The organism is Corynebacterium axilliensis, assembly GCF_046097495.1.
GTDB lineage: Bacteria > Actinomycetota > Actinomycetes > Mycobacteriales > Mycobacteriaceae > Corynebacterium.
In genome coordinates this window covers 804,644-916,913 of sequence record NZ_CP175768.1, presented here as the reverse complement: position 1 = coordinate 916,913, position 112,270 = coordinate 804,644, and the positions used below count along the sequence as shown (strand labels likewise).

Sequence of the window (112,270 nt, the reverse complement as noted above, 5' to 3'; positions counted from 1 at the left end):
CGGTGCGGGCGTGCGCTCCCGGAGCGAGTCGCGCGATCCGCGTGACGCCTACGGCGAGGGCCGCGACTCCTACGGTGAGGGCCGCGAGTCCTACGGCGATAGCCGCCCGCGCGGGGGTCGCGCGCCGCGCGCACCGCGCGACTACTAAAAGCAGGGGAAGCGAGAAAGCGGGGGGTTAAGCCCTTGGCGCTCTCTGCGCCCTAGGCGGCCGCCCAGGAGCGGCGCGTCTGGCGCGCCTCCGAGGTCACAGCCGGCGCGGTCGGCGTAGAAGGCGCTGAAGCTGCAGAAGGCTCAGCATGCGCAGAAGGCGCAGAGGGATCAGTAGCGGGCATACGGCTGAGCGCTACAGCGATGCCGGAGGCGACGAGTCCGGGCAGGGCGTAGAGGAGCCACATGGTGGCAAAGCCGGGGGCCTCCGCGGTCGAGTGGGAGATGGGGTCCCAGGCGGCGTCGACAAGCACCAGCGCTGCCTGCACCGCGCCCACGCCGGCCATCATGACTCCCACGACCATGCACACCGCGGAATAGGGCTCGCGCGCACCCCACGCGATAAACCCGGCGAGCAGGGAGAACAGGGCGGCAGAGATGATGATGGTGGAGCTAAAGTGCAGCGGCAGCAGCATGACAGCGCCCACCCCAACGCCGGCGAGGACGCTGGCCACGGTGACGTCTCGCAGTTTGAGGCCATCCTCGCCGTACACGCTGGGATGACTCTTCTTCAGCAGCCGGCGGCACAGGATTCCCACGACCGCCAACGCGACGGCAGGGACGAGGCAGCGCAGTGGGAAGACCACCGCGAGGTCGCGTGCCGTGGCGCCGAGGGCGGCCGAGTTAATAGTGTGCAAGCTCATACTGTGCAACGATAAGTGCGCGTTGACCTGTTGGCGAGTGCTGGAGCCAAGTGTTTACCAGGCTATGCCCTGAAGGACAGGTTCCTGACAGACAGAGGAGAAGACTGGCAGGAAGCACGGCGCGGGACTGGGGCGGGGCACAGGGTAGGCTAGTGAGCGCTATGAATTCACCATTGAAGTTCGACGTGACGGAATTGCTCCGCAGCCAGGGCGCCGACGCGCTGCCTGAGCACCGTGTACAGACTGGCCCCGCCCCCGAGCGCATCGGCGTAGAAATGATTGCCATCCCGCAGGGCGACGAGCTGACGGTGGACGCCACCTTGACCCCGCTTGGCTCGGGAGTCCTCGTGGACGCCGATGTCACCGGCACCCTCAGCGGCGAATGCGCGCGTTGCCTCAAGGAACTGCACCCGCCGCTGGATGTGCACGTTTCCCAGGTTTTTGCCGCCGATGAGTCCTTCATCAGCGGCGATGCCGCCGATGCCGAGGACGAAGGCTCCGGCGACGAGGTCCCGGAGATTAAGGACGGCATCCTCGATCTTCTGCAGACCGTTACTGATGAGGCCGGCCTCACCCTGCCCTTCGCGCCGACCTGTGAGGATGGCTGCGACGTGGACACGCCGGAGGGAGTCACCACCGGTGTCTCCGGCGAAGAAGAGCGCGTTGACCCGCGCTGGTCCGGTCTGGAGAAGTTCCTATGAGCAAGAAAAAGAAGCTGACAGGGGAGCAGGCGCTGGCCGCCGCCTACGCTGAGGTCGACCACGCCCCACTGCTGCAGTCCCTGGGCATCACGATCAGCGATGAGCACCTGCGCTTGGCGCTGACGCACCGCTCCTTTGCCAACGAAAACGGCTACCTGCCCAACAACGAGCGCCTCGAGTTCTTAGGGGATGCGGTGCTGGGCCTTTCGATTGCCGCCAAGCTGTATGAGAAGTACCCGTCGCGGCCGGAGTCGGACATCTCCAAGATGCGCGCCTCCATCGTCTCGCGCTACGGACTCTCCGATATCGCCCGCGAGATCGAGCTGGGCAAGCACATCTTGCTGGGCAAGGGTGAGCAGGCCACCGGCGGGCGCGATAAGGACTCCATCTTGGCCGATACCACCGAGGCCATCCTGGGTGCCATCTACCGCGAGCACGGCTTCGAGGCGGCCCGCGGCGTGATCCTGCACCTGTTCGCCGCCAAGATTGACAACGCCGTGGTCTCCGGGCGCCACATGGACTGGAAGACCACCCTCCAGGAGCTGTGCGCGGAGCTGAAGGCGGCCATGCCGGTCTATTCGGCCACCTCCACCGGACCGGAACATGACCAGACCTTTAGCGCGGTGGCTACCGTGGCCGGGCTTACGGTGGGCCGCGGCACCGGGCACAACAAGAAGCTGGCGGAGCAGCAGGCCGCCGAGGAAGCCTGCCAGGCGCTGCGGGAGACCCCGCTGCTGGTGCAGGGCACTGCCGCCAAAGAGAGCTAGATGCCGGAGCTGCCTGAAGTAGAATCCGTCCGCCGCGGGCTAGCACCCCACGTGGTGGGGCGTAGCTTCGCCTCCGTGGAGGTTCTCCACCCGCGCGCCAACCGCGGGCAGGACGAGCCGCTGTCTGCGCTGCTGGTGGGGCGAGGTATCGCCGCGGTGGCGCGGCGGGGAAAGTTCATGTGGCTGGAGTTCGCCGACGAGGACCCCACCGATCCGGGGCGCGACGTCCTCTTCATTCACCTGGGCATGTCCGGCCAGGTGCGCATCGGTGAGGTGACCTCCCCACACGTGCGCATCGAGGCGGTGCTGGACGACGCTACCCGGCTCAGCTTCGTCGATCAGCGCACCTTTGGGTACTGGCGGGTCGGGCCGTGGCAGGACATGGCGCACATCGCGCCCGACCCGCTCGAGGACGCCTTCGACGTCACCGCCACCGCGCGGCGCATGCGCGCGAAGAAAACCCCGGTCAAGGTGGCGCTGCTGGACCAGACCGTGGTCAGCGGCGTGGGCAATATCTACGCCGACGAGGCCCTGTGGGCGGCACAGATTTCTCCCCGCAAGAAGGCGAATACTTTGCGTCAGCGCGATGCCGTGGCCCTCCTTGGCGCCGCGGCGGACGTCATGCGCTCTGCCCTGCGCGTGGGCGGAACCAGCTTCGACGCCCTCTACGTCAACGTCAACGGTGAGTCCGGGTATTTCGACCGCTCGTTGCATGCCTATGGCCGCAGCGGGCTGCCGTGCGATCGCTGCGGCACCGAACTGGTCAAAACGGTGCTGGGCGGGCGCGGTACCCATTACTGCCCGCGCTGCCAGGTGGCTTCCCGCAGGTAGGTTTTCACCCCTGCGAGTAGGACAGGGAAAGACTGGGCCGATAGGGTGTTATGCATGCAAGAAATCTTTAGCACCGTGATTGGTGCCATAAACAACAGCCTGTGGTCCTACGTGCTGCCGTGGCTGCTCATCGCTGCAGGCCTGTTCTTCGGCATCCGCACCGCCCTGGTGCAGGTGCGCATGGTGCCGGACATGTTCAAGGCGGTCGTCGAAAAGCCCAAGGGCGTCGGTGCCGACGAGGACGCCGACTACGGCGGTATCTCCGCCTTCAAGGCCTTCACCATCTCCGCGGCCTCGCGCGTGGGCACCGGCAACGTCGCCGGCGTGGCGGTGGCCATCTCCGTGGGTGGTCCGGGCGCGGTGTTCTGGATGTGGATCATCGCCATCCTGGGCGGCGCCACCGCTTTCGTGGAGTCCACCTTGGCGCAGCTGTGGAAGGTGCGCGAGGGAGACGCCTACCGCGGCGGCCCCGCCTACTACATGTCCCGCGGCCTGGGGTGGACCCCGCTGGCCAGCATCTTCTCCGTGGCCATCGCGATTACCTTCGGCTGGTTCTACAACGCCTTCCAGACCAACGCCATCTCCGACTCCCTGGCAACCTCCTTTGGCCAGGACTCCACCGCGTTTAAGGCCGGCGTGGGCATTGCCATCGTCATCGTCTCCGGCCTCATCATCGTCGGCGGCGTGCAGCGCATTGCGTCCATGACGCAGTTCATCGTGCCGTTCATGGCGCTGGCCTACCTCGTGGTGGGCCTTATCGTCGTGGCCCTGAACTTTGACAAGGTGCCGGACATGATCGTCGCCATCGTCGGCTCTGCCTTCGGCTTCCGCGAGGCGGCCGGCGCGACCTTGGGCCTGGCCATGCTCAAGGGCATCCAGCGCGGCCTGTTCTCCAACGAGGCCGGCGAGGGTTCCGCGCCGAACGCGGCGGCGACGGCCACCGTGTCCCACCCGGTCAAGCAGGGCCTGGTGCAGACCCTGGGCGTCTACTTCGACACCCTGGTGGTGTGCTCCATTACCGCCTTCATCATCCTGCTGGGCACGGACTTCGAGACCTTCGGCTCGGACTCCATCGAGGGCGTCACCCTGACCCAGAACGCCCTGTCCGGCACCGTCGGCGACTGGGGCATCCACTTCGTCACCTTCATCCTCTTCTTCCTGGCGTTCTCCTCGATTCTGGGTAACTACTACCTTGCGGAGTCCAACGTGGAGTACCTCTCCGACAAGAAGTGGGTGCTGTGGGCCTTCCGCATCATCGTGCTGGCCTTCGTCTTCTACGGCGCGGTGGCCCCGCTGGGCACCATCTTCGACTTGGCCGATACCGGCGCGGCCGTCATGGTGCTGCTCAACATTCTGGCCATCGTGCCGCTGTCCGGCGTGGCCATCAAGCTGCTCAAGAACTACAACGAGCAGCGCCGCAAAGGCGTGGACCCGGTGTTCCACCGCGACATGCTGCCGGAGCTGAAGAACGTGGAGTGCTGGGACGGCTCCGATCCGGTGACTCGCCGCAGTGCGGAAGACCGCCGCCAGCTGCAGCACCAGCACGATCTGGGAGACCACACCAACTTGAGGGAGTACTAAATGGCTGACACCGCACAGCGACTTACCGCCTTCGTCCACGGCACCGTCCAAGGCGTGGGCTTCCGCTGGTGGACGCGCTCGCGCGCCCTAGAGCTCGGCCTGGCCGGGCACGCGACAAACCTGCGGGACGGCCGCGTCCAGGTTGTCGCCGAGGGCCCGCGCGCCGACTGCGAGCGTCTTCTCGAACTGCTGCGGGAGGAGCCATCCACCACGCGCCGCCCTGGCGTGGTGAACGCAGTGGTGGAGCAGTGGGCGGACCCGCGCGGCGAGTCCGGCTTCATTGAGCGCTAGGCGTTGACGCTAAACTAGGTCAAATGCACCTCAAATCGCTCACGCTCAAAGGATTCAAGTCCTTTGCGTCTGCGACGAACCTGAAGTTCGAGCCGGGCATCTGCGCCGTCGTGGGGCCGAATGGTTCGGGTAAGTCCAACGTGGTTGATGCCCTGGCCTGGGTGATGGGCGAGGGCAGCGCGAAGACCCTGCGCGGCGGCAAGATGCAGGACGTCATCTTCGCCGGAGCCGGCGAGCGCAAGGCCCTGGGCCGCGCCGAAGTCACGCTCACCATTGACAACGCCGATGGCGCGCTGCCCATCGATTATTCGGAGGTCTCCGTCACCCGGCGCATGTTCCGGGACGGGGCGAGCGAATACGAAATCAACGGCTCCAAGGCCCGCCTCATGGACATCCAGGAGCTGCTCTCAGATTCCGGTATCGGCCGAGAGATGCACATCATCGTGGGCCAGGGAAAGCTCGCGGAAATCCTGGAATCCCGCCCGGAGGACCGCCGCGCCTACATCGAAGAAGCCGCCGGCGTGCTCAAGCACCGCCGCCGCAAGGAGAAGGCGCAGCGCAAGCTCACCGGCATGCAGGCTAACCTGGACCGCCTCCAGGACTTAACGGATGAGCTGGGCAAGCAGCTCAAACCCTTGGCGCGGCAGGCCGAAGCCGCCAAGCGCGCCGCTACCGTGCAGGCGGATCTGCGGGATGCGCGCCTGCGCTTGGCCGGTGACCGCGTGGTGCGGTTGCGCGCCACGTTCGATGATGCCGAGCGCCGCGCCGAGCTTTTGGCAGAGCAGGTCGAAGAGGTTACCGCCCAGCTGGAAGAGGCCACGGCCCAGCAACTCGAGGTGGAGGCTGAGCTAGGGGAGGTCACGCCGCGGGCGGAGGCCGCCCAAAAGCTGTGGTTCGACTTGTCCACCTTGTCGGAGCGTATTTCCGCGACCCAGCGCATCGCCGCAGAGCGCGCCAGCAACGTCGGCGCGCAGGTGGCGTATGCCGGGCAGGATCCGGATGAGTTGGAGGCGCGGGCCCGGCATGCCGACGACGAGCATGCGGAACTTCTTGCCGCCGCCGAGGAAGCCGCGGAGCGCCTCGAATCGATTCGGGAGGAAGTGGCAGAGCGCCGGGCAACCTTCGAGGCCGCCGACAAGGAACACATGGCGCAGCTGCGCGCTATCGCGGACCGCCGCGAGGGCGTGGTCCGTCTTATTGCTGCGGAGGAGAACCTTTCCGGCCAGGTCTCGTCCGCGGAGGCCGAGCTTGCGCGCCAGGAGGAAACCCTGGCCGGCACCAAGTCCCGCACGCGTGCCGCGCAGGCGGAGGCGGATGAGGTCGCTGACAAGCTGGCCGCGCTCGCAGCCGAGCGTGAGCCGCTGGAAGAGGCCCACGTGCGCGCCGCCAGCGAATCGGATGCGGCGGACAAGCGCCTGGACCAGCTACGGGATGCCCAGCGGGAGCGCGAGCGCGCGGTGTACACACTCCGCGCGCGCATCGATACCCTGGGCCAGACCGCCCCGGAGGCGCTCGACTTGGGCGAGGGCTTTGCGCCGCTGGCCAACTTCATTTCCACCAGCTACGACTCGGCCGTGGCTGCGGCCTTGGGCGCTTTCGCGGAGGCCCAAGCCGGTGAGGTCACCAGTGACATCGTCGCCTCCCTCAGCGAGGCCAGCCGCACCCCGCTCATTGACATCGCCGCTGGGGCCGAGGGGTCACCGGAGGAGCCCGATTCCCCGGCGGCGGCGTGGCGCTTGGACGCCGACCTGCCGGCGGGGGCAGCCTGGCTGCTGGACCATATGGTGCTGGTTCCCGAGGTCTCCGCGGCGGTAACGCGCCTGCTGTCCGACGTCGTCCTGGTGGAAGATTTCGCCGCCGCCCGCGAGCTCGTTGCCGGGGATCCGCGCCTGCGCGCTGTGACGCCGGCGGGCCTGCTAGTGGGCGAGGGCTGGGTCGAAGCCGGCACCGGGGCCGCCTCCACCGTCGAGGTGAGCGGCCAAATCGCGCAGGCAGAGCAGCAGCTCGAGACCGCGACGCAGGAGCTGGAGGAGCTCTCCGGCACTGTCGAGGGCGCGAAGATCGCCGCCGACGATGCACGCGTGGGCGCGGCAGGTGCCAAGGCCGCGCTGCGCGAACACGACCACGAGGTGGACGCGTGGAAGCGCGACCACCAGCGCCTGCTCAAGCAATACGAGGCCAACAAGGCCGAGCATGAGAAGGCCGCGGCTCGCGCGACCGATATCGAGGTCCAGCTAGCACGGCTGCGGGAGGAGCTTTCAGAAGCCCGCGACCGTCTTTCCCGGGTGGACGCGGACGAGCAGGCCGACGAGCCGTCGTCCGTCGAGCGCGACGAGGCCTCCCGCGCCCTCGAGCAGGTCAAGGCCATGGAGGTCGAGGCCCAGCTGGCAGCGCGCAGCGCCCAGGACAAGGTGGGACAGGCCGCCGGCCGGGGCGACGCGTTGCGCCGGCAGGCACAGCACGAGCGCCAGGCCAAGGCCCGCCATGATCAGGCGATGGCGCGGCGCCAAGCGCAGGCCCGTTTGGCAGGGGCCGTGGATAAGCACGCCCAAGATCTCGCTGCCCGCACCGCGCATGCGCTCGACCGCGCGGCGGAGGAGCGCGATGAGCTGGTGACGCAGCGCGGGGTGCTTCAGTCCCGCGCGCAGTCCGCCAAGCAGGCGGTCTCCGCCACCCGCCAGCAACTCGATCGTTTGACTGACTCCGCCCACAGCTCCGAGATCGCGCGGAGCCAGGCCCAGGTGCGCGTGTATGAGGCGGAGGCCAAGATCGTCGAACAGCTCGGCGTGGCCATCGCCGACTTGCTGCGTGATTACACCCCGGGTGAGGACTTCGACCGCTCGGCGGAGACCGCCCGGCTTAAGCAGGCGGAGAAGGATCTCAACTCCTTGGGCAAGGTCAACCCGCTGGCGCTGGAGGAGTACAAGGCCCTGGAGGAGCGCTACTCCTTCCTGTCTACCCAGCTGGATGATGTCATCCAGGCGCGGACGGATCTCACGGGGGTTATTGAGGACGTCGACGCTCAGATTCTGCAGCTGTTTACGGATGCCTGGCACGACGTGGAGCAGGAGTTTCCCAAGGTCTTCCAGACCCTGTTCCCGGGCGGCGAGGGCCGCCTGGTCCTTACTGAACCCGACGACATGTTGGCTACCGGCATCGAGGTGGAGGCCCGCCCACCGGGCAAGAAGGTCAAGCGCCTGTCCTTGCTTTCGGGTGGCGAGAAGTCCCTGACCGCCCTGGCGATGCTCGTGGCTATCTTCCGCGCGCGACCCTCACCGTTCTACGTCATGGATGAGGTCGAGGCCGCGCTTGACGACGTCAACCTGCGCCGCCTTATCGCCCTCTTTGAGGAGCTGCGGAAGGATTCGCAGCTCATCGTCATCACGCACCAGAAGCCGACGATGGATGTGGCCAACGTGCTCTACGGCGTGACCATGCGCGGCGATGGCGTGACGCGCGTGATTTCCCAGCGCATGAGCCGCGCGGGCGAGGCCCCCGGTACCGCCCAGGCGGCTGCGGACGCCACGCGCCTGGGCGTCGACGCCCCGCGCTAGCGGGTGCTAACGGGCACTCGTGTCGGGCCCGTCTGGGGCCCGCTCGTGCGGACGTCTGACGGCTTGTGGTGCCGGGCGGGGACAAGCCTGGCACTATGGAGGGCATGACTACTACTTATCTGTGGATTGCGATTGCAGTCATCGTCCTGATCCTGCTGGCGATCGTGCTCGTTGTGCTGGGCAAGAAGCGCGGCGAGTCGAAGAAGGTGTCCTTTGACAAGCCCGTCGAGGAGCCGAAGGAGCTCACCCAGCAGCAGAAGTCAGGCAACTACCAGGCGAAGTCCGGTTTTAACTTTGCCCCCGCTGGCGGTAGCGCCGAGAAGCAGCCGGCTAAGGCTCAGCCCACCCAGGCGGCTCAGGCGCAGCCGGACAAGAACGGGGATAAGCGCGATGCCACTGAGCTCGCCAACGCGCAGTTGAACGGCACTCAGAAGACTGAGAAGAACGAAAAGCCAGCGAAGCCGGAAAAGCCCGCGCAGTCGGAAAAGCCGGAGCCTGCCGAGCCGGTGAAGGCTCCAGAGAAGGCTAAGGAGGCAGAGGCTCCTCAGGAGGCTCAGGAGACCAAGAACGATGAAGGTTCTGAGTCGGCCGCCGGTGCCGTGGCTGCAGGCGCTGCGTCCGCTGCTGCGGCCGGCGCCGCCGTGCCGGGGGCTGTCGCCGCCGACATGGAGGAGCGCGAAGAGGACGTGCGGGACGCAGAGGTAGCCGACGCTCCGAAGGAGGTCGAGGCTGAACCTGCCACTGAGCCTGCCACCGAAACCACCGAGGCCACTGAGGCCACTGAGGCTATCGAGCCGGCGGTGAGCGAGAGCGCCGTCGAGCCAGAAAACAGCTCTGCTGACGATCAGGCGGAAACTGGCGCAGACGCCGGCGTTGAGGAAGACGTCGTTGCCGAGGAAGACGCTGCTGCCGAGGAAGCTGCTGCGGCGGCGGGGGAGCAGACGGCGTCGGCAAGCGCGGCACTCGAAGCAGAGCCGGAAGAGCTGGAGGTCTCCGACGACGCTGAGGTCGTTGAGGCCCCGGCCCAGCCGCAGGATGACATCGCCCCCGCCTCCGGGCGCTTGGGCAAGCTGCGCGGACGCCTGTCGCGCTCCCAGAACGCCATCGGCCAGGGCCTTATGGGCATCCTGTCCGCCGGCGACCTGGATGATGACGCCTGGGAGGACATCGAGGACACCCTCATCATGGCGGATCTGGGCACCAAGTCCACGATGAAAGTCACCGACTCGCTGCGCGAAAAGATTGCGGAGCGCGGTGTGAGCTCCGAGGAGGAAGCCCGCGCCATGCTGCGTGAGGCCCTCATCGAGGTCGGCCACCCAGAGATGGACCGCTCCATCAAGGCCATGCCGAATGACGGCAAGCCGGCCGTCATCATGGTCGTCGGCGTGAACGGCACCGGCAAGACCACCACCACCGGCAAGCTGGCCCGCGTGCTTGTCTCCATGGGCCACAACGTGCTGCTGGGTGCTGCGGATACCTTCCGTGCTGCCGCAGCCGACCAGTTGGAGACCTGGGGGCGCCGCGTGGGTGCGTCCACCGTGCGCGGTAAGGAAGGCGCCGATCCGGCTTCCGTGGCCTTCGACGCTGTAGCAGCGGGCGTGGACCAGGGTGTGGACGTCGTGCTCGTTGATACCGCCGGCCGCCTGCACACCTCGGTGGATCTCATGGACCAGCTGGGCAAGGTTAAGCGCGTGGTGGAGAAGAAGACTGAGGTCGATGAGGTTCTGCTGGTCCTCGACGCGACGGTGGGCCAGAACGGCCTGACCCAGGCGCGTATTTTCCGCGACGTCGTGGACATCACCGGCGTGGTGCTCACCAAGCTGGACGGTACCGCCAAGGGCGGAATCGTCTTCCAGGTCCAGGAAGAGCTGGGCGTGCCGGTCAAGCTTGTGGGCTTGGGCGAGGGCGCTGACGACCTGGCGCCGTTTGAGGTTGAGGGCTTCGTGGACGCCCTGCTGGGGGAGAAGTAAAAGAGTTACATTCTGCTCCTGCGCGGCGCGTGTCTTCCTGCTGGAGGGCCGCGCCGCGCGGTGGTTTTAAACCGCTAATAATGTGCTTCGCCGGAGGTCACAATGGTAGTCTGGGACAGTCCTGTCTAGGTGATGCTGACTTTCTCAGCTCTAAACAACGGTTCGTGAGGCTACTCTTTCGTGACACTCTTGTATGTCGTCCTCCTCGCAGCTGTCGCAGTGGCGCTAGCACCGGTGACCGTCAAGGCCGCCGACCGCGCAGCCGGCTACCCGCTAGCCGGCATTTTTATTGTCGCCGCAGCACTGCTGGCTAAGGAATTTCCTGCACTGGCCCGCGGCGAAGAACTTACCTACTCCGTGACCTGGGTTCGCGATGTTATCGCGCCCGGCGTCGACGTCAACCTCGCCTTCCGCGGCGATGCGCTAGGTATCTTCTTCGCCATGTTGGCCCTCGTTATCGGCGCCGTGGTCTTCATCTACTCCGCGGCCTATCTCCCCAAAGGAAAGGGCAACGTCAGTTTCTACGTGTTGATGACGGCGTTTACGCTGTCCATCCTGCTGCTGGTACTGGCGAATGACATTGTCGTGCTCTTCCTGGCCTGGGAGCTGGTGTCCCTGGCGTCGTTCATGCTCATCGCGCGCAGCGGTAAGGCCGGTGAGGCCGGCTCCCAGCGCACGCTGATCCTGACCTTCATCGGTGGCCTCACGCTTCTTGCTGGCTTGGCCATCGCCGCCACGGCGGCTGGCACCACCAGCCTGGAGGGCATCCTGGCCTCCGGCGTCTGGTCCGAGCGCCCGGGGCTGACCACCGGAGTGGCCATGCTCATTGCGGCCTCCGCGTTTACTAAGGCGGCGCAGTTCCCATTCCACTTCTGGCTGCCCGAGGCCATGGCGGCCGCCACCCCGGTGTCCGCCTTCCTGCACGCGGCGGCTGTGGTGAAGGCCGGCGTGTACCTGCTCATTCGCTTCTCCACCATCTTCCACGACGTCGCCGCCTGGAACTGGCTGCTCATCGTCGTCGGCATGGGCACCGCCCTGATGTCTGCGGTCTTTGCCGTGCAGAAGACGGACCTGAAGAAGCTCACGGCCTACTCCACGGTGTCCCACCTGGGGTGGATCGTGGCCACCATCGGCGTGGGCACCCCGTTCGCCATCTCCGCGGCGCTGGTGCACACCCTGGCACACGCGCTGTTTAAGTCCTCCATCTTCATGCTCATCGGCGTCATCGACCACGAGGCAGGCTCGCGCGATATCCGCCGCCTGGGCGTGCTGTGGAACAAGATGCCGTGGACGTTCGGCTCCATGCTCATCGGCGCGGCGTCGATGGCCGCGGTGCCGCCGCTGTTCGGCTTCGTGTCGAAGGAAGGGATGCTCACCGCCTTCGAGGAGGCCCCGCTGGGCTCTGCTGGGCAGATCGTTCTCTTGGCCGTTGCCGGCATCGGTGCATTCTTTACCTTCACCTACTCGGCCAAGATCATCTTCGGCGCCTTCTTCGACGGCCCGCGCGATATGTCGAAGGCCCACGAGGCGCCGGTGCGCCTGTGGCTGCCGGCTGCCTTGCCGGGCGCGATGTCGGTGCCGCTGGTCTTCTTCATGGGCGTGCTCGACAGCCCGCTGGATGATGTCGTCGCAGCGGTTGGCATGGAGGGCCATACCCACCTGGCGCTGTGGCACGGCGTGACGGTCCCGCTGATTATCTCCGTGCTCGTGCTGGTCGCCGGCGTGGTGGGCGTGCTGTTCCGCAAGCCGTTCTGGACCGCGATGGAGGAGCGCCAGCTGCTGCCGCGCACCGGCAACGACCTGCTCAAGGCTGTGCAGGACTACTCCACCAAGTTCGGCCGCTTTGTCGGACGGATGTCGGATACGCATAACCCGTCGCTGCTCATCCTGCCGATCATCGTGCTCATCATCCTGCTGGCCGGTGCCACCGTGCTGTCCGACGGCGTCGACGGTGTCGCCCTCAACCCGCGCATGGAGGGCCTGGATAACCCGTGGGACCTGCTTCCGCTGGGCATTATCGCGCTGTCCATGTTCGGCTTGGTGCGCACCCAGAACCGCCTGACCGGTGCGGTCATGATCGGCACCGCCGGTACCGGCGTGACCCTGCAGATGTTCCTGTTGGGTGCGCCCGACGTGGCCCTGACCCAGTTCACCGTGGAGGCCCTGTCCGTCATCGTCATGATGATGGTGCTGCGCTACCTGCCGGAGAAGTTCCACCCGGTCCAGGACAAGCGCCGCAAGGTCGGCTCCATCGTGGTCGCTGTCCTTGCCGGACTGGCCGCCTTCCTAGGCGTGTGGGCCCTGATGGGCCGCCACGAGCGCTCCGATTTGGCCCTGTGGTACCTCAATAACGCCCCGGACATTACCGGTGGCGACAACGTGGTGGCCACCATCATCGTGGAGTTCCGTGCGCTCGATACGCTCGGTGAGCTCTCCGTGCTGGGCATGGCGGCCGTGGTTATCGCCGCGGTCACCTCGACGCTGCCGCGCTTCCCGTTCACCTCGGGCACCCGCCCGGCGCCGTTTGGCCAGTCGCAGCTCAACTCGGTGCCGCTGCGCAAGGGCATCTCTATTGCCATCCCGATTCTGGTCATCATGTCCGTCATCGTCTTCTACCGCGGCCACCAAGCCTCGGGTGGCGGCTTCCCCGCGGCGCTGATTATGGGCGCGGCCATCGGCCTGACCTACCTCTCGCGCGGTACCGACGAGATCGTCTTCGGCCGCATGACGCCGATTCACCTCACCGGTGTTGGCATCATCGTCGCGCTGACGGCGGGCTTCATCGGCTACATTCCGACGTCGCACAGCTCCGGCGGCTTCCTCACCGCCATCCACGGCCACGCGTTGGGCCAGCACTGGACCACGTCGCTCATCTTCGACCTCGGCATTTACCTGGCCGTGCTGGGCATGCTCACCATGGCTATCAACGCCCTGGGCGGCTACTTGCGCCCGGGCACGGAGCGCGACTTCCTGCCGTGGGTCCACGACGACGATTCGGCGTTGCCGAACACGCCACGCGTGGTGCTTGACGACGTCGACGATCCTTACCCCGAATCCATCAACCCGTCCTCCGACCCGGAGGCACTGCTTAGTGATTCCGAGGCACGCAACCGCGCCGCCTCGCCGCACTACACCCCGGCGGAAGGGGAGAAGAACTCATGATTCTCGCACTGACTATTGCCCTGCTCATCGGTAGCGCTGTCTACCTCATCCAGCAGCGCGGCCTGGTCCACATTGTGTTGGGCATGATGGCCTTCGGCCACGGCGCCAACCTCATGCTGTTGGCCACCGGCGTGTACTCCTACCGCGGCGAGTCCTTCCCGTCGCAGGTCCCGGCGGACCAGATGGCGGACCCGCTGCCGCAGGCCTTCGTGCTGACCGCCGTGGTGATCTCCATGGCCACCTCCACGATTCTGCTGACCATGGCCGCCATGGGTGCCAACGACGACACGGACGTGGTGGAGCCGGTGGACGATAACACTATTGACCACGCGTTCTCCACGCTGGGCCGCGATACGCAGAACCGCGACATCCTGGAGCGCTCCGCCAACAAGATGGACCGCTTGAAGGAACTTGACCACGAGGGGGAGAAGTAAATGTATGACACCGTAAGTGCCCTCCTTCCGCTTTTCCCGGCAGTTCCGCTGGTGTCCGCGGCCCTGGCGCTGCTGGCGCCGTGGCACCGCGTGCGTGACGCCATTATGCTCATCGTGCCGGGCGCGGGTATCTTCGCCGCGTTCGCGCTGCTGCTCTACACCATGGACAACGGCGTGGTCGCCCACACCGTGGGCATGTACGTGGGCAACGCCGGCATCGCCTTTGCCGCCGATACGTTCTCCGCGCTCATGCTCATCACCACGATGATTGTGGCCTTCGGCGCCAACTGGTTCGCCATCGTGGGTGGCGAAACCAAGTCCCGCTACTACCCGTCGCTCACGCTCATCCTCGTGACCGGCGTGTGTGGTGCGCTGCTGACCGCTGACCTCTTTAACTTCTTCGTGTTCATTGAGGTTATGCTGCTGCCGTCCTACGGACTTATCACCATGTCCGGTACGTGGTCCCGCCTGGCCGCCGGCCGCGCCTTCGTGCTGGTGAACCTGTTCGCCTCCACGCTGCTCGTGGTCGGCGTGGGCTACATCTATTCGGTGACCGGCGTGGTCAACCTCGCTGCGCTGGAAGGCGCTGCGGCCGGCAACGGTCCGGTGACGGTGGCCTCCGCCATCATTGTTATCGCCATCTGCGCTAAGGCCGGCGTGTTCCCGGTGCAGTCGTGGCTGCCGCGCACCTACCCGGGTACCTCCGCGGCGGTGATGGGCCTGTTCTCCGGCCTGCACACCAAGGTGGCCGTCTACATGCTCTACCGCCTGTGGGTCCACCTCTTCGGCATGGATGAGCGCTGGGGCACCCTCATCATCGTGGTCATGATCATCTCCATGCTGGTGGGCTCCTTCGGCGGCTTGGCGGAGAACTCCCTGCGCCGCGTGCTGGGCTACCAGATGCTCAACGGTATGCCCTTCATGCTGGTGATGATGGCCTTCACCACCCACGATCCGCAGCGCGCGCTGGGCGCGGGCATCCTGTACATGATTCACCACATGATCACGATGGGCTCGCTCATCCTGGCCTCCGGTGCCATCGAGGAGACCTACGGCACGGGCCGCCTCAACAAGCTCTCGGGCTTGGCGCGGCGCGATCCCATCATCGCGTGGATTTTTGCCGCCGGCGCTTTCTCCATCGTCGGTTTCCCGCCGTTCTCCGGCATGTGGGGCAAGGTCCTCATTGTGGCCGAGGTCGCCCGCACCGGCGGGGGATGGGCATGGGCGGTCATCGCGGTGATTATCATCGCGTCCTTCGCTGCCTTCCTCGCCATGCTGCGCGTGTGGCGCCGCGTCTTCTGGGGCAAGGACCTGCCGAAGGAGAAGGTGCCCAAGGAGCTGGTCATCCGCAAGAAGCTCATGGCTCCGTCCGCTGCGCTTATCTTGGGCTCGCTGACCATGTTCATCCTGTCCGGGCCGATCATCGACGTCATCCAGCACGCCGCCGCTGACCTCCTCGACACCGAGGCCTACACCCAGGCAGTGCTTGGCGACGACCCCGTAGCCCTGCCCGATATCGACTCCATTCAGGAGGGCCGTTAAATGAAGACTGCACTTAACGCTGTTGTCTACGCGCTGTGGCTCATCAAGGAAATCTTCGTGGCCGGCTTCACGCTGGCGCTGGAATCCTTCAAGCCGCGCAACAACTACCACCCCGTCGTCCTGCGCTACCCGTTGCGCGTGAGCAGCGCCTGGGAGATCTTCTGGTTTACCTCCTCCATCACCGCCACCCCGGGCACCTTGTCCATGGGCCTGCGCGAGCCGGTGCGAGAAGGCCTGCCGCGCATTGTGCTGGTCCAGGCGGTCATGGGTGATGACCCGGCCAGCATCATGGCGGACCTGGCGGACATGGAAGAGCGCCTTGCTCCGCACGTGAAGGGCACCGACTATGGCGTGCCGGGCCAGGGCCCCACCACGGAGCTGGCAGAAACGTTCTACGAGTACCCGCTGGATACCGTGGGCCGTCACATGCGCGCACCGGACATCGCAAAGGTGGACGACACCCCGCTGGCGGCGAACGACGTGGAGAAGTACTCCGTGTGGCCGCTGCGCCACGCGGTACCGAGCAAAAAGACCCAAGCCCGAAAGGACGCTAAGAAATGATTGACTTTTCCTCCCTGAGCGCCTTCCAGTGGGTGGTCTTTGTCTGCGTGTTCGTCATGGGCGCGGCTGTGTGCGCGTCGCTGGTGCTGGCGCTGCGCTCTCGCGATGAGCTGACCCGCACGGTGATGAGTGACATGGTCTTCTACGGCATGCTGTGCATGTACATCACCTGGGCCACCACCAATCACGCGTCGATTCTGTATGACATCGTGATGCTGGCGGGCATTGCGGCGGGCGTGCTGCCGACGCTGTCGATGGCCCGCATCATCTCGAAGGGCAGGAGGTAAGACCCCCATGACTATTGCTGAAATCGTTGCCACCGTGCTCCTCATTGTGGCCACCGTCATGGTGGTGGCCACGGCAGTTGCGTTGTGGCGCGCGCCGGATGCCCTGACCCGAGTCAACTTGCTCGGCCCCACCGTCGGTATTGCCGTGCCGCTTCTTCTGGTGGCCAAGCTGGTGGTGGATTTTTCCGAAAACGGCTTCTCGCTGTGGTCGCTGGTTCGCGCACTGATCGCCTGCTTTGGCGTGTGGATCATTGGCTCGGTGGGCTCGTTCTACATGGGCCGCTCTATCTATGGCGTGACGGTGACGGACGTGAAGTACGCCAAGCGCATGCGGAAGCAGGCCCAGACTATTGAGGCCGACGAGGACGAGGTCTAGTCACTAGCGTCGCCGCCTACCCCGCGGCGCTAGGATTAATCCTGCACCCACCGTCCAGCCGCGCGCCGACGTCGCTGGAGCTAAGGAGTAGAACATGAAACTCATCACTGCCATTGTGAAGCCGTTTACGCTGCCGGACATCCGCGAGTCTCTGGAACAGCACAACGTCCACGGCCTGACCGTCACCGAGACGCAGGGCTTTGGCCAGCAGCGCGGGCACAGTGAGGTCTACCGCGGCGCGGAATACGCCACCGACTTCGTGCCGAAGGTCAAGCTGGAAATCGTCACCTCCGACGAACAGGTCGATGACATCGTTAACGCTGTGGTGGATGCCGCCTACACCGGAAAGATCGGCGACGGCAAGATCTGGATCACGCCGGTCGAGGACGTTATTCGCGTGCGCACTGGCGAGCGTGGCGACGCCGCGCTGTAGCCCCATCCCGTGACTTCCGCGGCACAGCTGCGCGCCCGCGCCATCGACGCGGCGACGCGGCTCACCCAGACGCTGAGCGTCCCGCCGGGCTGCGCCCTGGTGGCCACGGGGTCCTTTGCGCGGCGCGACATGACGCCGTACTCCGACCTCGACCTGATTCTCCTGCACCCGGACGGGACGGAACTTACACCCGAGGTGGCAGCGAAGGTGTGGTACCCCATTTGGGAGGCCAAGTACCACCTCGACCACGCGGTACGCACCCCCAGCGAGTTCGCGGCGATCGCCGGCTCCGACCCCGCTGCTGGCTTCGCGCAGCTTGACCTCGCCTTTGTGGCGGGGGATAAGCAGCTGGTCGACTCGACCCGGGCGCAGGTCTACGCCACGTGGCGGCGCCTGCTGCAGCGCAACTTCGACGCCTTCGTCGATACGGCCATCGCTCGCTGGCGGCGCTCCGGCACGCTGGCCACGATGACGCACCCGGACATCAAGAACGGGCGCGGCGGTTTGCGCGACATTCAGTTCCTCCGGGCCCTGGCCCTGGGCAATCTGGCCGACGCCCCAGCTCTGGACGCGGAGCGCACCCTGCTTCTCGACGTCCGCACGCTCCTCCACACCACCACCCGCCGCCCGCGCGATGTCCTCGACCCAGAGTTCGCCGCCGACATCGCCCGCGAGCTGGGGTTTGCGGACCGCTACGAACTCTCCTCCGCCGTCGTTGCCGCCGCCACGACCGTTGACCGCGCGCTGGAGAGGGCGCTGGCGACGGCCCGTGGGGTCGTCGTCAAGCGCAGCCCCACCAAGGACCGCAAGCCGCTCGACATCGGCGTGGTCGATGCCGGGGGAGAAATCCGCCTGGCGCGCACCGCAGACCTTTCCGAGCCGTGGCTGCTCCTGCGCGTGGCCGCCGCCTCCGCGCGCTCCGGCCGGACGGTGCCGGTGGAGGTATGGGAGCAGCTGCGTGCGCTGCCGGAGCTGCCGGAGCGCTGGACCGCGGCAGCAATCGACGCCTTCTTCGGACTTTTGTCCTCGCCCGTGCACACCCCGCGGCTGATCCAGGCCATGGATGCGCACGGCCTGTGGGAGCGGCTCGTGCCCGAGTGGGGCCACATCCGGGGGCTGCTGCCGCGCGAGCGCAGCCACGCGCACACCGTGGACTACCACTCCATCCTCACTGTGGCGCGCTGCGCGGAGGCACGCACGTCGGTGCCGCGTCCGGACCTGCTGCTGTTGGTGGCGCTCTACCATGACATCGGCAAGGGCCAGGACCGCCCGCACTGCCTGGTCGGGGCAGAGATGGTGGCTCGCGCCGCGGCCCGGCTGCGCCTCGACTTAGCGGACCGCTCCCGCGTGCAGACCGTGGTAGCGGAGCACACCACGCTGGCGCGCATCGTCTCCCGCATGGACCCCCAGTCGGATGCGGCGCGCGACGAACTTCTCGAGGCCGTTCGCTACGACTATCTCACCCTCGCACTGCTCGTCGTCCTCGCCCGCGCCGACGCGGAATCCACCGGGCCGGGCGTGTGGAACCGCCGCCTCGAGCGCGGCATTGAGGAGGTCAGTCAACGCGCCCTTGCCCAGCTGCAGGAGCTGAGCCCCACGCGCCCGCACGTGACCGTCGACCGCCCCATCGGGCTGCGCCACAACCCGGAGGATGACACCTTTACGGTGCTGTGGCGCGGCAGCAGCCAGCAGGAGGCGGCGCGTCCGCTCGCGCTTATCGCGGCGTTCGGCTGGAATATCATCTCCTCCCGCCTCGTGCGCACCGCGGAGGGCTACAGCGCGGAGTTTGATGTGCGCGCTTTGCATGCGCTTATCGACGCCACAACGGTAGAAGAACAGCTGGTCCAGTCCTACAAGTCCGAAACGTACACGCAGCTGCCGCCGTTCGTGCCGGGGCCAGCCACGGCGATGTGGACCGGCAACATCTTCGAGGTGCGCATTGACGACTACCCGGGAACCTTGGCCCACGTGCTCGCCACGCTGCCGGACTGCGAGTGGCTGTCAACCACCACGCCGGGCGCGACAATGGTGCTGCATGCCTTGCCGGCGGCAGAGATTTCCCGCGCGGCGCTGGTGCGGAATGTGACCCAGGCACTGGTCAACGGCTAAGCTGGGGGAGTTAAAAAATATCCACGATAGTTTAAGGGAGCACTCCGACGTGTTTGAGTCTTTGTCTGACCGCTTGCAATCAGCCCTGTCAGGCCTGCGCGGCAAGGGCAAGCTGACCGAGGCAGACATCAACGCCACCGCGCGTGAGATTCGCCTGGCGCTGCTCGAAGCAGACGTGTCGCTCAACGTCGTGCGCGGCTTTATCAAGCGCATCAAGGAGCGCGCCACCGGCGCCGAGGTGTCCGAGGCCCTGAACCCCGCCCAGCAGGTGGTCAAGATTGTCAACGAGGAGCTCATTGAGGTCCTCGGTGGCGAAACCCGCCGCCTGAACCTGGCCAAGAACCCGCCGACGGTCATCATGCTCGCCGGCCTCCAGGGTGCGGGTAAGACCACCCTGGCCGGCAAGCTGTCCAAGCACCTTGCCTCCAAGGGACACACCCCAATGCTGGTGGCCTGTGACCTGCAGCGCCCGGGTGCGGTGCAGCAGCTGCAGATCGTCGGCGAGCGCGCCGGCGTGGAGGTCTTCGCGCCGGACCCGGGCACCTCCCTGGACTCCCACGAGCACGAGATGGGCACCTCTCACGGCGACCCGGTAGGGGTGGCCCAGCAGGGTATCGAGGAAGCCAAGCGCACCCAGCACGACATCGTCATTATCGATACCGCCGGCCGCCTCGGCATCGACGAGACGCTCATGACCCAGGCCCGCAACATCCGCGATGCCGTCAGCCCCGACGAAGTCCTCTTCGTCATCGACTCGATGATCGGCCAGGACGCCGTCCAGACCGCCGAGGCCTTCCGCGACGGCGTCGACTTCACTGGCGTGGTGCTCACCAAGCTGGACGGCGACGCCCGCGGTGGTGCCGCACTGTCCATCCGCGAGGTCACCGGCAAGCCCATCATGTACGCCTCCACCGGTGAGAAGCTCGAGGACTTCGACGTCTTCCACCCGGAGCGCATGGCCTCGCGCATCCTGGGCATGGGTGACCTGCTCTCCCTGATTGAGCAGGCGGAGTCCAAGCTGGACCAGTCCAAGGCGGAGGAAGCCGCCAAGAAGATGGGCACCGGCGAGATGACGCTCAATGACTTCTTGGACATGATGCTCATGGTCCGCAACCTGGGACCGATGGGCAACCTGCTCAAGATGATGCCGGGTGGCTCCAAGATGAACGAGATCGCCGACATGGTGGATGAGAAGCAGCTGGACCGCATCCAGGCCATCATCCGCGGTATGACCCCGCAGGAGCGCGAGGATCCGAAGATTCTCAATGCCTCCCGCCGCAAGCGTATTGCCAACGGTTCTGGCGTGTCAGTCTCCGACGTCAACCAGCTCATCGAGCGCTTCAACGAGGCAAAGAAGATGATGTCTCAGATGGCCGGCCGCTTCGGTATGCCGGGCATGGGCGGCGGCCGCAAGGCCACGAAGAAGAAGCCGAAGGGCCGCAAGGGCAAGAATGGCAAGCGCAAGCCGCCGAAGCGCCGCGGCGGTGGCGGCGGTATGCCGGGTATGCCGGGCATGGGCGGCGGTATGCCGTCGATGGAAGAGCTGCAGAAGATGCAGGAGCAGATGGGCGGTATGCCGGGCATGGGCGATATCAAGATGCCGAAGGGCATGGAGAACATCGACCTGAACAACTTGGACTTCAGCAAGGGCAAGAAGAAGTAGGCGATTACCCACGCGGGAATATACCCGACTAAAGTTGGATAAAACTGTTCTCGCGTGGAAAGGTCCTCACTGTGAAGGCCAGCCCTGTGGTGCGCCAGATGCGCCACGACATCACAACCAAACCGTTCATCGCCATCTGGGAGGTCACCCGCGCCTGCCAGCTGGTGTGTCAGCACTGCCGGGCCGATGCCCAGCACGACCCCGCACCGGGCCAGCTCACCACCGCCGAAGGCAAGGCGCTGCTGGATTCCCTGGCCAGCTACGACAAGCCACGCCCGCTCGTCGTGCTCACGGGTGGGGACCCGTTTGAGCGCGGCGACCTGGAGGAGCTCACCGCCTACGGCACGTCCTTGGGGCTCAACGTGTCGCTCTCGCCGTCGGTCACGCCCCGTTTGACGCGCGAGCGCCTCGAGGGCTTGCGCGCGGCGGGCGGATCCGCGCTATCGCTGTCTCTCGACGGCGCGAGCGCTGCAACCCACGACTACTTCCGCGGCTTCTCCGGTATCTTCGAGCGCACGATTGAGATGGCCAGCGTGGTCACCGACGTGGGCTTCCGCCTCCAAATCAACTCCACCATCACGAAGAACAACGTCCACGAGGCCCCGCAGCTGTTGGCGCGGGTCATCGAGATGGGTGCCAAGCTCTGGAGCGTGTTCTTCCTCGTGCCCACCGGCCGCGGTACGGGCTTAGAGGCGCTGAACTCACAGGAGCGCGAGGACGCGATGCAGTGGCTGCGCAGCGTGTCCACGCGGATTGCCATTAAGACCACGGAGGGGCCACAATATCGGCGCATCGTCCTCCAGGCCCAGCGGGGAGAGAAGTACGAGGGCGGCGAACTGTACCGCTACCTGACCGCGGAGACCGAGCGCATCCTGGGACCTGACCCGCATACGCGCCGCCCGCGCCCGCCCATGGCCATCAACGCGGGATCCGGCTTCGTCTTCATCGACCACGTGGGGGACGTCTACCCGAACGGCTTCCTGCCGCTGCACTGCGGCAACGTCAAGAATCACCCGCTGCCGGATATCTACGCTAACTCGCCGGTGTTTAAGAAGCTTAGGGACCCCAACGCGTGGAGCGGCAAGTGCTCCGTGTGCGAGTTTGCCTCGGTGTGTGGTGGCTCGCGGTCCACGGCTTTTGCCATGACGGGCGACCCACTCGCGTCAGACTCTACCTGCGCCTACGTGCCCGAAGCCCTGCGCTAGCGGCGGCTACTAGATGGCCTTGCCCGCGGGGAAGGCAGGGTAGGGGACCGGTTTGGCGGGAGTCGGCGCCGCCGGGGTGGACGGTGCCGGGCCCGCCTTCGTCGTGGAGGTGGACGTGGCGGTTTCCGGTGCCTCCTGCTGCTGCGGGACACCCTCGATGAAGGGGGTAATGGCCTCGCGGATGAGCGGGATGGCGGAATCGCCGAAAGCCTTGGTGAAATGGTGCATATCGCGGTAGACCATGATGTTGCCGATCACCGCCGGGCAGTCGCCCTCCGCGTTGCAGAACCACGTTGAGGTGTCCACGGACACCATGTTTTGATAGTTCGACAGCACCTGCGCGCCCGGGTCGTACGGCGCGTAGACCTCCTCGAAGCGCATGCCGCAGCCCAGGGAATCCTCCGTGGCCACGTAGCACTCGTCGAACTGCAGGCCCTGGCCCTTGTCGTCGAAGCCCCACGGGTTGTCGCGGAAGCCCAGGAACGGGATGTCATTGGCGGCCAGCTCGTCCCAGAATGCCTGGTAGCCGGCGGGTACAGCGTCGGGGCCGTGGCCGTAGGGCCTGGCCGGGCGGGTCGAGTTCGACACCACCAGAGCCGGGTCCGCCTCCTCGATGCGGTCGACGACATGCTTGCCCCACTCGGCGCACTCGGGGGTCACGGTGAGGTCATCGCCCAACTCGATGGGGCAGCCCACGCGCGTGAGCGGGACGAGCTTGAAGCCCATCTCGCGGCCCAGGTAGTCCAGCGCGGACGAGTACTGCTCGGCGTGGGAGCCACCCACCAGGTACACCTCGACGTCCGAATTGACGTCGCCGAACACGCAGGGGGTCTCGCCATCCTTTTGTACTTCCTTGAAATAGTCGGCGGGCTCCTGCTCGGGGATGAAGCACCAGTTCTCCGCCACCGTGGTCATGATGCCGCGGGCGAGGATCGGGTCCGGCTTCACCTGAACGTCGCCGGGCGGCTCGATGTCGTCGACAAAGGACATGACGCCGGGATAGAGGGCCGGATCGAGCATCTCGGCGTCGGCGTTCTCGACGCTGCGCAGCCACAGCGGTTGGATGCACAGGAGTGCGACGGTGCCGATGGCAACCACCACGCCGCCGACGGCGCGCAGCCCGCCGGTGCGGGTGCGCATGTCGGTGAGGCCGCGGCGGACCGGGAGATCGTCGGCAAGCGGGCGCTTGCGGTGCTGACGCAGCGGCTTCTCGACGAAACGGTGAGTCACATCCGCCAACCCCAGCGACACCGCCACGATGATGATGCCGAGCCACCACGGAGGCGTATCCAAGCCCAGAGCGGAAGTGGAGATAATCAGCAGCGGCCAGTGCCAGAGGTACAGCGGGTAGGCAATGTCACCCAACCAGCGCGAGGGCCGTGCTGTTAGCACGCGGGAGAAGGAACCACCGGAGCCAATGATGATGAGCACCGCGCCGCCGATCGGCAGCAGCGACAGCGGGCCCGGGAAGGCCAGCGTGTTGGAGATGACCAAGCCGGTGCACGCCAGGGCTGCCAGGCCCGTGGCGGTCGCCAGATTCGACAGCCGCTGTGGCATACGCAGGTGCTTGCTGTAGATGACCAGCACAGCACCCAGCGTTAGCTCCCACGCGCGCGAGAACGTGGAGTAGTAGTTGTGCGGGCTGCCGTACAGGCCGTCCCGGCAGGCGTAGGCAAACGACGCAATGGTGACCACCAAAAGCACCGGGCCGGCGATGGAATTGACGGTAGGGAAGCGCGAGCCGGTCAGGCCCGACTCCTTCGGTCGCAGGCGCATCAACGCTGCCAAACCGATGGCAAAGAGGATGCCTGCCAGGTAGAACTGGCCCTGAACCGCCATGGACCACATGTGCTGTAGCGGGGAGGTGGATGCCGCGGCGGCCACGTAGTCAGCATCTTGGCGCGCGAGCTCCCAGTTCTGGTAGTAGAAGATCGTTGCGGTGATCTGCTTAGCCAAGTCACCGCTCATGCGCTCCGGGGCGAAAAGGCGCACCAGGATATAGCTGGCGCCGATGACGAGCACAAGCGACGGCACGAGCCGCCTCAGCGTGCGCCAGATGGGCCACCACGGGTTCAGCGAGGCGTTGGGGCGCGCAGCGTACCGCAGCTGGGAACCCAGGAAGAAGTAGCCGGACAGGAGCAGGAAGACATCCACACCGCCAGAAACACGGCCGACAAACACGTGGTAGAGCACCACGAGGGCGATTGCGATGCCGCGGAGACCATCGAGGTCATAGCGGTAGCGGAAGCGGGAAGGGGCGTTATCAGTCATAAATTAGGTGTGGGTGGCAGTAGAATAACCGCGTTACAGGGTACCCCCTTCGCGGGGAGCGACCTAATACGGCAGCACGGGGGCAATTTCCCATTTGCCATCCCTCCGGCTAAAGTTAGACAGGTTGTCCGCGTCTTCCCACCTGGAGGATTCGGAGAGCAACCTACAACTTCATCTCTGCGTAACGCCGGTACCGCCCACGGACGGCCGGCACGTCACGCGCAGGATAAATCCAAGGGTTGAACCGGCGCGCCACAGGTAAGAGGCGCGCGTCCGCACTGCCCGGTGACTAGAAAAGGAGCCAATCATGGCCGTCAAGATCAAGCTGCAGCGTATGGGCAAGGTCCGCAACGCTGAGTACCGCGTCATCATCGCCGATGCACGCACCCGCCGCTCCGGCAAGGCTATCGAGAACATCGGTATTTACCAGCCGAAGCAGGAGCCGTCCCTCATTCAGATCGATTCCGAGCGCGTTCAGTACTGGCTGGGCGTCGGCGCGCAGCCGACCGAGCCGGTTCTCGCACTGCTCAAGGTGACCGGTGACTGGCAGAAGTTCAAGGGCCTGCCGGGTGCAGAGGGCACCCTGAAGGTTGCCGAGGAGAAGCCGTCCAAGCTGGACCTCTTCAACGCTGCTCTGGCTGAGGCCAACAACGGCCCGACCATCGAGGCCATCACCGAGAAGAAGCGCAAGGCTAAGGAAGAGGCTGAGGCTAAGGCCGCCGCCGAGAAGGCTGCTGAGGAAGCAGCTGCCGCCGAGGCCGCTAAGGCTGAGGAAGAGTCTGCTGACGCGGAGTCCTCCGAGTCCGCAGAGGCTTCCGAGGAGTCCGCAGAGTAAATTCTGCGCACACTCAAAACCCCTTGACCAGGAAGGTCAAGGGGTTTCGTGCATTCTATAAGGCCCTAACGCTAGGCCGCGGGGTAGTTACGGCACGGGTCCGAGGGATCGACAAAGTCCAACCCGCGCACCGACGCTGCGATTACCACCTTGGCCAGCCTGTCCTTCGCCTCGCGCGGAAGGGGTGCCAAGTTACCCGCGGTGCACAGGACCGTGAAGCCGTGAACGGAGGACCAGCACGCAAGGCAGTTCGCCATCATGAATTCCGGCTTCGGATCTTGGCCGATCTCCCGCGCGTAGCGCGCCATGTACGCGTAGAAGGTCGCTAGGGCCTGGATGCGCCGGTCCGAATCGCTGCCTACCGTTGCAGCATCCAACCCGGCTGGGACGTCGAAGCCGTGTGAGGTGATCAGGCACTCAAAGAAGTTGGGCTCTTTCAGCCCGAACTCGAAGTACGCGAAGCCCGCCGCCATCATCTTGTCCACGACGGTGCCCTCGGTGGATTCTGCCGCCTCGTACAGTCGCGAAATGAGTTCGTTGGAGGAGACTTCCGCTACTGCGTCGAGAAGCGCGGCTTGGTCCGCAAAGTGACGGTAGGCCGCTGTGGGGGAGACTCCCACCGCGCGGGTGGCCGCCCGAATGGTCACCGCTTGCGGGCCGTGCTGGCGACCCAACGCGATGGCTTCCTTGAGGATCTCCTCGTGCAAATTTCCATGGTGATACGGCTTCGAACTACTCACAATTCGATAATATTACCTGTCGCTCAATCCCCGCTGTGTGTTTGCGTCGTCAACATGGTCAGCAGCATAATCGCAGGTTGATCCGTGCTTGTCACGCCGTGCGGAACCCGTGCCGGAAGGTGCACAATCCGCCCCGGTTCCAGCCGCTCCACCCGCTCACCGCACGTGAATTCTACTGCGCCGCGCAGCACTTGCACCGTGATGGGATGCGCGGCCATGTGGTCCGGCAGGTCTTGGCCGGGTAAAAAGTTGAACACGATGAGATTGGTGCCGTCGGCACTGAGCACGCGGCGCACTGCCGGGCGCGGGCGAGACGGGTCGGCCGGTGGGGCCTCGGCCACCAGATCCACTGCGGACAGCGAACCGCCGTGGTGGGCGGCGGCGCCGAACGTGGAGACGTCGTTAAGCGGAAGCTCATTCATACCACCGAGGCTAGCCCGTTAAGCTTAAAGGCATGGAATTACTGATCGGTCGCGTGGTGAAATCCCACGGCATCAAGGGCGAGGTCGCCGTCGAAGTGACCACGGACGCCCCGGAGGCGCGCTTCGCCGTCGGCGAGGTCCTTAACGGTAGGCAAGGCAAGAAGGAACACGAGCTCACCATCACCGCGGTGCGCGCCCACAAGGGGCGTTTGCTCGTGACGTTTAAAGAAGTCCCGGACCGCACCGCGGCGGATTCCCTGCGCGGTACCCAGTTCTTCGCCGCCCCGCTGGAGGACCCGGAGGACGATGGCTTCTACGACCACGAGCTCGAGGGGCTGCGGGTGCTCCAGGACGGCCGCGACATTGGCCAGGTCACCGGCGTGACTCACGGCCCCACGCAGTCGCTGCTGGAGGTGACGTTGGACAGCGGCGCGGAGGCGTTGGTGCCCTTCGTGGAGGCCATCGTGCCCGAGGTCGATCTGGACGCCGGCACGTGCACCATCACCCCGCCGGAGGGGTTGCTCGAGCTATGAGAATCGACGTTGTCACCATCTTCCCTGAGTACCTGGACCCGCTGCGCCACGCGCTGCTGGGCAAGGCCATTGAGCAGGGAAAGCTTGCCGTGGGCGTGCACGACCTGCGCCAGTGGGCCACGGATGTGCACAAGTCGGTCGACGATTCCCCGTACGGCGGTGGCCCCGGGATGGTGATGAAGCCTGAGGTGTGGGGCCCCGCGCTTGACGACGTCTCCTCCGCCACCGCTTCCACCCAGGACCTAGTCAGTGCCCTGCCGCACCTGAGCAAGCCGCGGCACGACGATATCCACGGCGTGGAGTCCCGCGCCTATGCCGAGTCTGGTGCGGAGGACAAGCCTCTGCTCATCGTGCCCACCCCGGCGGGAAAGCCCTTCAGCCAGGAGGACGCCCAGGCCTGGTCCTCCGAGGAGCACATTGTGTTCGCGTGCGGGCGCTACGAGGGAATTGACCAGCGCGTCGTCGATGATGCGGCGAAGCGCTACCGCGTGCGGGAGGTCTCCATCGGGGACTACGTGCTCATCGGTGGCGAGGTGGCCGTGCTGGTCATCGCGGAGGCCGTGGTGCGCCTGATCCCGGGCGTGCTGGGCAACCGGCGCTCCCACGAGGAGGATTCCTTCTCCGACGGGCTGCTGGAAGGCCCGAGCTACACCAAGCCGCGCGAGTGGCGCGGCCTCGCGGTGCCCGAGGTTTTGACGTCCGGTGATCACGCCAAGGTGGACCGCTGGCGCCGGGAACAGTCGTTGGAGCGCACGCTCGAGCGCCGCCCGGAGTTGCTGGAGGCGGCCGAGTTGGATGCCGCCGACCGCGCATACCTGGATCAACTGAAGGAGGACACGCATGGACGTGAGTACTGATCTGTCGATTCTTATGACCGAGGCCGAATGGAACAAGGTCTTGGCAGAGATGCCGCAGCGTTTGCGCGAAGGCGGGCTGGAGCCGCACGACATCAACGCCGAAATCGTGTCCTTTACCTGCGAGCCGGACAACATTCTGGTCAACGAGTACATGAACAACCACGGCCACCCGCCGGTGAGCGAGCACGTGTGGCGGGTTATCGTCAACGGATCGTCACAGTTGCCGCTGACGAAGGTCACGGCGGCCGTCGCGGACTGCCTGCCGCCGCACACGCTGTGGTACGGCACCTCGGAAATCGGCCACACCGAGTTTGGGCTAGGCACCTCCTGTGCGTGGCAGGGCGGGGTATAGGGTGGGAAGGTCTTTAAGTCCCCGACCCACATAAAGAGGTTTTGTGAACATCGCAGCCACCATCGCCACCGAGCTGGGAGTCAAGGAGTCCTTCGTCGCCGCAGCACTCAAGCTCATGGCAGAAGGCAATACCGTTCCGTTCATCGCCCGCTACCGCAAGGAAGCGACGGGCGGGTTGGATGATTCCCAGCTGCGCATCATCGAGGAGCGCTCCACCTACCTGCGCGAGCTGGAGGAGCGCAAGGAGACTGTACTTGCCGCCATTGAGGAACAAGGCAAGCTCACCGATGACCTCCGCGCGCTCATCGTGGCCTGCGAGACCAAGGCCCGCCTGGAGGACCTGTACCTGCCGTACAAGAAGCGCCGCAAGACCAAGGCCGACATTGCTCGCGAGGCCGGCCTCGAGCCGTTGACGGACAAGCTCATCGAGAATCCCAGCGCGGACCCGGCGCAGCTGGCGGGGGAGTACCTCACCGAGGGTTTCGAGGAGACCAAGAAGGCCCTCGAGGGTGCGCGGTCCATCCTGATCGACCGTTTTGCGCTCGATGCGGATCTCGTGGGCGAGGTGCGCGAGCGCATGTACACCACAGGCTCCATGAATGCCGGCGTGGTCGAGGGCAAGGAAACCGAGGGCGCGAAGTTCAAAGACTACTTCGAATTCTCCGAGCCGTTTGAGAAGCTGCCCTCGCACCGCATCTTGGCGCTGCTGCGCGGCGAGAACGAGGGTGTGCTGCAGCTTAACCTCGATGCCGGGGACGACGCCGTGTACGAGGGGATCATTGCGGACCGCTTCGACCTTGATGTTGCCACCTCGCGCTGGCTTGCCGACGCCGTCCACTGGGGCTGGCGCACCAAACTCTCCATCTCCTCCGGCTTGGACGTGCGTATGCGCTTGAAAGAAAAAGCGGAGGAAGGCGCGCTCAAGGTCTTCGCCACCAACCTGCGCGACGTGCTCCTAGCTGCCCCGGCCGGCCAGCGTGCCACCTTGGGGCTGGATCCGGGCTACCGCAACGGCGTGAAGTGCGCGGTTGTTGACCCGACCGGCAAGGTCCTGGCCACCACCATCGTCTACCCGCACCAGCCGCAGAAGAAATGGGCTGAGGCGGTGCGCGAGTTGGCGTCGTTAAGCGCTGCCCATTCGGTGGACCTCATGGCCATCGGCAACGGTACTGCCTCGCGCGAGACGGAAAAGCTGGCCGGGGAGGTCGCCGACCTTATCGCGCAGGCAGGCGGGGCTCGCCCCACACCGGTGGTGGTCTCCGAGGCTGGCGCGTCCGTCTACTCGGCCTCCCAGCTCGCGGCCGACGAATTCCCCGACATGGACGTCTCCCTGCGTGGTGCGGTCTCCATCGCGCGCCGCCTCCAAGACCCGCTGGCGGAGCTGGTGAAGATCGACCCGAAGGCCATCGGCGTGGGCCAGTACCAGCACGACGTCAACCAGGTAGCGCTCGCGCGCACCCTCGACGGCGTGGTGGAGGATGCCGTCAACGGCGTCGGGGTGGACCTCAACACGGCCTCGGCCCCGCTGCTGGAGCGCGTGGCCGGCGTGAACTCCACGATTGCCGCCAACATCGTGGCCTACCGCGACGAGAACGGCACGTTTGCCTCGCGCAAGGAGCTGAAGAAGGTGCCGCGCTTGGGGCCGAAGGCCTTTGAGCAGTCGGCGGGCTTCCTGCGCATCACCGGCGGCAGCGATCCCCTCGACGCCTCGGCCGTGCACCCGGAGGCCTATCCGGTGGTCGCCCGCATCGCGGAGAAGACCGGCCTGGGGGTCTCGGAGCTCATCGGCAATTCCCGCGTGCTGACAAAGCTTAGCCCGTCCGACTTCGCGGATGAGACCTTCGGCGTCCCGACCATCACGGACATCATCGCGGAGCTGGACAAGCCCGGCCGCGACCCGCGCCCAGAGTTCAAGACCGCCACGTTCAAGGAAGGCGTGGACAAGGTCTCGGACTTGAAACCAGGCATGATTCTGGAGGGCACCGTGACCAACGTGGCGGCGTTCGGCGCGTTTATCGACGTCGGCGTGCACCAGGACGGCCTCGTCCACGTCTCCGCCATGAGCCACAAGTTTGTCTCCAATCCGCACGAGGTCGTGCGCTCGGGGCAGGTGGTCAAGGTTAAGGTGATGGAGGTTGACGTTGAGCGCCAGCGCATCGGGCTAAGCCTGCGGCTGGACGACGAGCCCGGCCAGCCCGCGCCGAAGCGCCGCAGCGGCACCAACGGTGGCGGGAACTCCCGCCGAAGTTCCGGACGCAAGGGCGGCCGCTCGCGTGGCCGCCAGGACCGCGGGGGCGGCGGCTCGATGGCCGATGCCCTCAAGAAGGCCGGCTTCTAACGCGCTACACCCCCGACCGTTCGAACGGTAGGGGGTGATTTTCGGCGTGTGGGATCGCCGATGTCGCGGAAGGCCTTGTGGGCGTTCCGCGTGGCGTTGTGGTTCTAGTCGGGTGCGGCTCGTGCTGCGGCTTGTTGGTAGGCCGCTTGGGTGGTGATTGGTTCTCCCCAGGGTGGGATGTAGTCCACCTCGCCGCGAAGACGGAAGACGTAGCCTGCCCCGGTGGGTTTATCCGGGTCATCATCGTTGACACCGTTGTGATAGGCACACAACATTGTCAGATTCGGCGGATCGGTGGTACCTCCTGCTTTCCATGGGATGAGGTGGTGCACGTGGGCGTAGTCGGCGGGTTTGTTGCAGCCTTTCCTGGCACAGGTGGGATGCTCCGCACTAGCCATCATGCGCTGCTCAAACCCGGCCAAGCGTTTCATGCGGTGTAGCCACACCGGCCCGATCGTGGGGTGGATGAGGGTGACGTAGCCGATTTCAGCAAACTTGTAGGTCAAAAACTCCCGCCCGGTCATCCGCCCACCGTTGGTCAGTTCCAGCACGATGTCGTCACCATCCCCGGAGACAATCTTGTCGAGCTTGTCTAAGGTAACGACCACACTGGTGAGCACCGCGGGTTTTGTTCCGCCGTGGGATTTTTCAAAGAAGACCTGTTTCGAGGCATCCAACAGGTCGGTGGGATTCAGCGATTCTAGGACCCCGCGCATCTCGGTGATGGTCAGTGGGTTATCGGTAATCGTCAGCGAGTGCGGGCCTTCTTTGCGGTAGGTCATGCGCACCCCCGGCTTGGGCACACGCTTGGGCTTAAGCTCCTTGAGCTTTTTCGACGCTACGGCGGGGATGTTGTGGGCGGGTGTGCCGGCTAGTTTGATGCGAAGGTTCCAGGCGTCCAGCTGATTCTTCAACCGTGCCGTATAGGACTCGATGAGGCTTAGCGTGGCCACATCGTGGCCGCTATCGACCGCACGCTTGCGGGCGGTGTGCTGCTTACCCGTGAACTTCGTGGCACCGAAGTAGACGTGGTGCAGGCGTGCGAGTTCGGCGGCATCGGCTGGTGCAGCGCCGAGTGCGCGTAGGTGCTTTTCGCCTCCTTCCGCTTGCTCCACCAATGACATCCCCGAGCAACGGAAGGAGAAATAGGTCTCTAAATCCCCCATGGGAAGGAGACTAAAGCAAGCTCACCACCCCCGCAACCGGAAGAGGAGGAGTGTACCGCTTAGTCAATTTTCTGAATGAATTGCAGTTCGTTAAACGGTTGCTGTGCTCCAGTGGTACGTTTGTAGAAACAAACTAAAAGGCGGCGTCTTTATTCTGCAAACCAGCAGGGTATCTGGCCGTCCTCGTCAATCCCAAGGAGTTTCCATGAGTGAAGAGAAGCGTAGTGCTGTGTCTGTCGAGGCGAACGATGCTTCGTCATCATCAGCGATGGGCTGGCACCGTGTACTTGATTGGCGTCCCAGGAGCACCCTGTCCAGAGTGCTCATCGTCTTCCTCCTTGTGGCCCCGATCATCGTGGCCGGCACCATGATGTGGGCGATGTGGGATCCGTCGAAGTACATGCGCAATATTGACTTGGCGGTGGTCAATGAGGACGTGGGCGTCGACAAGCAAGGCACCTTCACCAACTACGGCGACCAAGTGGTGGAGGGGCTGCTGGAGACGGACTACCTCAACTTCGCGGAGGTCGACCAGGCCCAGGGGGAGGAGGGGCTGCTCAAGGGCCAATACCTCATGGTGGTGACCATTCCGAAGAACTTTTCCGAGCAGGCCGTCACCATCATCAGTGATAACCCCGTGAAGCCGGAGATTCACTTCGCCACGAATGACTACTACGGTACGAACGGCTCGGTGATTTCCGCCAGCCTGATTCCGCAGGTGCAAACCAGCGTGGAGAATGCCATTTCCAAGAAGTACGCCGACCAGGTCATCGAAGGATTGGGCAAGCTGAGCGAGGGCCTGAATACTGCGGCCGAGGGCGCGGGCCGACTCGATGAGGGCGCGGGCGCGCTGCAGGATGGCGGCGGACGCGCGGTCGAGGGCATTGCCAAGCTGGACTCCGGCGCGAGTGAACTCAATACCGGTACCGGGCAGTTGGTGGACGGCACGACGCGGTTACAGGAGGGCGTCGGCAAGCTCAGTGCCGGTGCGACGCAACTGGATGATGGCGCCACGCAGCTCGCGGACGGCTCCGATAGGCTGCTCGCCGGCACCGGCCGCCTGGCCGAGGGCGCGGGCCAGATCGACGGCGGCGTCAACCAGCTCACCGGCATGCTCATCCCGGTGCTCAAGCAAGCCCAAGCGGTGGCGCCGGCGTTGTTGCAGCTGGTTGACGTTCTTCGCAACCTCGGCATGACCGAGCAAGCAGAGCAGCTCTACTCGCTGGTGTCCAAGCTGGATCCCGCGGCCAGCGGCAACATGGTGGCGCAGCTGGAGAAACTTTCGGCCGGCACCGGCGAGCTCTACTACAACCTGTCCGACCCGAACTCGGAGTACCTCGGCGGCATGCAGACTTTGAACGACGGCACGCACCGCCTGGCCACGGGAACCAAGGACCTGCGCAACGGCGTGGGGGAGCTCAGCACCGGCGCGGCGCAGTTGCACGACGGCGCGACCCGGCTGCACGAGGGCACGGGCAGGCTCAAGGACGGCACCAGCCAGTTGTCCGCGGGCGGCGCGGACCTTAAAGACGGCATGGATCAGCTCAAGTCCGGCTCGAACGAGCTGGCCACCAAGCTTGCCGACGGCGCCGCGAAGGCCCCCACCGTGCCCCAGCCCGACGCCTCGGCACAGAACATGGCGGTGCCCATCAACTTCACCGAGTCCAACGTTCACCCCGTGCAGACGGTGGTTAATCCGCTTGACCCGACTCGCAAGGACATCACCGGCGGCGTCTCGATGCTCTTGGTCCTAGTCTTCGGCTTCCTCGTCATGCTCCTGGTGGCGATGACGCTGCCGTACTACCTGGGCCGCCGCAACGGCCGCAACGGCACTGCGGCCAGCCCGGTGCGCGGAATCCTCGCCGCCTTCGCCGTGGTGACCGGTCTGAACTTCCTGGTCTTGGCCTTCATGGCCATCATGTCCGCCACCTTAGGCTGGCGCCCGGAGAGCTGGCCCATGATTGCGCTCGTCATCGCCGCTATTGCCGCGGTGGGGGCGGCGACGTACCAGTTCTTCCTCGTGACCTTCGGGCGGAAAATCGGGGCGGTGTTCTCCGTCGGTGCGTTTGCCCTCGGCGTCATGGTCTTCGGCGGCGTGTGGCCGGTGGCGGCCATCCCGCGGCCGCTGAGCATGCTGCACCCCTTCCACCCGATGACGTACGCGAAGAACGCGTTTACCCGGGCTACCGACGGTATCCACGACGGCACCTTCGTCGCGGGCATCGCCGTGCTGCTCATCGTCACGGTGCTGGCGCTTGTGGCCTCGTGCCTGGTGTTCCGGGCGCGCCACCACGGCACCGCCCGCATCTTGGACGAGCACCTGTTCCGCACGAAGGCGGCGGCCGGCGCTTAGTAGCCTAAGGCCGCCAGCCCGCCGGGGAGGTTGCGCAGCTCGATGCCCATCGAAGCGGCGAGGTCGGCGTAGCGCAGGGCAAAACCGGCGCTGCGCCCGCCCGAGGGGCAGGCCACGAACACCAGGTCGGCGTCGCACGATGCGAGGGCGCGGCGCACCGCATCGTCATCGGTGACGGTGTGCCAGGGAAGCGCTACCGAGGGAAGGGGAGCGAGTGCAGCGGGGTGCTCGGAAATATCTAGGAGGGCGGCGCGGCCTGTGCTTAGCTCCGGCGGCAGCTCAGCGGCGGTGTCGAGTGAGGTGACGAGGGCGCGGTCGGGGTCTGCGGCCGCGCGCAGCGTGCGGAAGGAGCCGGGCAGCGCGTCGTAGGTGGTGACGCGCCCGACCAGCTCCGCGTGGTGGGGGAGCGCGCCGAGCATGCCGATGGCGGAGGTAGCCATAAGCCCTGCGATGACCGACGTCGTGGCCCCGAGAACCCCAGCCGTGGAGCACTCCAGGGCCTCGCCCTCGGGCGGGGCGGGGAAAAGGTCGCGCAGGCCTACCCCGCGCCCGTCGTCGCAGGCGGGACCGGAGTGCCACAGCGCGGCCTGCCCGCCGTAGCGCAGCACGGTTCCCCAGGCCAGCGGGGTAGAGGTGATTTCGCAGGCGTCGGCGACGAGGTACTTGGTGGCAAAGGTATCGGAGCCATCGAGCACGAGGTCGGCGTCGGCGCACAGGTCCACGACATTAGTGGTATCGAGGCGTTCCTGCAGCGGGGTGACGGTGAGCTCGGGGCCCAGCTCGCGGGCGCGCGTGGCTGCCACCTGGGCTTTGGGCTTGCCGACGTCTCCCACCCCGAACAGCACCTGCCTGTGCAGGTTGCTCATATCGACGGTGTCGGAATCAATGAGCGTGATGTGCCCGATCCCGGCGGCGGCAAGCTGCTGGAGGGCCGGGCAGCCGAGTCCACCCGCGCCGACGATGAGGACGTGGGCGGCGTGGAGCCGTTCTTGGGCGTCGTCGCCGAAGCCGGGCAGGATGCGTTGGCGCGCGGTGCGGGCGCGCTCGGAGTCGCTGAGCATGAGGGCTTAAAGGACCTGGTCGGCCCAGCTGGCCAGGCCCTCAAAAGTGGAGGAGGCCTGGGCATGCTCGCGCTGGGGGATGCGGCCTGCACTCCTAGCGAGGCGTCCGGCCTCCACGGCGTGGCGCATGGCGGTGGCCATGGCCTCCGGGTCCTGGCAGCGGTTCACCGCGCTGGCGAGCAGCACGCCCGAGCAGCCCAGCTCCATGGCGCGGGCGGCGTCGGAGGCGGTGCCGATGCCGGCGTCGACAAGCACGGGCACACTTGCGCGGGAACAGATGAGCTCGAGGTTGTGTGGGTTGAGAATGCCCAAGCCGGTGCCGATGGGCGCGCCGAGCGGCATGACGGCGGCGGCCCCGGCGTCCTCCAAGCGCTGGGCGGCTACGGGGTCATCGCTGGTGTAGGCCAGAACGGTGAAACCTTCGGCGGAAAGGAGCTCGGTGGCGTCGAGGGTTTCGAGGACGTCGGGAAGCAGCGTGTGCTCGTCGGCGATGACCTCCACCTTGACCCAATTCGTGCCGAGGGCCTCCCGCGCCATCTGGGCGGTGAGCACAGCCTCGCGCGCGGTGCGGCAGCCGGCGGTATTCGGTAGCGGGGCGATGTTCAAGCGGCGCAGCAGGTCAAAGACACTTTCGCCGTGTGAGGTGCCGGCGTGGCGGCGCATGGCCACCGTGGTGAGCTCCGTGCCAGAGGCGACGAGCGCTCGCTCGAGGGCCTCGTGGCTCGTCGCCCCGCCGGTGCCCATGATGAGGTGGGAAGAAAAGGTGGTGTCGGCGATGGTGAGCATTTAGCCTCCTTGGACGGCGGTGAGGATTTCCACGCTCGCGCCCTCACTCAGCGTGGCGGTATCCCACTGTGAGCGCGGCACGACCTGCTCGGCCACGGCCACGGCGGTGCCGTCGGCAGCAATGCCCTTCTCCTGGAGCAGCTGGGCGACGGTGCCGGCAGCCGTGTCATAGGGTTGGCCGTTGAGGATGAGAATCATGGTTTACTCCTTGTCATGGCGCAGGGGCGAGCAGGCGGTGAGGTCGATGCTGGGCTCGGAGTGCTCGACAAGCTCGCTGGTGCACCGAGCCGCAAGCGCGGTGAGCAGGATTCCGTGGCGGAAATAGCCGGTGGATATGACGAGCTTAGCGCCCACGCGGCCGAGATAGGGCAGGTCATCCGGCGTGCCGGGGCGCGCGCCCGCGCTGGCCTCGAGGAATTCGCACTCCTCGACGGCGGGGAGGAGCCGGATGGCGTCGCGCAGCAGGGCGTAGACCCCGCCGGCCTGGGCGGAGGCCAGGGAATCTTCCCGGGTGGTGGCTCCGATGGCCAGGGTGCCATCGTGGCGCGGAATAAGGTAGACGGGGCGGTCCTCCACGAAACCGCGGACCACGCGGTTCAGCAGCGGGCGAAGGTGCTCTGGCACACCCAGGCGCAGGATATCGCCGTAGACCGGGCGCAGCTGCAGGGGAGAGCGCTCTAGCCCTGCCGATTGTGCCCATTCGACGTCGCGCGCGCCCAGGCCGGCGGCCAACACGACGTCATCGGCGTGGAACTCGCCGGTGGGGGTGCGCACGACGCCGTGTTCGGCATCGATGGCGTGGGCGGGCGTGCGGAAAAAGCGAACGCCGAGTTTCTGGGCTGCGCTTAGGAGTGCGGCCGCCCACTGGCGGGGAAAGACCTGGGTGTCGCCCGGGATGCTCACAGCACCTGCTAGCCGCGGGGAGAGAAGCGGTTCGGCGCGGCGGGCCTCGCGCACGGTGATGCGCTCGACCTCCATGCCGTGGAGAGATTGATAATCAGCTAGCTCAGTAAGGTGCTGGGCATCTGTGCGGTCGGCGGCGACGACGAGCGTGCCCTCATCGCGGTAGCCGGTGGGGACGTCCGTGTGGGAAGCAACGAGGTCGATGAGCTCGGGATACCACGTGCCGGAAGCACGCATTAGCGGAAAGAGCGGATCCTGCTGGTAGACCACCTCGGCTGTCGGGGCGAGCATGCCGCCGGCGAAGTGTGTGGCGCCGGAGGCCGGCTCGGGGTCGAGCACGGTGACCGCGTGGCCACGGGAGGCAAGCTCCACCGCGGTGGCCAGGCCCACCACGCCGGCGCCGACGACGATGACGGTGGAGTCAGATGCAGTACTCATCGCGCACCTTCATCGAAGCCGGAAAGGAGCTCGCGGCAGTAGGCCTCCGGGTCGTCTGCATGCATGATGCCACGCACGACCGCGAGGCCGGCCACGCCCGTGGCCGCGAGAGCTGCGGCATCGTCGGCGGTGACATCCCCGATGGCCACGAGCGGGACCCGGGAGAGCTCGACCAGCTCCGGATAGGCGTTAAGCCCCAGGGGCGGGCGGCCGGAATCCTTCGTCGGGGTAGCCCGGAACGGGCCGCACCCGATGTAGTCAATGAGGTCAGCAACCTCGTTGGCTTTCTCGACGAGCTCGCGGGTACCCGTGGTGAGCCCGATAATCGCGTCCGGCCCGAGGAGCGCGCGGGCCTGCTCGACGGGGAGATCATCCTGGCCAAGGTGCACGCCGTGGACCGGCTCGCCGTCGTGGCGTAGGGCGAGGGCGACGTCCACGCGGTCGTCGATAAGCACACGCGTTGCCGGGTTCGCCGCTGCCACCGCGCGGGCGACGTCCCGGCCCAGCAGGTAGAGATCGCGCGCGGAAATCGGCTTCGAGCGCACCTGCACGATGCCCGCCCCGCCCCGGGCCGCCGCCGCAGCGATGCGCACGATATCCGCAGGGGAGTCCGCAGTGCCGGTGACGAAGTAGCAGCGAAGATCAGGCATGGACCCCGTCTTCCTCGTGGTAGAGCTGCGAGCCCTGCGCCTTGAACTCCTCCGACTTGCGCTCCTCGCCCGCGCGGGCCGCGGCGACGACGTCGGGGTCGATGGAGCCTTGCCCCGGGAAGCTGGGCATGCCGAGGGAATCGGAGAACGTATCCCGAATGTCCTGGCTGATGCGCATGGAGCAGAACTTCGGGCCACACATGGAGCAGAAGTGGGCGGTCTTCGCCGGCTCCGCGGGCAGGGTTTCATCGTGGTAAGCCTGCGCGGTGTCCGGATCCAGTGAGAGCGCGAACTGGTCGTGCCAACGGAACTCGAAGCGGGCCTTGCTCATCGCGTCGTCCCAGGCGCGCGCACCCGGGTGGCCCTTCGCCACGTCGGCGGCATGGGCGGCGAGCTTGTAGGTAATAACGCCGGTCTTGACGTCATCGCGGTTGGGCAGGCCCAGGTGCTCCTTGGGGGTGACGTAGCACAGCATGGCCGTGCCTCCCATGGCGATGTTCGCCGCGCCGATGGCGGAGGTGATGTGGTCGTAGCCCGGCGCGATGTCGGTGACCAGCGGGCCCAGCGTGTAGAAGGGGGCTTCCGAGGCCCACTCCTGCTCCAGCTCGTTGTTCTCCTGAATCATGTTGAGCGGCACGTGGCCGGGGCCCTCCACCATGACCTGGACGTCGTAGTCCCAGGCGCGCCGGGTGAGCTCGCCAATGGTCTTGAGCTCGGCGAACTGGGCGGTGTCGTTGGCATCCGCCAAAGAACCCGGGCGCAGGCCATCACCGAGGGAGAAGGCGACGTCGTAGCGCGCGAAAATCTCGCACAGCTCATCAAAGTTCTCGTAGAGGAAGGACTCCTTGTGGTGCGCCAGGCACCAGCCAGCCATAATCGAACCGCCGCGGGAGACGATTCCGGTGACGCGCTCGGTGGTCAGCGGCACGTAGGGCAGCAGCACGCCGGCGTGGATGGTCATGTAGTCCACGCCCTGCTCGCACTGCTCGATGACGGTATCCCGGAAGACTTCCCAGGTGAGGTCCTCGGCTACGCCGTTTACCTTCTCCAGGGCCTGGTAGATGGGCACGGTGCCGATCGGGACCGGGGAGTTGCGCAGAATCCACTCGCGGGTGGTGTGGATGTCATCGCCGGTGGAGAGGTCCATGACCGTGTCCGCGCCCCAGCGCGTGGCCCAGCGCAGCTTGGAGACTTCCTCGGCAATGGAGGAGGTCACCGCGGAGTTGCCAATGTTGGCGTTGATCTTGGTGAGGAAGTTGCGGCCGATGATCATTGGCTCGGATTCCGGGTGGTTGACGTTGTTGGGCAGGATGGCGCGCCCGCGCGCGATTTCGGAGCGCACGAACTCCGGGTCGCAGTGCTCGCGCAGGGCTACGAACTGCATCTCCTTGGTGATGATGCCCTGGCGCGCGTAGTGCATCTGGGTAACCCGCTTGCCCTCCTGAGAGCGTAATGGCTGGCGGCGCTCACCTTTCCACTCCTGGGAGGCGGCGCCGCGGCGCTCGGCGGAGCGGCCGTCATCGGCCAAGTTGCGGGCGCGGCCGGCGTAGGTCTCCACGTCGCCACGCTCTGCAATCCACTCTGCGCGCAAGGCCGGCAGGCCCACCTCGGGCTCGCACTCCGGGCCGCGCGTGCGGTAGACGCGGAATGGCTCGTTGGGGCCGGTGGGGGAATCATCCAGCTGGATTTCGGTTTCCGGAACCTCCAGTCCGTTCTCCCGGATGGGGGAGTAGGAGTGCTTGGGATGGATCTCATTGTGGGTAGCCGTCATGGCTGCTCCTCTCTTCCTTCGCTGGTGCTAACCAGACAGGTTCGAACGGTGCAGGCGCGGTGTCAGCGCCACTCTCAGCCCACTTCCTGTGGGCACCCGTGGGGTGTATCAGTGCGTAAACCACCATAGAATGCTCACCGCAGCCGTGTCAGGCGTTTGGGCAATTTGGCCGGTGGGGGCGGGGTATGGAAAGATAGCGATGTTCTATGTAACAGGCACGAACCGGTCAGCCGCCACAAGGTGGCGCCAGGGTCCTCTGTCTTAAACTGAAAAGGAAACATTCAATGGCAAACCTCATTGACAAGGTTGACGCAGCACAGCTGCGCGACGATATCCCGTCCTTCCGCCCGGGCGATACCCTTGACGTTAACGTCAAGGTCATCGAGGGCACCACCGAGCGTACCCAGCTCTTCAAGGGTGTCTGCATCCGCCGCCAGGGCTCCGGCATCCGCGAGACCTTCACCGTGCGTAAGGTCTCCTTCGGCATCGGCGTGGAGCGTACCTTCCCGGTTCACTCCCCGAACATCGCCTCCATCGAGGTTGCTCGCCGCGGCCGCGTTCGCCGTGCGAAGCTGTACTACCTGCGCGACCTGCGCGGTAAGAAGGCCCGCATCAAGGAGCGCCGCTAGTCTTTCGGCGCCCCTCGCACGCCCCCTGTTCTCCTCCTGCTGGCTCTAGTGGGAGGGAGCAGGGGGCTTTTTCGTGCGCCGCGCGCGGTGAGCAGAAGGCGGATTGCTAGGATTTAGCCCGTGGAAAAAGACAACGACATTACTGAAGGTGCCCAGCCTGCCGTCGAGGAGACGGTGGGGGACACGGGGGCGTCGGCAAGCGCGGCGGCTCCTGCCAAGGAAAAGAAGCAGATGCCGTGGCTGCTGGAAACAGCGCTCGTGGTGGTCTGCGTGCTCGCCGTGGTGGGCGTGTTCCAGAACTTCGTGGGCCGGCAGTATGTCATCCCTTCGGGCTCTATGGAGCCGACCCTGCATGGCTGCACGGGCTGCACCAACGACCGCATCTTTACGGAGAAGGTCTCCTATTACGGGGATAAGGGCCCGGAGCCTGGCGACGTCGTCGTGTTCAAAGGAACCCCGGATTGGGACACCAACTGGGTGTCGCCGCGCTCCTCGAATCCGGTGATTCACCACATCCAGGACGCGTTGAGCTACGTTTCTCTCACCCCGCCGGACGAGAACACTCTGGTCAAGCGTGTTATCGCCACGGGCGGGCAGACCGTGTCCTGCCAGGAAGGCGACCCGGCTGTCATGGTGGACGGCAAGCCCATTGACCAAGACTACGTCCAGAACCCGCCGACCTACCGCGTGGACGAGTCCACCGGTTCTAACGCCTGCGGTGGCGCCTACTTCGGCCCGGTGACCGTCCCGGAGGACAACATCTGGGTCATGGGTGATAACCGCACGGCCTCGGCGGATTCGCGCTACCACATGCAGGATGAGTACCAGGGCACCATCCCGGTGGAGAATGTCCGCGGCAAGGTGATGTTCGTGTTCTTCCCCTTCAACCGCATCGGTGGGGTCGATGACCTGGACATCCAGTCCTAAGGCCCGCCCGCGTGCGCGGGATTTCTTCCCCGCGCTCCTTCTCACCTTTGTTCTCCTGGCATTGATCCAGGCCTTCGTGGGGCGGCTGTACCTCATCCCGTCCTCCTCCATGGAGCCCACCCTGCATGGCTGCCCTGGGTGCAGCAATGACCGCATCGTGGTGCAGAAGGTGAGCTACTACTTCTCCCCGCCGCAGCCCGGGGACGTGGTGGTCTTTAGCGGACCGGAATCGTGGAATACCTCCTTCGAGGTCTCCCGCTCCCGCAACGTGCTGGTGCGCGGCGTGCAGAACCTGGGCGCGGTGGTGGGGCTGGTGCCCAACGGCGAGAACATTCTGGTCAAGCGCGTCATCGCCACGGCAGGGCAGACGGTGTCCTGCGAGGAGGGCGATCCGTCCGTCATGGTGGACGGCCGGCCTACCAACCAGGATTTCGTGCTCGACCCGCCGGAGATCCCCATCGATGACCGCGCCGGCTCAGTGGCTTGCGGGGGCGCCTACTTCGGCCCCGTCACGGTGCCGGAGGGCCACCTCTGGGTCATGGGGGACAACCGGACCAATTCCCTGGATTCGCGCGCGCACCTGGGGGATAAGGAGCAGGGCACGGTGCCTCTCGACGCCGTGCGGGGCCGAGTGGAGGCCGTCGTGCTGCCGCTTAGCCGCCTGCAGAGCGTCGACCGCGCGGAGCTGTAGCCGCATGCGCAGGTTGAAGCAGAAGCGCACCTATGAGGTGGCGCTGGATAAGGCCGGTCTGGGTCCCGTGGCCGGAGTTGACGAGGCCGGGCGGGGCGCGTGCTGCGGTCCGGTGACCATTGGCGCCTGCATCCTGCCCCAGCGCATCCTCCCGGAGCTCGACCGCCTGGATGATTCGAAGAAGCTCAGCCCCGCCGCGCGGGAGAAGCTGGAGCCGCTCATCAAGAAGCGCGCAGTGGCGTGGGCGGTGGTGCACATCGACGCGCAAGACGTGGACACTTTTGGCATCCAGCACGCCAACCTGTCCGGCATGCGCCGGGCGGTAGCGCAGCTGGCGGTGCGGCCGGGCTATGTGCTTACCGACGCCCTCCGGGTCCCCGGCATCCCCGCCCCGCAACTGCCCATCATCGGCGGCGACGCCGCGGTGCGGTGCATCGCCGCAGCCAGCATCCTGGCGAAGGTCTCCCGCGACCGGCTCATGGATGAACTGGATGCACGCTACCCCGGCTACGGGCTCGCCGGCCACAAGGGCTATGGCACTGCCGTGCACCAGGCAGCGATCGCTCGCCTCGGCGCCACTCCAGAGCACCGGATGAGCTACCGCAATGTGGCGCAGGCACACGCGGAATTTATCGCGCGCGCCTGAGCGAGTGTGCCGGCCGAAGCAAGTAAGCTGAGGCGAGTTCACCCTGGGTTATGAGCGAAGGAGATGCACACCGTGAGCGCTGAGGAACTCGATAACTACGAAGCTGAAGTCGAGCTGTCGCTGTACCGCGAATACCGCGATGTGGTCAGCCAATTCTCCTACGTGGTGGAAACCGAGCGCCGGTTTTACCTGGCCAACGCGGTAGAACTCATCCCGCACACCTCCGGGCCCGACGTGTACTACGAGGTGCGCATGTCCGATGCCTGGGTATGGGACATGTACCGGTCTGCGCGTTTCGTGCGCTATGTCCGCGTCATTACCTACAAGGACGTCAACATTGAGGAGCTGGACAAACCGGACTTCGTCCTGCCTGACTAAGCGCACGCGGGTCTCGCTCCGAGGGGGGAGAGAGTGGGCGGGGCCAAGGACGTGGTGAGCCCGGGGGAGTTATCCACAGATCTGCCGGGGCAGGGCAGATGACCCTAGCCAGCAGTGCTGGCGGTGGGGTGTTCTGGGAAGTGTCGTGAGCAACGCGGCATGTAGCTTTCCCACACTTCAAGGAACACCACAATGACAACTTTTGCTGATTCGACCGTCCCCGGCAGAACCCTGCGTCACAAGGACGCCTTGGGCAAAGCAGGCGAGCAGTTCGCCGCCGACTTTTACCGCGCCCGCGGCGCGCAGGTCATCGCCGCTAATGTGCACTACCGCGTGGGCGAAATTGACCTTGTCGTCCGCGAGGCGGACGGCACCATTGTCTTCGTCGAAGTTAAAACTCGCGCCAGCCGCGCGTATGGCGTGGCTGAGGCAGTAACCAAGCGCAAGCTTAAGCGCCTGCGCAAGGCCGCGGCGCACTGGCTCGACGGCAAGCCCTTCTCACCGGTTCGCTTCGACGTCCTTGCCCTAGTCAAGGCCGGGGAGGACTTCGACGTGGAGTACTTCCAAGGGGTGGACAATGGCGCTCGGTAGGTGTGACACCATTGCCCTCGACGGCGTGCTGGCGCGCGTCGTCGCTGTAGAAGCCAACGTGGGGCCGGGACTGCCCGGGGTCCACGTGGTGGGGCTAGGAGATGCCGCCATCTCCGAATCCCGCGACCGCATCCGCACCGCAGTGAGCAACTCCCACCTGCCGTGGCCGAAGACTAAGGTCGTCGTCTCCATGTCCCCGGCCTCGCTGCCCAAGGCGGGTGCCCATTTCGACCTACCGATGGCACTCGCCATTCTGGGCGCGGGCCAGGGCGAGCACGGCCGGCTGGCCCGCGCCCTAGTGCTGGGGGAGCTGGGACTCGATGGTCAGGTGCGCCCTGTCTCCGGCATTATCCCCGCCATCCTGGCCGCGCGCTCTCACGGCTATGACACCCTGGTTATCCCGACCGGAAACGCGGCGGAGGCGGCGCTCGTGCCGGACATGAACGTCCTGGTAGCAGACACCCTATGGGATGCCTACGCCTGGGCCTGCGGGAGCGATTGCCTCTTCTTGGCGCGCGAGGTGGCCCGGGACTGCGCACCGGCGGACGAGGAGTTGGCGGACTTCTGCGAGGTAGCCGGCCAACATGAGGCCAAGTGGGCCGCGGAGGTAGCCGCTGCCGGTGGCCACCACGTGATGATGGTTGGCCCGCCAGGCTCGGGAAAGTCAATGATTGCCTCCCGCCTGCCGAGCATCCTGCCGCGCTTGAGCACCGATCAGTCGGTTGAGGCCACGGCCATTCACTCGGTGGCGGGCTCACTGGGCTCGGTGGTCTCGCGCGCACCGTTTATTGCCCCGCACGCCTCAGTAACCAAGGCGGCACTCATCGGCGGCGGCTCGGGCCGCCCGCGCCCCGGCGCGGTAAGCCTGGCGCATCACGGGGTGCTGTTCTTGGATGAAGTCAGCGAGGTTCCGGCCCAGGTGCTGGACGGACTCCGCGCTCCCTTGGAGGAAGGACAAGTGCGCCTGGCCCGCGCGCGGCGGGAGGTGACGTTTCCCGCACGCTTCCAGTTGGTCTTGGCGGCCAACCCGTGCCGCTGCGGTACTGAGGACCCGGCGCGGTGCGAATGCCGGGCGGCAGACCGCATGAACTACCTGTCGAACCTCTCCGGCCCCTTGCGCGACCGGCTCGACATCATTGTGTCCCTGTCGGGACAGGCCGCAGTGCTTAACGCGGCTGGGGAGGAGACCTCCGCGGTCATCGCCGAACGAGTGGCAGAAGCCCGCGAGCGCATGGCCGCGCGGTGGGAGGCAGACGGCCTTGGTGTCGTGGTCAACGGTGCTGTTCCGGCGGCATATTTGCGGCGACATCGGCCGGCGTCAGAGTCAGCGATGGTCATGCTGTCGGCGTACCTGGCGGAAGGGGAGCTGAGTCAGCGCGGGGTAGACCGCGTGCTGCGCCTGGCCTGGACACTGGCGGACCTCGAGGGGGCGCCACGCCCAGAGCTTGAGCACGTGAGCCGAGCCCTGGACCTGCGCGGCGCCGGAACCATCGAAAGGCTGGCGGCATGAGTGAGCTGAATCTGTCTACGTCACAGCACACCTGGGCCTATCTCAATCGCGTGGTCGACGGGCCATCTCCCGCGCTGCATGGTCTTCTTACCCAGTACCCGGCGGAAGAGATCGCGCGCGGCATCTACCGGGCGGAGGAGTGGATCGGACCGCTGCGCCAGGCCACGGCCAGCCGCCGGGAGTGGCTGCGCCAAGACGAGGACCTGGCCGCTGCCGCGGAGGTAGGAGCACGACTCATCACCCCGGAGGATGCCGAGTGGCCGCACGAGGAATTCTCGCAGGCCTTCGGCTTCTACCACCAAGGGCAGGTAGATGCGCCAGCGACCTTTGATAGCCAGGCGGTCCCGCCGAACAGTCTGTGGGTGCGCGGCGGCAGCCTTCGGGAGGCCGTGACCCAGTCTGTTGCGCTGGTGGGAACGCGGGCTATCAGCAAGTACGGCTGGGAGGTAAGCCGGCGACTGGCTAGTGGATTGGCCACGCATCAGTGGACCGTGGTGTCCGGCGGGGCCACGGGAGTGGATACCGCCGTGCACGAGGCCGCCTTGGAAGCCGGCGGGCAGACGGTTGCGGTCGCTGCCTGTGGCATCGACGTGTCCTACCCGGTACGCAACGAGGCACTCTTTAACAAGATTGCTGCCAGCGGGTGCATTGTGTCGGAGTTCGCGCCGGGAACCCGCCCGGAGCGCTACCGCTTTCTCTCCCGCAATCGATTGGTCGCCGCCCTTACGGCAGGCACTGTGGTGGTGGAGGCCGGCTTCCGCTCCGGTGCCCTCAACACCCTGAACTGGGCCGAGGCGCTGGGAAAGGTTGCGATGGCGGTTCCCGGTCCAGTGACCACCTCGGGCTCGCTCGGCTGCCACCAGCGCATTCAAGAAGGACGCGCGCAGCTGGTCGCCTCCGCGGATGAGGTGCGCGGCTTCATTGGGCATGCGGGCGATGTGGACGTGGCTGGACAGTACGAAATGGAGTTTCAGCCCACCGCTGTCCAGCGATTGTCCCGCAACGAGCTGCGGGTCTATGACTCGACTCCACCGGAGACGGCGGAGGCAGGCGCCAGCGCGGAAGAGATTGCCCAATCCGCGGGTATGCGGGTGCCGCTGACCATCCACCTGCTCGTGGCGATGCAAAAGATGGGAGTGATTGCGCGCTCGGGGGCGCTGTGGCGACGCACCTGAGTACACTCATGAGCTATGAGTGACGCACGTGGCACAAGAGGCGCAACCGGCGCGGGAGAGCCGCGCGTGGGCGGACAGCTCGATGAGGCGATCGAGGACTTTGCCGAATACCAGCGCGTGGTCCGCGGTCGCTCCCCGGCCACCGTGCGCGGCTATTGCTCGGACCTGCGTCTGCTCGCACGCGGCGTCCCGGACTTCGCGTCCTTTACCCTGGCAGAGCTTCGTGCGTGGCTGGCCAGCGCGGTGGAAGAGGGGAAGTCTCGCTCCACGCTGGCTCGGCGCACCGCGGCACTGCGCGCTTTTTCCTCGTGGGCCACGCGGGAGGGCTACCTCGACGTCGACGTGGCCCAGCGCCTGGCCACCCCTGCAGTGGGCAAGCACCTGCCGACCGTCATGTCGCCGGCCAAAGCGGGCGAGCTCATGATGAACGCCGTGTCTGCCGACGAGGCTCACTTTCTGCGCGATAGCGCCATGCTGGAATTCTTGTACGCTACCGGCACGCGTGTGGCTGAGCTCGTCGGGCTCGATATCGACGACTTAGACCTGTCGCGCCGCACCGCACGCGTGACCGGTAAAGGCAACAAGCAACGCGTGGTTCCCTTCGGAGAATCCGCGGCCGATGCCCTGGGCCAGTGGCTTGAGGTTGGTCGCCCGCACCTTGCCGGCGATACTCCCGCGGTGTTCGTGGGTACGCGCGGCAGCCGCATCGACCCGCGCCAAGTGCGGCGCGTGGTGGAAAAGGCGGCGCAGGTTACAGGTGCACCGGGGTTGACGCCGCACGGCCTGCGCCATTCGGCGGCCACGCATCTTCTCGAGGGCGGGGCAGATCTGCGTGTGGTCCAGGAGCTGCTGGGCCACTCCTCGCTGCAGACCACGCAGGTCTACACGCACGTGTCAGCGCAGCGTCTTAGGGACGTCTACGCCCGCGCCCACCCACGGGCTTGAGCCGAATTACCGGCCCGGACAACAAGCTGAGCGGATCGATGTAGTTCTCCGCACCGGACCTGCCTTCGCGTGCGCCCCAATGCAGACCTGGGTAGCCATCGACCGAGGGGGCTAGCGTGCCGATCACCTGTCCCTCGTCGACGTGATCGCCGCGTGCGACCCGCGCGAACACCGGCTGGTACGTAGTGCGCAGCCCGGAGGCGTGCTGGATGGAGACGACCGGCTTGCCAGCAACGGAGCCTGCGAAGTGGACCACCCCGGCGCCGGACGCTCTGACTTCTCCGCCTACGGGTAGCCCCAGGTCCACCCCGCGATGCCCGGCCAGCCAGCGCTTTTCTGGAGGATCGAAGCCACGCAACACGCGGGAGGCCGTGGGCTCGCCGGTGGTGGGGTCGACGTAGGCGGCAGCCGGCGGTGCGGTCGTTGTGGCCAGTGCAACGAGGCAAACGAGGAGGAAGCGGTGAAAAGTGCGCATGTGCCAAGCATGCGCGGGGTGCAATCGGAGCGATAGGGCGTGGTGCGTCGCTGTGGATAACGTGGGGAGGATGTGGCTGATGGGGCGAGTGGTAGAAGATAGATGAGGGGGTCAACTAATCGTGGCCGAGAGAACGGTTGTCGTTTTGGAATCCCCAGTCAATCAGTACTAAGCTGACGGCTAGCAGTCTGTGTCAAATGTGCACCGCGCAAACTGGTGCAACACGACTCGGATTGACTACGCGCGGCGAAGCCGTCGCTTCCTGGGTTAAGGAAGAGACAGTCCGTGGTTGACGTGGTCCCCGTGATATCGGGGTGTTGACCTGGGCCTTCGTTGCTAGGGTGCGGAATAAAACACCGCACAATTTTTTCAAAACCGAAACAACAACAGAAAGCGAGCGAATCATGGCAGTTGTAACCATGCGCGAGCTCCTCGACGCCGGTGTCCACTTCGGTCACCAGACCCGTCGCTGGAACCCGAAGATGAAGCGCTTCATCTTCACCGACCGTAACGGCATCTACATCATCGACCTGCAGCAGACGCTGACCTACATCGATGAGGCCTTCGAGTTCGTGAAGGAGACCGTCGCACACGGCGGCACCATCCTCTTCGTCGGTACCAAGAAGCAGGCCCAGGAGGCCGTGGCAGAAGAGGCCACCCGCGTTGGTATGCCGTATGTTAACCACCGCTGGCTGGGCGGCATGCTCACCAACTTCCAGACTGTCTCCAAGCGCCTGAAGCGCATGAAGGAGCTGCAGGCCATGGACGCCGCCGAGGACGGCTACAAGGGCCGCACCAAGAAGGAAGTCCTCATGCTCAACCGTGAGCGCGTCAAGCTGGAGCGTGTTCTGGGCGGCATCTCCGACATGACCAAGGCTCCGTCCGCTCTGTGGATCGTTGACACCAACAAGGAGCACATCGCGGTCAAGGAGGCTCACAAGCTCAACATCCCGGTTGTGGCCATCCTGGACACCAACTGCGATCCGGACGAGGTCACCTTCCCGATCCCGGGCAACGACGACGCTATCCGCGCCACCAAGCTGCTCTCCGGCATCATCGCCACCGCAGTGGAAGAGGGCAAGAAGGCCCGCGAGGAGCGCAAGCTGGCTCAGGCTAAGGAAGCCGCCGGCGACTCCGCTGAGAAGGACGCACGCGACGCTGCCGAGGCAGCCGCTGCTTCCGACCCGGCTTCCGCTGAGAAGGCTGAGGAGTCTTCCGAGAAGTCCGCAGAGTAATCTGCTACCTGATTAGCCCCCGCACCGCGCGGCACCTCGTGCCCACGGCGATGGGGGCTTTTCTTTCGCGTCGCCCGAGCGCGGCGCCACAGCGCTGACTGCGTTACCCTCGCGGGGGAGTGGGGATGGTGTTAACACCCCCTCAACGCGACGTGGTGGCAGCTATTCAGCTACGCTGTTTCATCGAATACCGTTTAATTCCAAGGAGGATCGCTCCAACTATGGCGAACTACACTGCTGCAGACGTTAAGGCATTGCGCGAGGCTACCGGCTCCGGCATGCTCGATTGCAAGAAGGCTCTCGAGGAGTCCCAGGGCGACTACGACAAGGCTGTCGAGTTCCTGCGCATCAAGGGTGCCAAGAACGTGTCCAAGCGCGCTGAGCGCGAGGCTACCGAGGGCCTGATCGCCGTGTCCGGCAACACCATGGTCGAGATCAACTGTGAGACCGACTTCGTGGCTAAGAACGACGCCTTCAAGACCTTCGCTTCCAAGATTGCTGACGCTGCCGGTGAGGCCAAGGTGAACTCCGGCGAGGAGCTCAACAACCTGGAGATCGACGGCAAGAAGGTCTCCGAGATCGTTGACGAAGAGTCCGCAAAGACCGGCGAGAAGCTGCAGGCCCGCCGCGCCGTCACCATCGAGGGTGACAATGTTGCCGTGTACCTGCACCAGCGTTCCGCTGACCTGCCGCCGGCAGTGGGCGTGCTGGTCTCCTACGAGGGCAACGAGGAGGGCGCACACGCTGTGGCCCTGCAGATTGCCGCAATGAACGCCGAGTACCTCACCCGTGAGGACGTTCCGGCTGAGGTCGTGGAGAAGGAGCGCGAGATCGCTGAGGCCACCACCCGCGAGGAGGGCAAGCCGGAGGCAGCCCTGCCGAAGATCGTGGAAGGCCGCCTCAACGGCTTCTACAAGTCCGTCGTCCTGCTGGAGCAGGCTGCCCTGTCTGACTCCAAGAAGACCGTTAAGCAGGTTGCTGAGGAGGCCGGCACCACCATCACCGGTTTCGTCCGCTACGAGGTTGGCGCCTAAGCGCTACCTGCCTTAGCCCCACGTTCCCCCTCATCCCTTTCCATTAGCCGTGGGAAGGGGAGAGGGGGCGTTGGCGTTTTGGGGGCGTCGCTAAGCAGCAGGCGTGTGCTGGCGCGGGTGAATATATCCGTCGTAGTCCCTATGGTTAAGATGGAACAGAATTATTCAAGTGCTCATCTCGAATGCGCCATGTTGATGCTCGAGGTGACGCACCGCCATGCGTGAAGGAGACGATGAAGGCCGTGACTACCCCTGAACCGAAGCGAACCGGATACAAGCGCGTCATGCTCAAGCTGGGCGGTGAAATGTTCGGCGGCGGCAAGGTAGGCATCGACCCGGACGTTGTCGAAAACGTTGCCCGCCAGATTGCAGAGGTGGCCGAGCAGGGAACCGAAATCGCCGTCGTCATCGGCGGCGGCAACTTCTTCCGCGGCGCCGAGCTGTCCCAGCGTGGAATGGACCGCGCACGCTCTGACTACATGGGCATGCTGGGTACTGTCATGAACTCCTTGGCGCTGCAGGACTTCCTCAAGCAGCAGGGCATTGACTGCCGCGTGCAGACCTCCATCAACATGGCCCAGATTGCGGAGCCGTACCTGCCGCTGCGCGCCGACCGCCACCTGGAGAAGGGCCGCGTAGTCATCTTCGGTGCGGGCATGGGTATGCCGTACTTCTCCACCGACACCACGGCCGCGCAGCGCGCCCTGGAAATCGGTGCCGAGGTGCTCTTCCTGGCCAAGGCTGTCGACGGTGTGTACTCCGACGACCCGCGCACCAACCCGGACGCGGAGCTGTACTCCGAAATCACCCCGCGCGAGGTCATTGAGAAGAACCTCAAGGTGGCCGATGCCACGGCGTTTAGCCTGTGCATGGACAACAACATGCCGATTCTGGTGTTCAACCTGCTCACCGAAGGCAACATTAAGCGCGCCGTCAACGGCGAGAAGATCGGCACGCTGGTTCAGTCTTAGCGCGAACCGCCCGCGACCTGCTAAATTCTTTCCCAGTACTTTTAACTATTTCAAGGGAGTTGTAAGACCCTCATGATCGACGAGATCCAGCTCGAAGCAGAAGAGCACATGACCTCCTCCGTGGAGCACACCCGCGAGCAGCTGGTCACCATCCGTACCGGCCGCGCAAACCCGTCCATGTTCAACGGCCTCGTGGCCGAGTACTACGGCGTTCCCACCCCGATTACGCAGATGGCCACCGTCTCCGTTCCGGAGCCGCGCATGCTGCTGATTAAGCCTTACGAGCAGTCCATGATCGGCGAGATTGAGAACGCTATCCGCAACTCCGACCTGGGTGTTAACCCCACCAACGACGGCCAGGTGCTGCGCGTCACCGTGCCGCAGCTGACGGAGGAGCGCCGCCGCGACATGGTCAAGATGGCCAAGAGCAAGGGCGAGGACGGCAAGATTGCCATCCGCAACATCCGCCGCAAGGCCATGGAGCAGCTGAAGAAGCTGCAAAAAGACGGCGACGCGGGCGAGGACGAGGTTATCGCTGCGGAGAAGGAAATGGAGAAGATTACCTCCGGCTACATCGAGCAGGTGGACAAGCTTGTAGCCAATAAGGAAGAGGAGCTGATGGAGGTCTAGCCACCTCCGCCAGCGACCCATCGCCGCCGTGCCCAGACTGACCGTGACGAGCCCGGCGGCTTCTTTCTGTGTAGAGTTCATTCAGCTCAGCTTGCCGCCGCAAACAACGTAAAGGAGCACGCGTGATCACCGAGCGCCAGCGCCGCATGCCGAGGCCCAAGAACGGGGCAGGCCGCAACCTGCCTGCGGCTATCGCCGTCGGAGTGGCGCTGGGCGCCCTCGTCGTGTTCGCTGTCTGGGCCGGCCCGCTCGTGTGGTACCTCGTGGTAGCCGCGGCCGTCGGCGTGGCCATGTGGGAAGTGCTCACGCGCCTGCGGGAGAATTCCTACCAGATGCCGCGCACGCTGCTCATTATCTTGGGCCAAGCCATGCTCTGGATCTCGTGGCCGCTCAACGCGCCCGGTCTGGTCTCCGTGTACGTGGTGGCGGTTTTAGCGCTCATGTTTGGGCGCTTGTTCCACAACGGCCGGCACCGCCCGCCCATTAACTACTTGCGCGATATGTCCATGGGCATTTTCGTGCTGACGTGGATCCCCCTGTTCGGCACGTTTGCCGCCATGCTCTCGCGCGTGGAAACACCGTTCGCGTCCGGCGCGGCGTCCATTGTCGTGTTCATGCTGTGCGTGGTGGCCTCCGATACCGGCGGCTATATCGCCGGCGTCATGTTCGGCTCGCACCCCATGGCCCCGTCAGTCAGTCCCAAGAAGTCCTGGGAAGGCTTCGCCGGGTCCATTATCTTCGGTATTGCCACCGGCGCCCTGTCCTTCGCCTTCTTGCTTCACCACAAGCCGTGGCTGGGCGCGCTCATGGGGCTGGGTTTGGTCTTCTGCGCCACGCTGGGTGATTTGGTGGAATCGCAGTTTAAGCGCGAGCTGGGTATCAAGGACATGTCCGCGCTCTTGCCCGGCCACGGCGGACTGATGGACCGCCTCGACGGCATGCTGCCGTCCGCGATGGTGACTTGGGTGGCCGTGAGCTTCCTGGCCACCCTGACGCCCTGACCCCCCTTAAGGCGCCCTGCTAACGCCGCCCTAGCGGTGGCCCTGCTTGCGCACCTGGCGGCGCAGCTCAAACATGCGCCAGCCGCCGACGAGCGCCATGATGAGCGCACCGGCGATGGCGCAGATGAGGTAGGTAACGCCAGCCGGGAACTCCACGGACCAGTTGAGGAAGTTCATAGGCACCTCATGCTGGTTCTGGAGGATGAAGATGATGAGCACGATGAGCAGCAGGAAGCCCACGATCAGGGCGATCCAGGTGCTGGCTGCGAAGGACCCCTTCACCTTGCCGGACTCCTCCTGGGCCGTGTCGTACTCGACGGAGCTGGGCGCCGTCTCCACCGCGCCGGTGGTCTCGGTGTTTACTGGCGTGGTGGCGTCCGGGGCGGAATAGGTCGGTTCGCTAGCGGTGGTGTAATCGGTGGTGTCCGGCGTGATGCCGTCTGCGGGCAGGTCTGCAGAATGCTTTTCTGGATTCGTCATAGTCCTATTAAATCGTCCAAGATGTCACTTCCGCCACTCAGGGCGCTATTCAATTGGATAAAAAGCCCCAAAACGTGGAAAATGGGCTGCACCATGGCTGAACCACTGAAATTGAACTTCTCCGCCCCGCGTCGCGGGCTGCCCCCGAAGCACTTCGCGGACCTGACTGAGGACGAGCGCATCGCCGCGCTCGCCGAACTTGGCCTGCCCAAGTTCCGTGCCAAGCAGTTGGCCAAGCACTACTACGTTCACCACACCGCGGACGTGTCCGAGATGACGGACATTCCCGCCTCCGCGCGTGAGGTCGTGCAAGAGCGGTTGTTCCCGGAACTGATGACGCCCGTCCGTCAGACCTCTACCGATGACGGGGAGACCACCAAGTCCCTGTGGCGCCTGCACGACGGCACCATGCTGGAATCGGTGCTCATGCGCTACCCGGGCCGCGCCACCCTGTGTATCTCTTCCCAGGCCGGCTGCGGCATGGCCTGCCCGTTCTGCGCCACCGGCCAGGGCGGCCTAGATCGCAATTTGTCCACCGCGGAGATTGTGGAGCAGTTCCGCCACGCCGCGCGCCTCATGGAGGCCGAGGGCGGGCGCCTGAGCAACGTGGTGTTCATGGGCATGGGTGAGCCGCTGGCCAACTACAAGCGCGTAGTCCAGGCGGTGCGCCAGATCACCGGCCAGGATCTCACCGGTTTCGGCCTGTCCCAGCGCAACGTGACGGTGTCCACCGTGGGCCTGGCCCCGGCTATCCGCAAGCTCGCGGACGAGGACTTGGCCTGCACCCTCGCGGTGTCCCTGCACACTCCGGACGACGAGCTGCGTGATTCGCTGGTGCCGGTGAATAACCGCTGGCCGGTCTCTGAGGTGCTCGACGCCGCGAAGTACTACGCCGATAAGTCCGGCCGCCGCGTGTCCATCGAGTACGCGCTGATCCGTGACAAGAATGATCAAGACTTCCGCGCAGACATGCTGGGGCAGAAACTGCACGCGGCATTAGGCTCCAAGGTGCACGTCAACGTCATCCCGCTGAACCCCACTCCGGGTTCCGAGTGGGATGCTGCACCGAAGGCCCGCCAGGACGAGTTCGTCCGCCGCGTCATTGCCCAGGGCGTGCCATGCACGGTGCGCGATACCAAGGGTGATGAGATTGCTGCGGCCTGTGGCCAGCTCGCCGCCGATGAGCGCGAAACTGCCTAGCTTACTGATAACAATGTTCTAACAAGGACGCGGTTCTAGCTGGGCGTTGCCCGCCGGTTGGTAGTGTTGGTGGGTATGACCACTCCCTACCGAGAAGACCTCGCCCCAGATCCGCGCAGCCAGGCACTGGCCGTCCGGGGGCTGCGCAAGACGTTTGGTGACCACGTAGCCGTCAACAACCTCAGCCTCGATGTTCCCCGTGGGTCCATCTATGGCGTCGTGGGGCCCAATGGCGCAGGCAAGACCACGATGCTCACCATGGCCTGTGGCCTGCAGCGCCCCGACGGCGGGCAGAGTTTCATCGCGGGGCACGACGTGTGGGAGAACCCCATCCCGGCAAAGCAGTCGATGGGCCTCCTCATGGATGGCGCGCCTGTATTTGATCGCCTCACCGGTGCGGAGTACCTGCACTACCTTGGCGCCTTACGCAAGCTGGATCGGGCGGAATCCCTGCGCCGCGCCCAGGAGCTTCTCGATGCCCTCTCCTTGAGCGACGCCGCCAACAAGCGCATCGTGGATTACTCCGCCGGCATGACCAAGAAGATTCTGCTGGCCGGCGCCCTGCTGCATGATCCGGACGTGCTGGTCCTTGATGAGCCCCTGGAGGCCGTGGATCCCGTCTCCGGCCGCCTCATCCAGCAGCTCCTGCGCGCCTACGCTTCCCGCGGCGGCACCGTGGTGCTGTCCTCCCATGTCATGGAGCTGGTGGAGGGTCTGTGCGATCACGTGGCGGTGGTCAGCGGCGGTGAGGTCGTCACTGCTGGGCACGTCGACGCAGTGCGCCAAGGCCGCAGCCTCACCGACGTCTTCATCGCGGCCGTGGGCGGCCAGGATTTGGATGCCTCCCAGTTTGGCTGGCTGCGCTCGGCGCCGCGCGCGGCGGAGGGGCCGGAGGGGGCCGCATCATGACCTCCACGCTGTTTCGTCTTCACCGCACGCTGTGGTGGCGCAGCGTAACGTCGAATGCCTCGGCCATCATGATGGCCTTGGTGATGGCCCTATACGGCTTCATCGGCCTGGTCAGTCTGTTGCTGATGGCCTGGGCCGACATTTCTCAGCCGGGCCACGGCTTCCAGGCCCTGACGCTGGGCGTGGCAGCAGGCATGGTTGTCTATGTGGCGTTGGCCATCTTCATGCCGGCGGGGGAGACCCAGCTCTCGCCGGCGACCCTGGGGGCGCTGCCGCTTCGCCCGCGCGAGGTGTACCCGGGTTTGTTCTGGGCCAGCCTGCTTACCACGCGCGCGATTCTGTCGGTGCTCATCTCCGTGGTCTACGCGGTGGCGGGGGCGGTTATCCTGTCCCTGCAGGGCGCGGGACTGTACGCGATCCCCTTCGCCCTGGGCATGCTCCTGGCCTGCGTGACCACCATCGTCTTCGGCGAATGCGTGGCCTTTATCGGTTCCGCGATAGCCAATTCTCAGAAGACCGCAGTCCAGGCGGCGGTGATGATTGTCGTCGGCCTGCTGGTGTTCGGCATGCTGCAGTTGGACTCCGTCTTGGAGAACCTGCCGTCGCCGGAGGCCATGGGCGCAGTGGCCGCATGGACCCCGTTCGGCGCGGCGGTGGGGTGGGCGCTGGCGCTTGCCGAAGGCCACCTGCTCACCGCCCTAGCCCAGCTCGCCATCGCGGCGCTTACTCTGTGCGTGCTGGTGTGGGTCTGGGCCCGCCAGGTCGCCCGGCTCATGCGCAACCCGGAGGCGAGTGTCGACCACGCCCCGAAGGCTACCGGGAAGGGCGTGGTGAAATTCGAGCTCGGCGCGTGGTCCTACTCCAGCCCGGGGGCGATGGAATTTACCCGCGCACTGCGCTACATCCGTCGCGATAGGCGCCTCGTCGGCACGATGGCGGCCCTGCCGCTGTTTATAGTTTTCACCCTCTACCAGCTGTGGAAGGGCGAGGACTTCGTGGCCTTCCTCATGATGGGCATGGCTGCCATCATGATGTCCTCCCTGTTGAGCAATGACTATGGCTTCGACGGCCCGTCGAACTGGGTGTCCATGGTTGCGCCTGTGCGCCCGCGCGTCATCCTCTACGCGCGCCACCTGGCGCACGTGGTGCTGCCGTGTGTGGCGTACCTCGTGCTGGCGGTGGTGGTCATCGTCTTCAGCGGTGACACTACCACCGCGATACTGGCAGTTGCGGTATGTATCGGATTTTTCATCTCCACGGCTGCGATCAGCCTGGGGCTGACAGTGCTCAACCCGTACCCGCTGTCGAAGCCCGGCCAGAACCGCTGGAACGACAAGTCCAGCTTCTCCGCGGGCGCGTTCGTCGGTGCCTTTGCCGGAATGCTCCTGGCGTGGATTCCGGCGTTGCCCGGCATCATCCTCTCCGTCCTGGCATACGAGCAAGGCTTGCCACTGTACATCGCGCTGCTCGTGTCCCTGGCGTTGCCGGCGGCGGTCTATGCCGTGGTGTGGCGCTTGGCTGGCAACTACGCCGACAAGCGCGTGCCCGAAATCTACGCCAAGGTCAATCGCTACGTGAGTTAGTCTCCCCAGCGAGCCTCTCCAAAACGCCAGCTCCCCCGCCTCCACATTCAGAATGTGGGGTGCGGGGGAGCGTGCTGTATCAGCGGCTCAAGAAGCCTGATGAGTCCTTAGTGGGACACCGGCTTGGCAGTGTGGCGACCGGTCACAGCAGATGCGGCGGTGCCGGCGTTGACGCCGCCACGCAGGTGAGCAACGCGGGAAGGCTCAATGTTGAGGGCGCGCAGTTCATCGTCGGTAAGCTGCGCGTAAACGTTGCCCACGGTCTTCTGCTCGTAAGCCCAGTCCGGCTCCTGGTGGCCCACCGGCTGGTTGCGGGCGGTCAGGGTGCGCACCTGGGAGAGCTTCGGCTGCAGAGCGTAAATCACCAAACCGAGGGCGATAAGAACTGCAAGGGCGATGAGCCAGACGGTTTCCACGTGGCCTTTGTGGTTACCAAAGTTGTAGGCCAGCAGGAACAGGACGGACACCCAGCCGGCGATCTGAACGCCGGAACGGCTGATACGAGACCAACCAAAACCTGCGGACGGAACGTCGTCAGTAGAAACGCCGTCGAAAACCTGCGATGCCGGCTTGTGGGAAGACACTTGCTCTCCTTTGTCTGTACACGCAGCTCACCCGCGTGAGCGCACGAAATGCCAGTTATTCTCTGCCATATTCTAAAACATCCGGCCCATAACCGCGATCAAACACCCCCGCAGGTTTCTTCTCCGGTGCGCGCTATTCGGGCTAGGGTGGAGCGAGTGAGTACCCAACGCATTCTTATTCTCGGCTCCACTGGCTCGATTGGCACCCAGGCACTGGAGGTTATCGCAGACAATCCGGATAAATTTACCGTCGTCGGCATCGCCGCGGGCGGCTCGAATCCGCAGCTGGTGATCGAGCAAGCCCGCGCCCTCAACCTTTCGTTTGACCACGTTGCCGTAGCCCGGCCTGAGGCCGCGAAGGAGGTCTCCGAGGCCCTCGGTGGCAGCGTCCTGTCCGGCGCGGATGCCGCGGAGCAGCTCGTGCGTGCGGTGGACGCCGACAAGGTGCTTAACGCTCTGGTGGGCTCCATGGGCCTGGCCTCCACGGTGGCAACATTGGAAAAGGGCGAGCTGCTGGCCCTGGCGAACAAGGAATCCCTCGTCGCTGGCGGCTCCATCGTGACCCGGCTTGCGGCCGAGGGGCAGATCATCCCCGTGGATTCCGAGCACTCTGCCATGGCGCAGTGCCTGCGCGGCGGCAGCAGGAAGGAACTGGATCACCTGGTGCTCACTGCCTCGGGCGGTCCCTTCCGCGGCTGGACCCGCGAGCAGATGTGGGACGTGACCCCGCAGCAGGCAGCCCAGCACCCCACGTGGTCCATGGGGCAGATGAATACGCTGAACTCCGCCACGCTGGTCAACAAGGGGCTGGAGCTTATTGAGGCCACGCTGCTTTTCGACGTCTCCCCGGAGAGCATCGAGGTCACCGTCCACCCCCAATCCATCGTGCACTCGATGGCGACCTTCACCGATGGATGCACTATCGCGCAGTGCTCGCCGCCGTCCATGAAGCTGCCCATCTCCCTGGCACTGGACTGGCCGCGCCGCGTGCCGGGCGCCCAGCCGGCGCTGGACTTCTCCACGGCGCACGAGTGGCGCTTCGAGCCGCTCGATGACGAGGCCTTCCCCGCGGTGCGTCTCGCCCGGGAGGCGGCCGCGGCGGGCGGTACCCATGCCGCGGTGTATAACGCCGCCAACGAGGAGGCGGCCGCCGCCTTCCTGGCCGGTCGCATCCACTTCCCGGAAATCGTTGATGTGGTCAGCCAGGTCTTGGATCAGGCTGAAAAGTTCGCTGGTGTACCCTCAAGCGTCGATGACGTCCTCGCCGTGGAAGGTGAGGCCCGCCGGCGCGCCAACGCGTTGGTGGATTCGCTCGCTCGTTAGAAAGCCCCCACTTCAATGGCAAACATCCTGGGCATTATCTTCTTCGCCTTAGGCATCGGAATCACCGTGGCATTGCACGAGGCCGGCCACATGCTCACCGCCCGCGCCTTCGGGATGCGCGTGCGCCGCTTCTTTATCGGTTTCGGCCCCCGCGTGGCGTCGTTCAGCCGCGGCCACACTGAATACGGCCTGGCGGCTATTCCCGTGGGCGGGTTCTGCGATATCGCCGGCATGACGGCCCAGGACGAGTTCCTCACTGAGGAAGAGGAACCGCACGCGATGTACAAGAAGCCGGCGTGGCAGCGTGTGCTCGTCATGGCCGGCGGCATCGCCGTCAACCTGGTGTTGGGTTTTATCATTCTGCTGATTATCGCTATGACCACGGGCTTGCCGAACCCGGATGCGGACGTGCGCCCGCGCGTCGGCGAGGTCGCGTGCGCGGCGGATCAGAACGCGCAAGGCAAGCTCGAGCCGTGCCAGGGTCTCGGCCCAGCGGGCGAGGCCGGCGTGGAGCCGGGGGATATCGTGTTGGCTCTCAACGGGGAGCCCATGGAGTCCTTTGCTCAGGTGCGCGACGTAGCAATGGCGCACCCGGGAGAGACCGTCATACTGGAGGTGGAACGCGACGGGGCCGTGCGTGACTTCGATATCCCGCTGGCTACCGTCAAGCGCCTCAATGCTGAGGGCGAGCTGGTTGACGCCGGCGCGATCGGCATGACCAACCAGGTCATCGACATCGTGGAGAGCTACTCCTTCGTCGACGCCTTCCCGGCTACCGCCCGCTACTCCGTCTACGTCCTGGACGCCACGGTGCGCGGTATTGCCCAATTCCCAGCGAAGATTCCAGGAGTTGTGGCCTCCATCTTTGGCCAGGCCCGCGACGTCAATAGTCCCATGTCCGTAGTGGGGGCCTCCCGCGTCGGCGGCGAGCTGGTGGAGCGCAGCCTGTGGTCCTCCTTCTTCATGATGCTTGCCACCCTCAACTTCTTCCTGGCGCTGTTCAACCTCATCCCGCTGCCGCCGTTCGACGGCGGACACATCGCCGTTATTGCCTACGAGAAGATCCGGGATGCCGTGCGCCGCCTCATGGGTAAAGAGGCTAAGGGCCCGGCGGACTACACCAAGCTCATGCCCGTGACGTACGTGCTTGCCTTCCTCCTCATGGCCGTGGGCGCGCTCATCATGATCGCGGACGTGGTCAATCCAGTGCGGCTCTTCGGTTAGGACTCTTTGGCTGGACCGGGCCGACGCACCTGCTGGGAGGCGATTTCCCAGCGGTGCTAGAGTAGGGGCGTTAACCCCAATTCTTAAAGGAGCGCACATGTCGACCCCCATCGGTCTTGGTATTCCTGACGGCCCACCTCCCACCTTGGCGCCGCGCCGCAAGACGCGCCAGCTCATGGTTGGCTCAGTGGGCGTGGGCTCTGACCACCCGATCTCCGTGCAGTCCATGACCACCACGAAGACGCACGACGTCAACGCCACCCTGCAGCAGATTGCTCAGCTCACCGCCAGCGGTTGCGATATCGTCCGCGTGGCGTGCCCGAAGACGGTGGACGCAGAGGCCCTGCCGGCCATTGCCAAGAAGTCGCCGATTCCGGTGATTGCGGATATTCACTTCCAGCCCAAGTACATCTTCGCCGCGATTGATGCCGGCTGCGCCGCAGTGCGCGTTAACCCGGGCAACATCAAGGAGTTCGATGGCCGCGTCAAGGAGGTGGCCAAGGCCGCTGGTGACGCGGGTATTCCGATCCGTATCGGCGTGAACGCCGGCTCGCTGGACAAGCGCATCATGGAAAAGTACGGCAAGGCCACCCCGGAGGCGCTCGTGGAGTCTGCCCTGTGGGAGGCCGGGCTCTTTGAGGAGCACGGCTACGGTGACATCGCTATCTCCGTCAAGCACAACGACCCGGTCATCATGGTGGAGGCCTACCGCCAGCTGGCCGCGCAGTCGGACTACCCGCTGCACCTCGGCGTGACCGAGGCTGGCCCGGCCTTCCAGGGCACCATCAAGTCCTCCGTCGCCTTTGGCGCACTGCTGGCTGAGGGCATCGGTGACACCATCCGCGTCTCCCTCTCCGCCGACCCGGTGGAGGAGATCAAGGTCGGAGACCAGATCCTGCAGTCCCTCAACCTGCGCCCGCGCAAGCTGGAGATCGTCTCCTGCCCGTCCTGCGGCCGCGCCCAGGTGGACGTGTACAAGCTGGCCAACGAGGTCACCGAGGGCCTCGACGGCATGGAGTTCCCGCTGCGCGTGGCCGTCATGGGCTGTGTGGTCAACGGCCCGGGTGAAGCCCGTGATGCTGACCTCGGCGTGGCCTCCGGCAACGGCAAGGGCCAGATCTTTGTCAAGGGTGAGGTCATCAAGACCGTGCCGGAGTCCAAGATCGTGGAGACCCTCATCGAGGAGGCCATGCGTTTGGCCGAGGAGCAGGGCCTGGAAGCCGTCGAGGGCGCTAAGGCTGACGTCCGCGTCACCCAGTAAGCACCTTCTGCGGTGTGGGGCGGCCTGAGGGCCGTCCTTACCTGCTACGCTGCGCACTCATGAAGAAGTTGGTGGCGGTGCTCAGCGCGGCAAGCATGGCGGGGGCGTCGCTGGTCGCCTGCACCCCGAAGCCGGTCTCGGCAGAACCCGTAGCGGAGCAATTCCTCGAAGACGTAGAGACCCGAAACAACGAGGATCTCGCCGCGCTTGTCGACGATCCCGCGACCGCCACTGGCACGCTCGACGCCACCTTTGCCGGTCTCCAGGCCGAAGGCCTCGACGTGGAGCTGACCGGGGTGGACCAAGAAGACGCTCGCGCCACTGCGCACTACACCGTGACGTGGGATCTGCCGCGCGAGCGCACCCTAAGCTACGACACCTCCATGGCCTTGACGCGCAAGGACAAGGACTGGACGGTGCGGTGGCAGCCCAGCATCGTGCACCCGGATCTGGGCGCGCATCAGCATCTCGAGCTGCGCTCCGTCGCCGCCAAGCGCGCCGGCGTGGTCTCCTCGGACGGCGTGGAATTGATGTCCCCGGGCCTGCAGTACCGCTTGGTTGTTGATACCGACGCGGTTGATGACGTCCGCCCGCTGGCGGCCAAAATTTCCAGCGCGCTGAAGCAAGCTCACGCCGACGACGAGTCCATCGCGGAGATGGATTCGGGCGAGCTGGCGAAGAACCTGGAAGGCGCGGAGGGCTCCTATTCGGTCGCCATGTTCAGTGATGCGCAGGTCGGTCGCCTGCGCCCCGCCCTGGAGGGGGAGAAGGGGATTCGCTTCAACGAGGAGCCGGCGCTGGTGACCCGCGATGCGGGCCTGGCACCCGACATCCTCTCGCGCGTGCGGTCCATGGTCTCCGAGGAGGTCGACGGCACCAACGGCTGGTCCGTCTCCGTGGTGAATGAGCACGGCGCGGCACTGTCAGACGTTGAGTACCACGCCCCCGAGGCCGCACCCGCCGTCAAGGTTTCCCTGGATTACGACGTGCAGCGCGCTGCCCAGGAGGCCGTGGATCAGCACTCCGCCAGCGAGGCGATGATCGTGGCCATGCGTCCCTCCACGGGCGAGATTCTCGCGGTGGCGCAGACCCCGGAAGCGGACAAGAAGGGCGATATCGCCTTGGCGGGACAGTTCCCGCCGGGCTCGGTGTTCAAGATCATCACCGCCTCTGCGGGCGTGGACAAGCAGGGCCTGACCCCCGAATCGATCGTGCCGTGCCCCGGCACCATGGAACTGTACGGCCGCACGGTGACCAACTACAACGCCTTTTCCCTCGGCTCAGTCCCGCTGCGCCAGGCCTTCGCACAGTCCTGCAACACCACTTTCGCTGACATCTCGACCAACCTGGCGAAGGGCGAACTGCAGGACGTCGGAAAGCAGTACGGCCTAGGCATTGACTACGAGGTGCCAGGCTTGTCGACGATTACGGGTAGTATCCCCGAAGGCGATACTCCGCTCGACCGCACCGAATCCGGCTACGGCCAGGGCCTCGACCTCGTGAGTCCCTTCGGCATGGCACTTGTCTCCTCCACAGTCGCAGCGGGCAAGACCCCGGTGCCCACGCTGGTGGAAACCCATGAGACCAAGGCCTCGGAAAAGGTAGACCCGCCCAGCGAGGAGACGATTAACCAGGTGCGTGACATGATGCGCCAGGTGGTCGTCGGCGGTACAGCATCCGGCATGAAGGCCGGCGGCACCATCTACGGCAAGACCGGTGAGGCCGAGATCAACGGCGGCTCCCACGCGTGGTTTACCGGCTACCGCGATGACGACCTTGCCTTCGCCACGTTGGTGGTGTTTGGCGGCGGGTCGACGATTTCGGTGAACATTACCGACGACTTCCTGCAGAAACTGGACGCGCACCGCGCCGAGGACCACCCGGCGCCGGCGCCAGCCGCCGAATAGCGGCCGGGCTTTGTTGCCCTGTGGGGCAGCGGGCTACCATGGTAAACCATGAGTACGCGCGCAAAATTGAAGCAAGAAAAAGACACCCCCATCCGCACCGTTCCCAAGGAGATTGAGCGGCCGGAGTACGTGTGGAAGGACTCGGTCAAGGAAGCCCAGGGCGAGCCCTTTGTGCAGACGCCTGAGGTCATTGAGGCCATGCGTGAGGCCTCCACGATCGCGGCCAACGCCCTGCAGGAGGCCGGCAAGGCCGTAGCACCTGGCGTGACCACCGATGAGATTGACCGCGTGGCTCACGAGTACATGTGTGACCACGGCGCCTACCCGTCGACTCTGGGCTACCTGGGCTTCCCCAAGTCCTGCTGTGTATCCCTCAACGAGATTGTCTGCCACGGCATCCCCGACACCACGGTCATTGAGGACGGCGACATTGTCAACATCGACGTCACCGCGTACAAGAACGGCGTGCACGGCGATACCAACGCCACCTTCTTCGCCGGCAACGTCTCGGAGGAGCACAAGCTTCTGGTGGAGCGCACCAAGGAAGCCATGATGCGCGGCATTAAGGTGGCGAAGCCGGGACGCGAGATCAACGTCATCGGCCGCGTCATCGAGTCCTACGCCCACCGCTTTGGCTACAACGTGGTTACCGACTTCACTGGCCACGGCGTTGGCCCGACCTTCCACAATGGCCTTGTGGTGCTTCACTACGATTCGATGACCTACCGCGATATCCTGGAGCCGGGCATGACACTGACCATCGAGCCGATGATCAACCTGGGCTCCCTGGATTACGAGATCTGGGATAACGGCTGGACCGTCCAGAACACCGACGGCAAGTTCTCCGCGCAGTTCGAGCACACGATCGTCATCACCGAGGACGGCAACGAGATCCTCACGCTGCCAGGCGAGCTCAACTAAGACACATCGCATCTCTGAGGCGCTCCGCCGCTGTGGCGACAGCATAAAGCCGGCTAACCCACCACAGAGCTAGTGGGTTAGCCGGCTTCGTGCATCTCGCGTCCCCGGCAAAAGTAGGGAAGCAGGGGAGGAGACGTGCGCAATTTAGACAAAGGAAAAGCGCCCAGCTCCCAGGGAAGGAGCGGGCGCATAGTTCGCGCTAGTGTTTAGCGGAAGATCGGGTCCAGAACGTGGGCCGGAACGATGTGGTTGTACACAGCGAAGTTGTATGCAGCAACCAGGGCGCTGGCAACAGCGGTGCCGATTGCGGTGTACAGACCAGCGGTGGCAACCTTTGCCCACGGTGCGCGGTTCGGGTCGGTCTCCTTGCCGAAGTTGTCGGCGCCGGTGACGCCCTTGTCAGCGTCGAGGGCCTCGCCCCACTTGGAGGACAGGGTAGCATCCTCGTCCTTGTTCTCCTTGACCTCGTCGCCAGCGGAGGAGATGACGGAGGAGAGGTTGTCCTCGTTCTCGCCCTCAGCGGCGAAAGCAACGGAGGAGCCGGCGAATGCGACGGAAACGGCGGTTGCAGCAGCAACAGCAGCGGTGCGGAAGTTACGCATGGAAATTATGCCTTTCGGGGATATTTGGGTGGTCGCGTTGTCTTAGAAGGACGGGCCGTGAACGAAGAAGTTGTACACAACGCCGATGAGGCCGATGACAGAAGCGACGGCGCTTGCAACGCCCACGCCGTAAGCGGTCTTTGCCCAGTTCGGCTGGTCAGCAATGGTCTCGCACTCAGCTTCGGTCTCGTCGGCATCGCAGTTCTCGTGCTTGGAAGAACCGAAGATGGCCTGGCCGTTGGCCTCGGAGTGGATGTCCTCCTTGCCGAACCAGTTGCCAACCTTGGAGGACAGGGAAGCCTTGTAATCCTCCGGGGTCGTATCGGCCTTGCCGTTCGGAGCGGTCTTAGACTGGTTCTCAACGTTGGTCGGAGCGGCGTCCTGAGCGAAAGCGACGGTGGAGCCGCCGAAGGTCAGTGCGAGAGCGGTAGCGCCGGCGACGGCTGCATTGCGGATACGCATATCAAAAGTCCTTAAAGTCGTACGTCCAAGGCCTTTCCGGAGGAAAGACCTCGTTTCACAGGGATAGGGATGAAAAGGAGTATCCCCAAAACACACATGAGCCGGTGAGAGCATCGGCTCGTCGGTGTCTGTGTAAAACCTAGCGAACGTCCAGACGGAATGCACGTTATGTTGCGGTATATTTTCGCCAAGCCGCTTCTTTACCCCCGAATGGAGCTATTTTCTGAGAATTCTCTGACAGTGTTGCGGTGGGTAAAGTGCGCGGTAGCGGGCATATTGCCTGAAAGCGGGCAGGGCTAAAAGTTTCTTCGTGAAATAAGTCACGTAACGGGTTGGTAACTACCAGTCCAATCCCAGGACAGCGTTTTCTACGACCTCTGGCAGCGCCGGGTGGATCCAATACTGTGAGCGAGCGAACTCGCGCATGTCGATGTCGTAGGCCATGGCGGTAATCAGCTGCTGGATAAGCGTTGACGCCTGCGGTCCCATGAGGTGCGCGCCCAGGAGCCTGCCAGTGGCACGGTCGGCGACGAGCTTGCACAGGCCGGTGGAGTCCTCCATCGCCCATCCATAGGCCACGTCCCCAAAGCGCTGAACCTTTACCGCAACGTCGTAGCCTTGCTCCTTGGCTTGGTCCTCTGTAAGGCCCACCGTTGCAATCTGTGGGTGCGTAAAGATGGCGGCGGGGACGTGCTCGTGGGGCATGGGCTGCAGATCCTCTGGGTGTAGCAGGTTGTGCTGCACTGCGCGCTGCTCCGCGTTGGCCACGTGCTTGAGCATGTAGGGCGAGGAGACATCCCCCAGGGCCCACACGCCCTCACACGTCGTGTGGCCATACTCGTCGACCTTGATGCGGCCGTCCTCGTGCATCTCGATACCACTGTTGTCTAGGTCCATCTGGTCGCCGTTGGGGCGGCGCCCGGTGGCGACAAGGATGGCATCGGCTTCGAGCACCTCGCCCGTATCGAGCTTAAGTCGAACGCCCGAGCCGGCTGCCTCCAGCGACGTGCCGGTGCCAATGCGGACGTCGAAGCGCTCGCGCGCGATCTCGTTAAAACGGGCGCTGAGGTCCGAGTCCAGGAATCGCAGCAGTGTCTCGGAGCGGTTGATCACCGTTACCTTGGTACCCAGGCCATCAAAGACGTGCGCGAATTCCATGGCGATGTAGCCGCCGCCGACGACGATGAGGCTCTCGGGGTGCTTCGGCAGGCGCATGATGTCCTCGTTGGTGTGGACCGGAACGTCTGCGCTGGCATACGGCTCTGGCAGCACTGGGCGCGAGCCTGCGGCAATGACGATCTGGTCTCCGGTGACGACGTCGTTGCCCACCTGTAGTGTCTTTGGCCCGATGAATCGGGCGTGCTGATCAAAGACCGTAATATTGGGCGTCTCGTCGCCGCGGCGGTACGCCTCGCCGCCCTGCGCAATCTGGTCAATGCGGTTGTGGAAGACACGGGAGACAATACCGTCCCAATCCACGGAATCGACGTGGGCGCTGACCCCCAAGCGCTCACCGGTGCGCGCGGCTAGTGCGACGTCGGCAGCGTAGACATACATCTTGGTCGGGATGCAGCCCACGTTGAGACAGGTTCCACCAAACGTTCCCTTTTCGATGATGGCAATCTTCTGGTCATCAAACTCGGGGGAAGGAATGGAGTTGCCGGAGCCGGTGCCGATAATAACTAGGTCGAAATGCTCTGCGTTAGTCATAGGGGACATTGTAGGCAGAGCTCGCGGTAGGCAACGCGAGGACAGAGCGCGCACAGGATACGGAACGGCTGTTCCTTCTCTTATTCCCTCTTATTTCGCTCTTTTCCGGCGTCCTAGTCCTCCGGCAGGATGGTGCGCAGCCATGTTTCGGTGGTGGTGAAGACCTCCTCCAGCGGGGCGGGGCGCGACAAGAATAGATCGTGGCGGCCATCCGGAATCGGGTGCAGCGTGTAGTGCGAGCTGAGCTCCTTGGCCCACCGCTGGCTCTGCTTCACGTCCACGATGACGTCGGCCGTGTTCGTGGATTCGGAGTACTCCTTACCCAGTTCGGAGCGGCCCGAGGTCATGGTGAGCAGCGGCACCCCCATATCGACGTGTCCGGAGTGAATCGCGTCGAAGCCGCGGAACACCGCAGCGACCCACCCCAGGTACTTTGTGTGGCCGCCCATGGGTTTCATCTCTAGGTCGAAGTCCCACTCGCCGTGCTCGGTGACGTGTACCGATTCGCCGTACGTGGTCAGGTCGCCGGCGGGAATTTCCAGGCGCGGGGCTACCTTGACGCCGGCGTACACTGCGTGCTTGGCCAACTCGTAGACGGAGTTCGACATTCCCATCATCGCCAGCCACGGGCTATTAAATACGACTCCAGAGATGCGCTGGAAGCGCTCCGGGTCGGTGCGGCGGAGGCGGTCCATCCACAGCGCCACGATGGTGCCCGCGGTGGAGTGTGCCATGATCACCACATTCTGGTTGGGGAGGGCGTCGAGAGTCGCGTTCAGGTCCGCGTCGTAATAGTGCAGGTCACTAATGTAGTGCCAGGTCTGGCCCGCGCGGTGGGAGCGGCCGCACTTGCGCAGGTCCACCGCGTAATAGGCGTAGCCGCGCTCGTAGAAGTACTCGGCAACATGGCTGTGAAAAAAGTAGTCCGTCATGCCGTGAACCCACACTAGGGCCGGGCGATCGTCGTGCGCATCGCCGTTGGGGCAGTAGCGGACGAGCGTTGCGCAGACGTCGCCCTCGCCGTCGGGGTCGGGACCCAATTCGAGGGGTGCGGATTGGAAGTTGGGGCCGAGGATATCTTCGTGCCACGCGAGCGCATCATAAGTCATGGGTTACATGATAGGACGTGAAAGTATATTTAGTGGCCGGCCGCGATGTATCGCGCGGTTATGTTCTACACCACATAGGGGTAGTGGATTCAAAAACGGGCATTTATTTCACTAGAAACGCCTATTTCACATGTGGGGGCGTAAAGTGGGGAGTTAATGCTTGATGGTTCTGTAGCTTCTGGCCCCTGCAGAACTGCCGAGCGCACCGCATCGCACCCCGCACTGTCTGCAGTGTGAGGGGGCAAAAGACCACATCGAAGATATCGATTCAAAGAGGTAATAAATACAGTGTCCTCCGACAAGAAGACAGCACAAGTAGTAGACGAGGTCGAGGTTGCCCTCATCGGTGCCGGCATCATGAGCGCCACCCTGGGCGCTATGCTGCGTGAGCTCGAACCCAGCTGGACGCAGATGGTCTTCGAGCGTCTCGATGGCCCGGCATTGGAATCCTCCTCCCCGTGGAACAACGCTGGTACCGGTCACTCCGCACTGTGCGAGCTGAACTACACCCCGGAAAAGAACGGCCGCATTGATGTCTCCAAGGCAATGAACATCAATGAGAAGTTCCAGGTCTCCCGCCAGTTCTGGTCCCACCAGCTCAACAACGGCATCCTGACGGACCCGCGCGCCTTCATCAACCCGGTGCCGCACGTCTCCTTCGCGCAGGGCACCATCCAGGTGGATTACCTCAAGCGTCGCTTCGATGCGCTGAAGGACAACCACATGTTCCCGAACATGCAGTTCAGCGATGATGACGCCACCTTCCAGGAGAAGCTGCCGCTCATGTCTGAGGGCCGTGACTTCTCCTCCCAGAAGGTCGCCATCTCCTGGACCGATGCCGGTACTGACGTCAACTTCGGTGCACTCACCAAGCAGTTCCTCACCGCGGCCAAGGCATCCGGCACCGAGATCCGCTATGGACACGAGGTCGTGGACATCAAGCGCGACGGCCCCAAGTGGCGCGTGGTGGCCAAGAACCTGCACACCGGTGACTACACCGCCGTGCACGCCAAGTTCGTCTTCGTCGGTGCGGGCGGCTACGCGCTCGACCTGCTGCGCAAGGCAGGCGTGCGCGAGGTCTCCGGTTTCGCGGGCTTCCCGGTCTCCGGCCTGTGGCTGCGCGCCAAGAACCCGGAGCTGGTCAAGCGCCACCACGCCAAGGTTTACGGCAAGGCTGCCGTCGGCGCCCCGCCGATGTCCGTGCCGCACCTGGATACCCGCGTCATCGACGGCGAGGAAGGCCTGCTCTTTGGTCCGTACGGTGGCTGGTCCCCGAAGTTCCTGAAGAAGGGCTCCTACCTGGACCTGTTTAAGTCCATCCGCCCGGGCAACCTCACCTCCTACCTGGGCGTTGCCGCGCAGGAGTTCGGCCTGACCAAGTACCTGGTCTCCGAGGTGCTCAAGGACTTCGACAAGCGCGTCGAGACCCTCAAGGAGTACGTCCCGAACGCAGAATCCGGCCGACTGGGAGACTGTCGTGGCAGGCCAGCGCGTCCAGGTGATCAAGCCGGCGGGTGCCCCGCAGTTCGGTTCCCTCGAGTTCGGCACCACCCTGATCAACAACCCGGAGGGCAGCATCGCCGGTCTGCTCGGCGCATCCCCGGGCGCGTCCATTACCCCGGCCGTCATGGTGGAGCTGCTGGAGCGTTGCTTCGGCGAGCACATGATCCAGTGGGGCGACAAGATCCAGGAGATGATCCCGTCCTACGGCACCAAGCTCTCCAAAGACAAGAAGCTCTACGCCGAGATGTGGGAGTACACCCAGAAGACCCTCAAGCTCGACGCTCAGTAGGCCTGAGAGGACCCTTCCTGACAGGAACCTTTCAGTATCTGGCAGGAAGCGTTCAGTCTGAAAGAACGCTTCCCTAAGGACGACACTCCATACTTATGTTGTGCGTTTGAGAGAGCGCATGCGAGAGATAGAGAGAACCCCAGCCGCGCGGGGCGGTCGGCGTGAGAAACCGACCGGGAGCGCGGCAGTGAGAGATAGAGACGCATCAACGCCCCGGGCTCCGTTCCCTTTCCTGCGGAGGCCCCGGGGCGCTGGTGTGTTTTCTGTGTTTTCGTCCCCCCTTAAGTGCCGCAGTACGTCAGGTATCCCTCGGTGCCTCCGGGCTGCTCGTAGTCGGGCGCCGGCGTATAGGGGTGGGTGACGGCGTCGAGCAGGTGGGGGAACGAGGAGACGTCCTCAAGCGCTGCCTCCACCAACCGAGGGCGCGGCACCACGCGGGGAGTGTGGGTGGCGCGCGGCGCGCTGGCGCAGTACTTATCGACGAATTCCTCGTCACCCCACAGAGCGTCCGCCCGACTGCGGTCGCCGCCCGCAGCTTCTGCCAGCGCCAGGTTCGCCTGCGTGAGATCCGGGCTGTGGGCGCTTAGCGCTGCCACGTAGTCCTCCAAAAGTGACTCCGGCAGGGACAGCCGCCGCGCTGCCTCAGCGCAGCGGGCCTGGTGATAGCGCTGGCCAAAGCCATTAATGGCCTCCTGTGCCCAGGCCAGTCCGTCCTCCGGAGTATCGCCCAGAATCGGCAGCATCGACTCTGCCAGGCGCGCTAGGCTCCAACCCAGCATGTCCGGCTGGCGGCCAAAGCGGTAGCGCCCGCCCCGGTCGATGGAGCTAAAGCAGGTATTGAGGTCGAAGTTTTCCATGAAGGCGCAGGGACCATAGTCAATGGTCTCCCCAGAAAGCGTGGTGTTGTCCGTGTTCATCACGCCATGCACAAAGCCCAGCTGCATCCACCCCGCCACGGTAGCGGCCTGGGCGTCCATGACGCGGGTGAACAGCTCGCGGTAGTCGGCGCCGGGGTAGTGGCGCTCAATGGTGTAGTCCGCCAGTTCCTGCAGCAGGTTGGGCTGATTGGTGTGGGCAGCCTGAGCCGCGAAGTGGAAGGAGCCGACGCGGATGTGGCTGGAGGCCACGCGTACCAGCACGCCGGCTTCTTCGATGATCTGGCGCTGGATGGGCCGGCCAGTGGCGATGACCGCGAGCGAGCGTGTGGTGGGTACGCCGAGCGCATGCATGGCCTCAGAGAAGAGGTATTCACGCAGCATGGAGCGCAGCGTGCCGCGGCCGTCGGAGCCGTAGCGCGAGTACGGGGTCAGCCCGGTGCCCTTGGCGTGGAGATCCCACAATCCCGTGGGGTTCTGGACCGTGGTGGGGCCGGTGACTTCTCCGAGGAGCAGCGCGCGGCCATCGCCCATCGTGGGGTTGTACTGGCCAAACTGGAAGCCCGCGTAGGCCATGGCGTGGGCCGGGCTCTCGTCGGCGGTGCCGCCGACGCCGTGGCCGAGGAGGAACTCGAGGCCTTCCGGGCTGCGCAGCCACTTGGGGTCGAAGCCCAACTGCACGGCTAAGTCTTCGTTGAGGGCGATGATGCGCGGGGCGGGTTGTTCCTCGCCGCGGCTTAACGCCGCCATGCCGGGAAGCCGGGCGGCCCATTCGTGGTGGATGGTGGGCCTAGACGGTGCCGTCACTGAACTTCACCTGCCTCGAGGGTCCCGCGGACACGAATGTGGGCCCTGCCGCCGACCCAGATATTTTCGCCGTCGTCGGCGATGTGCACCAGTCCGCTGCGGCCCACCTGCCCGCCTTGGGTCGCGGTATAGCGCTCCGGGACCGCGCCCTTGGCCCGCAGGAACTGTGCGGCGCCGCCGTTGAAGGAGCCGGTGACGGGGTCCTCGAACTGCCCGGTGATGGCGCGCACCTCGTACGCGGGGGAATCGCCGCCGCTGAGCCCCACCACGCCGACCTTCACGCCGGGGGTGGGCGTGGGGTCCAGCGCGCGGACGGCCGCAGCGGAGTCCAGCTGCACCAGCCGCCACCCCGGGCCGTTATCCACCCATCCCGAGTCCACGACGTCCTCGGCGGAGATTCCGAGCACCGCAGCTGCCTCGCTCAGCTCTTTCTCCGTGAAGGCCTCGGAGCGCACCAAGGGCGGGGTGGCAAACGCGAAGCGCCCCTCCTCCTGCCGCACGGTCACCAACCCCACGCCGCACTCCTGCACCACGGAGCCAGTCGCACCGCTGAGCTCCGCAAAGACCCGCGCCGTACCCAGCGTCGGGTGCCCGGCAAAGGGAAACTCTTCGTGCGGGGTGAAAATACGCACGCGGTAGTCCGCGCCCGGCTCGGTAGGAGAGCACAGGAACGTGGTCTCCGAAAAGTTGGTCCAGTTCGCGATGCGCTGCATCTCCTCGGCGCTTAAGCCATCGGCGTCCGCCACCACGGCCAACGGATTGCCGCTAAAAGGGCCGGTGGCAAAGACATCTACTTCGAAGAATTGGTGCTGCATGGCGCCCCATTCTAGTAGCATGCGGCGACATCGCTGCGACACTGCGGGGGCACTGCGGGCTCGTGCGGTCTACTGTGGGCACCATGAGCGAAGCACTCTTTAGCCGCGTCGAACCTATCCAGACCATGGCGGATGGCACCGTCAAGCAGGTCAACCCGTTCTCCGGGACCGAGGTCTGGACAGTGCCGGGCCGGGGCAACCGCCCGCTGGCGCGCCCGGGGAAGGACCCGCAGCCGCTGACCGCGGACGCGCCGACGCACACCTGCGCTTTCTGTTCAGGAAGAATGCTGGACACCCCACCGGAGAAGTCCCGCATTGTGAATTCCGGGGAGATTCAGCGCGGGCTCCTGCCACACGAGCTGGACAACTCTGAGCCGGCCTTCCGCCGCGTGCCCAACCTCTTTGAGATCGTCTCCTATGACTACTGGCACGATAACTACGGCTTTACCATGGACTCTGAGCTGGCCCAGTTCAAGGAGCGCTACGAGGCCGATCCGGCCGGGCGCGAGCACGTCCTCAACGTTGTGCGCACCAAGCTGAAGGCCGCGGGCAAGGACGCGGAGCTTGACGACGTTTCTCTGCTCGCCTTAGCCGACGGCTTCTTCGGCGGCGGACACGACGTCATCATCGGCGCGCGGCACTTCGTTGATGGCGCGACCGACGATAGTCAGCTGGCGTCCTCCGGCACGTTGAGCCCCGACGAGCATTTCCTGCTGACCTCTTTTACCGCGGAATCCACCCGGGAGCTCTACCAGCGCAACCGCTACGCGGCCTATGTGTCGGTGTTCCAGAACTGGCTGGCGCCGGCCGGTGCGTCCTTCGATCACCTGCACAAGCAGCTGGTGGCCATCGATGCGTTGGGCATGGCCGCGCACCAGGAAAACGGCATTCTGCGCGCGCACCCCAACATGTACAACGACTGGGCGGTCGGCTACGCCGCACAGCGCAACCTCGTCATAGCGGAAAATGACTACGCCGTGCTCTTCGCGGGCTTTGGCCACCGCTATCCCACGCTGGAGATCTATTCCAAGTCCCAACGCTGCGAACCCTGGGAGCAAACCCCGGGGGAGGTGCGCGGAATGTCGGATCTCATCCACGCCGCGCATGCTGCCGTGGGACCCGACGTGGCGTGCAACGAGGAATGGCACCACCGGCCTCCCAGCATGGACCTGCCCCAGCCGTGGCGGGTGATGATTAAGCTGCGCGTGTCCACCCTGGCCGGCTTCGAGGGCGGCACGAAGGTCTACATCAACACCATCTCCCCGTGGGGGCTGCGGGACCGCATTGTGGACGCCATGTTCCGCCTGCGCGAGCGCGGCAAGATCGCTTCCGGCATCGCGATTGCCACCGAGTGCGAGCTCAAGCGCAATAGTTTGCGCTATAACCCGCTGGTGTAGTCGTTCATGGTTAGTCCACGTAGGTTTGTTCGCCGCCTGCGTGAAGATAATTGCGGAGGTACGGAAGGGCGAGAGCAACTGTGCCGTGCCGTGGGGCGTCGATAAGCCCCTGCTCTAGCAAACGTGCGCGCACCTCACTGAGAGACGTCGTCGTTGTCTTGAGTTCGTGAGCAATAGCGCCAGAGGTGGCCGTCCCCGCCTCATCAGCTATGTTCGCCAGAGCGTGTAGGTACTCAAGTTGGCGTTGGCTGAGTGCGCGTACCGCAGGATCATGCACTTGGGTTCCCATTGTCGTGATTGCTTCACCAAGAACAGCGTTGACGGTTGTTGAGGTAATGGTCGTTTCACTGGCTTGTGACGCGGCGTTCCAGGCCAAGTATCCGATGAGCTGGATGAGGAAGGGATAGCCGTGGCTAGCTTCAGTAGCGCCGTGTGCGGCTTCGTCGTTGAAGGCAATAGATGTTAATGCTGCCGTATCTTTGAAAGCACTGGTGGTAGCTTGCGGGTTAACAGGTCCTAGGTGAAATCTGCGGGCACGACGCAAAAACGTTGTTCCAGGCAGGTGCAGGAGCTTGTCAACACCGGCAGTAAGCCCTGCCATCACAATGGCAACGTCGAGTTCATCGCGAACAAGATGCTGGAATGCGACTGCGATGCTCTCAAGGTCATGAGGATCGGCGTCCTGGATCTCATCGATAGTAAGAAGAATTCCGCTGTCTCGGAGATGCTCGGAGAGCTCGCGTAAGCGTGATTCCAGTGTTGGGACTGGTGGCGTACCGATTTCCTCAGTGCCAATGCCGCCGAGGCCCGCAATGCGTATGTCCTTGATTCGACGGGTTGATGGAGAAGACAGCTGGTTGATCTTTTCTGGAATGATGGAGTCGATGAGCTGGGTGACTGAATTGCTCCGGCCACTGACTCGAATAACAGCCCAACCTTGTTGGGCTGCGAGGTCCTCGAGCTCAGTCAACAAGACTGTTTTGCCCATCCCACGGTGACCGCTAATAAGCATTGCGCGGTTAGGGTTGCCAACTCCTCCGTCGAGCCCAACCGTGAAGTCATTGAGGACCGCACTGCGGCCAGCCCACTTAAGTGGACTGGCGCCAAAGGTTGGGCGAAAAGGGTTTCCAGTCATGCTGAAAGTATAGAGCAGTCAGATAAATTGATAAATAGATAAATCGGCGGGCGTAGATAAATTGATAAATAGATAAATCAGATCACGAGTACCAGTTCGCTGCCGCGCATTTCGGTATTCATGCCAGCTTCCTGGGCTATGTGGGCGGCGTCCTCGAGGGAGGAGACGCTCTCGCCCTGAAGAGCCAGTACGCGTGCTAGTTCGCCCTTGTAGTGCTTGTTGAAGTGAGAGACCACCTTGCGGGAGCCATCCTCCTGCACGGACTCCACGCGGACCGTCGCCGCCTCCTTGAGCTTGCCCAGCTGCTGATAGGTGCCGGAGCGCATGTCGATGATGAGCTGCTCGCTCGAAAGCGCACGCAACTCGTCGCTAATGGCACTGCCCCAGCGTGACTTCAACGTGCGCCCGCCCAGCTTGGTGCCGCCGGAGAGGCGGTAGTGGGGGATGAGGTCGTCCGCGCGCACGAGCCCGAACAGTGCATCGCCCACCGCCAGGAACTCGCGGGCGTCCGCATCAAGAGTGGGGGCATCGAGGGCGTCGTAGAGCACGCCCGTAAATCGTTCGAGGGCCGGCATCGTCGGAGAAGTCTCCAGCGCGCGGTTGGACTCTGCCTCCCCGCGAAGCTTTTCCGAGATCTTGAGGACCTTAAGTGCCTCGTCGACGTCGAGAGCCGCCAGCTCAGCGGCAATCTCGCGGCGTACAGGATTCAACTCAGGAAAGGACAGTGCATCCCAGTCCAGGGGTGCGCCGCTTCCGCCGTGGGCTTTGGTCTCAGAAGGTGGGAGGATGATGAGCATGGCTACATGCTAGCGATGTAGACTGAGCAACCATGATTACACGTCTATCTGAGCTTTTCCTCCGCACCCTTCGCGAGGATCCGGCAGATGCCGAAGTTCCTAGCCACAAGCTTCTTGTCCGTGCAGGTTACGTCCGCCGCGCCGCGCCGGGCGTCTACACGTGGCTGCCGCTGGGCCTGCGCGCGATGCGCAAGATCGAGGACGTGATCCGGGAAGAGATGAACGCCATCGGCGGCCAGGAAATGCTCTTCCCGGCGCTGCTGCCGCGCGAGCCTTATGAGACCTCGAACCGCTGGACCGAGTACGGCGACAACCTGTTCCGCCTTAAGGACCGCAAGGGTACCGACATGCTCCTGGGACCGACGCACGAGGAGATGTTCGCCACTGCGGTCAAGGACATGTACTCCTCCTACAAGGACTTCCCGGTCACGCTGTACCAGATCCAGACGAAGTACCGCGACGAGGAGCGCCCGCGCGCCGGCGTGCTGCGCGGCCGCGAGTTCACCATGAAGGATTCCTACTCCTTCGACATGTCAGATGAGGGCCTGGACCAGTCCTACGCGCGCCACCGCAAGGCCTACCAGAACATCTTCAACCGCCTGGAGATCGACTACGCCATCTGCAAGGCCACCTCCGGTGCCATGGGTGGCTCCGCCTCCGAGGAGTTCCTCGCCGTCTCCGAGGTGGGCGAGGACACCTTCGTCCGCGCCACCGAGGGCGACTATGCCGCCAACGTGGAAGCTGTCGTTACCCAGGCGCCGGCGGAGATCCCGCTGGAGGGCCAGCCGGAGGCGCAGGAGTATGACACCCCGGATGCACCCACCATCGAGTCCCTCGTGGAGTGGGCCAATGGAGAGGGCATTACTGTCGCGGGCCGCGCGGTCACCGCTGCCGATACTCTCAAGTGCATGATGATGAAGGTGGCCCAGCCCGCCGCCACCGAAGAAGACCGAGAGTGGGAGCTGGCCGCAGTTCTCATCCCGGGCGACCGTGAGCTGGATGAGAAGCGCCTCGAGGCCTCTCTGGAGCCGGCGGAGTTCGAGCTCGCTGGCGAGGCCGACTTTAAGAAGAACTCCTTCTTGGTCAAGGGCTACGTGGGCCCGCGCGCTCTCAACGCGAACGAGGTCAAGGTCTACGCCGACCCGCGGGTGGTCTCCGGTACTTCCTGGATTACTGGCGCGGACGCCGCGAACCGCCACGTCGTGGGCTGCGTTGCCGGCCGCGACTTCACCGTGGACGAGTTCATCGAAGCCGCCGAGGTCAAGGAAGGCGACCCGGCCCCGAACGGCCAGGGCACCCTGACCCTGGAGCGCGGCATCGAGCTGGGCCACATCTTCCAGCTGGGGCGCAAGTACACCGAGGCCTTCGACGTTCAGATCTTGGATGAGAACGGCAAGCGTGCCGTGCCCACCATGGGCTCCTACGGCATCGGTGTCACCCGCATGCTCGCCGTCTTGGCGGAGCAGCGCCACGACGACAAGGGCCTCAACTGGCCGGTCGCCGTCGCGCCGTATCAGGTGCACGTGGCCGTGGCGAACAAGGACGCCGCAGCCATGGAGGCGGGCAAGAAGCTGGTGGAAGACCTCGACCGCGCCGGCGTGGAGGTGCTCTTCGACGACCGTCCGAAGGTCTCCCCGGGCGTGAAGTTCAAGGACGCGGAGCTGCTGGGCATGCCGTTCATCGCCATCCTGGGCCGCTCCTTCGCCGACGGGATTATCGAGCTGCGCATCCGCGGCGGCGAAACCCGCGAGGTACCCGCGGATCAGAATCGTTGACACCCTGCAGGAGCTTATCCATGACTAAGGCAGTACGAGGTATGGCAGCGGCACTGACCGCTATGGGCGTGTTGCACTTTGCCAAGCCACAGCCCTTCGAGTCCATCATCCCGCCGGAGCTGCCGGGGCCGGCACGCCTCTACAACTTCGTCTCCGGCGCGTGGGAGATCGCCACGGGCGCGCTGCTGGCTAACCGCCGCACCCAGGAGTGGGGCGGGCTGTCCGCCTTCGCGTTGCTCGCGGCCGTGTGGCCGGCGAACTTCTACCATGCACGCAAGGAGCTTGCTGGTGGCACGGCGCCGACGGGGAAGAAGATCTACCACGCGCTGCGCCTTCCGCTACAGATCCCGGCCCTGGCCTTTGCCTGGTCGATCTTCCGCGGTCGGCAGCGCGGCACGAAATAGCCCAGCGAAATAGCCCAGTGAGCGCGAACTAGGCCGTATGGAAGCGGTGCGACTGCGCCGCGACCTCGATGAGCCAGCGCCGCCAGGCGTTGGTGGCCTCCGCGTCGCTATCGCTGCCCGCGGTGCCGGCAGCCTGTGCTGCGGCGTCCGTCCACTTCAGTGTGTCGTTGTGGGCGAGGGCATCCACGAAGGCTCGGGCAGAGTCGGCATCTCCGGGCAGTTCGCCCGCGGTGGGCGAGTACGCCGCGGCCGGCTGGGGCACAGGCCCCTGCTCCTCGAGGCGCTTCTGCAGCTGCAGGATGCGCCGTTCGTGGACGTCGAGGCGCTCATCAATGTCCGCCTCCTGGTCGGGGGCGGCGTAGGAGCGGGCGAAATCCAAGCCGTAGACCTGCTCGTATTCCCACTCCAGAAGGTCGGTGGCCTGGTCGATCTCCGGCTTGGTCAGCTCGGGGGCTTCCGCGGCGTCGTCGCCGGTCCAGGCCTCCAGCGCGATGGCCTGGGCGGTGACCAGCGCCCGGGACTCGGAGGAGACGTGGTTGAGCTGGTCTTCGGTGGCCACGGCGGCGTCGTCAAGCACTGCATGTACTGCGTGCGCCGCGTCCTCACTGGGTACGTCTCGGGCCGGGACGTCACGGTCCACCGCGCAGGAGCGCGGCGCTTGGCCGTCCTCGTTGCGCCCGCAGAGGCGGTCGATCTCCGCGTAGAGCTCGTCTGCCTGCTGGGAGCGCAGCGCCGCGGCATCGGCGTCGAGCTCCTGGAGGGCTGTGGCATCCGCGCTGGCGGACTGCGCCAGCTTAGTCAGCGCTGGGTCGGCGCGGGGGCCAAAGTAATCGACCACAGCGTCGGTGGCCTGGCAACCACTCAGCCACGGCAGGGAGGTCAGGAGCAGGGCGGGGACAACTACACGGCGGTTCACCCGAAAGACCCTACCTGCTTGACCTACGCTAGAGCGCATGGCATTCCCAACTTCCGCGCAATTGACCGAGATTCTTCAGCCCGTGGTCGCCGCGCGTGGCCTCGATATCGAGGACGTGAAAACCACGCGTGCCGGTAAGAAATCACAGGTCATTATCCGTATCGACGGAGACGAGCGTCCCAGCTCCGATCTCATCGAAGAGCTCTCGCAGGAGATTTCCGCGTTGTTCGACGCCAAGGAGGAGGCCGGGGACCTCAACTTCGGTGCCGGCTACACCCTGGAGGTGTCCACCCCCGGCGTGGACTTCCCGCTGACCCAGCCGCGTCACTGGCGCCGCAACCGCGGGCGTCTGGTGGGCTATGCGCTTCTCGACGCCCCCGATACCACCCACGTCGCACGCATCGGCGCGCTGTCTGACGACGAGCAGTCCGTGGCGCTCATCACGACCGTGAAGAAGGAGGTGCGTTTTCAGGTCGAGCGATTGGAAAATATCACCCGTGCAGTGGTAGAAATTGAATTTGCTCAGCCTCCGGCAGCGGAGGGTGAGGCAGCAATGCAGACGTTTGATTACGCCGAGCAGAACTCGGTGTACCGAGAGGATTAATAAGTGAATATCGATCTTGAGGCACTTCGTACGATTGAGCGCGAGCGTGGCGTCCACGTCAAGGACCTGCTCGAAGCAATCGCGGGTGCCCTTTTGTATTCCTACCTGGACTACCGCGCCGAGTCGGCCGAGACCAAGGCCGCCGGCACCAAGTCGCGCGTGGACATCGACGCCGACAGCGGTGCGGTCAGCGTCATCGTTACCGAGAGCGACCCGGAAACCGGCGAGGTAAGCAGCGAATACGACGATACTCCGGAGAACTTTGGCCGCATCGGCGCTCAAGCCGTTCGTGATGCCATCCTGCGCAAGCTGCGCGAAAACGAGGCGGAGCGCACCTACGATTCCTACTCCGAGCTGACCGGCACGGTGGTCTCGGGCGTGGTGCAGCGCGATATCCACGCCAACAAGCGCGGTGTCGTGGTAGTGCAGCTGGGCACCGAGCACGATTCGCAGGACGCCATCCTGCTGCCGGCCGAGCAGCTCCCAGGGGAGAAGCTGGAGCACGGTGACCGCATCAAGGCCTACGTGGTGGGTGTTAACCGCAACGGCGCGAAGGTGCAGATCACCCTGTCCCGCACGCACCCGGAGCTGGTGCGCGGCCTTTTCGAACTGGAGATCCCAGAGGTGGCCGACGGCACCGTGGAGCTCATCGCCATCGCCCGCGAGGCGGGTCACCGCTCCAAGGTCGCCGTCGTGGGGCACGCCAAGGGGCTCAACGCTAAGGGCGCCTGCATCGGCCCGAAGGGCGCTCGCGTCAGCAACATCATGCGCGAGCTGGGCGGCGAGAAGATCGACATCATCGACTTCAATGAGGACCCCAGCGTTTACGTGGGCAACGCCCTGGCGCCGTCCAAGGTCGTGCGTGTGGAGATTCTCGACGCCGAAGCGCAGGTGGCGCAGGTCACGGTGCCGGACTACCAGCTCTCGCTGGCCATCGGCAAGGAAGGCCAGAACGCCCGCCTCGCTGCCCGCCTGACCGGATGGAAGATTGACATCCACTCCGACGCCGCACGCGACTAGGGCGAGCCGAGCAGAAGCTAGATCCCAGATTAAAGGTTTAGCTTCTTTTCGCGTAGAATAGCCAACGGCCCACATGCAGGAATGCTGTGGCGTGGTACGAATCGCGATGCGTGAAGGAGTTGGATGTCTCAGGGACACACTCGGGGACACCGCCTCCGCACCTGCATCGCGACGCGTCGCAGGTATCCCGACACGGAGCTATTGCGGGTTGTAGCCGATAGGAACGACCCCACCGGCCGCCGTGTCGTTCCAGATCCAGGCCGCCGCCTCCCCGGCAGGGGAGCGTGGATTCGCCCGGACCTGGAGGCAGTAGAGCTGGCGGAGCGCACCAAGGCCTTTCGGCGAGCGCTCCGATTGTCCACCGACGTGGACACAGGTCACGTACGTGAGTATCTGGCTGCTCAGCAGCAGGTGCTATCGGCGGGCTCACGCCCGTGCGAGCCAGAGTTAAAAAGGAAGACCGAACACTGATGAGCGCACAACGATGAAGCAGCATCAGCGATGACAGTCCATAGCCATTAACTAGGGGTCAGGCCGTTTCCGCGGCCTTGGCTCCTAGGAAGATTGAAGAGGAGACAAGTGCCCGGAAAGCTACGTGTACACGAGTTGGCAAAGCAGCTCGGCGTAACCAGCAAGGAACTACTCGCCACGCTGAAGGAGCAGGGCGAGTTCGTCAAGACGGCATCCTCCACCATCGAACCCCCGGTGGTGAAGAAGATGCGCGCGCACTACGAGGCCAAGGGCGGCAACGAAGGCGCGACCAAGCCTGCGGACAAGAAGCCTTCTGACAAGAAGACCGCAGAGAAGAAGCCCGCTAAGCCGGGCCCGAAGCCGGGTAGCGCCGCGGCCCCGAAGCCGGAGGCCCCGAAGCCCTCGAACGCCCCGAAGCCGGGCGCCGCAGCGAAGCAGGGCAACGCTCCCAAGCCAGGTGCGGCCCCGAAGCCGGGCGGCGCTCCGAAGCCGGGTGCTGGCCCCAAGCCGGGCGGCGCTCCGAAGCCGGGTGCTCAGCAGAAGAAGAGCGGCCCGACCCCGCGTTCCATGCCGAAGCCGGGCGGCTCCCGCCGCGTGGCTAATAACCCGTTCTCCACGGGCGGCTCCAGCGATCGCCCGAGCCCCGGACCGCGTCCGGGCGGCACCAAGGGTGGCCAGCGCAATGGCAACCGGGGTGGCCAGCGCCCGCAGGGTGAAGGCAACAAGGGCGGCGGCCGTCGTCCGTCGCCGGCAATGATGCCGTCCCACCCGAACCCGGCCAGCATGCCGGCCAAGTCCTCCGGTGGCAATGGCGGCGGTGGCCGCGGTCGCGGCGGACGTGGCGGCCCGGGTCAGCGTGGCCCGGGTGGCTTCCGCGGTGGTCGTGGCGGACGTCGCGGCGGCACCGCTGGTGCGTTCGGCCGTCCCGGTGGCGCACCGCGTCGCGGTAAGAAGTCGAAGCGTCAGAAGCGCCATGAGTTTGAGGAGCAGCAGAAGCACGAGGTAGGCGGCGTACGTCTGCCTGACGGCGGCGGCAAGGTCGTGCGCCTGCGTCGCGGTGCTTCGCTGGCTGACTTCGCCGAGAAGATCGGTGCAGATCCGGCAGCGCTGGTCCAGGCACTGTTCAACCTTGGTGAGATGGTGACCGCAACGGCCTCCGTCTCCGAGGACACCCTGCAGCTGCTGGGCTCCGAGATTAACTACGAGGTTCAGGTCGTCTCCCCGGAGGATGAGGACCGTGAGCTGCTCGAGTCCTTCGACCTGCAGTTCGGCGAGGACGAGGGCGGCGAGGAAGCCTTGGAGAAGCGCCCGCCGGTCGTGACCGTCATGGGTCACGTCGACCACGGTAAGACCCGCTTGCTCGATACCATCCGTAAGACCAACGAGCGCGAGGGTGAGGCCGGTGGCATCACCCAGGGCATCGGCGCCTACCAGACCACGGTGGATCTGGAGGAAGGCGACCGCACCATCACGTTCCTGGATACCCCGGGTCACGAGGCGTTTACCGCCATGCGTGCCCGCGGTGCCAAGTCCACTGACTTGGCCATCCTTGTTGTCGCTGCTGACGACGGCGTGATGCCGCAGACCGTGGAGGCCATCAACCACGCCAAGGCGGCGGACATCCCGGTGGTCGTGGCTGTCAACAAGATTGATAAGCCCGAAGCGCAGCCGGACAAGATCCGTGGCCAGCTCACCGAGTACGGCCTGGTGCCGGAGGAGTACGGCGGCGACACGATGTTCGTGGACATTTCTGCGAAGAACAACCAGAACATCGACGAGCTGCTGGAGGCTGTCATTCTGACTGCCGACGCTGCTCTGGAGCTCACCGCCAACCCGGACATGGACGCGCAGGGTGCTGCCATTGAGGCGCACCTCGACCGCGGCCGCGGTCCGGTGGCGACCGTCATCATTCAGCGCGGTACGCTGCGCGTCGGTGACTCCATCGTCGTCGGTGACGCCCACGGTCGTGTGCGCCGTATGCTCGACGAGTTCGGCAACGACGTGGAAGAGGCCGGTCCGTCCCGTCCGGTTCAGGTCCAGGGCCTCAACGGCGTCCCGGGCGCCGGCGACAACCTCCTGGTGGTCGAGGACGACCGTGTGGCGCGCCAGATTGCTGCGCAGCGCGACGCTCGCAAGCGTTCCGCGATGCAGGCCAAGGCACGCAAGCGCGTCTCCCTCGAGGACCTGGATGCGGTGCTCAAGGAGACCTCCACGCTCAACCTCATTCTCAAGGGCGACAACGCCGGTTCGGTGGAGGCCCTGGAGGATGCCCTGCTGGACATCGAGGTCGACGACGAGGTGCAGCTCAACATCATCGACCGTGGTGTTGGTGCGGTCACCCAGACTAACGTCTCCCTGGCTGCGGCTTCCGACGCCGTGATTATTGCCTTCAACGTTCGCGCTGAGGGTAAGGCCACCGAGGAGGCCAACGCTGAGGGCGTGGACATCCGCTACTACACGGTGATCTACCGCGCCATCGAAGAGGTGGAGGCTGCTCTCAAGGGCATGCTCAAGCCCATCTATGAGGAGCGCGACACCGGCGCCGCCGAGATCCGCGCGCTGTTCAAGTCCTCCGCCGTCGGCACCATCGCCGGCTGCATGGTTACCGAGGGCAAGGTCAAGCGCAACGGCAAGGTACGCCTTGTCCGCGACGGCAACGTCATCACGTCCGATGCGAAGATCGAGTCGCTGCGCCACGAGAAGGACGACGCAAACGAGATCAACGCCGGCTACGAGTGCGGTATGGTGCTGTCCTACCCGGATATCCAGGTGGGCGACATCATCCAGGCCTACGAAGAGGTCGAGGTCCCGCGCGACTAGTTGCGTGATTCCGCTCCTTAACGGAGCCGAAGCATAAAGGCGAAGCCCAGCCAGGAAATCCTGGCTGGGCTTCGCCATTTTTGTCTACTTTGCGGCAGCGTGAGTGCGACAGCCCGAGTGCGACAGCGTGAATTACTTTCTCGGCGGTTTCGGCAGGCGGTGTCGGATCGGTATCCTAGAGTGGTTGTTAAGAGCAGTACACGAAGGAGCTACAACATGGTTGATCACGCACGCGCCGCGCGTATGGCCAAGCGCATCCAGGCAATCGTGGCCAGCGCCATCGAGCACCAGGTGAAGGACCGCCGCTTGGAGCTGGTGACTATCACCGATGCCCGCGTCACTGGTGACTTGCACGACGCCACCGTGTACTACACCGTGCGCGGCAAGAACATTGACGCCGAGCCGGACTTTGACCAGGCTGCAGAGGCTCTGCACCGCGCGAAAGGCCAGCTCCGCAAGATTGTCGGCGACCAGTTGTCGGTGCGCTTTACCCCGACGCTGGCCTTCGAGCTGGACACCGTTCCGGAGGCCTCCGCGCACATGGAGGATCTTTTGGCCCGGGCTCGCGCACGCGACGAGGAGCTGGCGAAGCTGAAGGAAAACGCTACCCCGGCCGGTGAGGCGAACCCGTACAAGACCTCGGAGAAGGAAGAGGACTAAGTGTCGCGCACGAACTACGAAGCAGCGGCGGATGCGCTGGTCCAGGCCAGTAGCATTTGCATCATTACGCACCTGCGGCCCGATGCCGATGCCGTAGGCTCCGCCGCGGCTTTGACCCTGGCCCTGCGCCAGCGCGGTAAGCAGACGCGCACGGTGATTGGCCAGCGCCGCGAGATTTCTTCCAATCTGTTCTCCATCCCGACCGTGGATGAGATTGAACTGGTTGATGAATTGCCGCAGGGCTACGACTTGTACGTGACCCTGGACTGCGGCTCGCTCGACCGCACGGGTTCCCTCATGGACGCCATTGAAGCCAAGGCAGCCGCAGGGCGGGTGCTGTGCATTGACCATCATTCCTCTAACCCGGGCTTCGGCTCCATCAACGTGGTGGACCCGGTCTGCGAGTCCACCACGGTCGTGTTGCTCGATATCCTGGATAGGTTGTCCGTGCAGATCGACCGAGTCATTGCGCACTGCCTGTACGCCGGACTGGTCACTGACACCGGCAGCTTCCGCTGGGGTCGCCCCGCGATGCATGACATCGCCGCGCGGCTCATGTTGTACGGGCTCGACACCAAGCAGATCGCCATGGAGCTCATGGACTCCAATTCGGCCGATGACATCCAGATGATTGGCCGGGTCCTCGCCGGGCTGTCCATCGAGGACGCCGGTGAACACCGCCTCGCCGTATTGTTCGTGCCTTATGAGGAAGTACGCACGCACGCCGATTCCGCCATCGAATCTTTCGTGGACTACGTGCGCGCGCTCAAGGGCACGGATATCGGCGTCGTATTTAAGGAACAGGCCCCCGAGGTCTGGGCAGTGTCGCTGCGTTCCTCCGAGGTCAATTGCGCCGAGGTGGCGCTGACCTTCGGTGGCGGCGGCCACGTCCCAGCCGCCGGCTATACCGCCCACGGCACCCCGGAGGACGTTACCGCACAATTGGTAGGTGCACTGTCCTAAATGACTGCGGACCAACCCGTTGGAGAGCACCCCGTTAAGGTCACCGCGGGTGAGGTCTTTCGCCTCGCAATTCCAGCCCTTGGCGTGCTCGCGGCCATGCCGCTGTACCTGCTGCTCGACACTGCCGTGGTGGGCCGCCTTGGCGCCGGCGAGCTAGCGTCCTTGGGCGCGGCGGCTACGCTGCACTCGGTGGTGACGACTCAGCTGACCTTCTTGTCTTATGGCACCACGGCCCGCGCCTCGCGGCTTTACGGTGCGGGCAAGCGCGAGGAGGCCGTGGCCGAAGGCGTCCAAGCCACGTGGGTCGCGGTGGGCGTCGGCCTGCTGCTGGCCACCATCATGTGGCTCTTCGCTGGAACCTTCGCCACGTGGCTCACCGGCAACCCGGACACTGCCCGGGGTACTGCTTTGTGGCTGCGCATCGCGGCCTTCGCCATCCCGCTCACGCTCATTGAGATGGCCGGCAACGGCTGGATGAGAGGAGTGCAAAACACCCGCAAGCCTTTGTACTTCACCCTGGCTGGAATGATTCCCGGCGCCATCGCGGTGCCCATCTTCGTGCACTTGTGGGGACTGGCGGGATCTGCCATCGCCACGGTCCTGGGCATGGGGATCATCGCGTGCTTCTTCCTCATGGAGTTGCGCCGCGAACATACCGGGTCCTGGGCAGTGAAGTGGGACGTCGTGCGCCGCCAGTTAGTTCTTGGCCGGGACCTCATCGTGCGCTCGCTGAGCTTCCAGGTGGCGTTCCTGTCGGCGGCTGCCGTGGCCTCCCGCATTGGCACGGCGCAGCTGGCAGCGCACCAGATCATGATGCAGATGTGGAACTTCCTGTCCCTCGTGCTCGACTCGCTGGCCATTGCCGCCCAGGCGCTCACCGGAGCGGCGCTGGGAGCAGGTTCTGCTCGCTACGCCCGCACGGTGGGTACCAAGGTGACCTTGTACTCCACGTGCTTCTCCGTGTCGCTAGCGGCCGTGCTGGCCCTCGGCTCGCAGTTCATCCCGCACATCTTCACTACCAGCCCGGAGGTCCTCCACGTCATTGCCGGCCCGTGGTGGGTGATGACCTTCCTCGTGGTCATTGGTGGCGTGCTGTTCGCGCTCGACGGAGTGCTGCTCGGCGCGGGCGACGCAGCGTTCCTGCGCACCCTGACCCTGGGAGCGGTGCTCCTCGGCTTCCTGCCGGGAGTGTGGCTGGCCTACGCCCTCGACGCAGGTCTGGCCGGGGTATGGGGTGGCATCGCCGCCTTCATCCTCATCCGCATGCTCGGTGTGGTGTGGCGCTTCTACTCCATGCGGTGGGCTAGGGTCTGAGGTCACGGGTTTCGGCCGAGCCCTGTGGTAGAAGTAGAGGACATGCAGTCAAGAAGGAGGCGCCATGACCACGCTGTGGGCCGTCTCTGACCTGCACGCGGCGGTGCGAGTCAACGCCGCCCGCATCGACGAACTCGTCCCGGAAGACCCCACCGATTGGCTGATCGTGGCCGGCGACGTGGCCGAACGCATCGACTTGGTACTTAACACCCTGGCGCGGTTGAAGAACCGCTACGCCACGGTCATCTGGGTGCCCGGCAACCACGAGCTGTTTTCCCGTGGCCAAGACCGCTACAAGGGGCGTGATAAGTACGACCGCCTCGTGGCGGGCTGCCGCGAAATCGGTGTTGTGACCCCGGAAGATCCATTTCCGGTATTTGGCGGCGTGACCATCGTTCCGCTGTTTACCCTCTACGATTACAGCTTCCGCCCGCCCGGAACGACCGCGGAGCAGGCGCTGGCCAATGCGCAGCAGAAGCAGATTGTCATGACGGACCAGTTCGCAATTGCGCCTTTTGTTGATGTGCGTGCGTGGTGCTGGGACCGGCTGGCCTATTCCATCAAGCGGCTCTCCCGCGTGGAGGGGGAGACGGTCCTGATCAACCACTGGCCGCTGGTGCAGGAACCGACGCTCTACATGCGCTGGCCCGAGGTGGCCCTGTGGTGCGGGACCCGCCACACGCGGTCGTGGCCTCGGCGCTACAACGCGCAGGCAGTCATTTATGGACACCTGCACATGCCGAACCGTGCCAACATCGACGGGGTGGACCACGTCGAGGTCTCACTGGGCTACCCCCGCGAGTGGCAGGCCCACGGCGGCGTCCAGCAATGGCCGTACCCGGTGCTGACCCTCGATGAGCAGACAGGGAGGGCCGCACATGCTTGAGCCCAGCCTGTTTCCGGAGTCCGCGCGCTTTTGCTATGTGCGCACCACTGACTCCTATACCGATCTTGTCAATTACCACCACCTCGCCCCGGAAGAGCGCTCCGTGGTGTCCCAGGCGGTGGATATCCGCAAGTCCGAGTTCGGCGATGCCCGCTGGTGCGCCCACCGCGCCCTTAAGGAGCTGGGCTATACCGGCAGCGAACCTATCCTGCGCGGTGAGCGCGGCATGCCCCTGTGGCCGGAAGGGTATACCGGCTCGATGACGCATACCGAGGGCTTGCGCGCGGCGGTCGCGGCACCGGTGAGCCAGGTGCGCTCGATGGGTTTGGATGCCGAACCGGCGGAGCCGCTGCCGGAGCACGTGCTCACCATGATCGCCCGGGCGGGGGAGATGCCGCAGCTGGGAAGGCTGCAGCAAGCGGGTATTACGTGCCCGGACCGGTTGCTGTTTTGCGCCAAGGAGGCCACGTATAAGACGTGGTTCCCCATGACGCACCGCTGGCTCGACTTCGACCAGGCGGAAATTGATCTGCGCCTGGACGGATCCCTCATCTCCTACATTTTGGCCCGTCCCACGCCGGTGCCGTTTATCACCGGCCGGTGGGTAATCCGAGAGGGCTACGTCATCGTGTCGGCCGCGGTGCCAGCGCTCGACTTTCGGAGTTAGAGAGTCGACGGCCGCGCCACGAATACCGTGGCCAGGCGCTTGCCCTTCTCCTTGATCAGCGCGATGGAGCGCCCATCCGGATCGACAGCGGCGTGGATTCCCTTCAGCCCGCGCGGCTCCAACCACTTGCCCATGGCCAGTGCCTGCGCTTCCTCCGCGGTGACGTTGAGCACCGGGTAGCTGCGCGCGAGTGCTTCGTCCAAGCTCAGGGACAGGGAGGGGGAGTCCTCGAGGGAGGCGAGGGGGAGGGCGTCGTCCAGCGTGAAGGGCCCCACCTCGGTGCGGCGCAGCGCCGTGAGGTGCCCGCCGACGCCTAGGGCCTCGCCCAGATCGCGCGCGAGGGAGCGGATGTAGGTGCCGGAAGAACACGCCACTGACACGTCCAGATCCACGAACTCGCCCGTGCGGCGAATCTCGTGGACATCGAAGCGGCTCACGGTGACCGGGCGCGCGGGAATCTCCACCTCCTCGCCGGCGCGCACCCGCTCGTGCGCGCGCTTGCCGTCGATCTTGATGGCGGACACCGCAGCCGGGCGCTGCATGATATCCCCGGTGAGTTGGGTGATTTCGTGGGCAATGGAGGCGTCGTCAAGCGCGGCTGCGTTCTCGCCCCACGTGCGCTCGCCCTCGGCGTCGTCGGTGTGCGTGGCACAGCCTAAGCGGATCGTCGCATCATAGGCCTTGGTGGAGGCCACCATGTGCGCCAAGAATTTGGTGCCGCGCTCCAGGCCCACCACGAGCACGCCGGTAGCCATGGGATCGAGCGTGCCCGCGTGCCCTACCTTGCGGGTATGAAAGTAGCGGCGGAGTTTTCCAACGACGTCGTGGGAGGTCATCCCGGCGGGTTTGTCCACGACCACAAGGCCGGAGTGTGCGAGCGGATCAGTCATGCCCTGCAGTCTAGGGCACTGGCCAGAGTGGGATAGCATGGTGCCCGTGGATATTTGGTACGGAATCGACAGCATCCCCGCGGACCTTGGCCCGACGTCGGTGACCATCGGAGTCTTCGACGGCCTGCACCGCGGCCACCAGCAGCTCGTCGCCGCGACGGTGCAGAACGCGCGCGAGAATGACCACCGCGCCGTCATGGTCACCTTCGACCCGCACCCGGTGTCCGTTTTCCTGCCCGAGCGCGCCCCGCTGGCCGTCATTACCGTGGAGCGCCGCCTGCAGCTGGCAGAAGAGCTGGGGATTGATGCCGTGCTCGTTATCGATTTCACCCGCGAGCTGCGCGGCCTGGGTCCGCGCGAGTACGTGGACACGCTCCTGGTGAACAGTCTCCACGCCGAGCACGTCGTGGTGGGGGAGAACTTCACCTTCGGAGCTGGGGCGTCCGGAACCGCCACCGCGCTCTCCCAATTTGGGGAGCAGCTGGGCTTCGGCGTGGAGATTGTGCCGTTGCTTGACGACGCCGGACAGCGCATCTGCTCCACCAACATTCGCGCCGCACTGGCGCGGGGCGATATTGCCAGCGCGAACTGGGCGCTGGGCCGCCATTTCACTGTCACGGGGCCGGTCGTGCGCGGCGCCGGACGCGGCGGCAAGGAGCTGGGCTATCCCACCGCCAATCAATACTTCCCGGATTCTGTGGCCATTCCGGCCGATGGCGTCTACGCCGGCTGGTTCGTCATCGAGCCCACCGACGCCCCAGTGGACGGTGACATGGAGGCGGGCGTGGCGTACCCCGCGGCGATTTCCGTGGGGACCAACCCGACCTTTGGTGATGAGGAGCGTTCCGTGGAGTCCTTCGTCCTGGACCGCCATGCCGACCTCTACGGGCATGAGGCGACGGTCCGCTTTGTTGATCACGTGCGAGACATGGAGAAGTTCAACTCCGTCGAGGAGCTGCTCGCCGCCATGGCCCGCGACGTGGACAAGGTCCGCGAGATTCTGGCGAAGGAGTCCTAGATGACCAAGATCATCCTCGACCTCGATACGGGTATCGACGACGCCATGGCGCTGGCCTACGCCCTGGCGCATCCGGACCTCGAGCTCATCGGCGTGACCGGCACGTACGGCAACGTCCCGGTGGAGCTGGGCGTGCGCAACTCGCAGGCGCTGCTCGAGCTTCTCGGCGCCGACGATGTGCCCGTCTTCGTGGGACCCGTGCGCGAGGGCTTTCAGGTGGCTGACATCTCCGCCTTCATCCACGGCCGCAACGGCCTGGGCGAGGTCCTACTTCCGCCCCCACGCCGCGCCCCGCAGGGCGATGCCGTGGACTTTCTCCTCCAGTCGGTCCGCGAGCATGGCGATGACCTGGTGATTGTGCCCACGGGGCCGTCGACAAGCTGCGCTGCCGCAATGCGGAAGGACCCGGAGTTCGCGCGCAACGCCCACCTCGTCATGATGGGCGGCGCGCTGACCGTCCCCGGCAACGTCACCCCGTATGCCGAGGCCAACGTGTGGCAGGACCCGGAGGCGACCGACTACGTCTTCCGCCACGCCCAGGACCTCACCATGGTGGGGCTCGATGTCACGCTGCGCACGCTGTTGACCAAGGAGCACACGCGGCAGTGGCGAACCTCCCACGCCGGGCGCGTCTTCGCCGATATCGTGGATTACTACATCGGCGCCTATGCCACCACGTCGCCGCACCTCGGTGGCTGTGGTCTGCACGATCCCCTCGCGGTGGCCGTCGCGGCGGACCCGTCCCTGGTGACCTGTCTGGAGATGAACCTGCGCTGCGAAGAAAATGGCCGCACCATCGGTGACCCGGAGCGCCTCGGGGAGGCGGCCACCACCCGGGTGGCGGTGGGAGTGGACGCGCTGCGCTTCGTCGATGATTTGATGTCGAAGCTCACCAGCCTCTATAGTTAAGCGTTGGCTTGCTGACTGCGGTCCACAGCAGTTACAGGCAGCGCGTAGTGCGCGCTTACTTTTATGTGGACTGAAATATATAGGAGATTTTTCCATGGCTTTGACCACCGAGAAGAAGGCTGAAATCCTCAAGGAGTTCGGCCTGCACGAGACCGATACCGGCTCCCCGGAGGCACAGGTTGCCCTGCTGACCTCCCGCATCAACACCCTGACCGAGCACCTCAAGGATCACAAGCACGATCACCACTCCCGTCGTGGTCTGCTGCTGATGGTTGGTCGTCGTCGTAACATGCTGAAGTACCTGGCTGCGAACGACGTCGACCGTTACCGTGACCTGATTTCTCGTCTGGGTCTGCGCCGCTAAGCTAGCGCGCGACGTCAACCCCCGCCCACGTGGCGGGGGTCTTCTTGTGTTTTCTGCTAAAATCTTGGGGCGTTGTTGAAATAAGAACACCAGTAGGCGGCACCGAAGATCGCCACGACAACTCCAAGGAGAGTCACGTAGATGAGCGCAAGAAACGCTAAGAACGCTAAGAACCCGAAGAACGCTGCACAGCACAACGTCGAGTTCGCTATCGACGATGATTTCGGTATCACCGAGGCCATCGCCACCCTGGACAATGGCGATTTTGGTACCCGCACCATTCGCTTCGAAACGGGCCAGCTCGCCCGCCAGGCCGGTGGCTCCGTGACCACCTACCTGGATGAGGACACCATGCTCCTGTCCACCACCACGGCGTCCAACCAGCCGCGCGAGGGCTTCGACTTCTTCCCGCTGACCGTGGACGTGGAGGAGCGCATGTACGCCGCGGGCAAGATCCCGGGTTCCTTCTTCCGCCGCGAGGGCCGTCCCTCCACCGAGGCCATCCTGGCCTGCCGCCTCATTGACCGTCCCCTGCGCCCGACCTTTGTCAAGGGGCTGCGCAACGAGGTTCAGGTCGTCGTGACCGTACTGTCAATGGACCCGGAGGAGTACTACGACGTCGTGGCCATCAACGGCGCGTCCGCCTCCACGCAGTTGTCCGGTCTGCCGGTCTCCGGCCCGGTCGGTGGCGTGCGCATGGCGCTCATCGCCGATGACAAGCACCCGGAGGGCCAGTGGGTGGCCTTCCCGAACAGCGAGCAGCACGAGCGTGCCCTTTTCGAGATGGTGGTGGCTGGCCGCATTGTCAAGAAGGGCCGCAAGGACGATGTCGCCATCATGATGGTGGAGGCAGGCGCCGGCGTGAACGTGGCCGAGCGCATCAAGGAAGGCGCTCCGGCTCCGCAGGAGTCCACCGTGGCCGAAGGCCTGGAGGCAGCGAAGCCCTTCATCAAGACCCTGTGCGAGGCCCAGGCTGGCCTGGCGGAGCGCGCCGCCAAGGAGACCCAGGAGTTCCCGCTCTTCCCGGCGTACAGCGACGATGTGTACGAGGCTGTCGAGAAGGCAGCATCCAAGAAGCTGGAGAAGCTGCTGACCATCCCGGGCAAGCAGGACCGTGACGACGCCACGAACGAGTACATGGAGCAGGTGGAAGCCGATCTCCTCGACGAGTTCGATGACCTCGAGGAGGCTGACGCCTCCAAGCAGATCCGCAACGCCTTCAACGCCCTGATGAAGGCCATCGTCCGCACCAAGATCCTCACCGAGGGCTTCCGCATCGACGGCCGCGGCGTGACCGACATCCGCGACTTGGGTGTGGAGGTGGACCTCATTCCGCGCGCCCACGGCTCCTCCCTGTTCGAGCGCGGCGAGACCCAGATCCTGGGTGTAACCACCCTGGACATGCTCAAGATGGAGCAGCAGATCGACTCCCTGACCCCGGTGGAGTCGAAGCGCTACATGCACCACTACAACTTCCCGCCGTACTCCACCGGTGAGACCGGCCGCGTGGGCTCCCCGAAGCGCCGCGAGATCGGCCACGGTGCGCTGGCTGAGCGTGCCCTGCTGCCGGTTATTCCGTCCCGCGAAGACTTCCCGTACGCCATCCGTCAGGTCTCCGAGGCCCTGGGCTCCAACGGCTCGACCTCGATGGGTTCTGTCTGCGCGTCCACCCTGTCCCTCTACAACGCCGGTGTCCCGCTGAAGGCGCCGGTGGCGGGCATCGCCATGGGTCTGGTCTCCGGCGAGGTCAAGGGCAAGGAGAAGTTCGTGGCGCTGACCGATATCCTCGGCGCCGAGGACGCATTCGGCGATATGGACTTCAAGGTCGCCGGTACCTCCGAGTTCATCACCGCACTGCAGCTGGACACCAAGCTGGATGGCATTCCTTCGCACGTGCTTGCCGACGCCTTGGAGCAGGCCCGCGACGCACGCGCCGCCATCCTGGAGACCATGGCCGAGGTCATCGAGGGCCCGGACGAGATGTCCGGACTTGCACCGCGCATCACCTCCGTGACCATCCCGGTTAACAAGATTGGTGAGCTCATTGGCCCGAAGGGCAAGACCATCAACACCATCACCGAGGAAACCGGCGCCGATGTCTCCATCGAGGAGGACGGCACCGTGTACGTATCCGCCGCTACCGGCGAGGCCGCTGAGGCCGCCATCGAGCGCGTCAACAGCATTGCCAACCCGCAGCTGCCGAAGGTAGGCGAGCGCTTCCTGGGCACCGTGGTCAAGACCGTAGCCTTCGGCGCTTTCGTCTCCCTGACCCCGGGCCGCGATGGCCTCGTCCACATCTCCAAGCTGGGTGGCGACGAGCGTATCGAGAAGGTCGAGGACGTCGTCAACGTCGGCGACAAGATCCAGGTGGAAATCGCGGACATCGATAACCGCGGCAAGATCTCCCTGGTGCCGGTCGAAGAAGACTAGGTCTCGCAGAAGGGCCCTGCATCCCAGCCTTTTTCGCTGGGGAGCAGGGCCCTTATGTGTTTGGTATGACCGTGGTCTAACTATCGCTTGAGCTGGACCAGCTGAATCAGGTTACCTACCGTGTCATCGAATACGGCGATGATGGAGGGGCCGACGTCGGTTGGCTCCATAGCAAAGCGCACGCCCTTCGCGCTGAGCTCGGCGTACTCCTTCTCCACATCCTCCGAGAGGAACTGGGTTGCGGGAATACCGTCGGCTTTGAGCGCCGCCGTATAGTCCTTGGCCGCTGGGTGCGCCTTCGGCGTTGGTGACGGTCAGCCACCGGAAGTCGCCATGGGCGACGTCATCGACGAAAACTGACGCAATAAAGACCTGCATGTGCGCGATCGTAATCACGGCGGCCGGAATGTGTAGACCTCCTTTCTGTTTCGACTTTCTTTCTGTCGTCGTTTTATACGACGACATTTAGGTCGAACCTGATTCTTAGAACGGAACGTCGTCGGTGTCGTCGTCCTGTGAGGCTTTGGCCTCAGCCTCAGCCTTTGCTTTCTGCTCGGCGTTGTAGTCATCAAGCTCTTGCTTGAGCTTTTGGGCTTCTTCGCGAACCCGCTTACGCGTCGCAGTGACGTGTTGTCCCACAGTCTGTGCCCAGCGCTTTTCCTTCGGTGACAGCGGGCCTTCAGCCTCGGTCATGCACCACGTTCCATCCTCAAACAACCAGATGACATCCCCGGTGTAGGGGTCGAGTAGGTAGTGGAGAGTGCCGTCGGTCTTCATGTTGTGGTGCTTTTGACACAAGCAAGCCAGGTTGCTGGGGTGGGTAGCCCCGCCCTCGGAGTAATTGTGGCGGTGGTCGAGCTGGGAGCTTACAGCAGGCTCAGTGCAGCCACCGGCCCGGCACGACCCATCGCGGCCTTCTACCTCTTTACGCATCGGAACTCCCGGCCGGTAGTTGTCGCTCTCCGCACTAGGAGTGGTGAGATCCCGGACCTTGTCGTGAGGAAGCGGTGCTTGGCGCCAGCCGAAACCGTCAATGTAGGTAGGGGCATTGTCTACGTCGCAGGCGCGATACGTGTTGAGGATGACGGTGGCGGGAGGAGAAATCTCCCCGCTGAGAAGCTTCTTGATCGCATCGGTGATAGACAGCCCGTGCTGGGACGCGGTCTTCCTGATGTACGCATCGAGCTTAATTCCAGTGTCCTCGTCGAACCCCAGCTCAAGCCAGGCTTGGGTGCCGTTGCTGGAAAACGAGTAGGTGTCTTTGGGCCGCGTGTCACGGTACGCAATGCTGTCATCCAGGGACTTGCAGAGGTCGCGTACTTTGCGGCGTATTTGGCTGCGGTTGGGAAAGACTTGGTTGGGCTTGGTGGGGGAGAAGTAGTCCGCCAGCATGCTGTCGATGAGGTCAAGTGTGGCCGACGACGGGGCGGCAAGCGCGGACATCGGCTGATCGATGGCGATCAGTGATTCGATATCTAACAAGCAGTGCTCGGCTTGTAGTGCTTTGACTTTAGGGAGGCTATCGAGACGAAGAAGTGCCCGTAGGCCGGCCTTGATGTGCCCCTCGGTCAAGGACCAAGCAGTGGCGAGGGAGAGCGCTGTGGTGTCTATGTCAGCTTCAAGGGCGGGAGTAGCAGCTTCCCAGGCGGCAAAGGTGGCTTTGCGTGCGATAGCGCGGGCGGCTGCGTGCGGGTTCTCAGGATTGGAGATGGCGAAGAAGGCTGGTGGAAGTACGGTTTTGGTAGTCATGGAGTCCCCCGGGAAAGATTATATGTAGAAGAAATGTTCTAATTAGAATCCTAGCCCAAGCACCACTACAGGTCCATACCTCAAGCATTATCAGATTCCTAACGCGAGTAGAACGGGGGTGTCAACCACCACTTTAGACAGCATGTTCGAGTATGCCCGAGCTGGGACTTTAGCGGAAGCGCCGCGAAGACGGCGGGGGTAGCTAGGTTGGGCGGGAAAAAGACTCTTGCCCGCGATGCCCCAGTCAGAGCTAAGTGGGCAGACGGGGATAGACTGGGCGGAGTTAACCGCATGTCAGCGAGTGAAGGGATTGTGAATGACTATCAAGGTAGGCGTCCTCGGCGCTAAGGGCCGCGTGGGCCAGGCAATCGTCGAAGGTGTTAACGCTGCAGAGGACCTAGAGCTGGTGGCTGAGATCGACCGCGATACGCCGCTGGAGAAGCTTGTTGAAGCAGGCGCTCAGGTGGCCGTCGACTTTACGCAGCCGGCCTCCGTGATGGGAAACCTCGACTTCTGCATCGCTCACGGCATTCACGCGGTCGTGGGCACCACTGGCTTTGATGATGAGCGCTTGGCGCAGGTGGAGGAGTGGACGAAGCAGGACGGAGCCGGGCACGTCCTTATCGCCCCCAACTTTGCCATCTCTGCAGTGTTGACCATGGTGTTTGCGGCGCAGGCAGCACAGTACTTTGATTCCGCTGAAGTGGTGGAGTTCCACCACCCGAACAAGCTCGATGCGCCGTCGGGCACCGCGGTTCACACCGCACAAGGCATTGCGAACGCCCGCAAGGAAGCAGGCGTTGGGCCGATGCCGGATAAGACGGAGCAGTCGCTCGACGGCGCGCGCGGCGCGGATGTCGACGGCGTCCACGTGCATGCCGTGCGCATGCAGGGCATGGTGGCGCACGAAGAAGTAATTTTCGGCACCCAGGGTCAGTCCCTGACCATCCGCCAGGATTCCTACGATCGCTCCTCCTTTACCCCGGGCGTGCTCATGGGTGTGCGAGCTATCGAGTCCCACCCTGGGCTTACCGTGGGTCTTGAAAAGTACCTGGGGCTGTAATGGCAAAGGTCACAGAGCTCGACGTCCAGCTCATTGCCGCCACGGAGTTTCATGCGCCGCAGGGGGTTGAGTGGGAGGTGGACCCGGGGGCGTCGGCAAGCGAGGCACTCGTGGAGTTCGCCGGACGTGCCTGCTACGAGTCCTTCGACAAGCCCAACCCCCGCACGGCGTCGAACCAGGCCTACCTGCACCATATTCTGGAGGTCGGCCACGATGCGCTGCTGGAGCACGCCACGGCCACGCTCTACATCCGGGGTCTGTCGCGTTCGGCTACCCACGAGCTGGTGCGGCACCGCCACTTTTCCTTCTCGCAGCTGTCGCAGCGCTTCGTGCATCCGGAGGAGACGGAAGTGGTGTTGCCGAAGCTTATCGCAGAAGACGAGCAGCTTACGCGGCTGACACTGCAGGCGGCCGACGACGCCCGCTTTGTCTACGAGGAACTGCTCAATGCGCTGGAGTCGAAGCTGGAGGAGGAACCGAACGCGCTGCTGCGCAAGAAGCAGGCGCGCCAGGCCGCCCGCGCCGTGTTGCCGAACCTCACCGAATCTCGCATTGTCGTCACCGGTAACTATCGCGCGTGGCGTCACTTCATCGGCGCGCGCGCCACGGAGCAGGCGGATACGGAGATGCGGGAGTTGGCGGTGACCTGTCTGAAGCTGTTGCGGCAGAAATCGCCGGTGCTTTTCGACGATTTCCATATCTCCACCCTCGCCGACGGCACCGAGATGGCCTCTAGTCCCTACGCTTAAGACGCGCGCAGGCCCCCGATGCGGCCAAGAAGGGGCAAAGCGGGTAATCTTGACGCCTATGAGCACAGGTATGACAGCACAGACAGGTGTCGATATCTTCGGACGCGTCGGCGTAGCCATGGTCACCCCGTTTGACCGGGATGGCGCGCTGGACGTGGACACGGGTCGCCGCCTCGCGGCTCATCTTGTAGACAACGGCATCGATTCCCTCATCCTGGCAGGAACCACGGGTGAGTCACCGACCACGTCGCTGGATGAAAAACTGACGCTGTTTGCGGCTGTGAAGGAAGAGGTAGGGGACCGCGCGCGGCTGTGTGCCGGCGCTGGAACCAACAACACCGCCAGCAGCATCGAGGCAGCACGTGCCTTCGCTGACGCAGGTGCGGATAGCCTCTTGGTTGTTACCCCGTACTACTCCAAGCCCTCGCAGGCTGGTGTGTACGCGCACTTCACCGCCGTGGCTGACGCCGTAGACCTACCTATTTGTCTCTACGACATCCCTGGCCGCTCGGGCATTCCGATTGAGACGGAGACGCTTCTTCGCCTTGCGGAAGTGCCGAACATCCAGGCCGTGAAGGACGCCAAGGGCGATCTGACCGCGGCCGCACCCCTAATCCAGGAGACCGGCCTGGCGTGGTACTCCGGAGATGATGGACTGAACCTGCCGTGGCTTTCCCTCGGCGCGTCCGGCGTCATTTCTGTGGTGGGCCACCTTGCGCCGCGTGCCCTGGCTGATCTCTACGTTGCTTTTGACGAGGGCGATATTGCCCGCGCACGAGAGATCAACGCGAAAACTTTAACCCCTCTCATCCAGGCGCAAGGCCGCCTGGGTGGAGTAGCTCTTGTTAAGGCTGCCCTGCCTCTGCAGGGCATGGAAGTAGGAGAACCTCGCCTCCCTGTGTCCGCGGCCAACGCGGACGAGGTCGAGGCTCTCCGCCACGATATGGAGAAGGCTGGAGTCCTTTAAGAATGACTGAACCCCGTAACCGTTCCCGCAAGGTGACCCGAAAGGCGGGTCCGCCTGCGGAGACTGAGACCGCCTCGAATGAGGCGGCTTCGCCGGTTTTCCAAGCACCGAGTGCCTCGGAAGGATCCGGCAAGGATTCGCGCAACGATTCCAACGGTGAGTCCCGCAACGAATCCCGCAATGAATCTCGTAACGACGGCAACAACAATAACCGTCGTTCCCGCTCCCGCGGTTCCCGCGGCGGCCGTGGTCGCGGCCGCGGTGGCAATGGCGGCAACAATGGCAACGGCCACAACGGTAATAACGGCAACAATGGTGGCAAGAACAACGGCCGCAACCGCAACAACAATCGCGGTCGCCGCAACGTGCCGAAGTCGATGCAGGGTGCGGATTTGACCAAGCGCCTGCCGGAGCCGCCGAAGCAGCCGAAGGATGCCCTGCGCATCTACGCCCTCGGCGGCATCTCGGAGATCGGCCGAAACATGACCGTCTTTGAGTACCAGGATGATCTCCTGATCATCGACTGTGGCGTGCTCTTCCCGTCCTCGGGTGAGCCGGGCGTAGACCTCATCCTGCCGGACTTTGGTCCGATCGAGAAGAAGATCCACAAGATCAAGGCCCTTGTGGTCACGCACGCGCACGAGGATCACATCGGTGCTATCCCGTGGCTGCTCAAGCTGCGCCCGGACATCCCGATCGTGGCCTCCCGCTTCACCATTGCGCTCATCGCTGCGAAGTGTAAGGAGCACCGCCAGAAGCCGAAGTTCGTTGAGGTCAACGAAAAGTCGGACGTCAACTACGGCCCGTTCCGCTGCCGCTTCTGGGCAGTGAACCACTCCGTTCCGGATGCTCTCGGCATCATGCTGGGTACCCCGGCTGGCAACATCATCCACACCGGTGACATCAAGCTGGACCAGACACCGCTGGATAACCGCCCGACGGACCTGCCGGCCCTGTCCCGTTACGGTGACGAGGGCGTGGATCTCATGCTCTGTGACTCCACGAACGCCAACATTCCGGGCGTTTCTGCCTCCGAGGGCGACATTCCGGCCACCTTCCGTCGCCTCGTCTCCGGTGCGAAGCAGCGCGTTATCATCGCCTCCTTCGCCTCCAACGTCTACCGCGTGCAGGCGGCTATCGACGCCGCCGTGGACGCCGGGCGCAAGGTTGCCTTCAACGGCCGCTCCATGATGCGCAACATGGAAATCGCCGAGAAGATGGGCTTCCTCAAGGTGCCGCGCGGCACCATCATCCCGATCGATGAGGCCGCAAAGATGGCGCCGTACAAGGTCCTGCTCATCACCACCGGTACGCAGGGCGAGCCGATGGCCGCCTTGTCCCGCATGGCGCGCCGCGAGCACCGCCAGATCACCGTCCGCGATGGCGACCTGATCGTCTTCTCCTCCTCGCTCATTCCGGGCAATGAAGAGGCCGTCTACGGTGTGATCAACATGCTGTCCCAGATCGGTGCTGAGGTGGTGACGAACAAGGAAGCCAAGGTTCACGCTTCCGGTCACGGCTACGGCGGCGAGCTGCTGTTCCTGTACAACGCGGCCCGCCCGAAGAACGCCATGCCGGTGCACGGCGAGTGGCGCCACCTGCGCGCCAACAAGGAACTCGCAATCTCCACGGGCGTGGCCCGTGACCGCGTGGTCCTGGCGCAGAACGGTGTCGTGGTTGACCTTCGCAACAACCGCGCCGAGGTTGTCGGCCAGATTCCGGTGGGCAACCTGTACGTCGACGGTGTGTCCATGGGCGATGTCGATGCAGATACGCTGGCTGACCGCACCAACCTGGGTGCCGGCGGCGTGGTGTCCATTACCTGTGTCATCGACAACCGCACCTCCCGTCTGCTGGAGCACCCGGCGGTGTCGACCACGGGCTTCTCGGACGATGACCGCGGCATTGTGCCCGAGGTGGCGGAGTTGGTGGAAAACACCATGAACGACTTGGCAGCGGAGGGTGAGAACGATACCTACCGTATGGTCCAGAAGATTCGCCGCAAGGTGTCCAAGCTCATGGACTCCAAGTACAAGCGTGAGCCGGTGATTCTGCCGACCATTGTGCCGACGAATTCGGACACGCTCGAGCTTGACGACGACGAAGTGGAATCCGCCCGCGAGTCCCTCTAAGCGTTAAGCGCCCAGCGCACAGCACCCCAGCGTTCCTACCGCCCGTAGGTATGCTGGGGTGCATGTCGTTTTCATCTGCTGAGCGCGCCAAGATGGTTGCGCTATTTCATGAGCTTGGCCCGGACGCCCCCACGTTGTGCGAAGGCTGGTCTACCAAAGACCTTGCCGCCCACCTGTGGGTGCGCGAAAACCGTCTGGATGCAGCTGCGGGACTGTTTCTCTCGCCGCTGGCCTCGCATCTAGACGAGGTAACCGCCCAGGTACTTGAGCGTGACTTCGATGATCTTGTTGACGCGTGGGGCAGGGGAGCGGGGAAGTTCAACCCGTTCCGCTATGTTGATTCCCTGCTTAATGGCGCCGAGCACTTTGTGCACCACGAAGACATTCGCCGCGCCAATGGCCGCACGGAGGAAAGGGACTTCTCGCAGGCAGTGATCGAGCAACTACACACCCAGCTCAAGCGGATGGCGCCGGGGATGCTGGCGAAGTCCACGATGCCGGTCGTGCTGGAACCTGCCGGATTTCAGCCACTGGTCACAGCGGATAAGAACGGCGTGGCAAAGAAGGGCGATGCTGTGGTGCGCGTGCGTGGCTCCGTTCCGGAGCTTCTGCTCTGGGCCTTTGGGCGCGATGCGGCCCATGTAGAGATTGAGGGCGACACCTCCGCGATCCATAGGTCAAGCCTGTAGGCTGAACTCGCTAAAATCTCCGCCACACACGTGTTGCTTATGTTGTTAGTGGTGTTTTAGCTACTAGAGTGACAGACATGTCTGTCAAAAATGCCCCGTCTCGCGCGTCCGGCCGTGGCCGTGATCGTTCACGCCCATCAGGTCGTTCGAGCTATTCGCTGACGTCCGCCACTCGCGCTGCCGAGACCTCCCAGGAGAGGACCGGCAGCGCCTTTCGTCCCGTCGGGCGAGTCTTGGGTAGTGCATTCGGCGCTACCGCGAAGGGGGTGGGCACTATCGCGCGCGGAGTGGGGCATGGCATAAACGGCCTCAAGCCAGCTGCGGACGGGAGCCGGGACGAGGATGTCTACGGCAGCACCTATGATTCTTATGGGTACGACGAGTACGAGGATTACGACGAGATTAGGGAGCCAGGGGAAATTTCTGCGCGGGGTGACAAGCACACGGGTTCAGCCAAGGGGTCGAAGAATGGCGCAAAGAAGAACGCGAAACGAAGCAAGGTAACGCGCGCTCAGGACATCGTGGAGGATGACGTCCCGACGACGGTGATCTCGCGCCGCGAAGAGAGCGGGGAGAAGAGCATTCACGTGTCCAACCCGGACGCGGTGGCCCTCGTGCTCATCGGCGTGGCCATTGTTCTGGCGTGCGCGACCTGGTTCCAGGTTGCTGGAGTTATTGGTGAATACCTCACCAATGCCGTGCGCTACGTAATTGGTGCAGGCGCCTACGTGTTGCCTATCGCGCTGGTGGCGGTAGCTATTGCCCTCATGATGGATCTGTCTGGCCCGGCGGGTCATTTCAAGTCCCGCGTCGCCGGCGGTACCGCGTTGATCATAGTGTGCATGCTCTCCCTGATCCATATCTTTGCCGGCCTGCCGGACCTGACTTGGAAGGATAACGCGGCCGGCGAAGCCGGTGGCGCCATTGGCTTTGGCATTGGTGAATTGCTGGTTGCCGCATTCTCTAGCTACGTGGCCGTTCCGCTGTTGTTCCTGCTCATTGTCTACGGAGCGTTGAACATCACGGGAATCACGCTGCGCGAAGCGTATGACTTTGTGGCTGCCCAAGTGGCGGGCCTGCTGGACCGTCGCCGCGAAGAACCTTTCGATGACGAGCTGGTGTATGATGACTACGGTCATGTCACCGATGACATCGACGCCATTGCGGAAGGCCGCGAGCGCCCCGTCCGCCCCGCACGTCCGGCGCGACCCGCTTACCAGGCGACGCGTCGAAGCCGCCCGCGCCCGGCAGCGCAGCCGGACCCGAATGCGACGGTATCCTTCGATTCGGCAGCACAGCCTGTGTCCCAACAGGTCGAGCAGCCGGAGCAGCCGGAGCAGCCGCAGGAGGAGCCTCAGGAACCGGTACAGTATGGTCGCCAGCCGGCTCGTCCCGCGGCCAAGGACATTGGGGATACCGATGAGTTCCCGGCCGTGAGCGCTGAGCCGGAGCCGACTCAAGTCATCGAGCCGAAGCCGGCCAAGCGTTCCGCCGTTGGCGGTGCCGCGGGTGCGGCGTTGGGTGCTGCGGCGGCGTCGGAAAGCGCTGCGGTGGCTGCCCAGACTGCCGGAGCAGCCAAGGCGACCGAGACGGCGGCTGACGTGGCGGGGGATGCTGTCTCCGCCGCTCACGCCGAGGCCGTGCGGCTCTTCCAGCAGCGCTCCGGGCGGGACGCCACGACGGGCGGGAAGGTAGAGGAGCCAGCCGAGGAAGCGGCGCCGGAGGTTGCGCCTACTCCCAGCGGTGCGGAAGACACCGCCATGGGCGGCGGCTACGACGTGCCGACGACGGACCTGCTGACTGCTGGCAAGCCCGCCATGGCCCGCACCGAAGCCAACGACCGCATTATCGAGGCCATTACCGAGGTCTTCGAGGAATTCAAGGTCAATGCCCAGGTCACCGGCTTCAGCCGTGGCCCGACAGTCACGCGTTACGAGATTGAGCTGGGCCCGGGCGTGAAGGTGTCGAAGATTACCAACCTCCAGTCCAACCTGGCATACGCCGTGGCCACGGATAACCTGCGCCTTCTGACGCCCATTCCGGGCAAGTCCGCCGTCGGTATTGAGGTACCCAATGCTGACCGTGAGATGGTGCGCCTGCGCGACGTTCTGGATTCCCCGGCACTGCGCGCGGACCACGACCCGATGCTTATCGGCTTGGGCAAGGACATTGAGGGCCAGTACACGTCCTTCTCCGTGAAGAAGATGCCGCACCTTCTCGTTGCTGGTGCAACTGGTTCCGGTAAGTCGGCGTTCGTCAACTCCATGCTCGTGTCTCTCCTGACGCGTGCTACCCCGGAGGACGTGCGGCTTATCCTGGTGGATCCGAAGATGGTGGAGCTCACGCCGTACGAGGGCATCCCGCACCTCATCACTCCGATCATTACGCAGCCGAAGAAGGCTGCCGCCGCACTGCAGTGGCTGGTGGAGGAGATGGAGCAGCGCTACATGGACATGCAGGCTGCCCGCGTGCGCAAGATCGAGGACTTCAACCGCAAGGTGCGCACTGGCGAATACCAGGCCCCGGCTGGCTCCCAGCGAGAAATGCGGCCGTACCCGTACATCGTGTGTGTCGTCGACGAGCTGGCTGACCTCATGATGACCGCGCCGAAGGAGATCGAGGACTCGATCGTCCGCATCACTCAGAAGGCGCGTGCCGCAGGCATTCACCTGGTGCTGGCAACGCAGCGCCCGTCTGTCGACGTTGTCACCGGTCTCATCAAGACCAACGTGCCGTCCCGCCTGGCGTTTGCGACCTCCTCGCTGACGGACTCCCGCGTCATCCTGGACCAGGGCGGTGCCGAGAAGCTCATCGGCATGGGCGACGGCCTCTTCATTCCGCAGGGTGGCCGCCCGGTCCGTATGCAGGGCGCGTTCGTCTCCGACGAAGAGGTGCAGGCGGTTGTCGACGCCGCAAAGGCCCAAGGCACTCCGAACTACACCGAGGGTGTTACGGACGACAAGTCCTCCGAGGCCAAGAAGGAGATCGACGAGGAGATTGGCAAGGACATGGACGACCTCCTCGAGGCCGTCGACTTGGTGGTCACCTCCCAGCTGGGCTCGACGTCGATGCTCCAGCGCAAGCTGCGCATCGGCTTTGCCAAGGCAGGCCGGCTTATGGACCTCATGGAATCCCGCGGTGTTGTTGGCCCGTCTGAGGGCTCTAAGGCGCGCGAGGTTCTGGTTAAGCCGGAGGAGCTCGACACCATCATCTGGATGATCAAGGGCGCGGACCCGGCCGAAGCACCGAAGGAAGTCCAGGACGCGGAGGAGCTCGACTCCTCCGCCGAGGGCGATACCCGCACCGTACAGGTAGATGCCAACCCCTCTGCGGGCGCGTTCTAGCCTTCACGTGCTTCCGTGTAGGATAGGACGAGTCTTGGAGGGGAGTACCCCAGTCTTCGGCGCTGATCGTCAACACGGCTACTGTGAAAAGGCAGTTCCCGGTCGCGTCGGCTAGCACAGCGTCAACAGTGTCAACAGTGTCAGCTGTAGGTCAGTGCTAGCGGGGGAGACCTCCGGTCTTAGTTGTCACGCCGACCGGAGGGATAGTGCACCATGCATGTACCTGTCTGGGTCTGGGCCATCACCATCGTGGTGGTACTGGGCTTCTTTGTTTTCGATTTCTACAGCCACGTCCGCTCCCCGCATGAGCCCACCATTAAGGAGTCCGCGGGCTGGACCATTTTCTACATGGTGATCGCCCTCATCTTTGGCGGGGTGGTGTGGGTGCTTTGGGATCACGAGCATGCCACGCAGTTCTACACCGGTTGGGTCACCGAGCAGGCGCTGAGTGTGGATAACCTGTTCGTCTTCTCGCTCATCATGGCGTCGTTCAAAATCCCGCGGAAATATCAGCAGAAGGTGCTGCTTATCGGCATCGTGCTGGCCCTTGTCTTCCGACTGATCTTCATCATGCTCGGCGCAGCCATCATCGCGGCGTGGTCGGACGTGTTCTACCTCTTCGCCATCTTCCTCATCTACACCGCAGTGAAGCTGCTCATCGATGAGATCAATGATGCCCCGGAAACCGACCCCAATGACATGCTCATCATCAAGTGGCTGCGCAAGGTTGTGCACGTCACCCCGCGCTACCACGGGGACAAGCTGACCCACCGCGAGGAGTCTGGGAAGAAGAAGGGCAAGTTCGCCCTCACCCCGCTGTGCGTGGCGCTGGCAGCTATCGGGCTGATCGACGTCATGTTTGCCTTCGACTCCATACCGGCCATTTACGGCATCACCTCGGAGCCGTTCCTGGTGTTCTCGACGAACGCCTTCGCGCTGATGGGCCTGCGCCAGATGTTCTTCCTCATCGACGGGCTGTTGGACCGCCTGGTGTACCTGCCGTACGGCTTGGGTATCATCCTGCTCTTCATTGGCGTCAAGCTGCTCTTCCATGCTCTGCATGAGAACAACCTGCCGTTCATCAACGGGGGTGAGGATGTGAGCTCCATTCCGGAAATCTCCACCATCACGTCACTGCTGGTGATCGTGGGAGTGCTGGTCATTACGGTGCTGCTGTCACTGTGGAAGGACAAGCGCGACGAGTCCCAGGGCGGGGTGTCCATCTCCCACAACCACTATGACTGGGACGACTTTGGCAACAAGATTGTGCGCAACAAGGAGGGCGAGCTCGTGGGCAAGGCCGAGGAGCTGCCGGAGACACAGTTGCCGTAGCGTGCTTGTGCCGGCGCCTGCTGGAGAAGGCCGGAAGGGCTAGAAGGAGTTGATGACCGGGTTCCACTCGCGGAAGGCGCGGCCGGTGACGGCCCCCTCGGCGTAGAAGGGGTCCTGGTCCATGAGCTCGATGACCTGTGCAACCTCGGTGGACTCGTCCTCGAACTGCAGGACGATGAGCGCCCCGCCCTTGGAATCCGTATAGGGGCCCGAGCCGCAAATCTGTCCCTTCTTCAGGAGGGACGTGATGAATTCGCGGTGCTTCGGGCGCACCTGGGCGATGACGGGATTGGACGGGTTGTACTCGTACGAGACTGCGAAATACTTCATGCTCTTCACTGTAATCAGTGCGGGGTTCGGGCGGGCCGGATTGGGGGAGGCCGAAGGTTGCGAGGAAAGTGACCACGGTAGGATGAAGAACGTGAATGATTCTCAGGCTGCGCAGAACCAGGCACCACATGCGGACGTCGATCCGGCGGTGTCGAACTGGAATCTGCCCAATATCTTGACCGGCCTGCGGATCCTATTTATTCCCCTGTTCGTGTGGTTGGTCCTCGCCGGCCACGACTGGTGGGCCTTCGGCTGCTTCGCGCTGCTGATGCTCACGGATAAGCTCGACGGCGACATTGCTCGCGCGCGCGGGTTGATTACGGACTTTGGCAAGATTGCCGACCCCATCGCCGACAAGGCCTTGATGACCGCGGCGTTCGTGAGCCTTAACATCATCGGCGCGTTGCCGGTGTGGATCACCGTGGTCATTTTGTTCCGCGAGTTTGGTATCACCATCTGGCGCTTCGTCCTGCTGCGTCAGGGCAAGGTGGTGCCGGCGTCCAAGGGCGGAAAGCTGAAGACTGTTCTGCAGACGTTGGCCGTGGCGCTGTACTTGTGCCCGCTACCTGAGTGGATGGACATCCCGAGCCGCATCGTCATGCTCGCCGCCGTCGTAGTCACGGTGGTCACCGGCGTGCAGTATCTCGTTGATGGGCGGAAGGAAAACCAGTGAGTACCGCAGCGCGCGTCGTCGCCGCGCTTCGTGAGCGCGGAGAAACACTGGCGTTCTGTGAATCCCTTACCGCCGGTCTGGCGGCAGCCACGGTGGCTAGCATTCCGGGTGCTTCTGCGGTGCTGCGTGGCGGCCTGGTGACGTACGCGACGGAGGTCAAAGCGCACTTTCTGCACACGAGCGTGGAGGCGCTGGAGGACCAAGACGTGGTTTCAGCCGAGACGGCAGCGGAGATGGCCGCGGCTGCATGCGCGGAGACCGATGCGGACTGGGGGATTGGGCTCACCGGAGTGGCGGGGCCCGACCTGCAGGAGGGAAAGCCGGCGGGAACGGTCTACGTGGGGGTGTGCCGGAGGAGTGCGGGCCAGCGCGGCGTCCTGGTGCAGCTCGAGGACGGCGAGCGCAACGCCATCCGCGAGGCAGCAGTGGACGCGGCCTTGAGCCTTCTGCTATCAACTCTTGCAGAAAATTAGGGCGCCGCGGGAACAAACGCTTTCGCTGAGCCGTTGTACGGAGTGATGAACACTTCAGTTGCACTTCTTGATAAGCCCACCCGAGCACCGAAAGCGCCCGAACCCCTGCTGCGTGAGGCGCTGGGACTTACCCTCCGCGCGTTTCGCGCAGATAAGGGCGTGACGCTACGCGAGCTCGCCGGTGTGGCCCGCGTGTCCCCGGGCTACCTCTCTGAGCTGGAGCGCGGACGCAAGGAGGTGTCCTCTGAGCTGCTCGCTTCCGTGTGCCACGCCTTGGACGTCAACGTCTCCGACGTCCTCATTGAGGCAGCTGGCTACATGGCACTGCCCTCTATGGACGAGGAACTCGCCTCCACGGCACCCGCGGCCTCGGAGCTCTAGACAGGCTGCGCGCCGGTTCCGTACCGCAACGCTTACCCACCCTCTTCGCTACTATTGGGTGGGTAGAACAACTCTCGAAACACTATTGACTGCTGAGAAAGGCACCTTCTGTCATGGCGAACCCATTCGTAAAGGCCTGGAAGTACTTTATGGCTCTCTTCGATTCCAAGATTGAGGAGAACGCGGACCCCAAGGTTCAGATTGAGCAGGCGATCCAGGATGCGCAGCGTCAGCACCAGGAGCTGTCGCAGCAGGCCGCGGCTGTCATTGGCAACCAGCGCCAGCTGGAGATGCAGCTCAACCGCCGCCTGAGCGAGATTGAAAAGCTGCAGCAGAACACCCGCAACGCGCTGAACCTGGCGGATAAGGCTCGCGCGGAGGGCGACGTGCAGAAGGCCACCGAGTACGAAAACGCCGCAGAGGCCTTCGCCGCCCAGCTGGTCACCGCTGAGCAGTCTGTGGAGGACACCAAGAAGCTGCACGATCAGGCCCTCCAGCAGGCCGAGCAGGCCAAGAAGGCCGTGGAGCGCAACGGCATGGCGCTGCGTGAGAAGGTCAACGAGCGCTCCAAGCTGCTGTCGCAGCTGGAGCAGGCCAAGATGCAGGAGAAGGTCTCCGAGTCGCTGAACTCCATGAACGAGCTCACCGCGAACGGCAACACACCGTCCCTGGACGCGGTGCGTGACAAGATTGAGCGCCGCTACTCCAACGCTCTGGGTCAGGCGGAGCTGGCGGAGAATTCGGTGTCGAACCGCATGCAGGAGATCGAGCAGGCTGGCGTGCAACTGGCTGGCCACTCCCGCCTAGAGCAGATCCGTGCGGAGATGAATAGCCCGAAGTCGGTGGAGGGCAACTCCCAGCAGGCCATCGGCGGCAATTCCTCCGCTTCCCAGCCCAACGCTCAGGATGATGCCGTGCAGGCCCGCCTGCGCGAGCTGCGCGGGGAGTAGAAACCAGCGCTAGTCGCCGACACCACGCGCCTGCAGGGCTTCTCCCATGGCGCGGGCGCGGCGGATGGAACGAATAACAACCGGGGTGCCAAAGGCCGTGAGTGAGGCCGCGGCACCCCGGGCTTTTCGCGCGTCTAGCACCTCGAGGACGGTGCTGAGCATGAGGGGGAGAAGGCGAATGGTTAAAGACATCGCCAGCGTAATGTTCTCCACGGGCACGCCGAACCGGGCGAGCGGGGCCAGCACCCGGTCAAAGGAATCCATCATTTCAGAAACCTGCGTTGTCAGCGTCAGGAGAATGGCCGCGGCAACTGCCGCGTAGACCGTGAGAAACATGATGGCGGCGTCCACGAAGCCCTTTTGCCACCACTGGAAGGCCGCGAGGGCAATCAGGAGGTAGAGCGGCGGTGCAAGCTGTCCCACCGCGACGCGGAAAGGGATCCGCGCGACGGGGAAGAGTGCAAAGACTAGGGCCAGGCTCAGCCCCGCCCAGGGTATGGTGTGCACCGCCAGCGAGGTCACCAGAATAAAGGCGATCAGCGCGACAAACTTGAGCGCTGCTGGGAGGCGGTGAATCACGGTATCGGCGTCCACGTAGAAGCCGAGGGGGATGTTCTTGGGCATGATGCTAGAGCGGGCGGGAGGCCATGAGGTCGGTGTAGAAGGGGATGACGTCTTCGGGTACGCCGTCGGCGGCAACGCGGTGGTTGTCGATGCACAGCACGCGGTCGAAGTCGGAGAGGAAATCCAGATCGTGGGTCACCACGATGAGCTGCTGTTCCAAGCAGGCGAATTCCCGCCGTATCCGGTCGCGATTGCGCAGGTCAAGCAGCGTGGTGGGCTCGTCCGCAATGATGACGGTCGGCTGCATGACCAAGACTGCGGCAAGTGCCAGCAACTGCTTTTGCCCGCCGGAGAGGGTGTGCGGTGACTGCTCGGCCAGCGAGCTGAGGCCAAAGCGTTCAAGGGCGGCGTCGACGCGCGCGGCACGCTCCGCTTTGGGGAGCTTGAGCCGACGCAGAGAAAAGTCCACGTCATCTTGCACGTTCGGCATGACAATTTGGTTCTCTGCATCGGAAAAGACAAAGCCCACTTTGCGGCGCACCTCTTTGCCATGCTTGGCGACGTCCACCGTGTCCACCAGCACCTCACCTTCCGTGGGCTCACCCAGGCCGTTGATGAGGCGAACCAGCGTGGACTTGCCGCCACCGTTGGCGCCGATGATGCCGATGCGCTGCTCTGAAAGCGTCAAGGAAATGTTGGTGAGAACCTGCTTGTCGTCGAAGGAGACCGAGACGTTGTTGAAGTCAATCCGTGGCACGACGGTGGCCTAAACCTGCTGTTGGGTAGAGCGAGCGCGGCGCCCCATGAGGTCAGGGAAAGCGGTGTGTACGCCGACGGCTACGGCCACCATGACGGCAACCTTAATGAGATCCGGGATGAGGAACGGGCCCTGAGCGAGGATAGCGGCGCCGAAGGACATGTCGGAGCGCACCATGAGGCCGATGCTGCCGCAGAAGTACTGGATGGCCAAGCCCACGACGCCAGCGACGGCCAGAGTGGCAATCATTCCGCCCTTGGCACGCGGGGCGCGGTAGGCGATGAGTCCCGCGATGGCGGGGGCGATGATGTAGCCCACCAAGTAGCCCACGGTGGGGCCGGCAATGGCGCCGAGGGCGCTGCGTCCGCCGGCCAGGATGGGCATGCCGACTAGGCCCAGTGCGAGGAAGAGCAGTCCGACGAAAAAACCACGTCGCCCGCCCAGTACGAGTCCGGCGAGGATGATGACGGCGTTCTGGAGGACAATGGGCACGCCCGCGGTCGGGGTGGGGATGGACACGAAGGCGAAGACGATAATGAGGGCTGTGAATACTGCGACGTAGGCGATGTCGAGCGCGACAGAGTTCTTTTTCATGGGCCGAAGTTTATCCAGCATTGCAACGTGCCAGCAAATACGGGATTTTGAACGGTGTTCAAGCTTGGCGTTTTCTTGCCTGGAATACCCTCAACTGGGTGGCGGGGGTTAGCTTGTTCGACACACCAGGGCGAAAGTGGATAATCGAACACCTGTGTGTGTATTGTGTGTGGAGAGTCCGGCGGGCGCGCTAGGGTGTGTTCGTGGTTCGGGAATGAGCCGGGAACCTAGCGGCTGCAGCCGCAGTCTAAAGGCTAAACACTGCACAGAAATTAGCGAATAGCAACGACAAGTAACCACGACGAGGTAAAGGATTACATGGCTACGAAGAAGAAGTCCTCGGCGGCCAGCAAGGCCGGAAAGGGCGATGACCGCCAGAAGGCGCTCGACGCCGCAATGTCGATGATTGAGAAGGATTTTGGCAAGGGTGCTGTGATGCGCCTGGGAGATGACGATCGCCCGCCAATCCAGGCCATCTCTTCCGGAAACACGGCGATTGACATTGCGTTGGGCGTGGGCGGCTTCCCGCGTGGACGCATCGTCGAGATTTACGGTCCGGAATCCTCCGGTAAGACCACTGTGGCCCTCCATGCAATCGCCTCAGCGCAAAAGACCGGCGGAATTGCTGCTTTCATTGACGCCGAGCACGCGCTTGACCCGGAATACGCCCGTCTGTTGGGCGTGGACACCGACAATCTTCTGGTGTCCCAGCCGGATACCGGTGAGCAGGCTCTCGAGATTGCGGACATGTTGGTGCGTTCTGGTGCCATCGACATCATCGTCATTGACTCGGTGGCAGCACTGACGCCGAAGGCGGAAATCGAGGGCGAGATGGGTGACAGCCACGTGGGCCTCCAGGCCCGCCTGATGTCCCAGGCGCTGCGAAAGATGACCGGCGCGCTATACAACTCCGGCACTACCGCCATCTTTATTAACCAGCTGCGCGAGAAGATCGGCGTGATGTTCGGTTCCCCGGAGACCACCACCGGTGGTAAGGCCCTCAAGTTCTACGCTTCCGTGCGCTGCGATATTCGCCGTATCCAGACGCTCAAGGACGGTCAGGACGCCATTGGTAACCGCACCAAGCTCAAGGTGGTCAAGAACAAGGTGTCCCCGCCGTTCAAGATCGCGGAGTTCGACATTATGTATGGCGAGGGCATTTCCCGCGAATCCTCCATTATTGACTTGGGCGTGGAGAACGGCTTTATCAAGAAGTCGGGCTCGTGGTTCACCTATGAGGGCGACCAGCTGGGCCAGGGCAAGGAGAAGGCGCGGCACTTCCTCAAGGACAATCCGGACTTGGCGGATGAGATTGAGAAGAAGATCTTCGTCAAGCTGGGCGTCGGCGCGGCTGCGGCTGAGGCCGGCGAGGACGTGGCCATGGATGTGCCGGGCGCGGACGATCCGCTCACGGATGAGTCCGTGGATTTGGTCCCCAACGTCGATTTCGACGACGACTAATCTGCCTTACTGATGGTTCAACCCTCACCGGACAAGATTGAGCGCTTGCGCCGCGCCCTCGAAGAGTATGAATCGGGGAACGCGGGCGGCAACCTCATCGATACCGAAGCAGAGGAAGCCAAGGCCGCGGTGCGCTCCCGCGCGCTGGGCCTGCTGGATCAGCGGGCCCGCTCCCGGAAGGAGCTGCAGGACCGGCTCGTCGCAGCCGAGTTTGAGCCCGACGTTGTCGAGGCAGTCCTCGATGACCTCGCTGGCGTGGGGCTTATCGACGATGAATCCTTCGCGCGCGAGTGGGTTCGCCAGCGCCACGTGCGGCGCGGTAAGTCCGCCCAGGCCCTCAACCTGGAGCTCAAAGATAAGGGCGTTGCTGCCGAAGATCGCGCTGCGGCCCTGGAGCAAGTGACCGAAGACTCGGAAGAGGCCATT

The 112,270-nt window shown here is 64.4% G+C and carries 105 protein-coding genes, 1 pseudogene and 1 riboswitch (2 of these 107 cut by a window edge); of the genes and pseudogenes, 76 read left to right on the top strand and 30 right to left on the bottom strand.

Annotated features, from left to right (window positions below; genetic code table 11):
* A protein-coding gene (locus ACKFR8_RS04440) for an ATP synthase F0 subunit B (protein ID WP_408930682.1) crosses the window boundary here: on the top strand, positions 1-148 show its final stretch. It extends 638 nt beyond the left edge of the window; the window shows 148 of its 786 coding nt (coding positions 639-786); its start codon lies beyond the left edge, outside the window; it ends in the stop codon at positions 146-148.
* Positions 149-200: 52 nt separating this feature from the next.
* Here the strand turns inward: ACKFR8_RS04440 and ACKFR8_RS04435 are convergent, their stop codons facing one another.
* Complete coding sequence (locus ACKFR8_RS04435; RefSeq protein ID WP_408930681.1) at positions 201-851, bottom strand: hypothetical protein; 651 nt, start codon at positions 849-851, stop codon at positions 201-203.
* Positions 852-1,012: 161 nt separating this feature from the next.
* Here ACKFR8_RS04435 and ACKFR8_RS04430 point away from each other — a divergent pair, with 161 nt between their 5' ends.
* From ACKFR8_RS04430 to ACKFR8_RS04350, 17 genes are all read left to right on the top strand, one after another.
* Positions 1,013-1,552: a YceD family protein gene (locus tag ACKFR8_RS04430; protein ID WP_408930680.1), complete on the top strand. Its 540-nt coding sequence runs from the start codon at positions 1,013-1,015 to the stop codon at positions 1,550-1,552.
* Entirely contained in the window at positions 1,549-2,319 is a 771-nt protein-coding gene (gene rnc / locus ACKFR8_RS04425; RefSeq protein ID WP_408930679.1) for a ribonuclease III, read from the top strand. The genes ACKFR8_RS04430 and rnc overlap by 4 nt, the downstream gene beginning before the upstream one ends.
* The gene (gene mutM, locus ACKFR8_RS04420) at positions 2,320-3,150 is read left to right on the top strand and encodes a bifunctional DNA-formamidopyrimidine glycosylase/DNA-(apurinic or apyrimidinic site) lyase (protein ID WP_408930678.1); all 831 of its coding nucleotides are present in this window, start codon (positions 2,320-2,322) and stop codon (positions 3,148-3,150) included.
* Positions 3,151-3,204: 54 nt separating this feature from the next.
* On the top strand, positions 3,205-4,731 hold the full coding sequence (locus ACKFR8_RS04415) for an alanine/glycine:cation symporter family protein (RefSeq protein WP_408930677.1): 1,527 nt from the start codon (positions 3,205-3,207) through the stop codon (positions 4,729-4,731).
* Positions 4,732-5,022, top strand: a complete 291-nt coding sequence (locus ACKFR8_RS04410) for an acylphosphatase (protein WP_408930676.1) — start codon at positions 4,732-4,734, stop codon at positions 5,020-5,022.
* A 23-nt stretch (positions 5,023-5,045) separates the two neighbouring features.
* On the top strand, positions 5,046-8,576 hold the full coding sequence (smc, locus tag ACKFR8_RS04405; RefSeq protein ID WP_408930675.1) for a chromosome segregation protein SMC: 3,531 nt from the start codon (positions 5,046-5,048) through the stop codon (positions 8,574-8,576).
* Positions 8,577-8,680: 104 nt separating this feature from the next.
* Complete coding sequence (gene ftsY / locus ACKFR8_RS04400) at positions 8,681-10,546, top strand: signal recognition particle-docking protein FtsY (RefSeq protein ID WP_408930674.1); 1,866 nt, start codon at positions 8,681-8,683, stop codon at positions 10,544-10,546.
* A gap of 180 nt (positions 10,547-10,726) precedes the next feature.
* The gene (locus tag ACKFR8_RS04395) at positions 10,727-13,708 is read left to right on the top strand and encodes a DUF4040 family protein (protein WP_408930673.1); all 2,982 of its coding nucleotides are present in this window, start codon (positions 10,727-10,729) and stop codon (positions 13,706-13,708) included.
* Complete coding sequence (locus tag ACKFR8_RS04390) at positions 13,705-14,142, top strand: sodium:proton antiporter (RefSeq protein ID WP_296131384.1); 438 nt, start codon at positions 13,705-13,707, stop codon at positions 14,140-14,142. The genes ACKFR8_RS04395 and ACKFR8_RS04390 overlap by 4 nt, the downstream gene beginning before the upstream one ends.
* Positions 14,143-15,684, top strand: coding sequence for a monovalent cation/H+ antiporter subunit D family protein (locus tag ACKFR8_RS04385; RefSeq protein WP_408930672.1), 1,542 nt, complete (start codon positions 14,143-14,145; stop codon positions 15,682-15,684).
* Positions 15,685-16,245 (top strand): monovalent cation/H+ antiporter subunit E, encoded by a 561-nt coding sequence (locus tag ACKFR8_RS04380; RefSeq protein ID WP_408930671.1) that lies wholly within the window; start codon positions 15,685-15,687, stop codon positions 16,243-16,245. It abuts the gene before it with no gap.
* Complete coding sequence (locus ACKFR8_RS04375) at positions 16,242-16,532, top strand: cation:proton antiporter (protein WP_306506746.1); 291 nt, start codon at positions 16,242-16,244, stop codon at positions 16,530-16,532. The genes ACKFR8_RS04380 and ACKFR8_RS04375 overlap by 4 nt, the downstream gene beginning before the upstream one ends.
* Positions 16,533-16,539: 7 nt before the next feature.
* Positions 16,540-16,908 carry a Na+/H+ antiporter subunit G gene (locus ACKFR8_RS04370; RefSeq protein ID WP_306506747.1) on the top strand — a complete coding sequence of 123 codons (369 nt, stop codon included), beginning with the start codon at positions 16,540-16,542 and terminating at the stop codon, positions 16,906-16,908.
* A 94-nt stretch (positions 16,909-17,002) separates the two neighbouring features.
* Positions 17,003-17,341, top strand: a complete 339-nt coding sequence (locus ACKFR8_RS04365; RefSeq protein ID WP_306506748.1) for a P-II family nitrogen regulator — start codon at positions 17,003-17,005, stop codon at positions 17,339-17,341.
* A gap of 9 nt (positions 17,342-17,350) precedes the next feature.
* A complete protein-coding gene (locus tag ACKFR8_RS04360) occupies positions 17,351-19,450 on the top strand; it encodes a [protein-PII] uridylyltransferase (protein ID WP_408930670.1) in 2,100 nt (699 codons plus the stop codon).
* A 49-nt stretch (positions 19,451-19,499) separates the two neighbouring features.
* Positions 19,500-21,113 carry a signal recognition particle protein gene (ffh, locus tag ACKFR8_RS04355; RefSeq protein WP_408930669.1) on the top strand — a complete coding sequence of 538 codons (1,614 nt, stop codon included), beginning with the start codon at positions 19,500-19,502 and terminating at the stop codon, positions 21,111-21,113.
* Positions 21,114-21,211: 98 nt separating this feature from the next.
* On the top strand, positions 21,212-22,318 hold the full coding sequence (locus tag ACKFR8_RS04350; RefSeq protein ID WP_408930985.1) for a TIGR04053 family radical SAM/SPASM domain-containing protein: 1,107 nt from the start codon (positions 21,212-21,214) through the stop codon (positions 22,316-22,318).
* 9 nt (positions 22,319-22,327) lie between these two features.
* Here the strand turns inward: ACKFR8_RS04350 and ACKFR8_RS04345 are convergent, their stop codons facing one another.
* Positions 22,328-24,589, bottom strand: coding sequence for an acyltransferase family protein (locus ACKFR8_RS04345; protein WP_408930668.1), 2,262 nt, complete (start codon positions 24,587-24,589; stop codon positions 22,328-22,330).
* Positions 24,590-24,896: 307 nt separating this feature from the next.
* Here ACKFR8_RS04345 and rpsP point away from each other — a divergent pair, with 307 nt between their 5' ends.
* On the top strand, positions 24,897-25,424 hold the full coding sequence (gene rpsP / locus ACKFR8_RS04340) for a 30S ribosomal protein S16 (protein WP_296131416.1): 528 nt from the start codon (positions 24,897-24,899) through the stop codon (positions 25,422-25,424).
* A 71-nt stretch (positions 25,425-25,495) separates the two neighbouring features.
* Here the strand turns inward: rpsP and ACKFR8_RS04335 are convergent, their stop codons facing one another.
* The gene (locus ACKFR8_RS04335; RefSeq protein WP_296131419.1) at positions 25,496-26,164 is read right to left on the bottom strand and encodes a TetR/AcrR family transcriptional regulator; all 669 of its coding nucleotides are present in this window, start codon (positions 26,162-26,164) and stop codon (positions 25,496-25,498) included.
* Positions 26,165-26,187: 23 nt separating this feature from the next.
* Positions 26,188-26,586, bottom strand: coding sequence for a cupin domain-containing protein (locus tag ACKFR8_RS04330; protein ID WP_408930667.1), 399 nt, complete (start codon positions 26,584-26,586; stop codon positions 26,188-26,190).
* Between the two features lie 32 nt (positions 26,587-26,618).
* Between ACKFR8_RS04330 and rimM the strand changes: the two genes are divergently transcribed.
* Genes rimM through ACKFR8_RS04310 form a run of 4 tightly spaced genes read left to right on the top strand, consistent with a single transcriptional unit; the run spans position 26,619 to position 30,666 of the window.
* Complete coding sequence (gene rimM, locus ACKFR8_RS04325) at positions 26,619-27,119, top strand: ribosome maturation factor RimM (RefSeq protein ID WP_296131424.1); 501 nt, start codon at positions 26,619-26,621, stop codon at positions 27,117-27,119.
* On the top strand, positions 27,116-27,976 hold the full coding sequence (gene trmD / locus ACKFR8_RS04320) for a tRNA (guanosine(37)-N1)-methyltransferase TrmD (protein ID WP_408930666.1): 861 nt from the start codon (positions 27,116-27,118) through the stop codon (positions 27,974-27,976). Before rimM ends, trmD begins: the two co-directional genes overlap by 4 nt.
* On the top strand, positions 27,960-28,328 hold the full coding sequence (locus ACKFR8_RS04315) for a hypothetical protein (protein ID WP_408930665.1): 369 nt from the start codon (positions 27,960-27,962) through the stop codon (positions 28,326-28,328). The genes trmD and ACKFR8_RS04315 overlap by 17 nt, the downstream gene beginning before the upstream one ends.
* Before the next feature lie 43 nt (positions 28,329-28,371).
* Positions 28,372-30,666 (top strand): Tex family protein, encoded by a 2,295-nt coding sequence (locus ACKFR8_RS04310; protein ID WP_408930664.1) that lies wholly within the window; start codon positions 28,372-28,374, stop codon positions 30,664-30,666.
* A 104-nt stretch (positions 30,667-30,770) separates the two neighbouring features.
* On the opposite strand, the gene ACKFR8_RS04305 is transcribed toward ACKFR8_RS04310, so the two are convergent.
* On the bottom strand, positions 30,771-31,832 hold the full coding sequence (locus ACKFR8_RS04305; protein WP_408930663.1) for an HNH endonuclease signature motif containing protein: 1,062 nt from the start codon (positions 31,830-31,832) through the stop codon (positions 30,771-30,773).
* A 205-nt stretch (positions 31,833-32,037) separates the two neighbouring features.
* Between ACKFR8_RS04305 and ACKFR8_RS04300 the strand changes: the two genes are divergently transcribed.
* Positions 32,038-34,185, top strand: a complete 2,148-nt coding sequence (locus tag ACKFR8_RS04300; RefSeq protein WP_408930662.1) for a YhgE/Pip family protein — start codon at positions 32,038-32,040, stop codon at positions 34,183-34,185.
* Here the strand turns inward: ACKFR8_RS04300 and ACKFR8_RS04295 are convergent.
* The 6 genes from ACKFR8_RS04295 to thiC form a co-directional block, all read right to left on the bottom strand.
* Positions 34,182-35,246, bottom strand: coding sequence for a ThiF family adenylyltransferase (locus ACKFR8_RS04295; RefSeq protein WP_296131441.1), 1,065 nt, complete (start codon positions 35,244-35,246; stop codon positions 34,182-34,184). The genes ACKFR8_RS04300 and ACKFR8_RS04295 overlap by 4 nt on opposite strands.
* Positions 35,247-35,252: 6 nt before the next feature.
* The gene (locus ACKFR8_RS04290; protein ID WP_296131445.1) at positions 35,253-36,032 is read right to left on the bottom strand and encodes a thiazole synthase; all 780 of its coding nucleotides are present in this window, start codon (positions 36,030-36,032) and stop codon (positions 35,253-35,255) included.
* Positions 36,033-36,230, bottom strand: coding sequence for a sulfur carrier protein ThiS (gene thiS, locus ACKFR8_RS04285; RefSeq protein WP_296131448.1), 198 nt, complete (start codon positions 36,228-36,230; stop codon positions 36,033-36,035).
* Between the two features lie 3 nt (positions 36,231-36,233).
* On the bottom strand, positions 36,234-37,373 hold the full coding sequence (thiO, locus tag ACKFR8_RS04280) for a glycine oxidase ThiO (protein WP_408930661.1): 1,140 nt from the start codon (positions 37,371-37,373) through the stop codon (positions 36,234-36,236).
* Positions 37,370-38,023, bottom strand: a complete 654-nt coding sequence (locus ACKFR8_RS04275) for a thiamine phosphate synthase (RefSeq protein ID WP_408930660.1) — start codon at positions 38,021-38,023, stop codon at positions 37,370-37,372. The genes thiO and ACKFR8_RS04275 overlap by 4 nt, the downstream gene beginning before the upstream one ends.
* Complete coding sequence (thiC, locus tag ACKFR8_RS04270; RefSeq protein ID WP_408930659.1) at positions 38,016-39,794, bottom strand: phosphomethylpyrimidine synthase ThiC; 1,779 nt, start codon at positions 39,792-39,794, stop codon at positions 38,016-38,018. Before thiC ends, ACKFR8_RS04275 begins: the two co-directional genes overlap by 8 nt.
* Positions 39,790-39,904: riboswitch (TPP riboswitch) on the bottom strand. (Overlaps the previous gene by 5 nt.)
* Before the next feature lie 174 nt (positions 39,905-40,078).
* On the opposite strand from thiC, the gene rplS reads away from it, so the two are divergent.
* From rplS to ACKFR8_RS04225, 9 genes are all read left to right on the top strand, one after another.
* Positions 40,079-40,423 (top strand): 50S ribosomal protein L19, encoded by a 345-nt coding sequence (rplS, locus tag ACKFR8_RS04265; protein WP_296131457.1) that lies wholly within the window; start codon positions 40,079-40,081, stop codon positions 40,421-40,423.
* 231 nt (positions 40,424-40,654) lie between these two features.
* A complete protein-coding gene (gene lepB / locus ACKFR8_RS04260; protein WP_306506849.1) occupies positions 40,655-41,350 on the top strand; it encodes a signal peptidase I in 696 nt (231 codons plus the stop codon).
* Entirely contained in the window at positions 41,328-42,041 is a 714-nt protein-coding gene (lepB, locus tag ACKFR8_RS04255; RefSeq protein WP_306506761.1) for a signal peptidase I, read from the top strand. Before lepB (ACKFR8_RS04260) ends, lepB (ACKFR8_RS04255) begins: the two co-directional genes overlap by 23 nt.
* A 4-nt stretch (positions 42,042-42,045) precedes the next feature.
* Positions 42,046-42,687, top strand: a complete 642-nt coding sequence (locus ACKFR8_RS04250; RefSeq protein ID WP_408930658.1) for a ribonuclease HII — start codon at positions 42,046-42,048, stop codon at positions 42,685-42,687.
* 72 nt (positions 42,688-42,759) lie between these two features.
* Positions 42,760-43,065, top strand: coding sequence for a DUF2469 domain-containing protein (locus tag ACKFR8_RS04245; protein WP_039675937.1), 306 nt, complete (start codon positions 42,760-42,762; stop codon positions 43,063-43,065).
* A 192-nt stretch (positions 43,066-43,257) separates the two neighbouring features.
* Positions 43,258-43,656, top strand: a complete 399-nt coding sequence (locus tag ACKFR8_RS04240; protein WP_408930657.1) for a YraN family protein — start codon at positions 43,258-43,260, stop codon at positions 43,654-43,656.
* Positions 43,643-45,166: a YifB family Mg chelatase-like AAA ATPase gene (locus tag ACKFR8_RS04235; RefSeq protein WP_296131470.1), complete on the top strand. Its 1,524-nt coding sequence runs from the start codon at positions 43,643-43,645 to the stop codon at positions 45,164-45,166. The genes ACKFR8_RS04240 and ACKFR8_RS04235 overlap by 14 nt, the downstream gene beginning before the upstream one ends.
* Positions 45,163-46,341 (top strand): DNA-processing protein DprA, encoded by a 1,179-nt coding sequence (gene dprA, locus ACKFR8_RS04230; protein WP_408930656.1) that lies wholly within the window; start codon positions 45,163-45,165, stop codon positions 46,339-46,341. Before ACKFR8_RS04235 ends, dprA begins: the two co-directional genes overlap by 4 nt.
* A 15-nt stretch (positions 46,342-46,356) precedes the next feature.
* On the top strand, positions 46,357-47,286 hold the full coding sequence (locus ACKFR8_RS04225; RefSeq protein WP_408930655.1) for a tyrosine recombinase XerC: 930 nt from the start codon (positions 46,357-46,359) through the stop codon (positions 47,284-47,286).
* Here ACKFR8_RS04225 and ACKFR8_RS04220 read toward each other — a convergent pair.
* Positions 47,249-47,761 (bottom strand): M23 family metallopeptidase, encoded by a 513-nt coding sequence (locus tag ACKFR8_RS04220; protein WP_408930654.1) that lies wholly within the window; start codon positions 47,759-47,761, stop codon positions 47,249-47,251. The genes ACKFR8_RS04225 and ACKFR8_RS04220 overlap by 38 nt on opposite strands.
* A gap of 404 nt (positions 47,762-48,165) precedes the next feature.
* Here ACKFR8_RS04220 and rpsB point away from each other — a divergent pair, with 404 nt between their 5' ends.
* The 5 genes from rpsB (at position 48,166) to ACKFR8_RS04195 (ending at position 52,632) form a co-directional block, all read left to right on the top strand.
* Entirely contained in the window at positions 48,166-48,996 is an 831-nt protein-coding gene (gene rpsB, locus ACKFR8_RS04215; protein WP_306506763.1) for a 30S ribosomal protein S2, read from the top strand.
* Positions 48,997-49,217: 221 nt separating this feature from the next.
* Positions 49,218-50,030 (top strand): translation elongation factor Ts, encoded by an 813-nt coding sequence (gene tsf, locus ACKFR8_RS04210; protein ID WP_408930653.1) that lies wholly within the window; start codon positions 49,218-49,220, stop codon positions 50,028-50,030.
* A gap of 233 nt (positions 50,031-50,263) precedes the next feature.
* Positions 50,264-51,001, top strand: coding sequence for a UMP kinase (pyrH, locus tag ACKFR8_RS04205; RefSeq protein ID WP_296130710.1), 738 nt, complete (start codon positions 50,264-50,266; stop codon positions 50,999-51,001).
* A gap of 72 nt (positions 51,002-51,073) precedes the next feature.
* Complete coding sequence (gene frr / locus ACKFR8_RS04200; RefSeq protein ID WP_296130712.1) at positions 51,074-51,631, top strand: ribosome recycling factor; 558 nt, start codon at positions 51,074-51,076, stop codon at positions 51,629-51,631.
* 146 nt (positions 51,632-51,777) lie between these two features.
* Complete coding sequence (locus ACKFR8_RS04195; protein WP_408930984.1) at positions 51,778-52,632, top strand: phosphatidate cytidylyltransferase; 855 nt, start codon at positions 51,778-51,780, stop codon at positions 52,630-52,632.
* A 30-nt stretch (positions 52,633-52,662) separates the two neighbouring features.
* On the opposite strand, the gene ACKFR8_RS04190 is transcribed toward ACKFR8_RS04195, so the two are convergent.
* On the bottom strand, positions 52,663-53,112 hold the full coding sequence (locus tag ACKFR8_RS04190) for a LapA family protein (RefSeq protein ID WP_408930652.1): 450 nt from the start codon (positions 53,110-53,112) through the stop codon (positions 52,663-52,665).
* Positions 53,113-53,205: 93 nt separating this feature from the next.
* On the opposite strand from ACKFR8_RS04190, the gene rlmN reads away from it, so the two are divergent.
* The 3 genes from rlmN to ACKFR8_RS04175 all read left to right on the top strand — a co-directional run bounded on the left by rlmN (position 53,206) and on the right by ACKFR8_RS04175 (position 56,804).
* The gene (rlmN, locus tag ACKFR8_RS04185) at positions 53,206-54,312 is read left to right on the top strand and encodes a 23S rRNA (adenine(2503)-C(2))-methyltransferase RlmN (protein ID WP_408930651.1); all 1,107 of its coding nucleotides are present in this window, start codon (positions 53,206-53,208) and stop codon (positions 54,310-54,312) included.
* A gap of 75 nt (positions 54,313-54,387) precedes the next feature.
* Positions 54,388-55,221: an ABC transporter ATP-binding protein gene (locus ACKFR8_RS04180; RefSeq protein WP_408930650.1), complete on the top strand. Its 834-nt coding sequence runs from the start codon at positions 54,388-54,390 to the stop codon at positions 55,219-55,221.
* Entirely contained in the window at positions 55,218-56,804 is a 1,587-nt protein-coding gene (locus ACKFR8_RS04175; protein WP_408930649.1) for an ABC transporter permease, read from the top strand. Before ACKFR8_RS04180 ends, ACKFR8_RS04175 begins: the two co-directional genes overlap by 4 nt.
* Before the next feature lie 107 nt (positions 56,805-56,911).
* On the opposite strand, the gene ACKFR8_RS04170 is transcribed toward ACKFR8_RS04175, so the two are convergent.
* Complete coding sequence (locus ACKFR8_RS04170; RefSeq protein ID WP_296130727.1) at positions 56,912-57,388, bottom strand: DUF2631 domain-containing protein; 477 nt, start codon at positions 57,386-57,388, stop codon at positions 56,912-56,914.
* Between the two features lie 156 nt (positions 57,389-57,544).
* Between ACKFR8_RS04170 and dxr the strand changes: the two genes are divergently transcribed.
* The 5 genes from dxr to map all read left to right on the top strand — a co-directional run bounded on the left by dxr (position 57,545) and on the right by map (position 64,024).
* Positions 57,545-58,711: a 1-deoxy-D-xylulose-5-phosphate reductoisomerase gene (gene dxr / locus ACKFR8_RS04165; RefSeq protein WP_408930648.1), complete on the top strand. Its 1,167-nt coding sequence runs from the start codon at positions 57,545-57,547 to the stop codon at positions 58,709-58,711.
* Between the two features lie 15 nt (positions 58,712-58,726).
* A complete protein-coding gene (locus ACKFR8_RS04160; protein ID WP_408930647.1) occupies positions 58,727-59,935 on the top strand; it encodes a M50 family metallopeptidase in 1,209 nt (402 codons plus the stop codon).
* Between the two features lie 97 nt (positions 59,936-60,032).
* Positions 60,033-61,196 carry a flavodoxin-dependent (E)-4-hydroxy-3-methylbut-2-enyl-diphosphate synthase gene (gene ispG / locus ACKFR8_RS04155; RefSeq protein WP_296130738.1) on the top strand — a complete coding sequence of 388 codons (1,164 nt, stop codon included), beginning with the start codon at positions 60,033-60,035 and terminating at the stop codon, positions 61,194-61,196.
* Between the two features lie 59 nt (positions 61,197-61,255).
* On the top strand, positions 61,256-63,103 hold the full coding sequence (locus ACKFR8_RS04150) for a penicillin-binding transpeptidase domain-containing protein (RefSeq protein ID WP_408930646.1): 1,848 nt from the start codon (positions 61,256-61,258) through the stop codon (positions 63,101-63,103).
* 48 nt (positions 63,104-63,151) lie between these two features.
* A complete protein-coding gene (gene map, locus ACKFR8_RS04145) occupies positions 63,152-64,024 on the top strand; it encodes a type I methionyl aminopeptidase (protein WP_408930645.1) in 873 nt (290 codons plus the stop codon).
* A 206-nt stretch (positions 64,025-64,230) separates the two neighbouring features.
* Here the strand turns inward: map and ACKFR8_RS04140 are convergent, their stop codons facing one another.
* From ACKFR8_RS04140 to ACKFR8_RS04125, 4 genes are all read right to left on the bottom strand, one after another.
* Positions 64,231-64,626 (bottom strand): hypothetical protein, encoded by a 396-nt coding sequence (locus tag ACKFR8_RS04140; RefSeq protein ID WP_408930644.1) that lies wholly within the window; start codon positions 64,624-64,626, stop codon positions 64,231-64,233.
* A gap of 42 nt (positions 64,627-64,668) precedes the next feature.
* The gene (locus ACKFR8_RS04135) at positions 64,669-65,088 is read right to left on the bottom strand and encodes a hypothetical protein (RefSeq protein WP_408930643.1); all 420 of its coding nucleotides are present in this window, start codon (positions 65,086-65,088) and stop codon (positions 64,669-64,671) included.
* A 339-nt stretch (positions 65,089-65,427) separates the two neighbouring features.
* On the bottom strand, positions 65,428-66,807 hold the full coding sequence (gene mtr / locus ACKFR8_RS04130; RefSeq protein ID WP_408930642.1) for a mycothione reductase: 1,380 nt from the start codon (positions 66,805-66,807) through the stop codon (positions 65,428-65,430).
* Positions 66,808-66,911: 104 nt separating this feature from the next.
* Positions 66,912-67,907, bottom strand: coding sequence for an alpha/beta hydrolase (locus ACKFR8_RS04125; protein ID WP_408930641.1), 996 nt, complete (start codon positions 67,905-67,907; stop codon positions 66,912-66,914).
* A gap of 288 nt (positions 67,908-68,195) precedes the next feature.
* Here ACKFR8_RS04125 and mqo point away from each other — a divergent pair.
* Positions 68,196-69,699, top strand: a pseudogene (gene mqo, locus ACKFR8_RS04120) (malate dehydrogenase (quinone)).
* 281 nt (positions 69,700-69,980) lie between these two features.
* Here the strand turns inward: mqo and ACKFR8_RS04115 are convergent.
* Positions 69,981-71,324, bottom strand: a complete 1,344-nt coding sequence (locus tag ACKFR8_RS04115) for a protein adenylyltransferase SelO family protein (protein WP_408930983.1) — start codon at positions 71,322-71,324, stop codon at positions 69,981-69,983.
* A 53-nt stretch (positions 71,325-71,377) separates the two neighbouring features.
* Positions 71,378-72,196 carry a PhzF family phenazine biosynthesis protein gene (locus ACKFR8_RS04110; protein WP_408930640.1) on the bottom strand — a complete coding sequence of 273 codons (819 nt, stop codon included), beginning with the start codon at positions 72,194-72,196 and terminating at the stop codon, positions 71,378-71,380.
* Between the two features lie 83 nt (positions 72,197-72,279).
* Here ACKFR8_RS04110 and ACKFR8_RS04105 point away from each other — a divergent pair, with 83 nt between their 5' ends.
* Positions 72,280-73,593, top strand: a complete 1,314-nt coding sequence (locus ACKFR8_RS04105) for a DUF4921 family protein (RefSeq protein ID WP_408930639.1) — start codon at positions 72,280-72,282, stop codon at positions 73,591-73,593.
* Between the two features lie 10 nt (positions 73,594-73,603).
* On the opposite strand, the gene ACKFR8_RS04100 is transcribed toward ACKFR8_RS04105, so the two are convergent.
* Together ACKFR8_RS04100 and yaaA are read right to left on the bottom strand one after the other, a co-directional pair.
* Positions 73,604-74,728, bottom strand: coding sequence for an ATP-binding protein (locus ACKFR8_RS04100; RefSeq protein ID WP_306506783.1), 1,125 nt, complete (start codon positions 74,726-74,728; stop codon positions 73,604-73,606).
* Between the two features lie 77 nt (positions 74,729-74,805).
* Positions 74,806-75,525: a peroxide stress protein YaaA gene (gene yaaA / locus ACKFR8_RS04095; RefSeq protein ID WP_306506784.1), complete on the bottom strand. Its 720-nt coding sequence runs from the start codon at positions 75,523-75,525 to the stop codon at positions 74,806-74,808.
* Positions 75,526-75,557: 32 nt separating this feature from the next.
* Between yaaA and ACKFR8_RS04090 the strand changes: the two genes are divergently transcribed.
* Positions 75,558-77,300 (top strand): proline--tRNA ligase, encoded by a 1,743-nt coding sequence (locus ACKFR8_RS04090; RefSeq protein ID WP_408930638.1) that lies wholly within the window; start codon positions 75,558-75,560, stop codon positions 77,298-77,300.
* A gap of 20 nt (positions 77,301-77,320) precedes the next feature.
* Complete coding sequence (locus ACKFR8_RS04085; RefSeq protein WP_306506786.1) at positions 77,321-77,704, top strand: DoxX family protein; 384 nt, start codon at positions 77,321-77,323, stop codon at positions 77,702-77,704.
* A gap of 28 nt (positions 77,705-77,732) precedes the next feature.
* On the opposite strand, the gene ACKFR8_RS04080 is transcribed toward ACKFR8_RS04085, so the two are convergent.
* Positions 77,733-78,620 (bottom strand): hypothetical protein, encoded by an 888-nt coding sequence (locus tag ACKFR8_RS04080; protein WP_296130784.1) that lies wholly within the window; start codon positions 78,618-78,620, stop codon positions 77,733-77,735.
* A gap of 37 nt (positions 78,621-78,657) precedes the next feature.
* Between ACKFR8_RS04080 and rimP the strand changes: the two genes are divergently transcribed.
* The 9 genes from rimP (at position 78,658) to ACKFR8_RS04035 (ending at position 88,025) form a co-directional block, all read left to right on the top strand.
* A complete protein-coding gene (gene rimP / locus ACKFR8_RS04075) occupies positions 78,658-79,224 on the top strand; it encodes a ribosome maturation factor RimP (RefSeq protein ID WP_306506787.1) in 567 nt (188 codons plus the stop codon).
* Positions 79,225-79,227: 3 nt separating this feature from the next.
* Positions 79,228-80,244, top strand: coding sequence for a transcription termination factor NusA (gene nusA / locus ACKFR8_RS04070; protein ID WP_296130789.1), 1,017 nt, complete (start codon positions 79,228-79,230; stop codon positions 80,242-80,244).
* A 123-nt stretch (positions 80,245-80,367) separates the two neighbouring features.
* Positions 80,368-80,715 (top strand): YlxR family protein, encoded by a 348-nt coding sequence (locus ACKFR8_RS04065; protein WP_408930637.1) that lies wholly within the window; start codon positions 80,368-80,370, stop codon positions 80,713-80,715.
* Between the two features lie 108 nt (positions 80,716-80,823).
* Positions 80,824-83,535, top strand: coding sequence for a translation initiation factor IF-2 (gene infB / locus ACKFR8_RS04060; RefSeq protein WP_408930636.1), 2,712 nt, complete (start codon positions 80,824-80,826; stop codon positions 83,533-83,535).
* A 216-nt stretch (positions 83,536-83,751) separates the two neighbouring features.
* Positions 83,752-84,195, top strand: coding sequence for a 30S ribosome-binding factor RbfA (gene rbfA, locus ACKFR8_RS04055; protein ID WP_306506789.1), 444 nt, complete (start codon positions 83,752-83,754; stop codon positions 84,193-84,195).
* Complete coding sequence (locus ACKFR8_RS04050; RefSeq protein WP_306506790.1) at positions 84,196-85,158, top strand: DHH family phosphoesterase; 963 nt, start codon at positions 84,196-84,198, stop codon at positions 85,156-85,158.
* Complete coding sequence (locus tag ACKFR8_RS04045; RefSeq protein ID WP_306506791.1) at positions 85,159-86,472, top strand: MATE family efflux transporter; 1,314 nt, start codon at positions 85,159-85,161, stop codon at positions 86,470-86,472.
* A gap of 64 nt (positions 86,473-86,536) precedes the next feature.
* Positions 86,537-87,358 (top strand): metallophosphoesterase family protein, encoded by an 822-nt coding sequence (locus ACKFR8_RS04040; RefSeq protein ID WP_306506792.1) that lies wholly within the window; start codon positions 86,537-86,539, stop codon positions 87,356-87,358.
* On the top strand, positions 87,351-88,025 hold the full coding sequence (locus tag ACKFR8_RS04035; RefSeq protein WP_408930635.1) for a 4'-phosphopantetheinyl transferase family protein: 675 nt from the start codon (positions 87,351-87,353) through the stop codon (positions 88,023-88,025). The genes ACKFR8_RS04040 and ACKFR8_RS04035 overlap by 8 nt, the downstream gene beginning before the upstream one ends.
* On the opposite strand, the gene truB is transcribed toward ACKFR8_RS04035, so the two are convergent.
* Complete coding sequence (gene truB / locus ACKFR8_RS04030) at positions 88,022-88,915, bottom strand: tRNA pseudouridine(55) synthase TruB (RefSeq protein WP_408930634.1); 894 nt, start codon at positions 88,913-88,915, stop codon at positions 88,022-88,024. The two genes, ACKFR8_RS04035 and truB, sit on opposite strands and share 4 nt — an antisense overlap.
* Positions 88,916-88,952: 37 nt before the next feature.
* On the opposite strand from truB, the gene ACKFR8_RS04025 reads away from it, so the two are divergent.
* The 4 genes from ACKFR8_RS04025 to ACKFR8_RS04010 all read left to right on the top strand — a co-directional run bounded on the left by ACKFR8_RS04025 (position 88,953) and on the right by ACKFR8_RS04010 (position 93,636).
* Positions 88,953-89,933 (top strand): bifunctional riboflavin kinase/FAD synthetase, encoded by a 981-nt coding sequence (locus tag ACKFR8_RS04025; RefSeq protein ID WP_408930633.1) that lies wholly within the window; start codon positions 88,953-88,955, stop codon positions 89,931-89,933.
* Entirely contained in the window at positions 89,934-90,842 is a 909-nt protein-coding gene (locus ACKFR8_RS04020; protein WP_408930632.1) for a nucleoside hydrolase, read from the top strand.
* Between the two features lie 94 nt (positions 90,843-90,936).
* Positions 90,937-91,206 carry a 30S ribosomal protein S15 gene (gene rpsO, locus ACKFR8_RS04015; RefSeq protein WP_296130815.1) on the top strand — a complete coding sequence of 90 codons (270 nt, stop codon included), beginning with the start codon at positions 90,937-90,939 and terminating at the stop codon, positions 91,204-91,206.
* A gap of 141 nt (positions 91,207-91,347) precedes the next feature.
* Positions 91,348-93,636: a polyribonucleotide nucleotidyltransferase gene (locus ACKFR8_RS04010; RefSeq protein ID WP_408930631.1), complete on the top strand. Its 2,289-nt coding sequence runs from the start codon at positions 91,348-91,350 to the stop codon at positions 93,634-93,636.
* Between the two features lie 80 nt (positions 93,637-93,716).
* Here the strand turns inward: ACKFR8_RS04010 and ACKFR8_RS04005 are convergent, their stop codons facing one another.
* Both ACKFR8_RS04005 and ACKFR8_RS04000 read right to left on the bottom strand, forming a co-directional pair.
* The gene (locus ACKFR8_RS04005) at positions 93,717-93,884 is read right to left on the bottom strand and encodes a VOC family protein (RefSeq protein WP_408930982.1); all 168 of its coding nucleotides are present in this window, start codon (positions 93,882-93,884) and stop codon (positions 93,717-93,719) included.
* 235 nt (positions 93,885-94,119) lie between these two features.
* A complete protein-coding gene (locus tag ACKFR8_RS04000) occupies positions 94,120-95,385 on the bottom strand; it encodes an HNH endonuclease signature motif containing protein (RefSeq protein WP_408930630.1) in 1,266 nt (421 codons plus the stop codon).
* Between the two features lie 316 nt (positions 95,386-95,701).
* Here ACKFR8_RS04000 and dapB point away from each other — a divergent pair, with 316 nt between their 5' ends.
* The 7 genes from dapB (at position 95,702) to ACKFR8_RS03965 (ending at position 105,661) form a co-directional block, all read left to right on the top strand.
* On the top strand, positions 95,702-96,448 hold the full coding sequence (gene dapB / locus ACKFR8_RS03995; RefSeq protein WP_408930629.1) for a 4-hydroxy-tetrahydrodipicolinate reductase: 747 nt from the start codon (positions 95,702-95,704) through the stop codon (positions 96,446-96,448).
* The gene (thyX, locus tag ACKFR8_RS03990) at positions 96,448-97,197 is read left to right on the top strand and encodes an FAD-dependent thymidylate synthase (protein ID WP_408930628.1); all 750 of its coding nucleotides are present in this window, start codon (positions 96,448-96,450) and stop codon (positions 97,195-97,197) included. Before dapB ends, thyX begins: the two co-directional genes overlap by 1 nt.
* A 58-nt stretch (positions 97,198-97,255) precedes the next feature.
* Positions 97,256-98,164, top strand: a complete 909-nt coding sequence (dapA, locus tag ACKFR8_RS03985; RefSeq protein WP_408930627.1) for a 4-hydroxy-tetrahydrodipicolinate synthase — start codon at positions 97,256-97,258, stop codon at positions 98,162-98,164.
* 2 nt (positions 98,165-98,166) lie between these two features.
* Positions 98,167-100,296, top strand: a complete 2,130-nt coding sequence (locus ACKFR8_RS03980) for a ribonuclease J (protein ID WP_408930626.1) — start codon at positions 98,167-98,169, stop codon at positions 100,294-100,296.
* Between the two features lie 50 nt (positions 100,297-100,346).
* Complete coding sequence (locus tag ACKFR8_RS03975) at positions 100,347-100,985, top strand: TIGR03085 family metal-binding protein (RefSeq protein WP_408930625.1); 639 nt, start codon at positions 100,347-100,349, stop codon at positions 100,983-100,985.
* A gap of 77 nt (positions 100,986-101,062) precedes the next feature.
* A complete protein-coding gene (locus ACKFR8_RS03970; RefSeq protein ID WP_408930624.1) occupies positions 101,063-104,329 on the top strand; it encodes a DNA translocase FtsK in 3,267 nt (1,088 codons plus the stop codon).
* 213 nt (positions 104,330-104,542) lie between these two features.
* Positions 104,543-105,661 carry a TerC family protein gene (locus tag ACKFR8_RS03965; RefSeq protein ID WP_408930623.1) on the top strand — a complete coding sequence of 373 codons (1,119 nt, stop codon included), beginning with the start codon at positions 104,543-104,545 and terminating at the stop codon, positions 105,659-105,661.
* 39 nt (positions 105,662-105,700) lie between these two features.
* Here the strand turns inward: ACKFR8_RS03965 and ACKFR8_RS03960 are convergent, their stop codons facing one another.
* Positions 105,701-105,991 carry a YciI family protein gene (locus ACKFR8_RS03960; RefSeq protein WP_296130842.1) on the bottom strand — a complete coding sequence of 97 codons (291 nt, stop codon included), beginning with the start codon at positions 105,989-105,991 and terminating at the stop codon, positions 105,701-105,703.
* 82 nt (positions 105,992-106,073) lie between these two features.
* Here ACKFR8_RS03960 and pgsA point away from each other — a divergent pair, with 82 nt between their 5' ends.
* From pgsA to ACKFR8_RS03940, 4 genes are all read left to right on the top strand, one after another.
* A complete protein-coding gene (gene pgsA / locus ACKFR8_RS03955) occupies positions 106,074-106,664 on the top strand; it encodes a CDP-diacylglycerol--glycerol-3-phosphate 3-phosphatidyltransferase (RefSeq protein WP_408930622.1) in 591 nt (196 codons plus the stop codon).
* The gene (locus ACKFR8_RS03950; RefSeq protein WP_296130848.1) at positions 106,661-107,137 is read left to right on the top strand and encodes a CinA family protein; all 477 of its coding nucleotides are present in this window, start codon (positions 106,661-106,663) and stop codon (positions 107,135-107,137) included. Before pgsA ends, ACKFR8_RS03950 begins: the two co-directional genes overlap by 4 nt.
* A gap of 45 nt (positions 107,138-107,182) precedes the next feature.
* Positions 107,183-107,518 carry a helix-turn-helix domain-containing protein gene (locus tag ACKFR8_RS03945; protein ID WP_296130852.1) on the top strand — a complete coding sequence of 112 codons (336 nt, stop codon included), beginning with the start codon at positions 107,183-107,185 and terminating at the stop codon, positions 107,516-107,518.
* Positions 107,519-107,631: 113 nt separating this feature from the next.
* Entirely contained in the window at positions 107,632-108,468 is an 837-nt protein-coding gene (locus ACKFR8_RS03940) for a PspA/IM30 family protein (protein ID WP_296130855.1), read from the top strand.
* Positions 108,469-108,477: 9 nt separating this feature from the next.
* Here the strand turns inward: ACKFR8_RS03940 and ACKFR8_RS03935 are convergent, their stop codons facing one another.
* The 3 genes from ACKFR8_RS03935 to ACKFR8_RS03925 are packed head-to-tail and all read right to left on the bottom strand — an operon-like array spanning position 108,478 to position 110,383.
* Positions 108,478-109,092 (bottom strand): energy-coupling factor transporter transmembrane component T family protein, encoded by a 615-nt coding sequence (locus ACKFR8_RS03935; RefSeq protein WP_296130858.1) that lies wholly within the window; start codon positions 109,090-109,092, stop codon positions 108,478-108,480.
* A 4-nt stretch (positions 109,093-109,096) separates the two neighbouring features.
* Positions 109,097-109,789: an energy-coupling factor ABC transporter ATP-binding protein gene (locus ACKFR8_RS03930; RefSeq protein ID WP_408930621.1), complete on the bottom strand. Its 693-nt coding sequence runs from the start codon at positions 109,787-109,789 to the stop codon at positions 109,097-109,099.
* Between the two features lie 9 nt (positions 109,790-109,798).
* A complete protein-coding gene (locus ACKFR8_RS03925) occupies positions 109,799-110,383 on the bottom strand; it encodes a biotin transporter BioY (RefSeq protein WP_296130863.1) in 585 nt (194 codons plus the stop codon).
* A gap of 318 nt (positions 110,384-110,701) precedes the next feature.
* On the opposite strand from ACKFR8_RS03925, the gene recA reads away from it, so the two are divergent.
* Entirely contained in the window at positions 110,702-111,844 is a 1,143-nt protein-coding gene (recA, locus tag ACKFR8_RS03920) for a recombinase RecA (protein ID WP_296130866.1), read from the top strand.
* Positions 111,845-111,856: 12 nt separating this feature from the next.
* Positions 111,857-112,270: the 5' portion of a recombination regulator RecX gene (gene recX / locus ACKFR8_RS03915; protein WP_408930620.1), read on the top strand. The gene runs 180 nt beyond the window's last position; 414 of the gene's 594 nt are visible here — the first part of the coding sequence; it begins with the start codon at positions 111,857-111,859; the stop codon falls past the right edge of the window.

What these genes read in the sequence shown, in the direction of transcription:
- ACKFR8_RS04435 (WP_408930681.1), bottom strand. Translation starts at nt 851, where the DNA reads ATGAGCTTGCACACTATTAACTCGGCCGCCCTCGGCGCCACGGCACGC.
- ACKFR8_RS04430 (WP_408930680.1), top strand. Translation starts at nt 1,013, where the DNA reads ATGAATTCACCATTGAAGTTCGACGTGACGGAATTGCTCCGCAGCCAG.
- rnc (WP_408930679.1), top strand. Translation starts at nt 1,549, where the DNA reads ATGAGCAAGAAAAAGAAGCTGACAGGGGAGCAGGCGCTGGCCGCCGCC.
- mutM (WP_408930678.1), top strand. Translation starts at nt 2,320, where the DNA reads ATGCCGGAGCTGCCTGAAGTAGAATCCGTCCGCCGCGGGCTAGCACCC.
- ACKFR8_RS04415 (WP_408930677.1), top strand. Translation starts at nt 3,205, where the DNA reads ATGCAAGAAATCTTTAGCACCGTGATTGGTGCCATAAACAACAGCCTG.
- ACKFR8_RS04410 (WP_408930676.1), top strand. Translation starts at nt 4,732, where the DNA reads ATGGCTGACACCGCACAGCGACTTACCGCCTTCGTCCACGGCACCGTC.
- smc (WP_408930675.1), top strand. Translation starts at nt 5,046, where the DNA reads ATGCACCTCAAATCGCTCACGCTCAAAGGATTCAAGTCCTTTGCGTCT.
- ftsY (WP_408930674.1), top strand. Translation starts at nt 8,681, where the DNA reads ATGACTACTACTTATCTGTGGATTGCGATTGCAGTCATCGTCCTGATC.
- ACKFR8_RS04390 (WP_296131384.1), top strand. Translation starts at nt 13,705, where the DNA reads ATGATTCTCGCACTGACTATTGCCCTGCTCATCGGTAGCGCTGTCTAC.
- ACKFR8_RS04385 (WP_408930672.1), top strand. Translation starts at nt 14,143, where the DNA reads ATGTATGACACCGTAAGTGCCCTCCTTCCGCTTTTCCCGGCAGTTCCG.
- ACKFR8_RS04380 (WP_408930671.1), top strand. Translation starts at nt 15,685, where the DNA reads ATGAAGACTGCACTTAACGCTGTTGTCTACGCGCTGTGGCTCATCAAG.
- ACKFR8_RS04375 (WP_306506746.1), top strand. Translation starts at nt 16,242, where the DNA reads ATGATTGACTTTTCCTCCCTGAGCGCCTTCCAGTGGGTGGTCTTTGTC.
- ACKFR8_RS04370 (WP_306506747.1), top strand. Translation starts at nt 16,540, where the DNA reads ATGACTATTGCTGAAATCGTTGCCACCGTGCTCCTCATTGTGGCCACC.
- ACKFR8_RS04365 (WP_306506748.1), top strand. Translation starts at nt 17,003, where the DNA reads ATGAAACTCATCACTGCCATTGTGAAGCCGTTTACGCTGCCGGACATC.
- ACKFR8_RS04350 (WP_408930985.1), top strand. Translation starts at nt 21,212, where the DNA reads ATGCGCCACGACATCACAACCAAACCGTTCATCGCCATCTGGGAGGTC.
- ACKFR8_RS04345 (WP_408930668.1), bottom strand. Translation starts at nt 24,589, where the DNA reads ATGACTGATAACGCCCCTTCCCGCTTCCGCTACCGCTATGACCTCGAT.
- rpsP (WP_296131416.1), top strand. Translation starts at nt 24,897, where the DNA reads ATGGCCGTCAAGATCAAGCTGCAGCGTATGGGCAAGGTCCGCAACGCT.
- ACKFR8_RS04330 (WP_408930667.1), bottom strand. Translation starts at nt 26,586, where the DNA reads ATGAATGAGCTTCCGCTTAACGACGTCTCCACGTTCGGCGCCGCCGCC.
- rimM (WP_296131424.1), top strand. Translation starts at nt 26,619, where the DNA reads ATGGAATTACTGATCGGTCGCGTGGTGAAATCCCACGGCATCAAGGGC.
- trmD (WP_408930666.1), top strand. Translation starts at nt 27,116, where the DNA reads ATGAGAATCGACGTTGTCACCATCTTCCCTGAGTACCTGGACCCGCTG.
- ACKFR8_RS04315 (WP_408930665.1), top strand. Translation starts at nt 27,960, where the DNA reads ATGGACGTGAGTACTGATCTGTCGATTCTTATGACCGAGGCCGAATGG.
- ACKFR8_RS04305 (WP_408930663.1), bottom strand. Translation starts at nt 31,832, where the DNA reads ATGGGGGATTTAGAGACCTATTTCTCCTTCCGTTGCTCGGGGATGTCA.
- ACKFR8_RS04300 (WP_408930662.1), top strand. Translation starts at nt 32,038, where the DNA reads ATGAGTGAAGAGAAGCGTAGTGCTGTGTCTGTCGAGGCGAACGATGCT.
- ACKFR8_RS04295 (WP_296131441.1), bottom strand. Translation starts at nt 35,246, where the DNA reads ATGCTCAGCGACTCCGAGCGCGCCCGCACCGCGCGCCAACGCATCCTG.
- ACKFR8_RS04290 (WP_296131445.1), bottom strand. Translation starts at nt 36,032, where the DNA reads ATGCTCACCATCGCCGACACCACCTTTTCTTCCCACCTCATCATGGGC.
- thiS (WP_296131448.1), bottom strand. Translation starts at nt 36,230, where the DNA reads ATGATTCTCATCCTCAACGGCCAACCCTATGACACGGCTGCCGGCACC.
- thiO (WP_408930661.1), bottom strand. Translation starts at nt 37,373, where the DNA reads ATGAGTACTGCATCTGACTCCACCGTCATCGTCGTCGGCGCCGGCGTG.
- ACKFR8_RS04275 (WP_408930660.1), bottom strand. Translation starts at nt 38,023, where the DNA reads ATGCCTGATCTTCGCTGCTACTTCGTCACCGGCACTGCGGACTCCCCT.
- thiC (WP_408930659.1), bottom strand. Translation starts at nt 39,794, where the DNA reads ATGACGGCTACCCACAATGAGATCCATCCCAAGCACTCCTACTCCCCC.
- rplS (WP_296131457.1), top strand. Translation starts at nt 40,079, where the DNA reads ATGGCAAACCTCATTGACAAGGTTGACGCAGCACAGCTGCGCGACGAT.
- lepB (WP_306506849.1), top strand. Translation starts at nt 40,655, where the DNA reads ATGCCGTGGCTGCTGGAAACAGCGCTCGTGGTGGTCTGCGTGCTCGCC.
- lepB (WP_306506761.1), top strand. Translation starts at nt 41,328, where the DNA reads ATGACCTGGACATCCAGTCCTAAGGCCCGCCCGCGTGCGCGGGATTTC.
- ACKFR8_RS04250 (WP_408930658.1), top strand. Translation starts at nt 42,046, where the DNA reads ATGCGCAGGTTGAAGCAGAAGCGCACCTATGAGGTGGCGCTGGATAAG.
- ACKFR8_RS04240 (WP_408930657.1), top strand. Translation starts at nt 43,258, where the DNA reads ATGACAACTTTTGCTGATTCGACCGTCCCCGGCAGAACCCTGCGTCAC.
- ACKFR8_RS04235 (WP_296131470.1), top strand. Translation starts at nt 43,643, where the DNA reads ATGGCGCTCGGTAGGTGTGACACCATTGCCCTCGACGGCGTGCTGGCG.
- dprA (WP_408930656.1), top strand. Translation starts at nt 45,163, where the DNA reads ATGAGTGAGCTGAATCTGTCTACGTCACAGCACACCTGGGCCTATCTC.
- ACKFR8_RS04225 (WP_408930655.1), top strand. Translation starts at nt 46,357, where the DNA reads ATGAGTGACGCACGTGGCACAAGAGGCGCAACCGGCGCGGGAGAGCCG.
- ACKFR8_RS04220 (WP_408930654.1), bottom strand. Translation starts at nt 47,761, where the DNA reads ATGCGCACTTTTCACCGCTTCCTCCTCGTTTGCCTCGTTGCACTGGCC.
- rpsB (WP_306506763.1), top strand. Translation starts at nt 48,166, where the DNA reads ATGGCAGTTGTAACCATGCGCGAGCTCCTCGACGCCGGTGTCCACTTC.
- tsf (WP_408930653.1), top strand. Translation starts at nt 49,218, where the DNA reads ATGGCGAACTACACTGCTGCAGACGTTAAGGCATTGCGCGAGGCTACC.
- pyrH (WP_296130710.1), top strand. Translation starts at nt 50,264, where the DNA reads ATGAAGGCCGTGACTACCCCTGAACCGAAGCGAACCGGATACAAGCGC.
- frr (WP_296130712.1), top strand. Translation starts at nt 51,074, where the DNA reads ATGATCGACGAGATCCAGCTCGAAGCAGAAGAGCACATGACCTCCTCC.
- ACKFR8_RS04195 (WP_408930984.1), top strand. Translation starts at nt 51,778, where the DNA reads ATGCCGAGGCCCAAGAACGGGGCAGGCCGCAACCTGCCTGCGGCTATC.
- ACKFR8_RS04190 (WP_408930652.1), bottom strand. Translation starts at nt 53,112, where the DNA reads ATGACGAATCCAGAAAAGCATTCTGCAGACCTGCCCGCAGACGGCATC.
- rlmN (WP_408930651.1), top strand. Translation starts at nt 53,206, where the DNA reads ATGGCTGAACCACTGAAATTGAACTTCTCCGCCCCGCGTCGCGGGCTG.
- ACKFR8_RS04180 (WP_408930650.1), top strand. Translation starts at nt 54,388, where the DNA reads ATGACCACTCCCTACCGAGAAGACCTCGCCCCAGATCCGCGCAGCCAG.
- ACKFR8_RS04175 (WP_408930649.1), top strand. Translation starts at nt 55,218, where the DNA reads ATGACCTCCACGCTGTTTCGTCTTCACCGCACGCTGTGGTGGCGCAGC.
- ACKFR8_RS04160 (WP_408930647.1), top strand. Translation starts at nt 58,727, where the DNA reads ATGGCAAACATCCTGGGCATTATCTTCTTCGCCTTAGGCATCGGAATC.
- ispG (WP_296130738.1), top strand. Translation starts at nt 60,033, where the DNA reads ATGTCGACCCCCATCGGTCTTGGTATTCCTGACGGCCCACCTCCCACC.
- ACKFR8_RS04150 (WP_408930646.1), top strand. Translation starts at nt 61,256, where the DNA reads ATGAAGAAGTTGGTGGCGGTGCTCAGCGCGGCAAGCATGGCGGGGGCG.
- map (WP_408930645.1), top strand. Translation starts at nt 63,152, where the DNA reads ATGAGTACGCGCGCAAAATTGAAGCAAGAAAAAGACACCCCCATCCGC.
- ACKFR8_RS04140 (WP_408930644.1), bottom strand. Translation starts at nt 64,626, where the DNA reads ATGCGTAACTTCCGCACCGCTGCTGTTGCTGCTGCAACCGCCGTTTCC.
- ACKFR8_RS04135 (WP_408930643.1), bottom strand. Translation starts at nt 65,088, where the DNA reads ATGCGTATCCGCAATGCAGCCGTCGCCGGCGCTACCGCTCTCGCACTG.
- mtr (WP_408930642.1), bottom strand. Translation starts at nt 66,807, where the DNA reads ATGTCCCCTATGACTAACGCAGAGCATTTCGACCTAGTTATTATCGGC.
- ACKFR8_RS04125 (WP_408930641.1), bottom strand. Translation starts at nt 67,907, where the DNA reads ATGACTTATGATGCGCTCGCGTGGCACGAAGATATCCTCGGCCCCAAC.
- ACKFR8_RS04115 (WP_408930983.1), bottom strand. Translation starts at nt 71,324, where the DNA reads ATGGCGGCGTTAAGCCGCGGCGAGGAACAACCCGCCCCGCGCATCATC.
- ACKFR8_RS04110 (WP_408930640.1), bottom strand. Translation starts at nt 72,196, where the DNA reads ATGCAGCACCAATTCTTCGAAGTAGATGTCTTTGCCACCGGCCCTTTT.
- ACKFR8_RS04105 (WP_408930639.1), top strand. Translation starts at nt 72,280, where the DNA reads ATGAGCGAAGCACTCTTTAGCCGCGTCGAACCTATCCAGACCATGGCG.
- ACKFR8_RS04100 (WP_306506783.1), bottom strand. Translation starts at nt 74,728, where the DNA reads ATGACTGGAAACCCTTTTCGCCCAACCTTTGGCGCCAGTCCACTTAAG.
- yaaA (WP_306506784.1), bottom strand. Translation starts at nt 75,525, where the DNA reads ATGCTCATCATCCTCCCACCTTCTGAGACCAAAGCCCACGGCGGAAGC.
- ACKFR8_RS04090 (WP_408930638.1), top strand. Translation starts at nt 75,558, where the DNA reads ATGATTACACGTCTATCTGAGCTTTTCCTCCGCACCCTTCGCGAGGAT.
- ACKFR8_RS04085 (WP_306506786.1), top strand. Translation starts at nt 77,321, where the DNA reads ATGACTAAGGCAGTACGAGGTATGGCAGCGGCACTGACCGCTATGGGC.
- rimP (WP_306506787.1), top strand. Translation starts at nt 78,658, where the DNA reads ATGGCATTCCCAACTTCCGCGCAATTGACCGAGATTCTTCAGCCCGTG.
- ACKFR8_RS04065 (WP_408930637.1), top strand. Translation starts at nt 80,368, where the DNA reads ATGTCTCAGGGACACACTCGGGGACACCGCCTCCGCACCTGCATCGCG.
- rbfA (WP_306506789.1), top strand. Translation starts at nt 83,752, where the DNA reads ATGGTTGATCACGCACGCGCCGCGCGTATGGCCAAGCGCATCCAGGCA.
- ACKFR8_RS04045 (WP_306506791.1), top strand. Translation starts at nt 85,159, where the DNA reads ATGACTGCGGACCAACCCGTTGGAGAGCACCCCGTTAAGGTCACCGCG.
- ACKFR8_RS04040 (WP_306506792.1), top strand. Translation starts at nt 86,537, where the DNA reads ATGACCACGCTGTGGGCCGTCTCTGACCTGCACGCGGCGGTGCGAGTC.
- ACKFR8_RS04035 (WP_408930635.1), top strand. Translation starts at nt 87,351, where the DNA reads ATGCTTGAGCCCAGCCTGTTTCCGGAGTCCGCGCGCTTTTGCTATGTG.
- truB (WP_408930634.1), bottom strand. Translation starts at nt 88,915, where the DNA reads ATGACTGATCCGCTCGCACACTCCGGCCTTGTGGTCGTGGACAAACCC.
- ACKFR8_RS04025 (WP_408930633.1), top strand. Translation starts at nt 88,953, where the DNA reads ATGGTGCCCGTGGATATTTGGTACGGAATCGACAGCATCCCCGCGGAC.
- ACKFR8_RS04020 (WP_408930632.1), top strand. Translation starts at nt 89,934, where the DNA reads ATGACCAAGATCATCCTCGACCTCGATACGGGTATCGACGACGCCATG.
- rpsO (WP_296130815.1), top strand. Translation starts at nt 90,937, where the DNA reads ATGGCTTTGACCACCGAGAAGAAGGCTGAAATCCTCAAGGAGTTCGGC.
- ACKFR8_RS04010 (WP_408930631.1), top strand. Translation starts at nt 91,348, where the DNA reads ATGAGCGCAAGAAACGCTAAGAACGCTAAGAACCCGAAGAACGCTGCA.
- ACKFR8_RS04000 (WP_408930630.1), bottom strand. Translation starts at nt 95,385, where the DNA reads ATGACTACCAAAACCGTACTTCCACCAGCCTTCTTCGCCATCTCCAAT.
- dapB (WP_408930629.1), top strand. Translation starts at nt 95,702, where the DNA reads ATGACTATCAAGGTAGGCGTCCTCGGCGCTAAGGGCCGCGTGGGCCAG.
- thyX (WP_408930628.1), top strand. Translation starts at nt 96,448, where the DNA reads ATGGCAAAGGTCACAGAGCTCGACGTCCAGCTCATTGCCGCCACGGAG.
- dapA (WP_408930627.1), top strand. Translation starts at nt 97,256, where the DNA reads ATGAGCACAGGTATGACAGCACAGACAGGTGTCGATATCTTCGGACGC.
- ACKFR8_RS03980 (WP_408930626.1), top strand. Translation starts at nt 98,167, where the DNA reads ATGACTGAACCCCGTAACCGTTCCCGCAAGGTGACCCGAAAGGCGGGT.
- ACKFR8_RS03975 (WP_408930625.1), top strand. Translation starts at nt 100,347, where the DNA reads ATGCTGGGGTGCATGTCGTTTTCATCTGCTGAGCGCGCCAAGATGGTT.
- ACKFR8_RS03970 (WP_408930624.1), top strand. Translation starts at nt 101,063, where the DNA reads ATGTCTGTCAAAAATGCCCCGTCTCGCGCGTCCGGCCGTGGCCGTGAT.
- ACKFR8_RS03965 (WP_408930623.1), top strand. Translation starts at nt 104,543, where the DNA reads ATGCATGTACCTGTCTGGGTCTGGGCCATCACCATCGTGGTGGTACTG.
- ACKFR8_RS03960 (WP_296130842.1), bottom strand. Translation starts at nt 105,991, where the DNA reads ATGAAGTATTTCGCAGTCTCGTACGAGTACAACCCGTCCAATCCCGTC.
- pgsA (WP_408930622.1), top strand. Translation starts at nt 106,074, where the DNA reads ATGAAGAACGTGAATGATTCTCAGGCTGCGCAGAACCAGGCACCACAT.
- ACKFR8_RS03945 (WP_296130852.1), top strand. Translation starts at nt 107,183, where the DNA reads ATGAACACTTCAGTTGCACTTCTTGATAAGCCCACCCGAGCACCGAAA.
- ACKFR8_RS03940 (WP_296130855.1), top strand. Translation starts at nt 107,632, where the DNA reads ATGGCGAACCCATTCGTAAAGGCCTGGAAGTACTTTATGGCTCTCTTC.
- ACKFR8_RS03935 (WP_296130858.1), bottom strand. Translation starts at nt 109,092, where the DNA reads ATGCCCAAGAACATCCCCCTCGGCTTCTACGTGGACGCCGATACCGTG.
- ACKFR8_RS03925 (WP_296130863.1), bottom strand. Translation starts at nt 110,383, where the DNA reads ATGAAAAAGAACTCTGTCGCGCTCGACATCGCCTACGTCGCAGTATTC.
- recA (WP_296130866.1), top strand. Translation starts at nt 110,702, where the DNA reads ATGGCTACGAAGAAGAAGTCCTCGGCGGCCAGCAAGGCCGGAAAGGGC.